At 53.0% G+C, this 113,227-nt stretch carries 112 protein-coding genes, 1 tRNA gene and 2 pseudogenes (1 of these 115 cut by a window edge); 52 read left to right on the forward strand and 63 right to left on the reverse strand.

Translation table 11 applies throughout. From position 1 onward, the window contains the following. The 3 genes in view from SIL79_RS01055 to folB are tightly spaced (at most 16 nt apart) and all read right to left on the reverse strand, a layout consistent with a single transcriptional unit that may run on beyond the window. Positions 1-285, reverse strand: partial view of an undecaprenyl-diphosphate phosphatase gene (locus SIL79_RS01055; protein WP_319618907.1) — the 5' portion only. The gene continues 516 nt to the left of window position 1, outside the view; 285 of the gene's 801 nt are visible here — the first part of the coding sequence; its start codon is at positions 283-285; its stop codon lies beyond the left edge, outside the window. A 16-nt stretch (positions 286-301) separates the two neighbouring features. Next, positions 302-799 carry a 2-amino-4-hydroxy-6-hydroxymethyldihydropteridine diphosphokinase gene (gene folK / locus SIL79_RS01060; protein WP_319619953.1) on the reverse strand — a complete coding sequence of 166 codons (498 nt, stop codon included), beginning with the start codon at positions 797-799 and terminating at the stop codon, positions 302-304. A 7-nt stretch (positions 800-806) separates the two neighbouring features. Then, the gene (gene folB / locus SIL79_RS01065; RefSeq protein WP_039034924.1) at positions 807-1,157 is read right to left on the reverse strand and encodes a dihydroneopterin aldolase; all 351 of its coding nucleotides are present in this window, start codon (positions 1,155-1,157) and stop codon (positions 807-809) included. Positions 1,158-1,431: 274 nt separating this feature from the next. Here folB and plsY point away from each other — a divergent pair, with 274 nt between their 5' ends. Continuing rightward, a complete protein-coding gene (gene plsY / locus SIL79_RS01070; RefSeq protein ID WP_373297541.1) occupies positions 1,432-2,028 on the forward strand; it encodes a glycerol-3-phosphate 1-O-acyltransferase PlsY in 597 nt (198 codons plus the stop codon). 99 nt (positions 2,029-2,127) lie between these two features. Here the strand turns inward: plsY and tsaD are convergent, their stop codons facing one another. After that, positions 2,128-3,144: a tRNA (adenosine(37)-N6)-threonylcarbamoyltransferase complex transferase subunit TsaD gene (gene tsaD, locus SIL79_RS01075; protein ID WP_039034926.1), complete on the reverse strand. Its 1,017-nt coding sequence runs from the start codon at positions 3,142-3,144 to the stop codon at positions 2,128-2,130. Between the two features lie 196 nt (positions 3,145-3,340). Between tsaD and rpsU the strand changes: the two genes are divergently transcribed. The 7 genes from rpsU (at position 3,341) to SIL79_RS01110 (ending at position 9,297) form a co-directional block, all read left to right on the forward strand. Next, positions 3,341-3,556 carry a 30S ribosomal protein S21 gene (gene rpsU, locus SIL79_RS01080; RefSeq protein WP_006080725.1) on the forward strand — a complete coding sequence of 72 codons (216 nt, stop codon included), beginning with the start codon at positions 3,341-3,343 and terminating at the stop codon, positions 3,554-3,556. A gap of 6 nt (positions 3,557-3,562) precedes the next feature. Further along, positions 3,563-4,006: a GatB/YqeY domain-containing protein gene (locus SIL79_RS01085; RefSeq protein WP_071476911.1), complete on the forward strand. Its 444-nt coding sequence runs from the start codon at positions 3,563-3,565 to the stop codon at positions 4,004-4,006. A gap of 80 nt (positions 4,007-4,086) precedes the next feature. Beyond that, a complete protein-coding gene (dnaG, locus tag SIL79_RS01090; RefSeq protein ID WP_039034928.1) occupies positions 4,087-5,814 on the forward strand; it encodes a DNA primase in 1,728 nt (575 codons plus the stop codon). 133 nt (positions 5,815-5,947) lie between these two features. Beyond that, a complete protein-coding gene (gene rpoD, locus SIL79_RS01095) occupies positions 5,948-7,795 on the forward strand; it encodes an RNA polymerase sigma factor RpoD (protein ID WP_101094736.1) in 1,848 nt (615 codons plus the stop codon). 180 nt (positions 7,796-7,975) lie between these two features. Further along, positions 7,976-8,052: transfer RNA gene (locus SIL79_RS01100), tRNA-Ile, on the forward strand. Positions 8,053-8,253: 201 nt separating this feature from the next. Continuing rightward, positions 8,254-8,625, forward strand: a complete 372-nt coding sequence (locus SIL79_RS01105; protein WP_052248318.1) for a hypothetical protein — start codon at positions 8,254-8,256, stop codon at positions 8,623-8,625. 12 nt (positions 8,626-8,637) lie between these two features. Further along, on the forward strand, positions 8,638-9,297 hold the full coding sequence (locus SIL79_RS01110) for a hypothetical protein (RefSeq protein ID WP_039036190.1): 660 nt from the start codon (positions 8,638-8,640) through the stop codon (positions 9,295-9,297). Between the two features lie 138 nt (positions 9,298-9,435). Here the strand turns inward: SIL79_RS01110 and SIL79_RS01115 are convergent, their stop codons facing one another. The 5 genes from SIL79_RS01115 to SIL79_RS01135 form a co-directional block, all read right to left on the reverse strand. Next, positions 9,436-9,834, reverse strand: a complete 399-nt coding sequence (locus tag SIL79_RS01115) for a hypothetical protein (protein WP_234501083.1) — start codon at positions 9,832-9,834, stop codon at positions 9,436-9,438. 397 nt (positions 9,835-10,231) lie between these two features. After that, positions 10,232-10,612 carry a hypothetical protein gene (locus SIL79_RS01120; protein WP_319618908.1) on the reverse strand — a complete coding sequence of 127 codons (381 nt, stop codon included), beginning with the start codon at positions 10,610-10,612 and terminating at the stop codon, positions 10,232-10,234. 101 nt (positions 10,613-10,713) lie between these two features. Continuing rightward, positions 10,714-11,112: an SMI1/KNR4 family protein gene (locus SIL79_RS01125; protein WP_071476913.1), complete on the reverse strand. Its 399-nt coding sequence runs from the start codon at positions 11,110-11,112 to the stop codon at positions 10,714-10,716. A gap of 70 nt (positions 11,113-11,182) precedes the next feature. Beyond that, a complete protein-coding gene (locus SIL79_RS01130) occupies positions 11,183-11,440 on the reverse strand; it encodes a hypothetical protein (RefSeq protein ID WP_071476914.1) in 258 nt (85 codons plus the stop codon). Positions 11,441-11,610: 170 nt separating this feature from the next. Continuing rightward, positions 11,611-11,997: a hypothetical protein gene (locus tag SIL79_RS01135; RefSeq protein ID WP_319618909.1), complete on the reverse strand. Its 387-nt coding sequence runs from the start codon at positions 11,995-11,997 to the stop codon at positions 11,611-11,613. Positions 11,998-12,958: 961 nt separating this feature from the next. On the opposite strand from SIL79_RS01135, the gene SIL79_RS01140 reads away from it, so the two are divergent. Together SIL79_RS01140 and ybaK are read left to right on the forward strand one after the other, a co-directional pair. After that, positions 12,959-13,252, forward strand: a complete 294-nt coding sequence (locus SIL79_RS01140) for a DUF3144 domain-containing protein (RefSeq protein ID WP_025009906.1) — start codon at positions 12,959-12,961, stop codon at positions 13,250-13,252. 394 nt (positions 13,253-13,646) lie between these two features. Continuing rightward, the gene (gene ybaK / locus SIL79_RS01145; protein ID WP_319618910.1) at positions 13,647-14,120 is read left to right on the forward strand and encodes a Cys-tRNA(Pro) deacylase; all 474 of its coding nucleotides are present in this window, start codon (positions 13,647-13,649) and stop codon (positions 14,118-14,120) included. A gap of 83 nt (positions 14,121-14,203) precedes the next feature. Here the strand turns inward: ybaK and SIL79_RS01150 are convergent, their stop codons facing one another. The 5 genes and pseudogenes from SIL79_RS01150 to SIL79_RS01170 form a co-directional block, all read right to left on the reverse strand. Beyond that, positions 14,204-15,463, reverse strand: coding sequence for a glutamate-5-semialdehyde dehydrogenase (locus SIL79_RS01150; RefSeq protein ID WP_234501085.1), 1,260 nt, complete (start codon positions 15,461-15,463; stop codon positions 14,204-14,206). Then, positions 15,460-16,578: a glutamate 5-kinase gene (gene proB, locus SIL79_RS01155; RefSeq protein WP_039034272.1), complete on the reverse strand. Its 1,119-nt coding sequence runs from the start codon at positions 16,576-16,578 to the stop codon at positions 15,460-15,462. Before proB ends, SIL79_RS01150 begins: the two co-directional genes overlap by 4 nt. 176 nt (positions 16,579-16,754) lie before the next feature. Continuing rightward, positions 16,755-17,189, reverse strand: a pseudogene (gene tnpA, locus SIL79_RS01160) (IS200/IS605 family transposase). Positions 17,190-17,377: 188 nt separating this feature from the next. Further along, complete coding sequence (locus SIL79_RS01165) at positions 17,378-18,670, reverse strand: NCS2 family permease (RefSeq protein ID WP_039034273.1); 1,293 nt, start codon at positions 18,668-18,670, stop codon at positions 17,378-17,380. 1,206 nt (positions 18,671-19,876) lie between these two features. Beyond that, on the reverse strand, positions 19,877-21,403 hold the full coding sequence (locus SIL79_RS01170; protein WP_319618911.1) for a M17 family metallopeptidase: 1,527 nt from the start codon (positions 21,401-21,403) through the stop codon (positions 19,877-19,879). 211 nt (positions 21,404-21,614) lie between these two features. On the opposite strand from SIL79_RS01170, the gene SIL79_RS01175 reads away from it, so the two are divergent. Beyond that, positions 21,615-23,075 carry an aminoacyl-histidine dipeptidase gene (locus tag SIL79_RS01175; protein WP_319618912.1) on the forward strand — a complete coding sequence of 487 codons (1,461 nt, stop codon included), beginning with the start codon at positions 21,615-21,617 and terminating at the stop codon, positions 23,073-23,075. 220 nt (positions 23,076-23,295) lie between these two features. Here SIL79_RS01175 and SIL79_RS01180 read toward each other — a convergent pair whose 3' ends face one another. Then, the gene (locus tag SIL79_RS01180; protein ID WP_039034276.1) at positions 23,296-23,790 is read right to left on the reverse strand and encodes a Dps family protein; all 495 of its coding nucleotides are present in this window, start codon (positions 23,788-23,790) and stop codon (positions 23,296-23,298) included. Positions 23,791-24,151: 361 nt separating this feature from the next. Here SIL79_RS01180 and SIL79_RS01185 point away from each other — a divergent pair, with 361 nt between their 5' ends. Further along, on the forward strand, positions 24,152-25,534 hold the full coding sequence (locus SIL79_RS01185; RefSeq protein ID WP_319618913.1) for a DUF3300 domain-containing protein: 1,383 nt from the start codon (positions 24,152-24,154) through the stop codon (positions 25,532-25,534). 142 nt (positions 25,535-25,676) lie between these two features. Here SIL79_RS01185 and grxB read toward each other — a convergent pair whose 3' ends face one another. Genes grxB through SIL79_RS01200 form a run of 3 tightly spaced genes read right to left on the reverse strand, consistent with a single transcriptional unit; the run spans position 25,677 to position 28,330 of the window. Continuing rightward, the gene (gene grxB, locus SIL79_RS01190; RefSeq protein WP_071475480.1) at positions 25,677-26,327 is read right to left on the reverse strand and encodes a glutaredoxin 2; all 651 of its coding nucleotides are present in this window, start codon (positions 26,325-26,327) and stop codon (positions 25,677-25,679) included. Beyond that, positions 26,327-27,247 carry a sterol desaturase family protein gene (locus SIL79_RS01195; RefSeq protein ID WP_052248094.1) on the reverse strand — a complete coding sequence of 307 codons (921 nt, stop codon included), beginning with the start codon at positions 27,245-27,247 and terminating at the stop codon, positions 26,327-26,329. The genes grxB and SIL79_RS01195 overlap by 1 nt, the downstream gene beginning before the upstream one ends. Before the next feature lie 21 nt (positions 27,248-27,268). Then, a complete protein-coding gene (locus tag SIL79_RS01200) occupies positions 27,269-28,330 on the reverse strand; it encodes a DUF2804 domain-containing protein (RefSeq protein ID WP_319618914.1) in 1,062 nt (353 codons plus the stop codon). 340 nt (positions 28,331-28,670) lie between these two features. On the opposite strand from SIL79_RS01200, the gene SIL79_RS01205 reads away from it, so the two are divergent. The 4 genes from SIL79_RS01205 (at position 28,671) to SIL79_RS01220 (ending at position 32,122) form a co-directional block, all read left to right on the forward strand. After that, a complete protein-coding gene (locus SIL79_RS01205) occupies positions 28,671-29,237 on the forward strand; it encodes a YajG family lipoprotein (protein WP_144361755.1) in 567 nt (188 codons plus the stop codon). A 65-nt stretch (positions 29,238-29,302) separates the two neighbouring features. Then, a complete protein-coding gene (locus tag SIL79_RS01210; protein WP_028779732.1) occupies positions 29,303-29,887 on the forward strand; it encodes a peptidylprolyl isomerase in 585 nt (194 codons plus the stop codon). A 67-nt stretch (positions 29,888-29,954) separates the two neighbouring features. After that, positions 29,955-30,275, forward strand: a complete 321-nt coding sequence (locus SIL79_RS01215) for a hypothetical protein (RefSeq protein WP_025011704.1) — start codon at positions 29,955-29,957, stop codon at positions 30,273-30,275. 161 nt (positions 30,276-30,436) lie between these two features. Beyond that, positions 30,437-32,122, forward strand: a complete 1,686-nt coding sequence (locus SIL79_RS01220) for an MFS transporter (protein ID WP_162206659.1) — start codon at positions 30,437-30,439, stop codon at positions 32,120-32,122. Here the strand turns inward: SIL79_RS01220 and SIL79_RS01225 are convergent. After that, positions 32,119-32,604, reverse strand: a complete 486-nt coding sequence (locus tag SIL79_RS01225; RefSeq protein WP_028779730.1) for a YajQ family cyclic di-GMP-binding protein — start codon at positions 32,602-32,604, stop codon at positions 32,119-32,121. The genes SIL79_RS01220 and SIL79_RS01225 overlap by 4 nt on opposite strands. A 145-nt stretch (positions 32,605-32,749) precedes the next feature. Between SIL79_RS01225 and SIL79_RS01230 the strand changes: the two genes are divergently transcribed. Then, positions 32,750-33,109 carry a VanZ family protein gene (locus tag SIL79_RS01230; protein ID WP_039034281.1) on the forward strand — a complete coding sequence of 120 codons (360 nt, stop codon included), beginning with the start codon at positions 32,750-32,752 and terminating at the stop codon, positions 33,107-33,109. Positions 33,110-33,113: 4 nt separating this feature from the next. Beyond that, the gene (locus SIL79_RS01235) at positions 33,114-34,040 is read left to right on the forward strand and encodes a ketopantoate reductase family protein (RefSeq protein ID WP_071475477.1); all 927 of its coding nucleotides are present in this window, start codon (positions 33,114-33,116) and stop codon (positions 34,038-34,040) included. Between the two features lies 1 nt (position 34,041). Here SIL79_RS01235 and SIL79_RS01240 read toward each other — a convergent pair. The 8 genes and pseudogenes from SIL79_RS01240 to hemA form a co-directional block, all read right to left on the reverse strand. After that, a pseudogene (locus SIL79_RS01240) lies at positions 34,042-34,491 on the reverse strand (EamA family transporter); the annotation flags it as partial. 152 nt (positions 34,492-34,643) lie between these two features. After that, entirely contained in the window at positions 34,644-35,492 is an 849-nt protein-coding gene (kdsA, locus tag SIL79_RS01245; RefSeq protein ID WP_039034283.1) for a 3-deoxy-8-phosphooctulonate synthase, read from the reverse strand. 44 nt (positions 35,493-35,536) lie between these two features. Then, complete coding sequence (locus tag SIL79_RS01250) at positions 35,537-36,808, reverse strand: DUF819 family protein (RefSeq protein ID WP_373297528.1); 1,272 nt, start codon at positions 36,806-36,808, stop codon at positions 35,537-35,539. 79 nt (positions 36,809-36,887) lie between these two features. Then, positions 36,888-37,679 carry a transglutaminase family protein gene (locus tag SIL79_RS01255; RefSeq protein ID WP_144361758.1) on the reverse strand — a complete coding sequence of 264 codons (792 nt, stop codon included), beginning with the start codon at positions 37,677-37,679 and terminating at the stop codon, positions 36,888-36,890. Further along, on the reverse strand, positions 37,679-38,074 hold the full coding sequence (locus SIL79_RS01260; protein ID WP_039034285.1) for a SirB2 family protein: 396 nt from the start codon (positions 38,072-38,074) through the stop codon (positions 37,679-37,681). The genes SIL79_RS01255 and SIL79_RS01260 overlap by 1 nt, the downstream gene beginning before the upstream one ends. Positions 38,075-38,230: 156 nt before the next feature. After that, positions 38,231-39,076, reverse strand: coding sequence for a peptide chain release factor N(5)-glutamine methyltransferase (gene prmC, locus SIL79_RS01265; RefSeq protein ID WP_144361759.1), 846 nt, complete (start codon positions 39,074-39,076; stop codon positions 38,231-38,233). 11 nt (positions 39,077-39,087) lie between these two features. Continuing rightward, positions 39,088-40,173, reverse strand: coding sequence for a peptide chain release factor 1 (gene prfA, locus SIL79_RS01270; RefSeq protein ID WP_039034287.1), 1,086 nt, complete (start codon positions 40,171-40,173; stop codon positions 39,088-39,090). Positions 40,174-40,187: 14 nt separating this feature from the next. Beyond that, a complete protein-coding gene (gene hemA, locus SIL79_RS01275; protein WP_039034337.1) occupies positions 40,188-41,438 on the reverse strand; it encodes a glutamyl-tRNA reductase in 1,251 nt (416 codons plus the stop codon). 238 nt (positions 41,439-41,676) lie between these two features. Here hemA and lolB point away from each other — a divergent pair, with 238 nt between their 5' ends. From lolB to SIL79_RS01290, 3 genes are all read left to right on the forward strand, one after another. Further along, on the forward strand, positions 41,677-42,348 hold the full coding sequence (gene lolB / locus SIL79_RS01280) for a lipoprotein insertase outer membrane protein LolB (protein WP_039034338.1): 672 nt from the start codon (positions 41,677-41,679) through the stop codon (positions 42,346-42,348). Next, positions 42,345-43,223, forward strand: a complete 879-nt coding sequence (gene ispE, locus SIL79_RS01285) for a 4-(cytidine 5'-diphospho)-2-C-methyl-D-erythritol kinase (RefSeq protein WP_162206660.1) — start codon at positions 42,345-42,347, stop codon at positions 43,221-43,223. The genes lolB and ispE overlap by 4 nt, the downstream gene beginning before the upstream one ends. Positions 43,224-43,301: 78 nt before the next feature. Then, positions 43,302-44,249, forward strand: coding sequence for a ribose-phosphate pyrophosphokinase (locus tag SIL79_RS01290; protein ID WP_028779717.1), 948 nt, complete (start codon positions 43,302-43,304; stop codon positions 44,247-44,249). 183 nt (positions 44,250-44,432) lie between these two features. Here the strand turns inward: SIL79_RS01290 and SIL79_RS01295 are convergent, their stop codons facing one another. The 4 genes from SIL79_RS01295 to SIL79_RS01310 all read right to left on the reverse strand — a co-directional run bounded on the left by SIL79_RS01295 (position 44,433) and on the right by SIL79_RS01310 (position 46,457). Further along, a complete protein-coding gene (locus SIL79_RS01295) occupies positions 44,433-44,723 on the reverse strand; it encodes a hypothetical protein (RefSeq protein WP_039034289.1) in 291 nt (96 codons plus the stop codon). Between the two features lie 125 nt (positions 44,724-44,848). Further along, the gene (locus SIL79_RS01300) at positions 44,849-45,298 is read right to left on the reverse strand and encodes a hypothetical protein (protein WP_233962712.1); all 450 of its coding nucleotides are present in this window, start codon (positions 45,296-45,298) and stop codon (positions 44,849-44,851) included. Beyond that, the gene (locus tag SIL79_RS01305) at positions 45,288-45,743 is read right to left on the reverse strand and encodes a hypothetical protein (RefSeq protein WP_233962711.1); all 456 of its coding nucleotides are present in this window, start codon (positions 45,741-45,743) and stop codon (positions 45,288-45,290) included. Before SIL79_RS01305 ends, SIL79_RS01300 begins: the two co-directional genes overlap by 11 nt. Positions 45,744-45,851: 108 nt before the next feature. Then, positions 45,852-46,457, reverse strand: a complete 606-nt coding sequence (locus SIL79_RS01310) for a hypothetical protein (RefSeq protein WP_233962710.1) — start codon at positions 46,455-46,457, stop codon at positions 45,852-45,854. Positions 46,458-46,961: 504 nt separating this feature from the next. On the opposite strand from SIL79_RS01310, the gene SIL79_RS01315 reads away from it, so the two are divergent. After that, positions 46,962-47,936 carry a transposase gene (locus SIL79_RS01315; RefSeq protein ID WP_233962709.1) on the forward strand — a complete coding sequence of 325 codons (975 nt, stop codon included), beginning with the start codon at positions 46,962-46,964 and terminating at the stop codon, positions 47,934-47,936. Positions 47,937-48,313: 377 nt separating this feature from the next. On the opposite strand, the gene SIL79_RS01320 is transcribed toward SIL79_RS01315, so the two are convergent. Together SIL79_RS01320 and SIL79_RS01325 are read right to left on the reverse strand one after the other, a co-directional pair. Further along, a complete protein-coding gene (locus SIL79_RS01320) occupies positions 48,314-48,850 on the reverse strand; it encodes a hypothetical protein (RefSeq protein WP_233962708.1) in 537 nt (178 codons plus the stop codon). Between the two features lie 75 nt (positions 48,851-48,925). Further along, positions 48,926-50,167, reverse strand: coding sequence for a hypothetical protein (locus tag SIL79_RS01325; protein ID WP_319618915.1), 1,242 nt, complete (start codon positions 50,165-50,167; stop codon positions 48,926-48,928). A 2,386-nt stretch (positions 50,168-52,553) separates the two neighbouring features. Between SIL79_RS01325 and SIL79_RS01330 the strand changes: the two genes are divergently transcribed. From SIL79_RS01330 to SIL79_RS01350, 5 genes are all read left to right on the forward strand, one after another. Next, positions 52,554-53,108 carry an NADAR family protein gene (locus tag SIL79_RS01330; protein ID WP_082014284.1) on the forward strand — a complete coding sequence of 185 codons (555 nt, stop codon included), beginning with the start codon at positions 52,554-52,556 and terminating at the stop codon, positions 53,106-53,108. Positions 53,109-53,220: 112 nt separating this feature from the next. After that, positions 53,221-54,354, forward strand: a complete 1,134-nt coding sequence (locus tag SIL79_RS01335) for a pyridoxal phosphate-dependent aminotransferase (protein WP_233962706.1) — start codon at positions 53,221-53,223, stop codon at positions 54,352-54,354. A 118-nt stretch (positions 54,355-54,472) separates the two neighbouring features. Beyond that, positions 54,473-54,931, forward strand: a complete 459-nt coding sequence (locus tag SIL79_RS01340) for a hypothetical protein (protein ID WP_162206665.1) — start codon at positions 54,473-54,475, stop codon at positions 54,929-54,931. Further along, the gene (locus tag SIL79_RS01345) at positions 54,928-55,344 is read left to right on the forward strand and encodes a hypothetical protein (protein ID WP_162206666.1); all 417 of its coding nucleotides are present in this window, start codon (positions 54,928-54,930) and stop codon (positions 55,342-55,344) included. The genes SIL79_RS01340 and SIL79_RS01345 overlap by 4 nt, the downstream gene beginning before the upstream one ends. Positions 55,345-55,633: 289 nt before the next feature. Beyond that, on the forward strand, positions 55,634-56,947 hold the full coding sequence (locus SIL79_RS01350) for a methyl-accepting chemotaxis protein (protein WP_162206667.1): 1,314 nt from the start codon (positions 55,634-55,636) through the stop codon (positions 56,945-56,947). Positions 56,948-57,212: 265 nt separating this feature from the next. On the opposite strand, the gene gabT is transcribed toward SIL79_RS01350, so the two are convergent. The 11 genes from gabT to SIL79_RS01405 all read right to left on the reverse strand — a co-directional run bounded on the left by gabT (position 57,213) and on the right by SIL79_RS01405 (position 70,105). Further along, positions 57,213-58,484, reverse strand: coding sequence for a 4-aminobutyrate--2-oxoglutarate transaminase (gene gabT, locus SIL79_RS01355; RefSeq protein ID WP_039034295.1), 1,272 nt, complete (start codon positions 58,482-58,484; stop codon positions 57,213-57,215). A gap of 47 nt (positions 58,485-58,531) precedes the next feature. Continuing rightward, on the reverse strand, positions 58,532-59,974 hold the full coding sequence (gabD, locus tag SIL79_RS01360; RefSeq protein WP_162206668.1) for an NADP-dependent succinate-semialdehyde dehydrogenase: 1,443 nt from the start codon (positions 59,972-59,974) through the stop codon (positions 58,532-58,534). 46 nt (positions 59,975-60,020) lie between these two features. Continuing rightward, a complete protein-coding gene (locus tag SIL79_RS01365; RefSeq protein WP_162206669.1) occupies positions 60,021-61,307 on the reverse strand; it encodes an NAD(P)/FAD-dependent oxidoreductase in 1,287 nt (428 codons plus the stop codon). 164 nt (positions 61,308-61,471) lie between these two features. Then, complete coding sequence (locus SIL79_RS01370) at positions 61,472-62,287, reverse strand: ABC transporter permease subunit (protein WP_025009896.1); 816 nt, start codon at positions 62,285-62,287, stop codon at positions 61,472-61,474. Continuing rightward, positions 62,284-63,183 (reverse strand): ABC transporter permease subunit, encoded by a 900-nt coding sequence (locus SIL79_RS01375; protein ID WP_037436682.1) that lies wholly within the window; start codon positions 63,181-63,183, stop codon positions 62,284-62,286. Before SIL79_RS01375 ends, SIL79_RS01370 begins: the two co-directional genes overlap by 4 nt. Next, positions 63,180-64,316: a polyamine ABC transporter ATP-binding protein gene (potA, locus tag SIL79_RS01380; RefSeq protein ID WP_025009894.1), complete on the reverse strand. Its 1,137-nt coding sequence runs from the start codon at positions 64,314-64,316 to the stop codon at positions 63,180-63,182. The genes SIL79_RS01375 and potA overlap by 4 nt, the downstream gene beginning before the upstream one ends. Positions 64,317-64,434: 118 nt before the next feature. Beyond that, a complete protein-coding gene (locus tag SIL79_RS01385; protein ID WP_162206670.1) occupies positions 64,435-65,532 on the reverse strand; it encodes a polyamine ABC transporter substrate-binding protein in 1,098 nt (365 codons plus the stop codon). Positions 65,533-65,687: 155 nt separating this feature from the next. After that, complete coding sequence (locus SIL79_RS01390; protein WP_233962705.1) at positions 65,688-67,061, reverse strand: aspartate aminotransferase family protein; 1,374 nt, start codon at positions 67,059-67,061, stop codon at positions 65,688-65,690. 10 nt (positions 67,062-67,071) lie between these two features. Then, positions 67,072-68,421 (reverse strand): glutamine synthetase family protein, encoded by a 1,350-nt coding sequence (locus tag SIL79_RS01395; protein WP_028780689.1) that lies wholly within the window; start codon positions 68,419-68,421, stop codon positions 67,072-67,074. Position 68,422: 1 nt separating this feature from the next. Next, a complete protein-coding gene (locus SIL79_RS01400; RefSeq protein ID WP_039034301.1) occupies positions 68,423-69,187 on the reverse strand; it encodes a gamma-glutamyl-gamma-aminobutyrate hydrolase family protein in 765 nt (254 codons plus the stop codon). Positions 69,188-69,556: 369 nt separating this feature from the next. Then, positions 69,557-70,105 carry a cupin domain-containing protein gene (locus SIL79_RS01405; protein ID WP_039034340.1) on the reverse strand — a complete coding sequence of 183 codons (549 nt, stop codon included), beginning with the start codon at positions 70,103-70,105 and terminating at the stop codon, positions 69,557-69,559. A gap of 209 nt (positions 70,106-70,314) precedes the next feature. Between SIL79_RS01405 and SIL79_RS01410 the strand changes: the two genes are divergently transcribed. Further along, positions 70,315-71,622: an NAD(P)/FAD-dependent oxidoreductase gene (locus SIL79_RS01410; RefSeq protein WP_319619954.1), complete on the forward strand. Its 1,308-nt coding sequence runs from the start codon at positions 70,315-70,317 to the stop codon at positions 71,620-71,622. A gap of 96 nt (positions 71,623-71,718) precedes the next feature. Further along, the gene (locus SIL79_RS01415) at positions 71,719-71,931 is read left to right on the forward strand and encodes a hypothetical protein (protein ID WP_319618916.1); all 213 of its coding nucleotides are present in this window, start codon (positions 71,719-71,721) and stop codon (positions 71,929-71,931) included. 54 nt (positions 71,932-71,985) lie between these two features. On the opposite strand, the gene SIL79_RS01420 is transcribed toward SIL79_RS01415, so the two are convergent. After that, on the reverse strand, positions 71,986-73,482 hold the full coding sequence (locus tag SIL79_RS01420) for an aldehyde dehydrogenase (protein ID WP_039034303.1): 1,497 nt from the start codon (positions 73,480-73,482) through the stop codon (positions 71,986-71,988). A gap of 255 nt (positions 73,483-73,737) precedes the next feature. Here SIL79_RS01420 and SIL79_RS01425 point away from each other — a divergent pair, with 255 nt between their 5' ends. From SIL79_RS01425 to SIL79_RS01440, 4 genes are all read left to right on the forward strand, one after another. Further along, entirely contained in the window at positions 73,738-75,075 is a 1,338-nt protein-coding gene (locus SIL79_RS01425) for an aspartate aminotransferase family protein (RefSeq protein ID WP_319618917.1), read from the forward strand. A 16-nt stretch (positions 75,076-75,091) separates the two neighbouring features. Continuing rightward, the gene (locus SIL79_RS01430) at positions 75,092-76,576 is read left to right on the forward strand and encodes a CoA-acylating methylmalonate-semialdehyde dehydrogenase (protein ID WP_039034305.1); all 1,485 of its coding nucleotides are present in this window, start codon (positions 75,092-75,094) and stop codon (positions 76,574-76,576) included. An 18-nt stretch (positions 76,577-76,594) separates the two neighbouring features. Further along, on the forward strand, positions 76,595-76,957 hold the full coding sequence (locus tag SIL79_RS01435; protein ID WP_071477029.1) for a cupin domain-containing protein: 363 nt from the start codon (positions 76,595-76,597) through the stop codon (positions 76,955-76,957). A 119-nt stretch (positions 76,958-77,076) separates the two neighbouring features. After that, complete coding sequence (locus SIL79_RS01440) at positions 77,077-77,799, forward strand: TorF family putative porin (protein WP_405130424.1); 723 nt, start codon at positions 77,077-77,079, stop codon at positions 77,797-77,799. Between the two features lie 131 nt (positions 77,800-77,930). Here SIL79_RS01440 and SIL79_RS01445 read toward each other — a convergent pair whose 3' ends face one another. Continuing rightward, positions 77,931-78,113, reverse strand: coding sequence for a hypothetical protein (locus SIL79_RS01445; protein WP_162206674.1), 183 nt, complete (start codon positions 78,111-78,113; stop codon positions 77,931-77,933). Positions 78,114-78,321: 208 nt separating this feature from the next. Between SIL79_RS01445 and SIL79_RS01450 the strand changes: the two genes are divergently transcribed. Next, entirely contained in the window at positions 78,322-78,663 is a 342-nt protein-coding gene (locus SIL79_RS01450; protein ID WP_039034306.1) for a DUF3634 family protein, read from the forward strand. Here the strand turns inward: SIL79_RS01450 and SIL79_RS01455 are convergent, their stop codons facing one another. The 13 genes from SIL79_RS01455 to SIL79_RS01515 all read right to left on the reverse strand — a co-directional run bounded on the left by SIL79_RS01455 (position 78,664) and on the right by SIL79_RS01515 (position 90,772). Then, positions 78,664-78,894, reverse strand: a complete 231-nt coding sequence (locus tag SIL79_RS01455) for a hypothetical protein (protein WP_162206675.1) — start codon at positions 78,892-78,894, stop codon at positions 78,664-78,666. It abuts the gene before it with no gap. A 414-nt stretch (positions 78,895-79,308) separates the two neighbouring features. Further along, entirely contained in the window at positions 79,309-79,902 is a 594-nt protein-coding gene (locus SIL79_RS01460; RefSeq protein WP_233962795.1) for a DUF3833 domain-containing protein, read from the reverse strand. Further along, positions 79,896-80,588 (reverse strand): chalcone isomerase family protein, encoded by a 693-nt coding sequence (locus tag SIL79_RS01465; protein ID WP_162206677.1) that lies wholly within the window; start codon positions 80,586-80,588, stop codon positions 79,896-79,898. The genes SIL79_RS01460 and SIL79_RS01465 overlap by 7 nt, the downstream gene beginning before the upstream one ends. Before the next feature lie 12 nt (positions 80,589-80,600). Further along, on the reverse strand, positions 80,601-81,224 hold the full coding sequence (locus SIL79_RS01470) for a DUF2878 domain-containing protein (RefSeq protein ID WP_162206678.1): 624 nt from the start codon (positions 81,222-81,224) through the stop codon (positions 80,601-80,603). A gap of 3 nt (positions 81,225-81,227) precedes the next feature. Further along, the gene (locus SIL79_RS01475) at positions 81,228-82,487 is read right to left on the reverse strand and encodes an SAM-dependent methyltransferase (RefSeq protein ID WP_162206679.1); all 1,260 of its coding nucleotides are present in this window, start codon (positions 82,485-82,487) and stop codon (positions 81,228-81,230) included. Between the two features lie 321 nt (positions 82,488-82,808). After that, a complete protein-coding gene (locus SIL79_RS01480; protein ID WP_162206680.1) occupies positions 82,809-83,600 on the reverse strand; it encodes a DUF1365 domain-containing protein in 792 nt (263 codons plus the stop codon). Further along, entirely contained in the window at positions 83,597-84,868 is a 1,272-nt protein-coding gene (locus SIL79_RS01485; RefSeq protein WP_039034310.1) for an NAD(P)/FAD-dependent oxidoreductase, read from the reverse strand. Before SIL79_RS01485 ends, SIL79_RS01480 begins: the two co-directional genes overlap by 4 nt. Beyond that, positions 84,865-85,614: an SDR family NAD(P)-dependent oxidoreductase gene (locus SIL79_RS01490; protein WP_162206681.1), complete on the reverse strand. Its 750-nt coding sequence runs from the start codon at positions 85,612-85,614 to the stop codon at positions 84,865-84,867. Before SIL79_RS01490 ends, SIL79_RS01485 begins: the two co-directional genes overlap by 4 nt. Continuing rightward, complete coding sequence (locus SIL79_RS01495) at positions 85,611-86,105, reverse strand: nuclear transport factor 2 family protein (RefSeq protein WP_162206682.1); 495 nt, start codon at positions 86,103-86,105, stop codon at positions 85,611-85,613. The genes SIL79_RS01490 and SIL79_RS01495 overlap by 4 nt, the downstream gene beginning before the upstream one ends. A gap of 27 nt (positions 86,106-86,132) precedes the next feature. Continuing rightward, positions 86,133-87,632, reverse strand: a complete 1,500-nt coding sequence (gene phrB / locus SIL79_RS01500; protein WP_162206683.1) for a deoxyribodipyrimidine photo-lyase — start codon at positions 87,630-87,632, stop codon at positions 86,133-86,135. A gap of 1 nt (position 87,633) precedes the next feature. Continuing rightward, positions 87,634-88,605 (reverse strand): MerR family transcriptional regulator, encoded by a 972-nt coding sequence (locus SIL79_RS01505; protein ID WP_071477036.1) that lies wholly within the window; start codon positions 88,603-88,605, stop codon positions 87,634-87,636. Continuing rightward, complete coding sequence (locus SIL79_RS01510) at positions 88,595-89,551, reverse strand: YbgA family protein (RefSeq protein ID WP_144361783.1); 957 nt, start codon at positions 89,549-89,551, stop codon at positions 88,595-88,597. The genes SIL79_RS01505 and SIL79_RS01510 overlap by 11 nt, the downstream gene beginning before the upstream one ends. A 300-nt stretch (positions 89,552-89,851) precedes the next feature. Further along, complete coding sequence (locus SIL79_RS01515; protein ID WP_039034313.1) at positions 89,852-90,772, reverse strand: DUF368 domain-containing protein; 921 nt, start codon at positions 90,770-90,772, stop codon at positions 89,852-89,854. A 393-nt stretch (positions 90,773-91,165) separates the two neighbouring features. Here SIL79_RS01515 and SIL79_RS01520 point away from each other — a divergent pair, with 393 nt between their 5' ends. From SIL79_RS01520 to SIL79_RS01530, 3 genes are all read left to right on the forward strand, one after another. Then, positions 91,166-91,660, forward strand: coding sequence for a hotdog fold domain-containing protein (locus SIL79_RS01520; RefSeq protein ID WP_039034314.1), 495 nt, complete (start codon positions 91,166-91,168; stop codon positions 91,658-91,660). A 98-nt stretch (positions 91,661-91,758) separates the two neighbouring features. Continuing rightward, positions 91,759-92,925 carry a DUF418 domain-containing protein gene (locus SIL79_RS01525; protein WP_162206684.1) on the forward strand — a complete coding sequence of 389 codons (1,167 nt, stop codon included), beginning with the start codon at positions 91,759-91,761 and terminating at the stop codon, positions 92,923-92,925. Then, the gene (locus SIL79_RS01530; RefSeq protein WP_071477039.1) at positions 92,922-93,551 is read left to right on the forward strand and encodes a cold shock and DUF1294 domain-containing protein; all 630 of its coding nucleotides are present in this window, start codon (positions 92,922-92,924) and stop codon (positions 93,549-93,551) included. The genes SIL79_RS01525 and SIL79_RS01530 overlap by 4 nt, the downstream gene beginning before the upstream one ends. 58 nt (positions 93,552-93,609) lie before the next feature. On the opposite strand, the gene SIL79_RS01535 is transcribed toward SIL79_RS01530, so the two are convergent. Next, a complete protein-coding gene (locus tag SIL79_RS01535; RefSeq protein ID WP_071477040.1) occupies positions 93,610-94,170 on the reverse strand; it encodes a TetR/AcrR family transcriptional regulator in 561 nt (186 codons plus the stop codon). A 117-nt stretch (positions 94,171-94,287) separates the two neighbouring features. Between SIL79_RS01535 and SIL79_RS01540 the strand changes: the two genes are divergently transcribed. Further along, on the forward strand, positions 94,288-94,836 hold the full coding sequence (locus SIL79_RS01540; RefSeq protein WP_162206685.1) for an HPP family protein: 549 nt from the start codon (positions 94,288-94,290) through the stop codon (positions 94,834-94,836). Here the strand turns inward: SIL79_RS01540 and SIL79_RS01545 are convergent. Beyond that, entirely contained in the window at positions 94,823-96,133 is a 1,311-nt protein-coding gene (locus SIL79_RS01545) for a short-chain fatty acid transporter (protein ID WP_028781171.1), read from the reverse strand. The genes SIL79_RS01540 and SIL79_RS01545 overlap by 14 nt on opposite strands. 454 nt (positions 96,134-96,587) lie before the next feature. On the opposite strand from SIL79_RS01545, the gene SIL79_RS01550 reads away from it, so the two are divergent. Next, entirely contained in the window at positions 96,588-97,058 is a 471-nt protein-coding gene (locus SIL79_RS01550) for an FKBP-type peptidyl-prolyl cis-trans isomerase (RefSeq protein ID WP_039034318.1), read from the forward strand. A 141-nt stretch (positions 97,059-97,199) separates the two neighbouring features. Here the strand turns inward: SIL79_RS01550 and SIL79_RS01555 are convergent, their stop codons facing one another. Further along, complete coding sequence (locus tag SIL79_RS01555) at positions 97,200-97,700, reverse strand: zinc ribbon-containing protein (RefSeq protein ID WP_071477041.1); 501 nt, start codon at positions 97,698-97,700, stop codon at positions 97,200-97,202. Between the two features lie 122 nt (positions 97,701-97,822). Here SIL79_RS01555 and leuS point away from each other — a divergent pair, with 122 nt between their 5' ends. The 12 genes from leuS to SIL79_RS01615 all read left to right on the forward strand — a co-directional run bounded on the left by leuS (position 97,823) and on the right by SIL79_RS01615 (position 111,204). Beyond that, on the forward strand, positions 97,823-100,402 hold the full coding sequence (gene leuS / locus SIL79_RS01560; RefSeq protein WP_039034320.1) for a leucine--tRNA ligase: 2,580 nt from the start codon (positions 97,823-97,825) through the stop codon (positions 100,400-100,402). 17 nt (positions 100,403-100,419) lie between these two features. Beyond that, positions 100,420-100,929: an LPS-assembly lipoprotein LptE gene (locus SIL79_RS01565; protein ID WP_025011678.1), complete on the forward strand. Its 510-nt coding sequence runs from the start codon at positions 100,420-100,422 to the stop codon at positions 100,927-100,929. Beyond that, positions 100,929-101,960 (forward strand): DNA polymerase III subunit delta, encoded by a 1,032-nt coding sequence (gene holA, locus SIL79_RS01570; RefSeq protein ID WP_233962703.1) that lies wholly within the window; start codon positions 100,929-100,931, stop codon positions 101,958-101,960. The genes SIL79_RS01565 and holA overlap by 1 nt, the downstream gene beginning before the upstream one ends. A 9-nt stretch (positions 101,961-101,969) precedes the next feature. Continuing rightward, positions 101,970-102,626, forward strand: a complete 657-nt coding sequence (nadD, locus tag SIL79_RS01575) for a nicotinate-nucleotide adenylyltransferase (RefSeq protein ID WP_233962702.1) — start codon at positions 101,970-101,972, stop codon at positions 102,624-102,626. A gap of 91 nt (positions 102,627-102,717) precedes the next feature. Continuing rightward, a complete protein-coding gene (rsfS, locus tag SIL79_RS01580; RefSeq protein WP_233962701.1) occupies positions 102,718-103,047 on the forward strand; it encodes a ribosome silencing factor in 330 nt (109 codons plus the stop codon). Next, entirely contained in the window at positions 103,047-103,517 is a 471-nt protein-coding gene (rlmH, locus tag SIL79_RS01585) for a 23S rRNA (pseudouridine(1915)-N(3))-methyltransferase RlmH (RefSeq protein ID WP_039034324.1), read from the forward strand. Before rsfS ends, rlmH begins: the two co-directional genes overlap by 1 nt. 87 nt (positions 103,518-103,604) lie before the next feature. Then, positions 103,605-105,449 carry a penicillin-binding protein 2 gene (mrdA, locus tag SIL79_RS01590; protein ID WP_039034325.1) on the forward strand — a complete coding sequence of 615 codons (1,845 nt, stop codon included), beginning with the start codon at positions 103,605-103,607 and terminating at the stop codon, positions 105,447-105,449. Continuing rightward, positions 105,433-106,536 (forward strand): rod shape-determining protein RodA, encoded by a 1,104-nt coding sequence (gene rodA, locus SIL79_RS01595; protein ID WP_039034326.1) that lies wholly within the window; start codon positions 105,433-105,435, stop codon positions 106,534-106,536. The genes mrdA and rodA overlap by 17 nt, the downstream gene beginning before the upstream one ends. Before the next feature lie 11 nt (positions 106,537-106,547). Continuing rightward, complete coding sequence (gene mltB / locus SIL79_RS01600) at positions 106,548-107,543, forward strand: lytic murein transglycosylase B (protein ID WP_233962700.1); 996 nt, start codon at positions 106,548-106,550, stop codon at positions 107,541-107,543. Beyond that, the gene (locus tag SIL79_RS01605) at positions 107,530-108,321 is read left to right on the forward strand and encodes a septal ring lytic transglycosylase RlpA family protein (RefSeq protein WP_039034328.1); all 792 of its coding nucleotides are present in this window, start codon (positions 107,530-107,532) and stop codon (positions 108,319-108,321) included. Before mltB ends, SIL79_RS01605 begins: the two co-directional genes overlap by 14 nt. 128 nt (positions 108,322-108,449) lie before the next feature. Then, positions 108,450-109,631, forward strand: coding sequence for a serine hydrolase (locus SIL79_RS01610; RefSeq protein WP_101095963.1), 1,182 nt, complete (start codon positions 108,450-108,452; stop codon positions 109,629-109,631). A 271-nt stretch (positions 109,632-109,902) separates the two neighbouring features. After that, positions 109,903-111,204, forward strand: coding sequence for a DEAD/DEAH box helicase (locus SIL79_RS01615; RefSeq protein WP_039034330.1), 1,302 nt, complete (start codon positions 109,903-109,905; stop codon positions 111,202-111,204). Between the two features lie 170 nt (positions 111,205-111,374). Here SIL79_RS01615 and SIL79_RS01620 read toward each other — a convergent pair whose 3' ends face one another. Next, a complete protein-coding gene (locus SIL79_RS01620; protein WP_025889577.1) occupies positions 111,375-111,932 on the reverse strand; it encodes a DJ-1/PfpI family protein in 558 nt (185 codons plus the stop codon). Between the two features lie 295 nt (positions 111,933-112,227). Here SIL79_RS01620 and SIL79_RS01625 point away from each other — a divergent pair, with 295 nt between their 5' ends. Next, positions 112,228-112,860: a DUF2913 family protein gene (locus SIL79_RS01625; protein WP_162206686.1), complete on the forward strand. Its 633-nt coding sequence runs from the start codon at positions 112,228-112,230 to the stop codon at positions 112,858-112,860. Positions 112,861-113,227 lie beyond the last annotated feature (367 nt).

The following is a 113,227-nucleotide window of genomic DNA, read 5'->3' on the forward strand; positions in this document are numbered from 1 at the left end:
AGGTATGGTAGCCAGAATAATCCACCAGGCGAGTTTACTCTCGGCGCTGTGATTGCCCTTGAATATGCTGCCAAACCAGGCATTCAGCATAGCTATGATTTCAGCACGGAAGTAGAGTACCACAGCGAGTAGTGAGCCTATGTGCACTGCCACATCGAAGGCCAGCCCCTGATCTTCCCAGCCGAGTAACTGAGAGGGTAAAATAAGGTGCGCCGAGCTGGAAATAGGCAAAAATTCAGTCAGGCCCTGGATCAGGGCAAGGATAATGACCTGTAATGTGTCCATAATTGTCCTTAAAAAATCAGGCCGACAGGCCCCAATCGAAAGCGATAGGCCAGAGCTTCTGACTGGCCTTATCATATTCCTGCCACAACTGCTGGTAGCTGAGTTGTGCCAGAGGATGCTTGGTTTGCGGTGCCAGTTCAGCCAGTGGCCAAAGCACAAAAGCGTTGGTCAGGATCTCGGCTCTGGGTAAAACAATAGGCAGCTGACAGACCTTGTCATCGTAGAGCAGTAGATCCAAGTCAAGAGTCCGCGGAGCAAACTTTTTGGCACCCGGGAGCCGACCGTGGCGCAGCTCTATCTGCTTGAAACAGGCCACCACTTCGGCAATACCGAGTGACGTATGAGCGCCCACCACCATATTGAGAAAGTTGCTGCCCTTGAATCCCACTGATTCACTCTCGTAAACCGATGACAACAGCAGCTCGCCAAAAGCAGCGTGCAGCTCGTGGATAGCTGCACGCAGATAACGTTCCGGGTCGATATTGCTGCCCAGACTGATGTAGATATGTGCCATATTGCCGTTAGATACCACGCTCGATTTCAACACCGACCGCTTTGGCCGAAGGAATGGCGCCGGGCTTCATCACCCGCACCTTGACCCAAGGCACTGCAAATTCACTCATCAGGCAATGGGCTATCATTTCGGCGACGGTTTCAATCAGCTCAATAGGCTTTGCGGTAATCAAGTCGGTAAGACGCTTGCTGACGGTTTCATAGCAGAGCGCCTGGCTGTAATCATCGCTGTCTGCAGCGGCTCTGTTATCCCAAGCCATATCCAGATCAATAAGCAGTGTCTGATGTATCTGTTTTTCCCACTCGTAGATCCCAATAACCGTCTCTATCTGTAATTCCCGTATCAGCACTCTGTCCATAAAATCCCCCTTAGCAACTGCCGGGCCTGAGGTCAGATAAGCTAACGTCAATAAAACCGCTATAATCCGACGCGTTCCGGAGATATTCACGGCAGCCCCTTTCTACCTGGCCCAATCTTAAGTAGGATAAGGCATTGAAGGACAAGATGAACCCGAAATTTCCAACCACCATTAAGTGGTCAAGATTTTCACCTTGGGTTATCCGGGCAAGGGCTGCATTTTTCAATGTGCGCGATAATACCTTAAGACGAGTAAGGAAACCAATTTGAGTACCATGGTACTGACCCCAATGATGATTGTGGCCGCTTACCTGCTCGGCTCTATCTCCAGCGCCGTGCTGGTGTGCCGCCTCAAGGGTCTGCCGGATCCCAGAGGCAAAGGCTCCGGCAACCCAGGCGCGACCAATGTGCTGCGTATCGGTGGCACCTGGGCCGCCGCCATGGTGTTTTTCTTTGATATGCTCAAAGGGGCTCTGCCCGCTTATACCGCTTATCTGATGGGGATAGATGCCGTCTGGCTCGGAGTAATAGCCATTGCCGCCTGCCTGGGACACATATACCCGATTTTCTTCGGTTTCAAGGGCGGCAAAGGCGTAGCCACAGCGCTCGGTGCCATGGCGCCTATAGGTGAAGGCTTGGCGCTGTGTTTGATGGGCACCTGGTTAGTGGTGGTTTTACTGACCCGTTATTCCTCACTGGCGGCCCTGGTTACCGCCCTGCTGGCACCTTTATATACCTGGTGGTTGGATGACAGATTTACCCTGCCGGTGGCCATGCTATCGACACTGATCATTATCCGCCACAAGGATAATATTCGCCGCCTGCTCAAGGGGGAAGAATCCAAAATGTCGCGCTCCAGGCGCACTAAATAGAAGCAATTGCACGGTTGTAACGACTGTCACAAAAACAGCAAAGGCGCCATTGGCGCCTTTTACTTTTCAGGTTACAGAGGATGAGTTAGCTAGGCTCCTTCAGGAAATCGCCTCCAGGGTATCCAGCGGCCAACGCGGCTGCCCTTTCACCGCCAACGTCTCACGCTCGCCGGCCTTGAGGCGCTGCAAGCCTGCGTAGGCTATCATGGCGCCGTTATCTGTGCAGAACTCGCCTCTGGGATAGAAAACCTTGCCGCCACGACTTTGCATCAACTCGGCCAGTGAGCTTCTCAGACGGGTATTGGCACTGACACCACCGGCAATAACCAAGCGCTTAAAGCCGGTTTGCTCCAATGCGCGGCGGCACTTGATAACCATGGTATCGACCACGGCTTCTTCGAATGCCCTGGCGATATTGGCACGGGTCTGCTCATCATCCGGTTCGGCGGCTATGGTATTGGCTGCGTAGGTTTTCAGTCCTGAGAAACTAAAATCCAAACCCGGCCTGTCAGTCATAGGTCGGGGAAACTTATAACCGGACTTTTCCCCTTTGGCGGCGAGTTTAGCCAATCTTGGGCCTCCAGGATAATCCAGCCCCATCAGTTTAGCTGTCTTGTCGAAGGCTTCACCGGCCGCATCATCTATGGATTCACCCAAGACTTCATAGCTGCCTATGCCTTCTACTTTCACCAGCATGGAGTGACCACCGGAAACCAAGAGCGCCACAAAGGGAAACTCAGGTGCATCCTCTTCCAACATGGGCGCCAGCAGATGCCCTTCCATATGGTGGACACCAACAGCGGGTTTATTCCAGGCAAATGCCAGGGAGCGACCAACGCAAGCCCCCACCAAAAGCGCACCTATAAGGCCCGGCCCCTTGGTGTAAGCAATACCGTCGAGATCTTCGATACGGGTATCGGCCTTGGCCAGTGCTTCACGGATCAGTGGCACTATTTTACGCACATGATCCCTTGATGCCAGCTCAGGCACCACACCACCGTAGTCGGCATGCAACTTGACCTGACTGTAAAGTGCATGGGATAACAGCCCCTGCTCTTCGTCGTAAACCGCTATTCCTGTTTCATCACAGGATGTCTCAATACCTAAAACCCGCATCTATGAAATCTTTCCACCTGAAAAGGGGCGCCAATTCTACCCCTAACCAGGAGATTTCTCCAGTTGTAGGCTAAAGTGAATTTACTTTAGGGACTTTACATTCAGTGCCTGTCGGTTTAAAATTCCGCACCATTTTAAATCCACTTGGGTCAAGTGATTGACTCAATACAAACTTACACCTAAGGGGTGATGGCGTATGCCAATTATTAAAGTACGTGAAAACGAACCATTCGACGTAGCTCTACGTCGTTTCAAGCGCTCTTGTGAAAAAGCCGGTATCCTGGCCGACGTGCGTGCTCGTGAATTCTACGAGAAGCCAACTACTGCTCGTAAGCGTGCAAAAGCTGCTGCAGTTAAGCGTCTGGCCAAGAAGCTTTCTCGCGAAAACGCACGTCGCGTACGTTTATACTAATTCCTTATGAGCCTGATAGATAAGCTGAAAGACCAGATGAAACAAGCCTTGGTGGCCAAAGAGAAGGTCCGCCTGGGTACGATTCGTATGGCATTAGCTGCCATCAAACAGATTGAAGTGGATACCCGCGAAACTCTGAATGATGAGCAGATAATAGCTGTCTTGACCAAAATGGTGAAACAACGCCGTGATGCCATTGCCCAATATGAGGCAGCGGGTCGTCCGGAGTTGGCAGAAGTCGAAGCAGCAGAGATTCAAGTTATTGAAACTTTCCTGCCACAGCCTCTGAGCGAAAGCGAAATCGCTGCGCTGATTGATGCGGCTATCCAAGATAGCGGCGCCAACACTATGGCGGATATGGGCAAAGTAATGGGAGCGTTGAAATCCAAAGTTCAGGGTCGTGCAGACATGGGTGCAATTAGTGCCCAGATCCGTGCCAAACTGCAATAAGCGGGTTTCCACGTATGAACAAGCCGTGCATCTGCGCGGCTTGTTTGTTTACATCGGTCAAGGGTGCATGACTCAGTCTGATGGCTATACCTCGTGATTTTATCAATGAGCTGATTGCTCGCACAGACATAGTTGATCTAATCGATCACAAAGTACCCCTTAAAAAAGCGGGTAAGAATTATTCTGCCTGTTGCCCTTTCCACAGCGAAAAATCACCCTCTTTCACCGTTAGCAGAGATAAACAGTTTTACCATTGCTTCGGCTGTGGTGCCCATGGCAATGCCATCGACTTCATCATGGAGTATGACCGTCTCGAGTTTCTCGATGCCATTGAGGAGCTGGCAAGCCAACTGGGGCTGGAAGTACCGCGGGAGAATAACCCCAATCGTCGTCGTGACGAAGGGCTCAGCCGCGATCTCTATCAGTTGATGGAAGAGGCTAACAGGTATTACCAAAGCCAGCTCAGACAACACCAGGACAAACAGAAGGTGTTGGACTATCTGGCCTTTCGTGGATTATCAGACCAGGTGGTCGAGCGCTTCGGCATAGGCTTTGCCCCCGACGGCTGGGATGGCTTGCTGAGTCGCTACCGCTCACAACAGGAGTCGCAGGACAAACTGTTGACTGCGGGGATGATTATCAGCAACGACAACGGTAAGCGTTATGACCGCTTCCGTGACAGACTGATGTTCCCGATCCGCGATAGACGCGGCCGGGTGATTGCCTTTGGTGGCCGGGTATTGGGAGATGGTACCCCCAAGTACTTGAATTCTCCGGAAACGCCCATATTTCATAAGGGTAACGAGCTTTACGGTCTTTATGAACTGAAGCAGGCTCACAGAGAACCCCGACAAGTGCTGATTGTCGAAGGTTATATGGACGTGGTGGCGCTGGCTCAATTTGGGGTCGATTATGCAGTAGCCTCCCTGGGGACTTCGACCACAGCCGAACAATTTCAGTTGTTGCTGCGCAGCGCCAAAGAAGTGGTTTGCTGTTATGACGGTGACAACGCCGGAAAAGAAGCAGCCTGGCGCGCACTGGAAACCGCCCTGCCACTGCTTAAGCCCGGCGATACAGTGCGCTTTATGTTTTTGCCCCAGGGGGAAGATCCCGACTCCATGGTGCGTAAGACAGGCAAAGAAGCCTTCGAGGCATTGATAGATGAAGCGCAAACACTGACAGGGTTTCTGTTCGATACCCTGACCACTAAATACGGGACAGACAAGGGCAACTTGGCGAAACAGGCCATAGCTCTGATTGAAAAGATTCAAGATACTGTGCTGCAAAATCTATTGCTCGAAGACCTGTCACACAGGCTCGGCATGAACAGCGCAGATGATCTGAAGAAGAAGCTGGGATTCAAGAGCCCCCAAGGGGTGGCTTCTGCCCGGCATAAAGCGCTTAAGGGCCGGGGTACCCCGCTGCGACTCGCCGTCGCCTTGCTGGTACAACACCCACAGTTGGGGCTGAATTTGATCCCCCAACCGGCTCTTAAGCATTTGCAGATGGCCGGCATAGACTTGCTGGTCGAATTACTGGATTTGACTCGCGCCCAGAAGATGAACAGCGCACAACTACTTGAGCAATTCAGGGATACGGACGAATTTTCCGCCCTGAGAAAACTAGCCCAATGGGAGCATCAAGTGGCGGATGAAAACCTGGAGCAAGAGTTCAAAAAATCCCTGGTATGGCTGAACAATCAATACATTGAGCAACGTTACCAGGAATTAAGTCTGAAACAGACCCATACTAAAGAAGAGAAAATACAGCTTAAGAAGCTAATCGCAGCGATGAAAAGCTGCCAATAAGCTCTCTCAATTTATGGGTCCGGTCGCCGGACTAGCACAGGGATGCGCACATGGCTATAATTGACGATTTGTGCGGCAAGAGCCCAAGGCCGCTGCCCATCGTTGTAACAGTTACCCAACTTGGATGATATCTATGGATCAAACTCCGCAGTCGCAACTTAAACTGTTGCTCGCCAAAGGCAAAGAGCAAGGTTACCTAACCTATGCAGAAGTGAATGACCACTTGCCTGCAGATATGGTCGATTCTGACCAGATCGAAGATATTATCCAGATGATAAATGACATGGGTATCCGAGTGTTTGAAGAAGCACCGGATGTCGATGACATTATGATGTCGGAAGACAGCACGGATGAAGATGCCGCCGAAGAAGCCGCAGCAGCTCTGGCCTCAGTCGAGAGCGAGCTGGGCCGCACCACAGACCCAGTGCGTATGTATATGCGTGAAATGGGCACAGTGGAACTGCTGACCCGCGAAGGCGAAATTCAGATCGCCAAGCGTATCGAAGAAGGCATCAACACGGTACAGAGCTCAGTCGCCGAGTACCCACAGGCAATCGCCATGATCCTCGAACAGTTTGATCAGTTCGAGGCCGAAGAGATCCGCCTGTCCGACATTATCTCTGGATTTGTCAATCCCGATGAAGACAATGTAGGCCCAAGCGCCACCCATATTGGCTCAGAGTTATCCGATGAAGACCTGGATGATGAAGATGATATGGACGACGATGACGAAGATGACGACAGCGACTCCGAAGATGAAGGCTCAAAAGGCCCGGATCCGGAAGAAGCCCGTGAGCGTTTCGGCCAACTACGTGCCGTCTATGAAAACTCACTGAAGCTCATCGAACTCAAGGGACGCGATCACCCCGAGTCAGTCGCGGCTCTGTTCCACATCGGCGAAATTTTTAAAGAATTCCGTCTGGTGCCCAAGCAGTTTGACCGTCTGGTCAAGAGCATGCGCAGCATGATGGACAAAGTGCGGGTTCAGGAACGCCTGATCCTCAAACTTTGTGTTGAACAGGCCAAAATGCCGAAGAAGAACTTTGTTAAGCTCTTCACCGGCAACGAAACCGACATCAGCTGGTTCAACGCTGAGATGAACTCCGGCAAGCCATACGCCGAAGGCCTGAAAATGGTCGAGGAAGACGTGCTGCGTTGCCGCGCCAAGCTGGAAGCCATCGAAGCCGAAACGGGTCTGTCTATCGCCTCAATCAAAGACATCAACCGCCGCATGAGCATAGGTGAAGCCAAGGCTCGCCGTGCCAAGAAGGAAATGGTTGAAGCCAACTTACGTCTGGTTATTTCTATCGCCAAGAAATACACCAACCGTGGCCTGCAGTTCCTGGATCTGATCCAGGAAGGCAACATAGGTCTGATGAAGGCAGTAGACAAGTTTGAATACCGTCGTGGCTATAAGTTTTCTACCTATGCTACCTGGTGGATCCGTCAGGCCATTACCCGCTCCATCGCGGACCAGGCCCGTACCATACGTATCCCGGTACACATGATAGAGACTATCAACAAGCTCAACCGTATCTCGCGGCAGATGCTGCAGGAAATGGGACGCGAGCCTTCTCCGGAAGAACTTGCCGAGCGGATGATGATGCCGGAAGACAAGATCCGCAAAGTGCTGAAAATCGCCAAAGAGCCTATCTCCATGGAGACCCCTATCGGGGACGACGAAGATTCGCATCTGGGGGATTTCATCGAGGATACAACCCTCGAGCTGCCACTGGACAGCGCCACCAGCGAAAGCCTCAAGAGCGCCACTCATGAGGTGCTGGCTGGCCTGACAGCCCGTGAAGCCAAGGTTCTCAGAATGCGTTTTGGTATCGACATGAACACTGACCACACCCTGGAAGAAGTGGGCAAGCAATTCGACGTTACCCGTGAACGTATTCGTCAGATTGAGGCCAAGGCACTGCGTAAGCTGCGTCACCCGAGCCGCTCGGAAATCCTCAAGTCCTTCCTGGACGAGTAAACAAGCTTTTGTACAAAAACCCCGCATCGCGGGGTTTTTTATTGCCTTTAAGACTCAAGTCTGATTAACAGATAACCACTTGAAAGCAATAGCATCAATAATGCGCAAAACACGGGTGACAAGCGCAATTAAACTTCGTATACTCTCTCCCGCTTCTGGTGATGACGATTGCCTTAAGCCGGCCCCTTAGCTCAGTTGGTTAGAGCACACGACTCATAATCGTTAGGTCCCCAGTTCGAGTCTGGGAGGGGCCACCATATTTTTCGAAGGCTTAGCTAACTCAATTTAGCTAAGCCTTTGTTGTTTCTGTGGCGTTGGGTGCTGTAGCGTTCAAACTCGCATTAGAAAATATCTTGTTGCCTTCCCCAAACCTCCCCAATAAAGTATCGGTCAAAGAGTATGCATGTAACCGCTTTTGAAGTGGTGGCAATTCCTAAACTGTACATCTAAGGACTAACATGAAAATTATAGGGATATTTACAGCGTTAATAACGCTATCGGCTTGCACCTACACATCTAACATGAACGTAGGAACCAATTTCAGTTCCGAGCAGGTGGCAAAGATAGCAAAGGGCAAAACGGCAGAAGCAGATTTAGTTAACCTCTTTGGTCAGCCACAAGTAAAAGCTGTCATCAACGAAACAGACGTAAAGTGGATTTACAGTTACACAGAGGGCAGCGCATCTGCCCAAGCGTTTACCATGAAAACCACATCCGACTTCACGACTCACACACTTGATATTTTGCTTAGAAATGGTGTGGTAGTGAACTTCGCAGAAACCCACGCGCCAACAAATATGACTATCAACACTCAAAGCTCAATAAAGTAATCAAGTGACTGTATGGACATATTGGACTATTACGACCTAAAGGAATGGTGGAACACGGCGTTAATGCCTGCACAACGCGCTCAGATAGCCAGAGACTATCAGCCGATGGGTTACCCTTCAGGCACACCATTTCTCTACTCGCCAATCGGCAAATCCTATGGTGAAACGGGTAAGTGCTGCCTACTGGACGTCTTAGCGTGTGTGGCAAAGGATGCCGCGAAAGACATCATCTGGAACAAAACCGAGCAAGCGGTAAAAGAGGCTCTTAGCCAGACTAAGCGAAATTACATAGATATTCACTTAGCTCTAGCTGGTTTAATTAAATATCATTACCGTTTGCGAAATGACCAAGCTCATTATGAAAAGGCCAAAGAGTTTTGCTTATTGCAGATATCTATTTCCAGTAAATTAGTCAAAAAATTTCGTTATCCCGAAAAACCGAAAGAATTAAAACGGCTTCATAAATTAACGGGTATGACTCATCCCTATTATGATGAGCCTCAAATTCTGCCTTCACATACAGGTTACAAACAACTTGCTATCATTCTTGAAAAAGAAGGCGATCTTAAAGGTGCACTTGAACTGGCCAAGAATGCATTACAGCAAGGGTGGACTGATGATTACGAAAAGCGAATAGCGAAACTAACAGCCAAACTTGCCAAGCAAAGGTAGCCCTTTTTATAGAGTAAGAAAACTCATCCTAAAGGTGTCCAAAAACTCCTTTAGCGATGTCAGAAAACGATCTGCTAATGATGTCGGAAAAGTCCACCAGCGATGTTGGTGAATTGCAGCCCAATTAAGCTTACAAACTCAAGGCGTTACGGCACTGACTGTTCGATTAAAAGATAATGCTGCATCCCACTGATTAGGTACGCAACCGAATACATTATCGCAAGATATGGAAACCAAAATTTTATACTTGCCACCGCCAATAGGTTCTTTGGTCGCTTGAACCGCTAATGACGGGCTTCCACCAGTCGCATTATAAGTTTGCAGAAGGACATCGGTGACTATTTGTAGCTTGAATCCAGCATTACGTACAATCCAAAGCTGAGCGGCTTCCCACTTAGCTTTGCAGTCTTTTTCATCAATACAAACTGGTGTTGTCGCCTCAAGTTGCGCCCGTTTAGCTTGAATATCTGCCGATGGAGTAGTTGCACAACTTGCGAGCGTTAGTAGGCATGCAGAAAAAATAAAACGTCTGTTCATTATTTTCGTCCTTGATAGTTGGTCGAGTTCCAACTCATTGATTATTTTTAATAACTATAAAATTTATTTATGAAGTTACATTTAAACATTATTTTTACGGCATGTATGATGTCCAAGTATTACTCATCTTTGCAAACGATAGCGCGGTGGTGAGCCCAAAATGTAAGTCAGACTTCCCTCATTGACACAGGTCGCAATAGCTGCACATATGGCGTCCGACTTAGGGGCTTTAAAGTTGGTAATTTTGGTTGTTTTGTACTGCCTAACCATTACAGCAACAAATTAGGAATAACTCAGCCATAACATCACTTCATATTCTGGATAGCTAAATACCGCTGAAACCCTTACCACACCTTAAACTGACCAAACCAACCAAAAGAGCCAATATCTCTAAACTTCATATATCATCAATTATCGCTTCCATTGTTAAGCTAAGCAAATTACCACCTTTCGCTTCAATATAACCACCATCAAGGTAATAGCAGAACAATTCTGAATCACGCATTAGATCGATAAAAACTGGATTGCCATTATCCGTTCCGATCGTAATACAAGATCTGCATTGTTCAATGGTTAAAGGAGAACTACCGGAAACTTCCAATTGAGTTTTGATGAAGACATAAAGCTGATTAAAGGTGTTGACAGTGTTTTTATCTATCGTGATTTCATCAATAAGCTCACTCTCCGGGAACAAATAGAACTCACTCCCTCTGTAACAGACAGCTTCAGCCGTATCAATACTATTGAGCCATTCCGCATAATAACTTGGTAATATCACAATTACTCCCCTTCAAAAAACAACATCTAAGCAATGCAAACAATTTTACCGAACAAAATAAATGACGCGTTGCGATTCAAACTTAATGCCACAGCCAGTTCTTAAACATTTAATCTACTCTCCGGCGAAACTTGATCATTTATCAGTTCAACAAGAGATTTAGCAACAAATTTGGCCTCGTCCCAGCCTAAATCACCACAATTAGCGATGTAATAGCCAGAAATTTCTCGCTGTTCAATTTTTGCTACGCAAATATTACCATTTCCATCCATACAAATAGGTATTGAGTTAGGCATATATTTCTTTAACTCGTATATATCCTCACCGAGTATTTCTATGATTGAGAAAAATTGCAGCTCTTTAAAACCAAAAAAGATGTCCGCCCCATTACTGTTCTGCCACCAATCATAAAACTCACTTGGTAAGCTCACACCAAAAGCCCCTTCAAGCTCTCTAATCGATTCTCTACTTACTCCCGGTGGTTTGTTTACGTATTCCATATCGTCCTTTATGCGTCACGCCGACAACAGCTAATCGTAGCGAGGTTAAGCCCAGAATGGGCAATACTAATTAGCCTATTATTGTGTTTTTTTTACATATTTCATCAATTTCTTCTAGATCCAAGCTTAGAGAAGAGTTTTGTTCATTTTGCTTGAGCCTTTCTGCCAATGCTTTCTGAAGCGTTAGCAGCTCCTCTTTTCTGCAACGCAAATGCCAGATATCTGCATTTGATGGTGCTCCCATTATTTTTGATTCTAGTAAGTTTGAAAGCTTAAAATTCCGGTGCAGGATCAGTGCGCCTATTTGTGAAATACTGAAATCTACCATTTGGTCTCTTTAACAAAAATCAAGCTATCCATTATAGAATGACAAATTAATCTTCTTTCTGTCTGCATCCAAGCAGCGCTATATGATTTAAGCTCTTTGAAATCGAAAGAGAGCCTTGAGTTGTAGAGCTTTGATGAAATCGAACTTATTTCAGTCGTGCTAACCTCTACCTAGGATTCATTGTCCACGTTTTTAAGCTTGGGTTTACTTGTTTTTCCCTTGCTTTTCATCCCGTTTTTTTGAGCTATAAAATACCTCAATGGACTAACCCTCAATTCTGTGATGATCAAAGAGGTAACCCCGAAAGCACTGACTGCAATCAGAAAAACATTCACAAAACTGATGGAAACTAAGGCTCCGTAAAGAGAAATAGAAAATAGAAACGTGTAGATGATACCGAGAGGTAAATCTCTAGTACCAACATCATATCGGCCTTTTGCCCAATCATAGGTAACCGATACCGGGTTGGTTAAGCCTCCTAAATGAATAATTATCGTATTACCTTGAATCTTGATATTGTACCCTTTGCTTTCTAGTTCATTGGCCAGTTCATTCATCAAGAAACTCCTTTTCCCAATTAAGGCATCAAAAAAATCTAGCAACCCACTAAAAGTTTATTTTTCGCTCAAACATTGTTTGGTACTTGAGCATTCTTTGGTCAAAATCTAGTGTTCAACTATTGTTAGATATCCATTTTTCCTTTGAGCTCGGCGAAGACGTGTTAACACCGGGCAGAAGTTGGGCGCTTTAAACGCCGCAAACTCTCCTTTTTCGTATGCGATACCAGTTAACTCTGCTAGTTCAAACAAGACTGCTTCGCTATCAGCAACAAGCTCAGAATACCTCATGACCCAATTCAAACCTACTAACAGCTGTAGGGTAAGCATACGCGGTTTCCAAAGCTATTATCCACTAGGAATACGTATATCATTATGACTTTATTGATGTTTTCAATTTCACCAGCAGATTAACGCGAAAACCGTCGATAACAGGCGCGCTTTTGCGGAGCATTTTGCTGCAAGCATAGCTACCGCACGGATACGAAACTGACTTCGTCCCTGAAGATACCCCAAAACCGCCGAGAGCAGCCCTGGAACTGTGTCAAGACAATATTCCCTATATGGCCTACTACACCAGGAGTTATAATCGCTTGCCGTTAAGAGAAAAAGCCTAAAATAAGCGGTTGAATTGTATCTACAATAACCAGATTGGGTGAGCGAAACAATCGCCAATCGGAAGAAATTAAGTAAAAGCGAAAAAAGGGAAAAGCACAACAAACAGGTCTGTCTGCCGACCCAGAGCACATAAGGGACTTGGTCGCACCTTCCTTAGCCTAGGGCACCTAAATGATTGGCTATTTGGGAAGTTAGTTGCTCTCTTTTGCGATTCAACTCATGCTTGTTTAGCTTTAGCAATCAGGAATGTGAAGCGGATTACAGCAGTTTGCAGCAAAACACTCTAGGGTAAGTTAACCCTAACAACGAGAGGCAAGCTCTCGGCTTTAAACAGGAATCTCAGATGTCTGATACAGATAAGGCGTTTTTTCAGCGTGCCAGTGAACTCATCGAGTTGGCTAACAAACAGAACCAGAATACTGAAGTCCAGACCGGTGAAGTCAGTGCCTCTTTCATGTATGCCCTGGCTCGTTACAATGCCTGGTTCGGCTCTACCGGTTTTGCCACCAAGGAGCAGATGCAGTCGAAGAAGCAAGAGATGATGGATTACTATATGGAGCGCTACAAGGAGATGCTCGAAGGCTCGATGGACGACTATATCGAGAATTTCGACCACTACCGCGCAACGCAGAAGTAAAGCCGCCATAGTCTTTCAAAATGCCCGGCCAGATGCCGGGCGTTTTATTTTGGAAAAATGGGTTAACTCATGTTTAAAGCCCTTCCCTGGCCTATCGATTTTACCAGCCTCGGATTAGCCCCTAACTCAGATAATCAGTAGCCGCTGATATCTGGGCTCATGTCTAAGCTATTTTCCAGACAATTGCTTGAGTTAATACTTAAGCTTTTATGCCGCTTTGTGGTCTTGCTCCTAAACTGAGTCTTAAAAGAGTGACCCGCTGTCTCGACCCTGAAAGGCTTGAGGCTTATGCTATGACACCTGTTTTGATAGTTAGACAGGTTTTGGCGCAACAGATATCCGGATTAAAACGCGATATGAAACTCTGCTCACGCTACAACCTAAGGAGACACTTGTGACACCCGCAATCGATCTCGCCACCAAGGCGGGGATCTCTTTTACCGTTCACGAATATCACCATGACAAGAATGCCCCTTCCTACGGCGAAGAGGCCGCCAGTGCGCTTGGACTGGATCCCAACAGGGTATTCAAGACTCTACTGGTCAGCAGCGATGAAAAGTCACCGCCACTGGCGGTGGCCCTGGTGCCGGTGAATCATCAACTTAGCTTGAAATGCGTTGCCAAGGCGATTAAAGCCAAGAAGTTGGTGATGGCCAATCCGCAATTGGCGCAGCGTTCATCCGGCTATCTGGTGGGTGGCATCAGCCCTCTGGGGCAGAAAAAGCAGTTACCCACAGTGATAGATGCCAGCGCCCGGGAGTTTGACAGCATCTATGTCAGCGCCGGTCGCCGTGGGCTGGAGATCTGTCTTGCCGCAGAGGACTTGGCCAAGCTCTGCCGCGGCAGTTTTGCGGCGATTAAGAGCTGAATCGTAAGCGGCCAAAGCAAAAGCCCCGCAACTGCGGGGCTTTGTTATATGTGGCTCTGAATACCTTTTACAAGAAGTAAACACTAACTTCTGGCGGTGTAATCACCGACACCCAACCACTTGTAGGTGGTCAGTGCTTCCAACCCCATGGGGCCTCTGGCATGCAGTTTCTGAGTACTGACAGCCACCTCGGCGCCCAGGCCAAACTGGCCGCCATCGGTGAAACGGGTGCTGGCATTGAGATAAACCGCTGCCGAATTCACCTGGTTCATAAACTCGGTAGCGGCGATGATATCATCCGTGAGGATAGCCTCGGAGTGACCGCTGGAATAGCGGCGAATATGACCTATGGCCTGCTGGATATCATCGACCACCCGGATCCCCAGATTGAGGGATAACCACTCGGTAGCAAAGCTATCCTCGCTGGCGGCGGCCACTTGCTCAGCCCCAAGAATCGCCACAGTCTCAGGGCAGCCTACCAGCTTAACTCCGGCATCGACTAAGGCCTTGGCCACCTTGGGCAATGCCTCCTTGGCTATCTGCTTGTGCACCAACAGAGTATCCAGGGCGTTACATACGGTTGGCCGCTGCACCTTGGCATTGAGGATGACAGGAATGCCCTTCTCCAGATCGGCCGCCTTATCCAGATAGAGATGGCAGATGCCGATACCGCCGAGAATAACCGGGATAGTTGCCTGCTCGGCGCAGAGCCGCTGCAGCTTGTCGCCGCCGCGGGGCACTATCATATCCACATATTGATCCAGCTTGAGCAGGCCGGTAACCAGGGTACGATCCGGGTTATCTATAAGCTGCACCGCATCTTCCGGCAAGCCACTGGCTTTAACGCCCTGGCGAATCGCCTTGGCCAGCGCCAGGTTGGATTTCAGGGTTTCCTTGCCGCCACGGAGGATCACCGCATTACCGGTTTTAAGGGCCAGCACGGCGATATCCACAGTCACATTGGGCCTGGCCTCATAGATAACGCCTATCACCCCCAGTGGCACGGCGCGGCGACACAGGCGCAAGCCGTTATCCAACACCCGGCTGTCATACTCGCGGCCAATGGGGTCGGCAAGGGCAATCACATTGTCGATATCGGCTATCACTCCGGCCAAGCGCGACTTATCCAGCAGCAGTCTGTCTATCATGGCCGCGTTGAGACCGGCCTCTTTGGCCGCGGCGACATCCTGCTCATTGGCCGCGAGAATAGCCGCTTCATCGGCCTTGAGAGCGGCAACGATATTGTGCAGCAATTGCTGCTTGGCGGTGCCGGAAAGATTGGCCAGGGCAAAGCTGGCTTCCTTGGCCTTTTGCCCCAGTTGTTGCAGATATTCAGCTGTCATAAAACCACCATGTCGTTGCGGTGCACTATTGCATCACCATAGTCATAGCCGAGCAAGGATTCAATGTTATCTGAATGCTGGCCCGCGATACGTTTGAGGGCCACGGCGCTGTAGCGACAGATCCCCCGCGCCAGTTTACGGCCCTTGGGATCCAATAGTTGCACCGTGGCGCCACGTTCAAACTCGCCCTCGACAGCAATAATCCCCTTGGACAGCAGACTGCGGCCCTTTTCGGTTACCGCCCGCACCGCGCCTTCATCCAAAGTCAGTTTCCCCTTGGCCTTGGGTCCGGCAAGGATCCACTGTTTGCGGCTCTCCAGCGGGGTTTCGATGGCGCAGAAGTGAGTCCCCACTGACTCGCCGGCAACGATTTTTTCTATGGCGTCCGGATGATGGCCCGAGGCGATAACCACCTCGATACCGGCGCGGCGAGCTATGTCGGCCGCCTCCAGCTTGGTAGCCATGCCGCCGGTACCCAAACCGGAAACCGAGCCGCCGGCCAGTTGCCGCAGGCTGTCATCGATATTGACCACTTCGCTGATCAGATGAGCATTGGGATTATGGCGCGGATCGGCATCGAACAAGCCTTTTTGGTCTGTCAGCAGGATCAGCAAGTCGGCATCGCACAAAAGCGCTGCGCGGGCAGACAGGTTGTCGTTGTCCCCTACCTTGATCTCATTGGTGGCAACGGCGTCGTTTTCATTGATGATGGGGATAATATTCTGTTTCAGCAGCGCATTCAGGGTATCTCTGGCGTTGAGATAGCGCTCGCGATCGTGCAGATCCGCCCGGGTCAGCAGCAACTGCCCCACGTGCAGACCATAAATACTGAACAACTGAGCCCAGGCCAGGATCAACTGGCTCTGGCCCACGGCCGCGAGCAACTGTTTGTTGGCCATGGTATCCGGCAACTCCGGATACATCAGGTGCTCGCGCCCGGCGGCAATGGCGCCGGAAGTACACAAAACCACTTCGATACCGGCGCGCATTAAGGTCGCCATCTGCCTGGCCAGCTCGACCATATGGGCCTTGTCCAGGCGCTTGCTGCCGGAGGTAAGCACACTGGTACCCAGTTTTACCACTACCCGGCGGTAGCGTGTGTCACTCAAGTTCATCACTTGTATTTACTTAAAAAAGTCGGGGATAAATCTTATACCCAATCCGTCGCCGGATTCCTAGCGGCAGTCGGCATTCAAGCGGACAAAATCGTTATTTATTGCGATATCTCATGTAAAGAATCCACCTTCTGAAGAAGGTGGCTTTGTATATGCCCCCTCAAAGGGGGCGTTGTTTACTCCAGCGTTAACTGAGTTTGCTCCTGCTTTTCTTCTTTCTCTTGATGCCGGACATAACGCCTTATTATCTCTTCATTTATTCCAACCGTATCGACAAAGTATCCTCGCTGCCAAAAATGGTTACCCCACATTTTGTTCTTCCTCAAGTATGGATATTTACTAAATAGTTTTAGTGCTATTTTGCCTTTGAGCGCTCCCATCAGTCTTGATATCGATAACTTTGGCGGAACTTTTATAACTAAATGAACATGGTCTACCTGAACATTTAACTCTACTACTTTGCACCCAAGTTACTCACTGTAAACGTGAATACAGCGGTAAACCTCCTTACCTACTTTGTTTTTGAGAATCCTAAAACGGTACTTTGGAGTCCAAACTATATGATATTGACATCGCCAATACACATGCGATGCTTGCTCGTATCTACTCATGCTTTTTGTCCTTTGACTTCGCTAAAAATCAAAAGAGCAATTAGCATGGGTAGCCTTTACAGGCCAAGCCTAAATTGATGATAACCACCTACTGAAGTAGGTGGTTTAGGGGCTGAAAACAAAAAGGGCCATACCAAGTATGACCCTTAATAAATGCAGTTTATAAAGCAGATGCTCGCGCTTTAGCCTTAACCGCCGTAGGCAAACTTGAGAATAAACAGCAGCGCCAGTGCCACCACCCCGGCATTGAGATCGCGAAAACGGCCGCAGAGAAGTTTAATCGCCGCAAAGGCGATAAAGCCAAAGGCGATCCCCGTGGCTATTGAGAAGGTCAATGGCATCAGCAGGCAGACCACCACCACAGGGGCGGCTTCGGTCAAATCTTCCCACTCCACATGCACCAGGCCAGACATCATCAGAATCGCCACATAAAAGAGGGTGCCCGCGGTTGCATAAGCAGGCACCATACCGGCCAGCGGCGAGATAAAGAGTGAAGCCAAAAACAGCAGCCCGACCACGACGGCGGTCAAGCCGGTACGGCCACCGGCGCTGACGCCTGAGGTACTCTCGACATAACTTGTGGTGGTCGAAGTACCCAGCATGGCCCCGGCAATAGTGGCAGCGCTGTCGGCGGTCAGGGCGCGATTGAGTCTTGGCAGGCGCCCCTTGTCATCCAGGAAACCACCACGCTGCGCCACGGCCACCAAGGTGCCAGAGGTATCGAACAAATCCACAAATAAAAAGGCGAACACTACGGAAATCATGCTGATCTCCAGCATGCCGGAGAGATCCATCTTCATAAAGGTAGGCGCAATGGAGGGCGGCATGGATACCAGGCCACTATATTGCACATCACCAAAGGCCAGCCCTAGCAGAGTGATGGCCAGAATGCTGAGGATCACCGCCGCCTTATATCCACGCTGAACAAAAGCGATAATCAAGAAGAACCCCAATACCGACATCAGTGCCGGAAATGCGGTGATATCCCCCATACTTACCAGAGTCGCCGGATTGGCAACCACAATACCGGCACTCTTGAGGCCAATGAGCGCCAAAAACAAGCCGATACCTGCGGCAATACCGAGGCGCAGCGACATAGGAATAGAGTTGACCACCCATTCCCGAATTCGTACCAGGGAGAGGATCATAAAGCAGATCCCGGAGAGGAATACGGCGCCAAGCGCGGTTTCCCAGCTGTAACCCATTTCACCCACAACTGTATAGGTAAAAAAGGCGTTGAGACCCATTCCCGGCGCCAGGGCGATGGGATAGTTGGCCAAAAGCCCCATGACCAGACAACCTATCGCCGCCGCGATACAGGTCGCCACAAAGACTGCGCCCTGATCCATACCGGCATCAGCCAGCATTGAGGGGTTAACGAAGATGATGTAAGCCATGGTCAGAAAGGTGGTTAGACCCGCCACAGCTTCCTGCTTCAGAGAGGTTTTGTTTTGTTTTAACTTGAACAGTTTTTCCAACATGGAACCAGGTTCCTTGAATTTGAGTGTAGGGAGGTTTGTGACACTTCTTTAACGAGGTCATCGGCGGCAGATTATAGGGAGTTTGCGCTGTTCAGACCAGCACCAGAGTACTTAGTCGGCCTGTGGTATCCATTAATTGCCCACCAGCTCACAATTTATTCACATTTTGCTGCGAACAAAAAAAAGCCTGCTCAAAGAGCAGGCCAAGACATGTATCAAGCACCCAAAAGGGAAAGAGTCTACCGCGCTAGCGGGTAACACCTGGCAACAGAAGCAAAACCTCTATTGCAACTTGAGTCTAAATACACCACAAAGTGGTGAACAAAGGTTGATGGATGATGGAACTACTTAAAGGGGTAGTCAGCCCTTAAAACTCATGGCGAACATGCCGCCGCGCAAAACCTGACAATCAAACCAGGTGTTGCTCCAATAAACTAGGTTGTTTTTGCCTGTGTAAGACATAGCCGATACTCCTAACAAAGTTGTGAAATAAATACTCTAGTGAAGCTTGGCTCGGTTCCCTGGAACTAGAGGTTCTCATATCCGTGGAGACAACTTGTCACTCATTTCCCTGGAGATAGTTATCCATCCTGGATTGACTAGAGGTGGAAGGCGCTTGCCTAACCAACGAGAGCTATTATAGCCATTTGTAATTTTATTACAAGTATCAAGGCTGAAAATTTAAAACACGCCTAAAAATGTAAGCCAATTACATAAACGTTACACAAGATTTACCCATGGCACTTAATGATACACTTCGAAACACAATGAAGAAAAAATACTACCACTTGATTTTAAAGAAATAATAGCAAAACAAACCAAACCAACTTCATTCAGATTAAGTAAAATCTAACGCTGTAATTGACTGTCAGTCAGCGCCCAAATGTTAGTCTCCCAACGGAGGTAAAAGCGTGATCTCAAAGAGGTAAGACCAGTTAAGGTGAATTAGATCACCCGGTTACAGGATTGGCTAAAAATCCGTCTGAAAGTTTTCTGTTGTTTTCAGGGTTCGTAGTGGATGACGATTCAAACAGCTTCAAATCAGCTCTGACCCAACCGCTTGCAGTGGAGAACTTAGACAAGATAGCGCCTAGCAAATGTCGGGGCTAGGTAATGCCAATATAGCGGTCGCCAAATGAACAAAAGCCAACGGACAGAGTACAGGGATAACCCGGCCGACGACATCGACCGGGAGGCGTTGAGGGCTTACTCAGTCATATAGGCAAACAACCCAAGCAGCGGCGCCGCCGTAGGTTTGCCATAGAGGGGGTCACCTTCTGTGGCACTGCCGGCAATATCCAGATGACTATAGGCCATAGGCTGAGCGTCTTTTACCCCGTGTTGTGCCAATCCGGAAGCCTTTAGCAGGAAGGCCGCCGGATACTGGTGCCCTCTGGCGGTAACCGATGAGGGCGCATTATTGGAAGAAAGTAGCTCTGAGGCACCGGAAACATCACGCACCTTGGCAAAATCTTCCTTACGCAAACGGGACAGCTCCAGCCCCTCACCGTAACGCTCGGCGCTGGCTTGCAACCGCTTGGGCAATGCCTGTTGCTCGGCAACGGCGTTGGCTACTATCGCGCTGTAAGATCCATAGGCTCGCACCACATGGCCGGTCAGGGTTGCCACAGAGAACAGCTCGGGCGCCGCACTGCCCTGCGCCTTTAAACGCAGATGGGACAGCAAGTCGGCCAGCACCAAGCGCCCTTCGGCATCGGTATTACCGATCCTGACCCTGACACCCGAATGGGCTGTGATGATTTCGTCCGTGACAAAGGCTTCGCTGCCTATGCTGTTGCGTACCAGCCCCAGTTCGGCCACCACGCGAATGCCTTTGGGCTTGAGTAATGACAAGGTCTTCATCAAACCGGCCACGGCAGCCGCGCCGCCCTTGTCACGGCTCATACCGGCCATGGCGCCGCCCACTTTAAGATCGGCGCCGCCTGTGTCATACACCACACCCTTACCGGCAAAGAAATAACTGTGCTGGATGTCACCTTCGCCGCGGTACTCCAATTTAACGACTCTGGGCTGATGTCTGGCCACGGCAAAAGAGGCTCGCGCCACGGCACTCAGCAAGGGATAGTCCCGCTCCAGAATGTCTCTGTCTTCCACGACCTGCAGCGACAGCCCTGAATCTTTGAAGGCATTGAGGCAGTAATCAGCAAAGGCAGGGGCGCCCATGCGCTCGGGCTCAGTGCCGCAAAGATCTCTGGCAAGGTTGCGGCCGGCTTCAATGGCATTGAGCATGTCGGCATCGGCGCCGTTCAGCACCCCTATAGCTTCTATGCTGTCAAGGGTGGTGCCCGCTTCCCGGGCTTCCAATGGTTGCCATAGTTCCTGCGCCATTGCCAACGCCGCAACCAGATCGGCCTTGGCGTATTCATCGCCCAAGGATACAGGCTTATCGACCCACAGCAGCGGCCTTTTAGCTCCTGCGTCTCGGGCGATGGCGATACCTGCCCTGGCAGCATTGGCAAAGGCGCGCACATCGTCATAATCGCCAAGCGGCGCGACCGGGGCGATAATCAAGCGGCCACCGGCAAGCCCGGGTGCAAACAACAGGGTCGGGCTCTTGCCCACCCGTTTGTCGACTTGAGCTCCGTGGGAGGCCAGTATCACCACCTCTTCGATTGGACACGCCGTCACATCGGCGCTGACCACCAGCAATGCATCCCAGCCTGCCTCACTGAAAATTGCATCCTGGTCAGTAACATCAATAAATTCAACCATGACCCATCCTAATTATTTTTTATTGGCGCCCAGCATTATTCCCTTTCCGGCGCCGGATTACCATTATCTGGCTGGCAAGTTTCGCTGCCACAAATAAACAATTGTCCCAACTGGGTTCTGCGCCCTTACGCCGCTGTGTGATAGACTGGTGACAACTCGCGCTTGGCCCGTTCCAAGCCCGCCAACCAGACGAAAAGATCAGGAGTTTGCTGTGTCCAGTCTCAGCCAATTGCAACCTCAGCCGCTATGGCAGTGGTTTGAACAAATCTGTGCCATTCCTCACCCATCCAAGCATGAAGCCGCGCTCAGCCAGTATATTCAGAGCTGGGCCAAAGACCGTCAGCTTGAAGTTATCGAAGATAAAGTCGGTAACCTGATTATTCGCAAAGATGCCACTCCCGGGATGGAAAACCGCAAACCCGTGGTGATCCAGGCCCATATAGATATGGTGCCGCAGAAAAATGCCGATAAAGAGCATGACTTCGTCAAAGATCCGATCCAGCCCTGGATTGATGGCGACTGGGTCAAGGCCCAGGGCACGACTCTGGGTGCCGATAACGGCATAGGCATGGCATCGGCGCTGGCCATTCTCGGCAGTGACGATATTCCCCACGGGCCGCTGGAAGTGCTGCTGACCATAGATGAAGAAGCGGGTATGACAGGAGCCTTTGGCCTGGAAGCCGGTATGCTTCGCGGTGAAATCCTGATCAACACAGATTCAGAGCAGGAAGGCGAAATCTACATGGGCTGCGCCGGTGGCGTGGATGCCGAGATCGCCCTGCCAATGGTCTGGGAAGCCACAGGCGAGGGTTTCCAGGCATTCAACCTGACGCTCTCCGGACTCAAGGGTGGCCACTCGGGAGTAAATATTCACCTGGGACGCGGTAATGCCAACAAGCTGCTGGCCCGTTTCCTGTTTGAACACAGCGAAAGCCTGCAGCTGGAACTGGCCGAATTCAACGGCGGTTCGCTGCGTAACGCCATTCCCCGTGAAGCCAGTGCCACTATTCTGGTACCGGCCGAACAAGCCACAGCGTTGAGCGAAGCCGTCGCGGCTTTCCAGGCGCTGCTTAGAGAAGAGCTGGCAGTTGCCGATCCGGCCGCTTGCCTGACTCTCACCGAAGTGCCGCTGCCTGCCAAGGTGATGAGCGAGCAGAGTCAGAACACTCTTATCGATCTGCTGCATGCCTGCCCCAACGGTGTCATGCGGATGAGTGACGAGATTGAAGGCGTGACCGAGACCTCACTCAACCTCGGGGTGATCAATACCAGCGAACAGGACGTCAAACTCCTGTGCCTGATCCGCTCCTTAATTGACTCTGGTCGCAACCAGGTTGAAGGCATGCTGATCGCCCTGGCCAACCTGGCCGGTGCCGAGATTGATCTTTCCGGCGCCTACCCAGGCTGGAAGCCAGACAGCCAGTCTCCTGTAATGGCGATTGTGCGCGACACCTATCAGGACATCTACCATAAAGAGCCGGTGATCATGGTGATCCATGCCGGTTTGGAATGTGGCCTGTTCAAGGAGCCCTATCCGGCCATGGATATGGTGTCTATCGGCCCCACCATACGCTTCCCCCACAGCCCGGATGAAATGGTGAATATCACCACAGTGGGCCAATACTGGCAGCTGCTGTTGGCGGTACTGGAACGTATTCCCGAAAAGGCCTGATACCTTGATTAAGGCACTTAAGCCTTGAATAGATAGCGCCAAACGACTTGGCGTGGCAGCCAGGCGACAAGTGAGTGGCTCTCCATCAACATGGGCAAACTATGTGATTGGGGTAAGCGAACCTTGCCAACACAAATGCCACTTCAATAAAGGCATAAAAAAAAAGCCGCACCGGAGCACTCCGGGGCGGCTTTTTGATGCGTAGCGCCTAGCGTTTAGGCTATTCCTCCAGCAAGCTACGCAACATCCAGGCAGTCTTTTCGTGGACTTCCAGCCTGCGGGTCAGCAGATCGGCGCTCGGCTGGTCATTGGCCTTGTCGATAACGGGGAACAGATCTCTGGCGGTGCGGGCCGTGGCCTCCTGGGCTTCAACCAGATGTAATATCATCTCATTGGCAGAGGGCACACCTTCCACTTCCTTGATGGATGCCAGGCGAACAAACTCTTTATAAGTCCCGGGCGCCGGATACCCCAGGGCGCGGATCCGCTCGGCAATTTCATCCAGCGCATTCCACTGCTCTGTGTATTGATCCATAAACATCTGATGCAGGCTGTTGAACTGTGGGCCTTTGACGTTCCAATGGAAATTATGGGTCATCAGATACAGGGTATAACTGTCGGCCAGCAGTGCAGAAAGCCCCGCGACAATTTTTTTACGATCTGCATCATTGATGCCTATATCTATAGTGGGTGCCTTGACTTTCTTGGTTGCCATATACACTCCTTTTGCTTGTTGGCGATAGTCGCACTCAATGGCGACTAAAGATAAATAGCTATAACAGGGTGGAGGCTTGCGCCCCCATAAACTGTGATCTACTACACAGTTTGTCCAGTTAGAGCTTCCCAATGGCTATCTAAATGACTGTTTTGATAAAACCACTCACAACCAGGGGCTGAACCAGAAAAAGACAAAATCTTTTGTCCATTCGCTGGATAATATTTAGCCCCCCCAAAACCTTCAGCTTATGTTCATCAAAGGCGACTTATCCTGAAGCCACTGATGGGGAATTGCATCGCAAGGCCTCAGTTAGCTCACTTGCCAGGCAGGTAACCATATCGGCCTAAAGGAGGCAACCATGAACAAGCTGAAAATCTGGCTGCAGCACAGTGTACTTATCCTGTGTCTGTTTGGCCTGCCAACTACGGCGCTGCAGGCCGCCGAATCCGGCAGTGATATCCGGGATCCCGAGCTGATGCAACTGCTCTCCCCTATCGCTCTCTATCCGGACACCTTGTTGACCCATATGCTAATCGCCTCAACCTATCCACTGGAACTGGTGCAGGCACAGCGCTGGCGCAAACAGCGCAGCCATTGGAGCAATGAACGCCTGATGGCCGAAGCCGAGAACCAGGATTGGGATCCCAGTGTGATGGCGCTTATCGCCTTTCCGGAAGTGTTGAACAAGATGAGCACAGATCTGGACTGGACCGCCCGTTTGGGCGAAGCCTTTATCGCCGATGAAGGCCGGGTGATGGATGGGATTCAAACCCTGAGACAAGCCGCCTGGGATGCCGACTCATTAAATGACCTGGGTAACCTCAACGCCAGACGCGACAAGCGCCAGATAGTGATAGCACCGACCCGCACCGAAATTATCTATGTCCCTTACTACGACAGTCGCCGTGTCTATGGCCACTGGCACTGGAGCAGCTATCCGCCTATCTATTGGGACCCTTTCCCCGGATATGTACGCTACCACTCCAGTCCTTTTTACTGGCGCAGTGCCGGGGTCAGCATTTCATTTAACTTCTTCTTCAGCGCCTTTCATTGGCATGACAGAGTGGTCTGGGTCGATTATCGCCACAAACACTATAATCACTACCGGCCGAGACTGGCCTATAGCCAGGGAGCCCAGCGCTGGAGCCATAACCCGCACCACAGACGTGGCGCCCATTATCGTCACCCTGGGTTGCAACAACGCTACAACAAGGCGGTATACAACAAGCCGCACAAGCGTTATGAATCCCAGGCCCGCAGCTTCAACCATAGCCAGAGGCTGCATCAGGACAGAAACAAGCAACAAAAGCAGTTGCAGCGAGAGTTAAAGCAGCGCAGAGAGCACAATAGCCGTGAATGGCGCGCCGCTGACAAGAGGGAGAAGATGCATAAGGGCGAGCCCCAAAAAGTTCGCCAGCTGTCACAGCAGCCGTCATATAGGAGTACCAATAACAGTGCCAACGCCGCCGACAAAACGATGCGGGTTAAACATCAGGCCAGAGACAGACAGTTGCAACAGGCCTCAAACCAGCACACTAACACTACTCATAGACAAGCTGAAAAGCGCCGGCAACAGGCAGATAAACAACATCAGCCTCAGAGACACTATCAGCCTCATAGTCAATCGAAGGTGCAGCATCAGCAGCGAGCTCAGCCACAGCGCCATCAGGCTGAGCGACGCCAGCCCCGCCGTGCTCAGGAGCACAGACAACGCTCAGTGCATCAACAAAGAGAGCGTTGAACAAAGAGAGTGCTGAAAAAGCTGAGTTGAAAAAGCCGGGTTAAAAGTAGCACTTGCCCTAAAGTGAAAACGAATGAAAAAGACAGGTCCAGCACTGGCCTGTCTTTTTTTGGGTGTAGTTGTATGACTCAGATAAAGCCGCTCAGACGGCTCTGTCGTCGTACAAGTCGATTTGAGTCAGCGCCGCCACCTCTTCGATATAGGCGCGCACTCTGGCCGGGAATACCAGCCCCTTGACCATGGTCAGGTTTCTCAGACCGGGGAACAGGTTGATATCATCAATACTCAACTTATTGCCCCGCTCCGACGGCAATAGCAGCCAGTCGAGCAGAGGCCAACACTTAGCCAGGCCCTCAAGAAAATCGGCCGTTTGCGCAAGCGCTTTTTCGAAAGACATCTCTATCATGGCGCTCTTGTTTTGGGTAAACCAGGCAATCGCCTCTTGGCAGCCAAATTCAGGCAGGCCGAGCAACACATTGCGGGGATAGAGCAAGCGACTGCTGAAATAACCGGATGCCTCCTGCCATTGGCTGACAGCATCGGCCTGGCTGGCAAGAGTAATGACCGGCTTACCATCCAGATTATCCAGATAACTGACGATATCCAGGCTCTCGGCCATGAAGCTGCCATCGGCTTTTTGTAAAATGGGTACCATATTGGCGCCGACCATAGCTATTCTGGACTCCACATCATGGTTTTGCAGATAGACCCGCTCCACCGGCAACGCCTTAAGCCCCACCAGCATCATAGCCTTGACGCAATAGGGACAATGGTCAAACACAAAAAGCTTCATCAGTACTCCTTAGCTTCCTTGGAACTGTCAGGGCCATCAGCATATCCTCCGAGGCCAGAGCTGGGCAACTCCTGACTGGCCGGCGGTGCAAACAGCAAACGCCAACGTTGCCTGAAACTAAGCCCGGGGCGGCTCACTTCCGCCAACATATCGCGCCATTCGGCAAAAGTGACTGTCACAGGATTAAAGCTGTTCACCGGTTTGGTAATACCATAGCGCACGGTTTCCCGCTCCGGCTCGAAGCTGCCGAATAATCTATCCCAAATGATCAACACCCCGGCGTAGTTCTTATCTATGTACTGAGGATTACGGCCGTGGTGCACCCTGTGGTGGGACGGAGTGTTGAATATCCACTCCAAGGGCCCAAGACGTTTGATGGCCTGGGTATGGACAAAAAATTGCAGTCCCAGATTAAGCAGCACCACAAATACCACCCAGTTGGGGTCGAAGCCTATGATCACCAAGGGCAACCAAAACAGCCACATGCCCGCCAATGGGTACATCAGGCTCTGACGAAAGGCGGTGGAAAAATTCATGTTTTCCGAGCTGTGGTGTACTACATGGGCGGCCCACATCCAGCGGCACCTGTGGCTGGCCCGGTGGAACCAGTAATAGCAAAAGTCCTGCCCCAGCATCAGCAGTAGAAAGGTCCAGCCATTCATCTCAATGTCGAACAAACGCCAGCCGAATAACCACAAATAAAGTTTGGCCAGCAGTAACCCTGTGAGAATATCGGCGCCCTGGTGCATGCCTGCCAGCACAAAGTTACAGAAAACCTCCGCCGGCCGATAGCGGGCATTCTCGGGTAAACGTCTGAGGCGGTCACCGAAAAACCACTCCAATGCCATACAGATGAAGAACAGCGGCGCCAATACCAGCAGCAGCCATTCAGGATGTGAAATAAGTAAATTGAAATCCATTTTTATTCCTTTTATTCCAACTCACCATTTGGCAAAGTGATCTTCTGTCAGGCCGCTCTGCTGCACCAGCTCATGGCGCTGGCCCCGGGAGTCTTTGACCCAACCGGAAAACAGCCCGGTATACTGGCGAAAATTGCTTTTAAGCAGCCCAAGGTTGAGCCTTTCGCTGCGGCACCCCAAGGGCGAAAATGTCAACTCCAGGTCACCGCGCTCAGACCAAACTCGCCATTGGCCGCCGGATGCTGCCCTGCGGTCAAACTCAAAATGCACCGGCGACAGCAAATGCCTGGCACCATCAACCCAGAGCACGTTTTCACAAGAGCCGGTCTCGTTGACTCCGGCCGCCAAGTTTATCCCCAACCCCTTGCCATCAATATCAGCATTGATAGAGGCCCAGCGCCAACTGGTTTCCCGGCGCATAAAGCCTGCGGAAAAGTCATAACCGGCTCTGGCATGCAGTAGCGGCTGGGGTTCATGATTAAAGGACAACTGGCCGGAGACCTTGAGGGCATTGTGTTTTTGGGTATAGGTCCAACCGTTGTAACCGGTTGGACTGCAAAGCGCCATCGGCAAGCTGAGCGGTTCGGGAGTCAAGGTCAGTTCCCCCTCAAGTGGCATTCCCTGTAGTTTAAGATCCAGACTCAGTTGCCATTGTCCCTGCTCACGCCGAAAGTGAATACCGCCCATACGGCTCTCCCCCTGCCATGGCGAACGGCTCAGGTTAAAACCAGCGGGTGGCCGCAGCAGATTCTGCTGATACATGCGACGACTCTGCAAATCAAACAGATAACAGAAACCACTGCCAAGATAGGCGATATCCGCCAAGGCAACGCCCAGCATCCATCTGGGGCTATTAAGGCCAATAAACTCAAACTGCTTATAACTGCAGCGCTGTTTCAGGCGTGAAACCCTGCGGTCCATCTCATTGAACAGCTGAAAGTCTGCCAATCCCAGGCTTTTCGGCGGGCCGTCGAAATGCCCAAACAGGGGCCGGCCGTGAACATCTATCAAAGAGTCAGGCGCCGCCTGGGTAGCAACCCCGGATTGAGTCGTCGGCAAAGGCCCGGATTTCAATTCCAACATATTCCCAACAGCTGTTTTTAGAGCAATAACTTGACTCTACCCTGTCGCCGTCGGAGATTGAAGCCTTGAATGTTACAAAAATGAAAAACCAATTGCAGAATACGATCTGGTTTACGATGTCATTCAGAAACGCTAACTGACAAAGACACCCCTTGATAATCTAAGCTAGCTGTTTCACGGGATTGATACTTGAGTTTGCCCCTTGGCGGCCTACGCGCAAAGAACCCGCAAAAATCTCCCCCTTACAGAACCAAAGTCGGTTATCTGCCATAAGCAGATGCTGGAAGCCAAACTCAAATCTGGTTATCCTGATGCCACCTTTTTACAGCTTCGGATTTTTATGAAACGGCTTGCTACCTTGATGCTGGGGTCGGCGCTGCTCTTTGGCTGCGCCAGTCATACCCCCAACTTTATTGCCCTGAGCCCTGAACTGCCTGCGGTCACGCCACAGACCTCGCTGGAGCCTGCTCTGGCGCTGCAAACCCTGGATACCCGCACCGCCAATTTTATTGTGCGATTCAATGAAGACGGCAAAGCCGCACGTCTGGTAAGCCCAGCCGAGCCACCCAGGGCCCAACTGGATCAACTGTTTCGTCAAGGTTTTGCCAAGGCCGGATACCGAATTGATCCCGCCAGTGGGAAAGAAGTGCAGCTGCAGCTGATTGAACTGCTCACTGATGTGGATGAATCCAGCTTCGGCTTCGAAGCCAAAACCAATGTCAGCATCAATCTGCTGGCGAAAAACAGCAGCCATACCCTGACCAAGCGCTATAAGGCCAAGGGGCTGCTCAAGGGGCCATTCAGTGCCGACTTCGCCTCACTGGAACTGGACATGAACAAACTGATCACCCAGTTGACCGGCGAAATACTCAACGACCCCGAGCTGCACAGCTTTTTGCAGCAGTAATTTATTGGGCCGGTCGGTGACTCACAGGCCTGCCCGTCTGCAACACTATGATAAGGAATCTGGTCATGAGCCGATGGATACTCGCAGCCGTATTGATGCTGACCAGTCAGCTGGCGCTGGCATTGGATATACAAAAAGACAATCTCTACCCCCAAGTGGAATTTGATACCAGCATGGGCAAAATCGTGGTCGAGCTCGACCGCACCCGGGCGCCCATTACTGTGGACAACTTTCTCACCTATGTGGTGCGCGGCGACTACAACAACACATTGTTTCACCGCATTATTGCCGATTTCGTGGTTCAGGGCGGCGGCCTCAGTCCCAAGTATGAAGAACTGCCGTCAGACAAGCCGATAGTCAATGAGTCGGGCAACGGCCTGTCCAACAGCCTAGGCACTATAGCCATGGCCAGAGAGAATGCCCCCCATTCGGCCACCCGCCAGTTTTACTTCAATGTGGCCGACAACAAAAAGCTCGACCCATCCTCCAGGCGCTGGGGCTATGCCGTATTCGGTGAAGTCAGCCAAGGGCTTGAAGTTCTGCAGAATATGGCGCTGGTAGAGACAGGCACCAACAGCACCTTGGGTTGGCCCGACGTGCCGGTCACCCAAGTTTTGTTGAAGAAAGCCACACTTCTGCCGAGAAATTAACCCCAGGCACGGCTCAGTATCAAAAAGCTGTCTATACTGAACCTGGCAAACATAAGGAGGCGATCTGATGACCCCGGAAGAGTTCATCGATGTGAAAGCGCCCCAACTGGCTCATTACGGCAAAGCATTCTTGAGCGACAAGCTGGAATTTAATGAAGTCAGATTGTATCTGTGGGATACCCTGGAAGAATGGCATCAGCTGAACTTGCAGGGGGAAGCGCAAACGGATGTCGAACGCGTATTTTGGCACTTGTTGTACGCCTTCGATAAATGGCCCGATTGGGTATTGCGCGGTAACCAGTTTTTGCGCCAGCAACTGGACGACTGCTGTGAATACCTGTTCGGTGGTGGCCCCATACCCGAAGGCTGTATCGGCGTCAGGCCCTGAGACAGACGTTAATCTACCCCGCCCGGGTGACACTTTAATGACACGGGCGACCAATCCCCGGCTTTGCCGGGGATTTTTTATTGGGCAAACACCCAAGCACGCCTTGAAGTCGCAGGCGCAGGCTTTTACTCTAAGGCCTTTGACTCTCACCAAGCCGTGCCATGCCTCAATCTTTTTTTGCCAGCACCCGAGACGCCCTGAGTATCTATTTCCATAAGCGGGTACTCATCTTATTGCTGCTCGGTTTTTCCGCCGGCCTGCCGCTGATGCTGGTATTTTCCACCCTGTCTTTCTGGCTCAGGGAAGCCGGGGTAGACAGGGCCGCCATTGGCTATTTCAGTTGGGTGGCCTTGATCTATGCCTTCAAGTGGGCCTGGTCCCCCCTGGTCGATCGCATGCCCCTGCCTTTGTTCAGCCAACTTTTTGGCCGTCGCCGCGGCTGGATGTTGTTCTCCCAGTTATTACTGATAGCCGCCATTTTGGGGATGGCCGGCAGCGACCCCATGGAAGATCTCACCCATCTGGCACTGTTTGCGCTGATGGTGGCCTTTTCCTCCGCCACCCAGGACATAGTGGTCGATGCCTTTCGTATCGAGTCGGCGCCGGAGAAAATGCAGGCGGCACTGGCCGCCGCCTATCAGGTAGGCTATCGCAGCGCGATGATCATAGCCACGGCAGGCTCACTGACTATCGCCGCCTGGGTTTCTCCCGAGCCGGAAAGCTACGATCTCCAGAGCTGGCAAACCGCCTATCTGGTAATGGCAGGTTTGATGGGCATCGGCATACTGGCAACGCTTTTTGCCAAAGAGCCGGCGGTGGATATCAGCTCGATAGGGGAAGAGGAAGCCGTTCTCAGAGACAGACTCAGGGCCAACCTGGCACCCAGACTCTCTGTCTGGGCCGCGCCGGCCAACCTGTTTATCCTGCGCCATGGCAAGTTACTGCTCCTGCTGCTGGGGCTATATTTCTGTTTTAGCCTGGCCGAGCCTTTCACCCAGGTACTGCAATCCTACTTTCCGAGTCAGGCCCTGAATACAAATGTGGTTACTCTGGCTACTATGGGGCTCACTCTGCTGCTCTGGTTGCTGATCTTCGGCGTCAAAAGTAAAGACAGGGCAATTCAAGAGCGGGAAGCCAAGCAGCTGACCCAGGCCGGCACAGATAGGATGGCCGCCTTTATCTCCTGGCTCTACAGTGCCGTGGCCCTGCCCTTTATCGATTTCTTTCGCCGCTACGGCAAGAGCGCGATTCTGATCCTTATGCTGATCTCCTGCTACCGGATCTCGGATATTGTCATGGGGATCATGGCCAATGTTTTCTATGTGGATATGGGCTTCAGCAAGGAAGAGATAGCCACCTTGAGCAAGGTCTATGGTCTGATAATGACCCTGGTGGGCTCGGCATTCGGCGGGGTGTTGTTGGCACGCTTCGGCACCATAAAAATCCTCTATGTCGGCGCCTTCCTGGTGGCCACCACCAATCTGTTGTTCGCCCTGCAGGCCATGGTGGGCTACAACGTGCCACTGCTGACCCTGGCAATTTCGGTGGACAACTTCAGCGGCGGTATCGCCACAGCGGCCTTTATCGCCTACCTTTCCAGCCTCACCAGCAGTGGCTACAGTGCCACTCAGTATGCGCTGCTGTCTTCGGTGATGTTACTGTTTCCCAAGTTTATTGCCGGCTTCTCCGGCGCCTGGGTCAACGCCTTTGGCTATGTAAATTTCTTTGTCAGCGCCAGCATCATAGGCTTGCCCGTGCTGCTGCTGATTTGGCTGGTGCAAAAAAACAGCCCGCCGAGGCGGGCTGATACTGCTCAGGATACGCTCAAGTCGCAGATTAACGACTAGTCGCGGAAATTATTGAACTGGAAAGGCTGGCCCAGCTCGGCATTACGGGCCAGCGCCATCACAGCCTGCAAGTCGTCACGCTTCTTGCCTGTGACCCGTACCGAGTCGCCCTGGATTTGCGCCTGCACCTTTATCTTGCTGTCTTTGATCTGTTTTACCAGCTTCTTGGCCACATCAGCCTCTATGCCTTGTTTGAACTTAACCTTCAAAGAGAACATCTTGCCGCTGTGAATCGCCTTTTCATCCACTTCCATCGCCTTGGGATCCACATTACGACGGCTCAGTTGGGTTCTTAAAATATCCACCATCTGATTGCACTGAAAGTCCGACTCTGCCGACAGGGTCACTACAAAGTCTTTATACTCCACCGCAAATTCCACCCCACGGAAATCGAAGCGGGTATCCAATTCACGTTTGCTGTTATCCACTGCGTTACGCAGCTCAACGGCATCTACTTCTGACACTATATCGAATGAGGGCATTTCATCGCCTTTTACTTATCAGTCAAACCAATAGCGCCAGTCTACCCTAAGTTGAAGCCGAGCTGAATAAATCCAAGTCTGCTGATGACAGCCAGGCTTTATTTTGACTATGATGTTCGCCAAGCTTTCCAACCCTGCGTGATTTGTGATTAACCGACAGCTGCTGTTTAAAATTGCTTTGTTGATTGCCCTGGCGGTGATCAGCTACCTGGTTTTTTCCAAGCCTAACTACCCTCAGAGCATTCCTAACCTGGATAAAGTGGGCCATATCGGCAGTTTCTTTGCCCTCGCCTGGCTGACCTATCTGGCATTTCGCCCCCGCTGGTACTTAATGTTTGCCACCCTGGCCGGCTACGGCATTCTGATAGAGATGGTGCAATCCCGCCTGCCTTACCGCAGTGCCGATATGGCCGACTTTGTCGCCGATATGACCGGAGTCGTACTCTTCTACGTATCTCTCTGGGGCTATCGCAAGTATTTTGGCGCCGCCATGCTGAAGGAGTAACGGGATGCAGATAGGGATCCTCGGCGTTGGGGCCATAGGGCAACTGCTGGCGCAGCAACTGGCTGCAGCCGGTCTTGAACCTTGGTTATTACCCAGAGTGTTGCCAACAGCCAACACCCTGCCATTGGCGCAGCAGGGCGAAGAACACGTCTATACCCTGGAGCTTGGCGACCAGAGTCTGCAAACATCGTTTCTGTGCCTGGCGCAGGACTCGAGCAAGCTCAAGCAGCTCGATCTCTTGCTGGTCACAGTCAAAGCCTATCAGGTTGAAGCGGCGCTGGAGCCTGTGCTGCCAAGACTTCACCCGAATTGTCGCATCCTGCTGCTGCACAATGGACTTGGTCCTCATCAGAGTCTGGCCGCCAAGCTGCATGAGCGGCCACTGAGCCTGGGCACGACAAGTCAGGCGGCGCTGAGACTAAGCAGCAATCATATTCGCCAAACCGGCAGTGGCCTGACCCAGATAGGTGACTTAATCGGCGCCCCCATGCCAGAGGTGATGAAAACCGCTCTGCTCAATGCTATTCCCGGCAGTCAGTGGAGCAATGCCATTCTCGAAGCCCTGTGGCAAAAGCTGGCGGTCAATGCCGTTATCAATCCGCTGACCGCCATTCACAGAGTCAACAACGGTGCCCTGGCCGCCCCCGAGTTTGAGGGAACAATCTGCGCCATTCTCGATGAGCTGTTACAGGTAGCCAAGCAGGAAGGCATAGCGCTGACGTTCGATGCGCTGCACGCCAGAGTCAAGGAAGTGATACGGCTAACCGCCGCCAACTACTCCTCCATGTATCAGGATCTCAAGCACGGCCGCAAGACGGAAATTGACTATATCAACGGTTACCTGCAACAGCGCGCCGAGCAATATGGGCTCTCGCTGCCAATCAACAGCGAACTGCTGGCCCAGATAAAGGCATTGGAGCCACACGGCTAAATCATCCCCAAAGCACCAATACCGCGGCCAGGGCAATCAATACCAGGCCGCCCATATCCTTGACCTTGACCCGCTGCTTGAGCCAAAGGCTGGAGATCAGCATCATAAAGAAGACTTCCACCTGCCCGAGCGTTTTCACATAAGGCACGGCCGTGAGCGACATGGCGCTGAACCAACCTATTGAGCCCAGACAGCTACTGATACTGATGGCCAGGGTCAACCCGGGCCTGTGCCGGAGTTTTTTAAGGGTCTCTTTATCTTTGATAAGAAGCCAGGCGAGCAGCAACAAGGTCTACAGCAAAATAACCAACAAGAGTACCCAGGCGGCGCGGTGAGGAAATGGCAAACCCAGCACCAGGCTTGCTTCCCGAACCCAGAGCGAAGTCAGCGCAAAGGCGCTGCCGCACCCCAACCCCAGCAGCAGCGTCTTGAAGGACAAGCCTTTGAGCCCGAGAATACTTGCCGATGAACCGCAAGCCATGACTGCAATGAAAAACGCCCGCAATCGCGGGCGTTTAAAGCTAACATGCTAGTTAAGTGATTCGCTATTCAATCAAAGGCGCAGCTTGCAGCCGCTTATGTAAGGTTAACCAAGCGCTTGGCTCAGCGACTGGTATCCAGCGCCGGGAAAGACTTCACCAGCTCATCAACGGCCTTCATCTGGCTCAGGTACCCTTCCAGTTGCTGCAATGGCAAGGCACAAGGGCCATCACATTTGGCGTTGTCCGGGTCCGGGTGTGCCTCAATAAACAGCCCGGCCAGTCCCAGCGCCATGCCGCTGCGGGCCAGTTCGGTTGCCTGGGCACGACGACCACCGGCAGAATCTTCACGGCCGCCAGGGCGCTGCAGCGCATGGGTGGCATCGAAGATCACCGGGTAGCCTGATTGCTTCATCTCATCCATGCCCAACATGTCCACTACCAGGTTGTTATAACCAAAGCAGCTGCCACGCTCGCAGAGAATGATCTCATCATTGCCCGCTTCGTTGAATTTCTTGATGATGTGTCGCATCTCATGGGGCGCCAGGAACTGAGGCTTTTTCACATTGATGATAGCCCCTGTCTTGGCCATGGCCACCACCAGATCTGTCTGACGCGCCAGAAAGGCCGGCAACTGGATGATGTCCACCACTTCGGCCACAGGCGCACACTGGTAAGGCTCATGCACATCGGTAATCAATGGCAGCTTGAAGGTGTCCTTGATCTCCTGGAAGATTTTCAAACCTTCTTCCATGCCGGGGCCACGATAGGAGTTGACGGATGAGCGGTTAGCCTTGTCGAAGGAGGCCTTGAACACATAAGGGATCCCCAGCTTCTGAGTGACTTCCGCGTAGGTTTCGGCAATGGTCATCGCCAAGTCCCGCGACTCGAGTACATTCATGCCACCGAACAGCACAAAGGGCTTGTCATTGGCTATCTCGATAGCCCCCAGATGTATGGTTTTATTACTCATCGCAACTTCTCTCTTGAATGCCGCTCATGCGGCGTTAACTTAAATCAGCCGGCCACGGCCTGCAGCAACTGGCCACAGAGCCAGGCCATATAAGTGCCTAAAGCATAGCCGAATACCGCCAGCAGTACACCTACGGGTGCCAGTGCCGGGTGGAAGGCCGCAGCCACTACGGGCGCAGACGCCGCGCCGCCAACGTTGGCCTGGCTGCCCACCGCCATATAAAACAGCGGCGCACGGATAAGCTTGGCCACCAGCAGCATCAATCCCGAATGCACCAACATCCAGATAATACCCACCAGGAAGTAAATCGGCGTATCCATAATTTGGGATACATCCATATGCAAACCGATTGTAGCCACCAGTATGTAGAGGTAAGCCGAGGCTATCTTGGAGGCGCCGGCCGCTTCCAAATGACGGGCCGGGCTGAATGACAGCAGCAAACCTATGGTGGTCACTATCACTACCAGCCAGAAGAATCCGGAGGTCAGACTGTATTGCTCGGTCCAGGGATAGTTAGTCGCAAACCAGGGAGCCAGCAGATCGGCGCCGACATGGGCCAGACCGGTAATACCAAAGCCCACAGCCACTATCAGCATAATGTCGCGCAGGCTGGGAATGCGGGCATTTTCGGCATGATACTGTTCCACCTTGGCCTTGAGGCTTTCAATGGCGCTGGTATCTGCACCTGTCTTGGCATCTATCTCCTTGGCCCTGGATGCCATAAACAGCAGCACGGCCATCCAGATGTTGGCGACTATCACATCGACAGTGACCATCACGGAGAAGATATTGCCGCCCACTTCATAAATCTCTTTCATCGCCGCCTGGTTGGCACCGCCGCCAATCCAGCTGCCGGCGAGTGTGGTCATGCCGCGCCAGACCGCGTCCGGGCCGTGACCAGCGGTCAATGTCGGGTCGATTGCCGACATGATAAGCAGGGCAATCGGGCCCCCGATGACAATGCCCATAGTGCCGGTCAAAAACATCACTACCGCCTTGGGACCCAATCCCAGAATAGCTTTGATATCGACGCTGAGGATCAGCAATACCAAACAGGCCGGCAACAGATAACGGGACGCCACATAGTAAAGTTTGGAGCTGCTGCCATCGACAATCCCAAAGGTATTGAGCAAGGATGGCAGGAAGTAACACAACAGCAAAGCCGGAATGAAGCGGTAAAACTTCTGCCAGAAAGGATGGCTGCTGCTGTTGGTATAAAAAACGAAGCCGAGAATGGCGGCCAGAATACCGAGCGCGGTGGCGTCATTGGTCACCAGCGCGGTCATTTCAGTAGCCGCCTGTGAGGTACTGCTCATAGGTCCTATCTCCCTTGCGATTGCAATTTATTGTTTTATTTTAATATTTATATTTTTATCACTGCCCTCGCGGGCAGGTTCAATGAAAGGTCTGAGGGTCGTCTCCCAATTCTCTGAGTTGCATCTTCACCAACTCGACCACAGGGTCGTGCGGGCTATTGTCGACAAAATACTGCAGGTCGGCGCTGGCGACATGAATCGCCCCCAGTTGCTGGGCAATAAAGGCGCGCTCCCGATGCAGGCTGAGATCGTCGGCATGCCATTCAAGTAGCAAATTACAGCACTCCATCGCGACTTCAAACTCATGGGCAACTATGGCGCCCGCCTTGAGTTCATGCAGCATGCGGGTCATCAGCCTCTGGGTGCCAACCGGCTTGAGGTAAGACGCTTTTAGCGGCGCACTGTTCCCAAGCTCACCGCGAACCAGGGCATGCAAGCGCTCTTTGCTGAGGCGCTCCCCCCGAAGCGGGTCGAGATAGATGAGTTCACCGGCCACGTGGCAGGCCAGCACTGTGGTGCCCGGCAGCAGCACAGGGTCGAATTTCAAGTCCAGCTGTTTGCCCAGCAACATAAGCACAGTTGCCAATGTGGTACTGTTCCCCTGGCGGCTGAGAATACACTGGCCGAGATCGGCCGCCTGCCGGGAAAAATAATCTTCCCTGGGGCCAAACCCCAGGTCCTTGTAAAACCAGTCCAGCAGCGCCTGAAAGCGCCGCTGCTGATCCACCAGATAATGGCTGAGCACTGAGCCGGACAGTTCCAGCCAGGCCCAGTTAGCCTGTTTGGCCTGGCCAAAGCCCAGATGTTGGCAAAGCTCAAATGCCGACTCGGGCAGAGAGAGTTCGTCTTGCTTAAGAGAATATTGTTGCATTACCCCAGAATTACCGCTTGTTTGAAGTGTGCCAGTTTTGCCGCATAAACCACCCAGCCCAGAGCACCGAGGAAGGCGAAGATCCGGAAGATCAGATTACGGTTGGACTTGAGCGCCATCACGCCCAGCAGTATGTAAGCGACCACTGCGCCTATCTTCTCCGTCATCCAAGGATCAACGAAGGGATACTGCTTAATCATAAAACACAGAATCAATCCGGACAGCAGCAGGAAAGTATCGATCACATGGGGACCTACCTTCAGCAGTTTCTTGTCCATAATGGCTGACTGACGCAGCTTAAGCACGAAACGCACAATGAACAGCAATACGCTGACGGCGATTAGAGTCATGTGCAGGTGTTTAACTGCCGGATACAGGCTGTAAAAAGTTTCCATCGGATAGCTATCTGTAGGTGAACAAAGGCGACAGTGTACCCTATCGCAGTGCTCAGCACCAAGGCCAAGCCGCTGTCGAAAAGGCAGAATTAAGGCAGGAAGTGGGGACGATATTCGCGGTTTTCAAGCCCGGGCGTGACTCCCGGGCACAGAGACTCAACCGGGCCACAAACCCAGAGTACATCTTTCATTGGAGCCAAAATCACGCACTGTGGCCACCTGTTGATAACCGAGCTCGGCAAGTTTCTCCCTGAGTTTCACCGCTTGGGCATAACCATGCTCCAGCAGCAGATAACCGCCCGGCAGCAAGTGCTCCCTGGCATGGGCTGCGATATGGAATAGGTCGGCAAAACCCTGATCGGCGGCGGTCAAGGCGCTGCGGGGTTCAAAGCGCACATCGCCCATCTCAAGATGCTCATCATCCTCCTCAATATAGGGAGGGTTGGAAACAATCAGTTGGAATTTGCGTCCCTTAACTGCCGAAAACCAGTCGCTCTGAAGGATCTCCACCTGCGGCAACTTCAGGTTATCCCGGTTGGCACAGGCCAGCGCCACCGCGGCCTCGACCTTATCGACGGCAGTCACTCTCCAGCCTTGCCGTTCATGGGCCAGCGCCAGTGCAATAGCACCGGTACCTGTGCCGAGATCCAGCACGGCGATATCATCTGAAAGCTGCAGATTGAGCGCGGTTTCCACCAGGATTTCGGTATCCGGGCGCGGGATAAGGGTGGATTCATTAACGATAAAAGGCAGTGACCAGAACTCGCGCTCACCGACAATATGAGCCACAGGCACACCTTGGCTGCGACGCTGCACCATCAGGGTGAACTGCTTGTGTTGTTCGGCCGATAAGTTTCTTTCGGGCCAGGTATAGAGAAAACTGCGGCTCTTGCCCAAGCAATGCAGCAACAGGGCTTCGGCATCTGCATGGGCAGACTCGGACGATGCGGCCAGCATAGAAGAGGCCCATTGCAGGGCCTCGGCAATATTGAGTTTAGTCACAGACAGTCCTTTTATTCGTCGGACAGAGCCGCCAGCATGTCAGCCTGATGCTCTTGCATCAAAGGCTCAAGCAGCTGCTCCAGGTCTCCTTCCATCACCTCGTTGAGACGATACAGTGTCAGGTTGATCCTGTGGTCGCTCACCCTTCCCTGAGGGAAATTATAGGTACGGATCCGCTCTGAGCGGTCACCGCTACCCACCAGAGAGCGACGGGTAGATTCTTCGGCGCTGCGGCGTTTTTCATCTTCAGCCGCCTGCAAACGGGCCGCCAGTACGCTCAAGGCCTGAGCCTTGTTCTTGTGCTGTGAGCGCTGATCCTGGCATTCCACCACCAAACCTGTGGGCAAGTGGGTAATACGAATTGCCGAGTCGGTTTTGTTAACGTGCTGACCACCGGCACCGGAAGAGCGGAAGGTGTCGATACGCAGCTCGGCCGGGTTGATTTCCACCGCCTGGGCCTCAGGCACTTCGTGCATAACGGCCACGGTACAGGCCGAGGTATGCACCCGCCCCTGGGATTCGGTTTCCGGCACCCTTTGTACCCTGTGACCACCGGACTCAAACTTGAGTTTGCCGTAAACACCGTCACCGCTGACTTTTGCTATCACCTCTTTGAAACCGCCATGCTCGCCTTCGCTGGCGCTCATGACTTCGACCTGCCAGCGCTGGCTCTCGGCATAACGGCTGTACATACGGAATAGATCGCCGGCAAAGATAGCCGCTTCATCACCGCCTGCACCGGCACGGATTTCCAGAAAGGCGTTGCTGGCATCATTGGGATCTTTGGGCAACAGCAGAATTTGCAACTCGCCTTCCAGCTGCTCCAACTGAGCGCGGGCCGCCTTGATCTCTTCCTGAGCCATCTCTTTCAGCTCAGGATCTTCCTCGGCCAGCATCTCCTGTGCGGTTTGCAGATCCGCCTGCGCCTGCTGGTAGGCCTTAAAGCCTTTGACCACATCTTCAAGCTGAGCATATTCCCGTGACAGGGCTCTGAACCTGTCCTGATCCGCTATGACACCTGCATCACTGAGCAGGGCCAATACTTCTTCATTACGCTCAAGCAAGCCTTCCAGCTTGCGGATAACGGATTCCTTCATTTAGCTCGCTAACCTTAGTGTTTATCCAAGCCGAGCGCGGTTCTCAATTGACCCAAAGCATTGAGATCCCCCTGACGACTGGCAGCAGTCAGGGCCTGGGTCGGAGCATGGATCAGTCTGTTGGTCAGGCGGTTAGCCAGCTCCAGCAGCACCTGCTCTGTGTCTGCTCCCTGTGCCAACTTGTTCATAGCCCGTTCAACCAGCTCATCTTTAATCGCCATGCTCTGGGTACGATATTCGCGAATGCTGTCGACCGATTCCAGTGAACGAACCCACTCCATAAACTGGTGTGAATGCTCTTCGGCAATGACTTCCGCTTGCTCGGCGGCCTCTCTACGGGAGGCCATATTCTGTTCGATTATGCTTTGCAGATCATCGACCGTGTAGAGGAAGGCATCGTCCAAATCACCGACTTCTGCCTCAATATCACGGGGAACCGCTATATCAACCAATAACATAGGTTGATGGCGGCGCTGCTTCAGCGCTTTTTCTACCATGCCCTTGCCCAGAATAGGCAGCGGACTGGCGGTAGAGGATATCACGATATCGGCCTTGGGGAGAAAATCTGGTATCTGTTCCAGGGTAATCGCCTGGGCATTAAACTCTTCGCACATGGCTTCGGCGCGGGAAATGGTGCGGTTGGCCACCACCATGCTGGTCACACCGTTTTCCTTCAGATGACGGGCAACCAGTTCTATGGTTTCACCGGCACCTATGAGTAGTACCTTGGTAGTCGCCAGAGAGGAGAAGATATGTTTGGCCATGCTGACGGCGGCAAAAGCTACCGAAACCGCCGCAGTACCGATTTCCGTTTCGGTGCGCACCTTCTTGGCCACGGCAAAAGTATTTTGGAACAGGCGATCCAGTGTCAGTGCCACTGTGCCTGATTCCTTGGCCTTGGCAAACGCCTGTTTGACCTGACCGAGGATCTGCGGCTCGCCCAGCACCAGAGAGTCAAGCCCGGATGCGACCCGCATTAAATGTTGCACCGCGGGTTGCCCACAGTGTTGGTAAAGGCAAGGGGCCACCTCTTCATGGCTCAGGCCATGATAGTCTTCCAACCAACGCACCACCTGCTCGGCATTTTCTGTATTGCAGTAAAGCTCGGTACGGTTACAGGTGGAAACGATGACGGCTTCCCCGCTCTGGGTCTCCTTGGCCAAGCTACGCATGGCGTCATGGATCTTATCCGGGGCAAAGGCAACTTTCTCACGCAGGTCAACAGTGGCGGTTTTATGGTTTATACCAATTGCTACAAGGCTCATCTGAACTCGTTCTGGACTCTTGGCGTCGCTGTAGGATGCGGCCATTCTACTGAATTGGCCACCTTAAAAACAGAATACGCTTAACAAAACCGAATAAAGGTCTAACTTCTCAACCAATTTATCAATTAAGCTAAGCAGGTGCTGGCAAAAGCCACAAGGGCGACACCACTGGGGTCGACGCTTATTGGTATTCTGCCAAAGCCCTCGTATCATAGGCGGCCTACACAGTGAACAACAGATGATTATTTTGAAGTACTTCACAAAAACCTGTTTTACACCTCTGTCGGCACTGCGCTTGTTGTTGCCCTTATTGCTCCTTACGTTGCTCGGTGGTTGTAGCAGCTTGCCCGATACCCGCTGGCAGGCGACTCAAGTCAAGCACGCCAACCAAGCCAAGGCCTGGGAGCTGAAAGGCAAGCTGGCGGTAAAGACTCCTGAGGAAAAGTTCAGCACTAATCTCTATTGGCTGCATACCCCGACGACGGAAGAGCTGAGACTCACCACCATGTTGGGCACCAGTGTGATGCTGCTGAAGAGCGGCCCGGATGGCGCCTTTTTGGAGCTGGACGGCGAAGTCTACCGCAACCGTGACCCGCAGCGTTTACTCGATGGCCTCAGCAGCTGGAGTATTCCGCTTAACGCCCTGCCCCGCTGGGTGCTTGGCCTCAGCGCCGCCGACACTGAACTCCTGCTCACAAACAATGACGGTAAACCCCAGAGCCTGGAAGATGGCAGCGTTAACCCGCCATGGCAGGTGAAGTACCTCAGTTGGCAGCAACAAAGCGGTGCCGATATTCCGCGCCTTCTCAAACTCAATCGCGGCGCACTCGAACTCAAGATCCAGTTAACCGAGTGGCAGGCGCTCGAAGCCCAGAGCACACTCATCACCAAGGAAAGCCAGCAGCCATGAGCCTCGATCACCCAAACCTCCAGCCCAATAGTCTTTCGCTTGGCTGGCCGGCCCCGGCCAAGCTGAACCTGTTTTTGCACATCAATGGCCGCCGCCAAGACGGCTACCATGAACTGCAGACCCTGTTTCAGTTTCTCGACCATGGCGATCTGTTGGACTTTAAAGTCACCACCAATGGCAAACTCAAACTGCACTCCAATTTGGGCGCCGCTGTCCCGGATAACGATAACTTAATTCTCAAGGCCGCAAAATCATTGCAGCAAGCCAGTGGCTGTGAAATGGGGGCCGAGATCTGGCTCGACAAGAAGCTGCCCATGGGCGGCGGTCTGGGAGGCGGGTCGTCGGACGCAGCCACGACTCTGGTGGCTCTCAATGCCCTGTGGCAAACCGGCCTGAGCGAAGCGGAACTTGAACAAATTGGTTTAAAACTCGGCGCAGATGTTCCTGTTTTCATTAAGGGCATGGCGGCCTTTGCCGAAGGGGTCGGCGAAAAACTTCAGCCGGTGAAACCGGCCGAACCTTGGTATCTGATATTGGTTCCCGAGGCCCATGTTTCCACTGAAAAAGTATTCCATGACCCTGATTTACCGAGAGATACTCCCAAGCTCTCTCTGGAGCAACTACTGAGCAGCCCCTGGCAAAACGATTGTCAGGAACTGGTGTGTCGCCATTACCCTCAAGTTGCCAAGGCCTTGGCCTGGCTGCTAGAATATGCGCCGTCCAGAATGACCGGAACCGGCGCCTGCGTGTTCGGGGAATTCGAAAAACAGCAACAAGCTCTCGATTGTCTGGCAAAGCTGCCGTCATCATTCAAAGGCTTTGTTGCCAAAGGGATAAATAGATCGCCGCTTCAGAGTCGACTGGCTCGCCTCTGAACAGTTTCTTCCGGGATAAAGCGCTGCAACCGTTTTATCCCAGCCACTAAAATAAAGCAAACGCCTGAGGTTCTTACAGTGCCCGACATCAAGCTCTTTGCTGGGAACGCTACCCCCAGTCTCGCCAAAAAGATAGCAGACCGTCTTTTTTGTAAACTCGGAGACGCAGAGGTAGGCCGTTTCAGCGATGGTGAAATCAGTGTCCAGATAAACGAAAATGTACGTGGTGCTGATGTGTTTATCATTCAGTCCACCTGCGCACCAACCAACGACAACCTGATGGAGTTGATCGTAATGGTTGATGCCCTGCGCCGCGCGTCAGCCGGCCGTATCACAGCCGTTATCCCTTACTTTGGTTATGCCCGTCAGGACCGCCGTGTCCGCAGCGCCCGTGTACCCATTACCGCCAAAGTGGTTGCCGATTTCCTCTCCAGCGTGGGTGTCGACAGAGTACTGACCTGTGACCTGCACGCCGAGCAGATCCAGGGCTTCTTCGATGTACCGGTAGACAACGTCTTCGGTAGCCCTGTGCTGCTTGAAGATATGCTGGCCAAGAAGCTGGATAACCCGGTTGTTGTTTCCCCCGATATCGGTGGTGTTGTTCGCGCCCGCGCCGTAGCCAAACTGCTCGACGACTCAGATCTGGCGATCATCGACAAGCGTCGCCCACAGGCCAACGTGGCTCAGGTAATGCACATCATAGGTGACGTTCAAGGCCGTGACTGCATCATAGTTGATGACATGATCGACACAGGTGGCACTCTGTGTAAGGCTGCTGAAGCCCTGAAAGAACACGGCGCCAACCGCGTCTTTGCTTATGCGACCCACCCGGTATTCTCCGGTAACGCCGCCAGCAACATAGTAAATTCAGTGATCGACGAAGTCATAGTCACTGACACTGTGCCTTTGAGCCCAGAAATGCTCAAGACAGGCAAAGTGAGCCAGCTGACCATGTCAGCGGTACTGGCCGAGGCTATCCGCCGCGTCAGCAACGAAGAATCTATCTCTGCCATGTTCCAGCACTAAGCTGACATGCAGAGTTAACAAGAAACGCACCTTAGGGTGCGTTTTTTTATGCTTGATATCTGGGTTGCCATTATATGGCCCATCAGCTGCGGTGCGGATGGGCAGGAAGCCCGAATGCCGTGAAGAGCAAGATGTTCGAGAGCGGCCATCTCACACAGGCGATTTTGTTATTTTTTTATTTTGTTAACTGTTTTGTATTTGCTGATTATAGAATTCACAGCGTTCCTCTAAGCCCATAGACTTTGCAGCATCTTTGAGCTTTACCCAAATTTCTTCTGGAGGCTTACTTGTTGCCTCAAGTGCTGCTTCTTCTAGCATATCCAGTGCTAGTTCTAGCTCGTTGTGATCAAGGTATTCATCGTATTCGGCGATATATTTGCCAACACCCGGGCATTCACAAAGAACTGCACGAGCCTCACTCAACAAAGCGATAGTAATCTTCCACTTTTTTTCCAATTCTTCTCTGAAGCTCATATGACAGTTAACGCCCTGTTAAGGTGTGAGCAACGCAATACCGATGCTACTGCATACCACCTTAAACACTAAACGCAACGCATAGTAAAAATGCCATGCGTTGCGAATCACTCTTAAACAGTTTGTTATACGTTTCCTAACCCTACCATCGCTCTCATATTACTAAATCCACTAGAAGAAAATGTAGTATTCATAATACTCAGAGACTCAGTATTTGCAGTTACATTAATCCCAAACGGTTTAAGATTTAGCCTATTAACAACTACAGTACCATCACTTCTTTTTTCACATTCCAAGACTACGCCATCCGGAGTTGTCACTTTTACGCCATTGTCTCGTTTGATCACAATAACCGAAGGGTTAGTCGAGAAATTATCTTTAACAAGGGGATACCACTCCGTGCCTTGCTGGTTCATTGGTACATAAATCCAAATATGAGGAATATCACCATCACCAATTAGGATTGGAGTAAAACCATTGAAATCTATTAGAAATTGCACGTTATTTAGAGAATTTGAACCAATTAACATTTTCTCTGGGGCAGAATAATTACTTGGTAGCGAATCAACTTTCACTTTTCTCTCCCCCTTGAGTGAGGTGTAACCTACGCTTTCTATTTTGCGCGAAGTGCGTGTCAACAATTGACAATAATTGTTCTTTTTCTTTTTCGTCGTCTGATTTAATTTTACTTTTAACCAAAATAGAAATGCCTATCCCTACGATTACAGCAACAATTTCCCACGTAGCTAAACTCGGATCTTTTTTATCAATTAGTGAAGCTATAGTTTTGCCTATCACCGAGACCACTACTCCAGCGGTTCCTCCTGCGATAAGGTTAAACCACATTTCAGAGCCTGAAGATTTCTTCAGAATGCTGAATTCATAGCGAGTAAGGTCATATGGTTTTTCAGCAACATACCTTTCAGGCTCATATTCAATACCACCTTTCATGATCAAAGGAGTATCGAATTCCTCTCCTTTTACATGAGGGCTATCATTTACGATAGTCTCTTCTTTCACATAAAACTCCCTTGATTCAAAAACGTATAACGCCGCCAGCAGGGGCCGAAAAACCAGAGCGAAGAGGCGATTTTTTGGTCCCTCTGGCTGGCTTTGTTATGCACTGTATTAGGAATGGTAGGATTCATAAATATTTTCACCTTGGCGCTGCCGTTTTACTAATCCCATTACTGTAGTGTAGGAGTCATCTATTTGGGCAATTGCTTCCCACTCCTCTAGTTGTGCACAGTACTTCTCAATAGTTGGGGGCTTTACACCAAGTTCTTCTGCTACATCTTCAAGGCTAGACCCACCATCTAGTGCCTCTCTGGCGCTTAACCATCTATTGACTCGATTTGCCTGAGAAATAGATTCTCGGTGTTTTTGAAGATGCGCCTTTTGCAGGGCAATAAGTGATTTGTACTCTTCTGAATGCTGATCTAGGAATTCGCTGCAAGCAGTAGCTGACGATAGGACCTTTTCACTTAGCTCAATATTTAATGCCTCGGATATGCTTTTGGCATAGTGTTCCTGCTTATGGGTTGGAGGGCGCTTTTCCTCTGGGATCATTGGACGAATCATGTCTATGATCGTATCTACATGATAAGAATATAATTTCAAAGCTTCATTGGGTTTTACATGGTTTGAAATTATATTGAATAAGCTTGTTGGTAATTCAAATTTGACTCTAGTGTTGCCTATGACTATCTCGCCAACAGAAATATCATTCTTCATTTTCACCTCAATATTCGGTTTGTTCTCATGGTGCATAACGCCGCGCTCTGCGGCAAATTTGAAGCGCAGCGGAAAATTTGTCCGATAGCAGCGCCTTGTTATGCATCTTCAAGGTTTACACCGAACTTCTTAACTCGTCTTCTATTAATTTCGCTCTCAGAGGCAATCCTTCGTAGTGCCTCGGTGGCTCTACTAGCAATCTCCTTTTGTTGAACACTAGCATTCCCAAACTGGCCAAACTTCAAACAGGTCGTAACAAACACGAAGGTCAGCATGCCATGTAACGCCGCGCTCTGCGGCAATTTTGGAGCGTAGCAGAAAAATTGTCCGACAGCAGCGCCTTGTTATGCCTTTATACGATGCGTACATTGCCAAACCTAGCATTTTGAACATACGGAATGGAATTAAACAAAATGGAAACAAAATGGAGACACCCATAATTCTTGGCAGATTGTTGGCTCCTTGTCTAGGCTTGAATGGAGCCTTTGAAAAGGAAAGGATACCATGCCGAGGCCAAGATATGCTCAAGTCAGTCTTGAGGACACCCCCTTCTATCACTGCATCTCCCGCTGTGTACGCCGCGCCTTTCTGTGTGGCGTTGATGATTATTCCGGCAAGAGTTATGAACATCGCCGTGATTGGGTTGAGTCGCGTCTATTGGAACTGGTGGCCGTCTTTTCCATTGACTTGTGTGCCTATGCAGTCATGTCCAATCATCTGCACTTGGTGCTCAGAGTTGATTTGAAAACCGCCACTGAATGGACATTGGAGCAGGTTTTACAGCGTTGGCACCTGCTTTACAGTGGAACCCTGTTATCCCAGCGTTTTCTGCGCGGTGAAACACTTTCTGATATTGAATATCTCACCCTGCAACAAACCACTGAAGTCTATCGCCAACGTTTGATGGATATCAGTTGGTTTATGCGCGCGCTCAATGAACCTATTGCCAGACAAGCCAATCGGGAAGACGGATGCAGCGGTCGCTTCTGGGAAGGCCGCTTCAAATCCCAGGCACTATTGGATGATGCAGCCGTATTGGCCTGCATGGCTTATGTTGACTTGAACCCTATCCGCGCGGGAATAGCCAAAACCCCGGAGAACTCAGACTATACCAGTATTCAACGGCGGATACAGGCCGCGATGCTGGGCGAAAACACACCTGAGCTGTTACCCTTTGTCGGCAATGAACGGCTGAACATGCCACAAGGATTGCACTTTGATGCCAAGGATTATCTGCAACTGGTCGATGATACCGGACGTATTATCCGCCACGACAAGCGCGGCCAGATTACTGCCGGCACTACGACCATTTTGAATCGTTTAAACATCCCCATCGACAACTGGCTCAAGTTAACGACTGATTTTAGCCGTCTATTCAAGGGGCCGGTTGGTACACTGGAATCTCTTACAGACTACTGTACTCACCTACAACGACGACGAAGGCAGGGGGCCGAGAATTGTCAGAAGCTGTTTAGCTGAATCCCCGAGGCTCCAAGATATTTCTCTCCAATCGAACTTTGTTCGACCTCCATCGTGTCTGAAATGCGACTTTTCGCTCATTTCAACAACCGAACGCCCCTCAAAAGGCTTGAAAGATGATTTTCTCCCAGTGAAAACATCAGTGTTTCTGTAATCCAGGCAACTAGAGCTTTCACTCAGCTAACAATGGGTGTCATTGTTGTTTTCATAATCAAAAGAAGCTGGTGTATGTGTATGAAGATCGAACTTCCACCATCTTGCCCCAACAAAACTCATTGCTTACATCCTTATGTTCGATTTATTCAAGAGAGTGCTAACGCCTGTAGCTGCGGTAAATTGCGAGCGCAGCGAGTAATTTGTCCGACAGCCTACACTTGTTAAGCATTTGGATTTAGTGGCGCGGACTGCGGAATTACTCCCGCCTTTATGTTCTCTAGAGTCCCATCTACCAGAGGCCGAAAAGCGGGATCTTTGTACATTTCCGTTAAAATTACGATAGTGGTATTTGCAGGGCCAGAAAATGTAAATCTTGGCGACTCAAATTCATTGTGAGCCAAGCTAAATCCCGCCTTCCCCTCGATTACTAGCTCAGATGCTGAGAATCTGCATTGCCTAAACTCCTTTCCATCTAGTACTACTCGCTGCACACCGTATGTTTCACCTTGTATGCGTTTCAATGGCCCTTTTCCTACGTCGGAAGGGCGCACCAAAACCCAGCCTATGAGACCAAGGATGCCTAATAGAAAAACGAGCCAAACCGGCAACTCCATGCTTTTTGAAAGATAGTCTGTGTACAAATCCTGCCAGCCGAGTATCAGAGTGACTAGCGCACTGAAAAGCGAAAGAATAAACATAGCAAGTATGATTATTGGATGTTCTTGAAGCTGCTTGGTTAGTTTTGAGAGCATGTTCATCCTCGTATTGCTTAACGCCGCGCTCTGCGGCAAATTTGGAGCGCAGCGTAAAATTTGTCCGACAGCAGCGCTTTGTTATGCATTTTTACCACGACCTTCCAAGCTATTCTGGACTTGGTCTGGCACAAACATCCTCTTTGGTGTTTGTTCAAAAAAGCGAATATGAAATGCCGACGACATTTCGCTTGGTCGAATTCTGACCCAAGGATCTTCTAACTCTTGTGGCGTAAACTCAACAGGAATCGAAGGATCAAACTCCCCCTCGTCAATTTTTAAACACTCTGGGCCTATTTCTTGGATTTTGTAGCCGTTTGAATAGATATGAATAGCTTTAACCTTTTCTGCTAGCGATTTATTTGCTATTGGCAGAAACATTGCTTCATCAATATCTTTAAGGCATATGGTTGGGAAATACCGTATAAAACTATCTTTACTGTAAGAAATTGGGAGAAACTCGACTTCACTCCGCCCTATTGATGATGAGCTTCCTACCTGTTTGTAACGTTCATCTTCATCATCGTCTATTTCTGTTTCAGAATCATTTTCTATGTCGAGATAGCTTTCCCATTGCCCTCCGGCTATGCCGTGTTTAATACCAGGTATCTGTTCTGTAAAATCACTACCCTTGTCGTTTCGCATTCGGTTTGACTTATCAGAGCTACCAAAAATTATCCCAAGTATCTTTTGCTTCGGCTCCTTCAGATACATAGAGCAAAATAACCTGAAATGTCCTATATCATCCGCGGAATATTTTTCTTTGAGTTCAAATGAGAGAGTTAAATGGTTCAGCGGATCAGTTGATTCTTGGAGGAATAGCAACCTATTCAAGGTTCCCTCTATTCGCTGAAATCCGGTTGAGATAACTGATTGTATATCATCACCCCATCGAGCGAAGAAACTTGCTTGCTCCTCTTCAGACAGCGTTATATTCAAATATTGGAATCTTAGTGAAAATCCATCTGGGCTGTCCAAAGTTATTCGTAGCCTTTCGCGATCTAGAATTTCGCAGTGCGTAATACCTTGTTTTTTCGCGCTCTCAATAAGAGAGTCTTTATCTCCTATCGTAAGGTTTATATTGGTAAAGAACACGAAGACGCTTGGCTTCTTGTTTGCGCCAAGTGCACTATGTAGATCGCTAGCAAATTTTTCATTAATGGTTCTTTTCTGCTCGTTTGAATCGTTTGCCTGATTGACAAAGCCTACAGCCCCATAAGCTAGCGATTCATCCCGGAATAACGCCTCTATATCCCTACCACCATCGGGACCACCTCGTGGATGCCTTGGCCGGACATCAGAGAATCTTTTGTCTATAGCCAAAATAGCCCTGCACAATTGCTCTCTGTGCAACTGGTTAGTGTCTAAGTAACTTTTTAGTCGTTCGTCCGTTTGATATGGCAACTTCTAGCTCCGAACTTTAAATGCATAACAGCTGTATAGTGCGCATGCGCATTTTAGTCCTCGGAGGAGTGTAAACGCGCATCGCTATCTGTTTGTATTCGCTGGATATAATAGAGTTTAGCCCGAATATCCCTTGCAGCTAAACGCGCATGCGCGGTTTCTAAACCTATTATCTACCCGCTGTATTTTTTAACTTTATGAATTTAAATCTATTTTCTAAAATGTTACGGAAATAACGCGCAAGCTTAGCAGCAAATTTCCGGCATTTTTCCTGGAACGCCAATAATACTGTATAGAAAATCAGTTCTGAGGTGCTTGTCATAAGCGCTTCAAGCTGTACAACCTATGGCCTTACAAAAAACGTCGAGTAAAGCCATGGCTACCGCACGGGTCCAAACTCTGTTCGTCCCTACATTCCGCAATTCCGCTGAAAACGGAAAAGTGCTGCTTTCCGCTTAAGCAAGCACTAAAGCTAAGCGGTTGAATTGGTTATACAATACCCAGTACTGAATTTGAAAACAATTAGCCAAAGGTCAAGTTTTGACAAAGGCAACAAAACACTGATTTAGCTTGTTTTTACAACAGTATTGACTGGGTTGGAAACCCAAAGCGACGCGACTTTAGGCCGCTGGCACAGCGGCTATCATAGCTCCCAGCTAAAAGTTCCTAAGTTAGTACTGGCCGAGCTTCCGGCCACGATGTAGTCCATCACCTGCGGTGCGCTTTTCGCACAGGCAATCCTGTGACTCGCTGCGAGTACGTCCCTGTAAGCTCTGCCTCGCCATCCCTGGCTCGGAAGGTCACAGTTCCGCCTGTGCTTGGAATTAGGTGTATGTCTGTAGGTACATAAGCAATTTCAAGCAACGCTATGATTGCAGAATTGCACCAATTCCCGCTCGAAGCGGCCGCAGGGCGTTGATGACAATCGCGTAGCGAGGCATGGCCGTTCACGGGCTTCCTGCCCTTCACGGCATTGGGACTCCTGTCCGGCAGATGATGACGCAGCTCAGTCAAATCAGGGGCGAGTGTCGCCTAGCGACGAGCTAACGAGCGCGAAACAGGATGTTGAGCTGGGTTAGAGTCACATGGATGTGACTCGGAGCGTCTGGCGCGATAGCGAATTGGCATCATAAGCACAAGGGGTTTTCCGCTGCGTCGCGGGTCGATGGGGGTTTGGGAAGGGGGCGAGTCGATACAGCCCCCTTTCCTCGGGTGTGGGGCGGTGAGTGTCGCATAGCGACATGCTTACGAGCGAGAGCCATAGATGGCGAACTGGCAGTTGTGCATGGATGCACTTGCTCCACGACTTTACGCCGCTGGCACAGCGGCTATTTATGGCTTTAAGCCAAAACTTACCAATGAACTTGCTCCTAGCGGCTAGCTATAACCCATCACCTGCGGTGCGCCTTTCGCACAGGCGATCCTGTGACATGGCGAGAGTTGCGTAGCAACATGCTTTCGAGCGCGAGTCATGGATGACGAGCTGGCAGTTAAACAGGGACGTTATTCGAGTACGTCCCTGTAAGCTCTGCCTCGCCATCCCTGGCTCGGAAGGTCACAGTTCCACCTGTGCCTGGAAAATGGGTGTATGTCTGTAGGTATATAAGCAATTTCAAGCAACGCTATGATTGCAGAATTGCACCTATTCCCCCTCGGTGTCGCCGACAGCCGTTGGCACAAATAACGTGGCTGAGGGCGAATGCTCGCCGGTGGCGAGTGTGCTTATGAGCGCGAGCCAAGGAAGGCGAGCTGGCCTTTATCCATGGAAGGATTTGGATGCCGAAGCAGCGACAGTCGAATCAGGGGCGAGTGTCGCTTAGCGACGAGCTCACGAGCGCGAAACAGGATGTTGAGCCGGGCCAGAGTCACATGGATGTGATTCTGAGCGTCTGAAGCGGTAGTTATTTGCGCCATTAGGCCGAGGGGCTTTCGACACCGTGTGGGGCGGCAAGGGAGATCCAAGAGGGGATTGCTGTTGATCCCTTCTTGGTCGGGTGTGGGGCGGTGAGTGTCGCATAGCGACATGCTTACGAGCGAGAGCCAGGGATGGCGAACTGGCAGTTGTGCATGGATGCACTTGCTCCACGACTTTACGCCGCTGGCACAGCGGCTATCATGGCTTTAAGCCAACTCTTCACCGATCGTGAACATTCAAGAAATTTCGCTAAATTGTAAGCTGGTGTAGCATGGCCTCATACACAACTTATAGAATTCATAACAATCTCTGAGTTCAGTGCCAAGGCCTGAACTGACCAGGGTAAGAAAGTCTTTTGCAGGTAAAAAGCAACCAAGCATAGGAATCACTTTGAAAATTAGGACAAGAGAACAGTTGGTCGATTTCGTAGACCAAGGGAATAAGGTCAAGTACATATTCTTCTGGGGACACCAGGAGAAAGGAGAACAAATTTCCAAGAGTTGTTTTAGTCAATGGTATGACGCAAAGTTTGAAGAAGAAGGCAACGTCTTCATTACTGCGGAGCATTACATGATGTATCACAAGGCAAAGCTATTTGGTGATGACATTGCATGTGAAAGAATCCTCCTTGCAACCAACCCTGGCGCAGCCAAAGCTATTGGTCGGGAAGTTGTCGGGTTCAACCAAGAAGTCTGGGATGAGAGACGCTTTGAAATAGTGCTTAATGCAAACTTAGCTAAGTTTGCTCAGCATACTGAACTAAAATCGTTTCTGCTTAATACTGGAAACCGTATCTTGGTCGAGGCTAGTCCTGTAGATAAAGTATGGGGGATAGGGCTCGCTCAAGATCATCCTGAATCTGAAATTCCCAGGAGATGGAACGGCTTAAACCTGTTAGGGTTTGCACTCATGGAAGTTCGCGATCGGCTCAGAAAAGATCTCTGACAATCAAAAGCCAAAAGAATAACAAGCTTCAAATAATGAATAAAAATTCATTTATTTTCTCTCATCCTCTGGGTAGACTGAGCGCCCTCTTATCCAGAACATCATAATAAACATGCAATTAAGTCGTAGGCATTTTATTCAGGCCGGTTTAGCCGGTACCGCACTGGGGCTCAGTGGCTGCAGTAATTTCTCTTTATCTTCCCAGGAGCAGGCCCAAGCTACTGTCTCCAAGGGGCCCTTGGCGCTGAACTTCAATGAAAACCCGCTGGGGATGCCAAGCAGCGCCAGAGAAGCCATTATGCAGCATATGGGCGAGGCGCACCTGTATCCCGACAGTGCCCGTCAGGCCTTGCTCAAGCGCCTGGCAAGCTATCACGGTATCAGCCAAGAGCAGCTCATCTACGGCAATGGCTCTTCCGAAGTACTCAAGTTCGCCATAGATGCCATGGCTAGCGCTCACTGCCAATTGGTGATGCCCAAGCCTACCTTTGACATAGTGGCCGACTATGCCAAGGCCCGGGGACTCAAGGTAACTGAAGTGCCGCTGACCGCCGAGCTGCAAACCGATATCGCCGCTATGCAAGCCGCCGTGGCCGCGCACTCTGGCCCTTCCATTGTCTATCTGTGTAACCCCAATAACCCAACTGGCCTCTTGCTGCCCAAGGCGCCGGTTGCACAGTGGCTGGCCAAGGCCAGTCCCGAGCTGCAGTTTATTATTGATGAGGCCTACGGCGAGTATGCCGGTAGCGATTTCCAATCCGCGCTGCCGTTCATCCAAAATGGCCAGAAACACACAGTGCTGACCAAGACGTTCTCCAAAGCATGGGGAATGGCGGGACTGAGGGCCGGTTATGCCATTGCCGCTCCGGAAATGATAGCCGCCATGCAGGCCCAGGCGAGTTTTGACAACGCCAACCTGTTTGCCCTCTATGGGGCGGCAGCAGTGTTGGATGACAGCGCCTGGCTGGCGCAGACCCGCAGCAACAACTTAGAGGCCGGTGCCATTATCATTGCCACACTCAAACAACTGGGGCTCGACTATCTGCCACTCAACGCCAGTTTTATTTTCCACCGCATCAAGGGCAATAATGAAGACTATCGCAAGCGGATGCAGCAGGCCGGCATTCTGGTAGGCCGCACCTTCCCAGGGCTTGAAGGCTGGAATCGCTTGACCTTGGGCACACCAATGCAGATGCAACAAGTTGCCAAAGAGATGCAACGTCTGCGTTTGGAAGGTTTGCTCTAATTTCTCTTTCAAGTGCTGTTTCAAGAGCTGTTTCAAGAGCTGTTTCAAGCACTCTTTCAAGTGCCTTGGCTTTTCGCTAGACTCGGACTTTCGCAGCCTTTTTCAGAAGGATTCTGATATGCAGGTCCAATCCATTCTGGGGGCGTTATTCGCCCTCGGTTTCTCCCTGTCGTTGCAAGCCGCCCCCGGCGAGCTGGTCATCAACAAAAATGCCAAGCCCAAATCCTCAAACCGTTATATCGAAGCCGTTCATAAAGAGATCCCGGTAGCGGGAGCCAGAGAGGCCCAGGTTCGCTATGCCATTCTCGAAGGAATGCTCAGCACCAAGGGCTTTGCCTGGGTATACGAGGGCGAAGGTGAGGGCTATATCCTGGCCCGTTTCGACTATCGCGGCGACACTAATGTGATGCGCATTGAATACGACGCCAACTATATTCAGCTTAAATACCACGCCGCCCTGGGGGATTTTGTCTGCAAGAAGCTGATTGATGATATCTGCTACAAGAATGGCCGTGGCTATTACAACTACATCAAGAATCTGCGTCTCTCCATCGCCCAGGAGCTGAAAAAATCATGAAACGAATACTACTGCCGCTGCTGCTGAATCTGTTATGGCTAACCCCGGCTTCCGCCGAGACTGAATATCAATTGCAACGCTGGCAAAACCCAGTACCCACAGGTGGTTATGTGCAGGATATCCCCGCCATGTTGCAGCGGGCCGTTACCCGGGATAACTGGGAACTGGAAACTGCCGCTGATGGCACCTGGCTAGCCCGGCTCAATAACTACAAGGGATACACGGTCGAAGTAGAAGTCGCACGGCAGGCACAGGAACTGCAGCTTAGCCTGATCTCCAGCCGCTGCGATTGCAAAATGGACCAGGCCAAAATCGACAGCTGGTTAATTCGCCTCAGGCGCAATATCGCTCTCGAAGTCACCAAAGCCGCCAGAGATGAGAGTTTGCGACAAAAGCTGAAGGCCAAATATTAAGGGTATTCCCGTGATCGGCAAAGGTGTCGAAATCTTAAGTTAACAAAAACTTGCTAGTCTGTGCGCCGGAACCTTCCATGCCACACAGCACAGGCTCCAAAGTGTGACAGTTGAAGCTTAATATCATTTACCGCTTTCACTCTGCCACACTTATGCTACCTTTCAGCGACGCTATAATAAGTAAAAATATGCAGCCTATCAGGAATAACGACTGCGAAATGGATCCTCGCCTCAGAATACGAGCCGACAGCAAGCTGCCGACTAAACCTAACAAGTGGGGATCTGTTTTATGTTCTTCAATAAATCGTCCAGACATGCGCTGGAACAATGTCAATTGCAGCTATCCAGGCAACTGGCAACAGTACAAGCCATAGAGCAGTCGCTTGCCTGTGTGGTGTTCACACCCGAAGGCACTGTGATAGAAGCCAGTCGCCTGTTTGCCGAGTTGTTTGGCCTGGAACAGGAAAAGCTCAAAGGCATGCCTCACAAAAGCTTGTGTCAAACCGATTATGCCGCCTCAACCCAGTACCGCAGGTTTTGGGAGCAGCTCAGGCAGGGGAAAGCCGCTGCAGGGGTGTTTGAACGTCGCCATGCAGATGGCAGCAGCATCTATTTGCAGGCCACCTACTTCCCGGTGTTTGAGCAGGGTAAAGTCACCCGCGTCATGAAAATTGCCGCCGATGTCACCAACAGCCAAATGGAAACCGACACTCAAAAAGCAGTGGCCAACGCCCTGGATAACTCCCAGGCGATTATCGAGTTTGACCCCAAGGGCAATATCATTGAGGCCAATGCCAATTTTCTCGACGTCATGGGCTATACCAGGGCCGAACTGAAAGGACAACACCACAAGCTGTTTTGTGACGAGGCCTTCTACCGGGAACACCCCCATTTTTGGGAAGAGCTCAATAAGGGCCAGTTCAAGTCCGGGCTGTTTAAACGCTTCAATAAACTGGGGCAAACCGTCTGGCTTGAGGCCAGCTATAACCCGATACACAATGCCGCCGGTAAAGTAATCAAGGTGATTAAGTTTGCCAGTGATATCACCGCCAGGATAGAAAAGTCCCAGGCGATTAAAGAAGCGACCGAAATAGCCCACAGCACGGCGCTGAATACAGGTGCCACAGTCGAGCAAGCCATAGACAGTCTCGACAGGGTAACTGCTACCTCAAACAACATAACCTATCAGGTACAGCAGGCCTCAGAGGCGATAGCTCAGCTCAATGAGCAGTCACGCCATATCCAGGCGATAGTCTCGACCATCAGCGCCATTGCCGAGCAGACCAATCTGTTGGCGCTCAATGCCGCAATTGAAGCTGCCCGCGCCGGTGAACAGGGCCGAGGCTTTGCCGTTGTCGCCGATGAAGTCAGGCAACTGGCGGCCCGCACCAGTGAGTCCACCAAGGAGATAGGCTCTGTTGTCAGTCAAAATGGTCAGCTTACAGACAAGGCCACCCGGGAAATGGCGGCGGTGGCCGAAGCGGCCAACCAAGGTAAAATCCAACTTCAGGATGTCGCGGACCTCATGAGCGCGATTCTCGATGGTGCCCGTAATGTGGTTGATACAGTCGCGTCCCTGTCCGATGAACATCAGGGACATTGATTCGAAGGCTCATCCCGCTCCTCTAAAAAGCCCCCCCCAGCCAAGGCCGGGGCTTTCGCCGGATCTTGAGTTTACCCAACGGTTCGTTTCGGCTATGTCGCAACTGCGCCAGCGTCAGGCACAATGCGCGTGCAGATAAAAAGTTAACAGCGACAAAATAGCCGCTTGGACAGGCCAAGCCTCAAGCAACTCAAATGAATAAGCCTCTTTTTTACTACTGACATAAAAAAGGGAAGCGCTGTGCTTCCCTATCATCCTTACCGGCTCAACTACGCAGTTGCCGGAAACACTCGGCAATAATCTCCAGCCCCTGCTGCAGATCCCTGTCACTGACAGTCAAAGGCACCAAGAGACGCAGCACATTGCCATAAGTGCCACAGGAAAGCAGGATAAGACCGCGCTCTCGCGCCAAGGTAAGGACTCGGGCGCAGTACTCCGGTTTTGGCACACCATCTTCAACCAGCTCCATGGCCACCATGGCGCCGAGGCCGCGAACATCGGCAATAAAGTCGTGCTCCTGTTGCAGCTTGCCAAGCGCTTCTTTAATGACAGCACCCACCTGCTTGGCCCGCGCCAGCAGCTGTTCCTTCTCGAAGGTTTCTATCACCGCCAGGGCGGCAGCGCAGGCAAGCGGATTGCCGCCATAGGTGCCTCCCAAACCGCCGGGACCTATGGCATCCATCATCTCGGCCCGACCGGTAATACCGGAGAGTGGGAAACCGCCGGCAATGGACTTGGCAAAAGTCGTGATATCGGCGGCAACGCCCATCTGCTCCATGGCAAAGAAGGTGCCGGTACGGCCGGCGCCCGTCTGCACCTCATCGGCAATCAGCACTATCCCTTCCTTGTCACACAGCTTGCGCAGCCGCGCCATAAACTCGGGGGATGCGGCATAGAAGCCGCCCTCGCCCTGCACCGGCTCAAGAATAATAGCGGCAATATCCGCCGGCTCGGCATCATTCTTGAAAATCTGCTCGATGGACTTCATCGCATCGTCGTCACTCACACCATGCAGCGCGCAGGGATACTGGGCGCGAAACACGTTGGCCTGCATCAGCCCCATGCCCTTACTGTAGGGCGCCACTTTACCTGTGAGCGCCAGCGTTGCCATGGTGCGGCCATGATAGCCTGAGGTAAAGGCGATGACACCGCTGCGTTTGGTATAAGCTCTGGCGACCTTGAGGGCATTTTCCACCGCCTCCGAGCCACTGGTAAACAGCGCCGACTTCTTGGCGAAATCCCCGGGAACCAGGGCGTTGAGTTTTTCGCAAACGGCCACATAACTCTCATAACCCAGCACCATAAAACAGGTATGGGAGAAGTCTTCCAACTGGCGGGCAACCGCCTGCTTGACTCTGGGATGCAGGTGCCCGGTATTGAGCACGGCTATGCCACCGGCAAAGTCCAGATATTCGCGGCCCTCGACGTCCCATACCCGGGCATTTTCCGCCCGTTCCACAAACACCGGGTGTATCTGTCCCACACCCGGTGCCACTGCGGCCTGACGCCGCACCATCAGAGAGTCATTGCTTATCATCCTGCTATCCTCTGTTGATATCCCGGTATCGCCGGGACATGGGTTAATCAGACCGAGAGGCAGAGATACTTGATCTCCAGATATTCCTCTATGCCGTATTTAGAGCCTTCCCGTCCCAGCCCAGAGGCCTTGATGCCGCCAAAAGGCGCCACTTCGTTGGAGATAAGCCCGGTATTGATCCCCACCATGCCGTATTCCAGCGCCTCGGCGACTTTCCAGACTCTGGAGATATCCCTGGCGTAGAAATAGGCTGCCAAGCCAAACTCGGTATCGTTGGCCATGGCGATCACTTCATCGACACTGTCGAAGCGGAACAGCGGCGCCAGCGGGCCAAAGGTTTCCTCTTTGGCGACCCGCATGCTGCCATTCACCTCGGTCAAAATAGTGGGTTCGAAGAAGTTACCGCCCAGCGCCCGGCCGCCTGTCTTGACCCTGGCGCCTTTGGAGACGGCATCCTCAAGATGCTCCTGTACCTTTTTCACCGCATTCTTATCGATCAAGGGCCCTGTGGTAATGCCGGATTCGGTGCCGGCCCCCACCTTGAGCTCGGCCACTTTGGCGGCCAGCTTTTCGCTAAAGGCATCGTAAACGGACGACTGCACATAGATGCGGTTGGCGCAGACGCAGGTCTGGCCGGCATTGCGGTACTTTGAAATCATCGCCCCTTCTACCGCAGCATCCAGATCGGCATCGTCAAACACGATAAAAGGCGCGTTGCCGCCGAGTTCCAAAGACAGTTTCTTCAGGGTGGCGGCGCATTGCTGCATTAGATGAATGCCCACGCCGGTCGAGCCGGTGAAAGATAACTTACGCACCACGGCGCTTTCGCAAAGGGTATTGCCTATCGCCTTGGCATCACCGGTGATCACGCTGAAGACACCGGGAGGAATGCCTGCTTCAATCGCCAGGTAGGCCAGCGCCAGAGCGGTAAAAGGGGTCTGCGGCGCCGGTTTGACTATCATGGTGCAACCGGCCGCCAGTGCCGGTCCCGCCTTACGGGTTATCATCGCCGCCGGGAAGTTCCAGGGCGTAATGGCCGCAGTCACGCCCACGGGTTGCTTGATCACCAGCAGGCGCTTGTCCTGTTGATGGCCTGGGATCGTATCGCCGTAAACCCGCTTACCCTCTTCGGCAAACCACTCGATAAAGGAGGCGGCGTAAGCGACCTCACCACGGGCTTCTGCCAGAGGCTTACCCTGCTCTGTGGTCATCAGCAGCGCCAAGTCATCGGCGTGTTGATTGATAAGCTCGAACCAACGTTTGAGAATGCTGCTGCGCTCTTTGGCGGTCAACGCCCGCCAGGCCGGTAGAGCCCGCTCGGCGGCATCTATGGCTCTGCGGGTTTCAAATGCGCCCATCTCGGGCACACTGCCGATACGCTCGCCGGTGGCCGGGTTGAAAATATTGACCTTCTTGCCTGAGTCTGCGTCCAGCCACTGGCCTTCAATATAGGCTTGTTCACGCAGCAGCGCACTCTGGTTAAGTTTCATTGTGACTCCTTTAAATGGGCGCCAAGCGCCCTTGTACGGATAGGCATCAAATACCCAGTTTGTCCCTCAGGCTGTAATACCAGGCGCCGAGCGCAGAAAAGGGGACTCGCAGGGCATGTCCGCCGGGAAATGGATAATGGGGCAGGCTGGCAAAGGCATCGAAACGCTCCGCCTGTCCGGTCAGCACCTCGGCAATCAACTTGCCCGCCAGGTGGGTATAAGTCACCCCATGACCACTACAGCCCTGGGAGTAATAGATGTTGCTGCCAATCCTGCCGACCTGAGGCAAACGGGAGAGTGTCAGCAGAAAGTTGCCTGTCCAGGTATAGTCGATACGGACCCCTTTCAATTGGGGGAAGGTCTTGAGCAGCTTGGGCAGGATAATCGCTTTGATATTCTCCGGATCTCGGGCGCCGTAGACTACACCGCCACCATAGATCAGGCGTTTGTCGGCCGACAGGCGGAAATAATCCAGCAGATAGTTACAGTCCTCGACGCAGTAGTCCTGCGGCAACAGACTGTGGGCCAACTCATCACCCAAGGGTTCTGTCGTGATTACCTGGGTACCGCAAGGCATGGATTTAGCAGCAAGTTGGGGCAGCAGTTTGCCAAGATAGGCATTTCCAGCCACCACCACAAACCTGGCCTTAACCTGGCCATTGGCGGTATGTACTATAGGGTACTCCCCTTCGTCGATACGTACTACGGCCGAGTCCTCAAAAATTTTTCCACCGAGAGATTCCACCGCCCTCGCCTCACCCAGCGCCAGGTTCAGCGGATGGATGTGGCCGCCACTCTTGTCCAGCAAGCCGCCGATATAACGGTCTGTATTGACCACCTGGCGAATGCCGGCATCATCCAACAACTGCAGCTGGTCTGTGTGGCCATATCGCTCCCAGAGGGCTTTTTGCTGCTGCAGATGCCCCATCTGTTTGCTATTGATGGCGGCAAATACCCCGCCGTTTTTGAGGTCACAATCTATCTGGTATTTTTCGATGCGTTCGCGGATGATGCGGCCGCCCTCGAAGGCCATTTCGCCAAAGAGCTTGGCCTGCTCCTTACCGACAGTGCTTTCTATCACGTCGAGATCGCGGCTGTAGCTGTTGACTATCTGGCCACCGTTGCGGCCAGAGGCGCCCCAGCCCACTCTGGCCGCTTCCAATACCACTACCTTGAAACCGGCCTCCAACAGGTGCAGCGCCGAGCTGAGTCCGGTATAACCGGCCCCTATCACACAGACATCGGTTTCCAGCACCTCGCTTAAGCTGTTGCGTTCACGAGTGTCATTGGCCGAATCGGCATAATAAGAGGAGGTGTGGGCAGTGGCAGTCATGGTTATTCCAGCCTTTATGTTTGTTATTTTTAACACTTGCATCATCCTACACAGTTAAATCGACTAAAACCAGTAGAAAACGCATTATAAAACACAAATCGTTCAAAATTTAAAACACACAAAAGAGATAGCGGCGGTGGCTGTCACAGCCAACCGCCGAATTGTTATTCCTCTGTTTGTCTGCTGCGGCGTTCGGCGCGGCGCGCCAGATACCAGGACAGGAAAGCGATCAGGGATACCACCAGAATGATCAGTGTCGCCAGGGCGTTGATCTTGGGGGACACCCCGAGCCGCACCGAGGAGAACACCACCATAGGCAATGTAGTGGCGCCAGGTCCCGAGGCGAAGCTGGCAATCACCAGATCGTCCAGCGACAGGCTGAACGACAACAGCCAACCCGCCATCAGCGCCGGGGCTATCATGGGCACAGTTATCAGAAAGAAGGTCTTCAGCGGTGTCGCCCCCAGATCCATTGCCGCCTCTTCAATAGAGAGATCCAGCTCCCTGAGGCGCGATGACACCACCACGGCCACATAGGCGGCGCAGAAGGTGGAATGGGCAATCCAAACTGTCATCCTGCCCCGCTCAGCCGGCCAGCCGAGCAGATCCGACATATGCACAAACAGCAGCATCAGCGACAGACCCGTGATCACCTCGGGCATAACCAAGGGCGCCGTAATCATGTTCGACAGCGTCAGCTTGGCCCAGGAGCGACGAAAACGTGTCATCACAAAGGCCGCCATAGTGCCTATGATCACCGCCATGGTCGAGCTGTAGAAGGCGATTTGCAAACTGGTCCAGACCGCATCCAGTATCTGCTGATCGGCAAACAGCTCGGCATACCACTTGGCGGAAAAGCCGCCCCAGACAGTTACCAGTTTGGAGGCGTTGAAAGAGTAGAAAATCAGAATAAACATGGGGGCATACAGAAACACCAGCCCAATCCATAACATCAGGGTCGAGAAACTCAGCTTCTTCATATCTCTTTCTCCAGACTGCGGCTCTGATAGCGATGGAACAGGGTGATGGGCACAATCAGCAGCACCAGCATCACTATCGCCAGCGACGAAGCCACCGGCCAGTCACGGTTGTTGAAGAACTCCTGCCACAGCACCTTACCTATCATCAGCGAGTCCGGCCCGCCGAGCAGCTCGGGGATCACAAACTCCCCCACGGCCGGAATAAACACCAGCATGGAGCCGGCAATGACTCCGCTCTTGGACAGGGGCAAAGTCACTTTCCAGAAGGTATTGAGACTGCGGGAGCCGAGATCCGCCGCTGCTTCCAGCAGGCTGACATCCAGCTTCACCAAGGTGGCGTACAGCGGCAATATCATAAAGGGCAGATACGCATAGATGATGCCGATATACACCGCCAGATTGGTATTGAGCATCTGCAGCGGCTCATCGACAATCCCAAGCCCCAGCAGCAGGTTATTGATAAGCCCTGTGTTACTCAAAATCCCCATCCAGGCGTAGACCCGAATAAGAAATGAGGTCCAGGACGGCAACATCACCAACAATAGCAGCACTGTCTGCAACCTGGCCGGCGCCCGGGCAATGGCATAGGCCATGGGATACCCCAGCAGCAGACAACCCAGGGTGGAAACCAGCGCCATCTTGAGCGAGTTGAGATAGGCCGAGTAGTACATGGAGTCGCTGAGCAGCAACAGATAGTTGCTCAGGTTGATAAATACCTGCAACACTTCGTCGGCATACTGAAAACTTGGCTCATAGGGCGGAATGGCAATCGCCGCGGTGGAAAAGCTTATCTTCAGTACTATGGCGAACGGCAGCGCGAAAAACAGCAGCAACCACAGATAGGGAAAGCCTATGGTCAGGTGGCGGCCTTTGAATCCTAACTTGAGCTTCTTCATGATCTTAACACCACGCCACTGGTGTCCTCCCAGCTGATATAGACTTCATCATCCCAGGTGGGGTGATCGGCGCGGCGTTCACGGTTGGTCATGCTGCACTGGACTATCTGACCATTGCCAAGGCGAATGTAATACACGGAGAAACCACCGAGATAGGCGATATCGTGGACTATGCCCTTGGCCCAGTTGTATTGCTCTTCGGGCTGCTCGCGGCTTATCAGGGTTTTTTCCGGCCTGACCGCCAACCAGACATGCTTGTCCTCGACACTGGTAGACACCCCATAACCCACGTAAAACGCCTGGTTCAGGCTCTCTGATTGAATGATCACATGGTCCACCTCATCGGCGGTGATCTCCCCCTCAAACAGATTCACTGTGCCGATAAACTCGGCAATCATCCGGCTGTTGGGGCTTTCATAGATATCCATAGGCGAGCCGGTCTGGGCTATCCAGCCATCGCTCATGATGGCAATCCGCTCGGCCATGGTCATGGCTTCTTCCTGATCATGGGTAACCATGACGCAGGTCACCCCTACCCGCTCGAGAATTTCCACCACCTCCAGCTGCATCTGGGTCCGCAGTTTTTTATCCAGCGCCCCCATGGGCTCGTCCAGCAACAGGAGTTTCGGCCGCTTGGCCAAAGAACGGGCCAACGCCACCCGCTGACGCTGACCGCCGGAGAGTTGATGTGGCTTGCGGCGGGCATATTTTTCCATATGCACCAGCTTGAGCATCTCCTGCACCCGCTGCTCGATTTCAGCCTTGGGTAACTTGTCCTGCTTGAGACCGAAGGCGATATTCTGCGCCACCGTCATATGGGGAAACAGGGCGTAGGATTGGAACATCATATTGATGGGGCGTTCATAGGGCGGCAGATGGGTAATGTCCTGACCATCGAGAAAAATGCGTCCTTCGGTAGGCTTTTCAAAACCGGCCAACATTCTCAAAAGAGTCGACTTGCCTGAGCCTGAGCCGCCGAGCAAGGCAAAGATCTCGCCCTTGTTGATGGTCAGCGACACATCATCCACGGCACGAACATCGTCAAAGAGCTTGCTGACCCGCTCGATTTTGAGCAGCACTTCATCCTGGGTTTTATTATTGGGTTTGACAGGAATGCCCGAGGTGATTGCCATAATACTTCTCCGCAAAATACCAAATGGGCGGCTCAGCGGCCGCCGCTGGTGGAACGAGTAAAGTTTGCCTGTACTACGCAATCAGACAATGAAGGGGCAGCTGGCCCCTGAGTTATTGTTATTGGCCGGATTTAACCTTGGTCCAAACCCGGGTCAGGGCCCGCTGGGCCTTGAGTGGACGAATTTCCCCCACATACAGGTTGTCCAGAGTTGCCTGTGGTGGATAGATGCCGGGATCGTTGCGGATAGACTCATCCACCAGTTTCTGCGCCGGTACATTGGGGTTGGCGTAGGAAACATAGTTGGAGATGGGGGCTATCACTTCCGGCCTGAGCAGGTAGTTGATAAAGGTCAGCGCATTGTCGACATTGCCGGCGTCGGCAGGGATGGCCAACATATCGAACCAGAGGTTGGCGCCTTCCTTGGGAATGGCATAGGCAATCTTGTTGCCGTTACCTGCCTCATCGGCGCGGGTAGCCGCCTGGAGGATATCGCCGGAGAAACCGAAGGCGACACAGATATCACCATTGGCCAGATCCGAGATATAGCGCGATGAGTGGAAATAGGTGACATAAGGCCGTATCTTGGCCAGCACTTCACCGGCCTTGTCAAAGTCGGACGCCTTGGTACTGTTGGGATCCAATCCCAGATAGATCAGCGCCTGCGGCACCATATCATCGGCCGAGTCCAGCATGGACATGCCGCAGGATGACAGCTTCTGGGCATACTTGGGGTTGAACATCAGTTCGAGCGAATCTGTGGGTGCATCCTCTCCCAGCAGCTCTTTTACCTTGGCGACGTTATAGCCTATGCCATTGGTGCCCCAGAGGTAAGGCACGGCATACTGGTTGCCCGGATCGGCCTTCTCCAGCTGTTTCATCAACTGGGGATCCAGATTCTGATAGTTGCTCAGCTTGCTTTTATCCAGAGGCTTAAAGGCCCCGGCCTTGATCTGCTTGGCAAGAAAGTTGTTCGAAGGCACGACAATGTCATAACCGGAGCGGCCGGAAAGCAGTTTGGCTTCAACCACTTCGTTGCTGTCAAATACGTCATAGATCACCCGGATCCCGGTTTCCTTCTGGAAGTTGGCCAGGGTATCTTCGGCGATATAGTCACTCCAGTTATACACCCGGACGACTTCTTCGGCCTGGGCCGTGGCAGCGGCCGCAAGGCCTCCCAACAGTGCCACAGACGTTACTTTGGTCAATAGCTTCATGCTCTCTCCTTTTACGGGTAGCAGCGGTTGTAACCCGCCTTCAATTGTTAACTTATTGTCATTGTTATTAGTGTCACCAATGCTACTCCCTAAAACCCGCATCGGCGCCTTGGCAGCAAGGTATATCATGCCCTTACCGCCAATGGCAGGCAATCTTAGTCGTTCGATTTTTGTACGCTTGCGTAGGTCACATCGAGCGCTTGTTTCGCCTTTGTTACCAACTCATCGATTTGATCCTGGGTTATCACCAGGGGTGGCGCGATGATCATAGTGTCTCCCACCGCCCGCATCACCAAGCCACTGGCAATGGAGTGTTCCCGGCACTGAGTACCTACCCCAAGCTCGGCAGCAAAGCGCTGATGACTTGCCTTATCGGCGACCAGTTCCAGCGCGGCCACCATGCCAACGCCGCGCACCTCACCCACCAGTGGATGCTGGGCCAAGACTTGCCGCAGCCGCTGCTGCAGATAAGGCGCGGTTTCCTCGGCCACTTTGGCGACTATGTTTTGCTGCTTCATCAGGCGCAAGTTTTCCAGTGCCACCGCGGCACTGAGTGGATGGCCCGAATAAGTGTAGCCGTGGGCAAATTCACCGCCCTTATCCAGCGCATCGGCGACTTTATCCGACACTATCACCCCGCCCATGGGGGCGTAGCCCGAAGTCATCCCTTTGGCTATGGTGATAAGATCCGGTGCAAGATCGTAATACTCGGCGGCAAAGTAACAGCCGGTGCGGCCAAAGCCGGTGATCACTTCATCGAGGATGAACAATATGTCGTACTTGGCGAGGATCTTTTTGATCTCCGGCCAATAGCTGTCCGGCGGGACTATCACGCCGCCGGCGCCCTGAATAGGCTCGGCAATAAAGGCCGCCACCTTGTCTTCACCCAGCTCGAGGATCTTGCTTTCAAGCTCGCGGGCGCAGCGAATGCCAAACTCTTCGGCAGACAGTCCCTGGCCTTCGCCATACCAGTAAGGTTGGGCGATGTGAACTATGCCTGGAATGGGCAGATCGCCCTGGGCATGCATACCACTCATGCCACCAAGACTGGCACCGGCAACTGTGGAACCGTGATAGGCATTGTGGCGCGAGATAATGGTTTTCTTCTCCGGCTTGCCCTGGATGTCCCAGTAATGACGCACCAGGCGCAAGTTGGTGTCATTGGCCTCTGAGCCAGAGCCGGTGAAAAACACCTTGTTCATATGAGGTGGTGCCAGCGCGGCTATCTCGGCGGCCAGTTCAATCGCCGGCGGGTGGCTGCACTGAAAGAAGCTGTTGTAGTAAGGCAGTTCCAGCAACTGATGCGCCGCCACATCGGCGATGGAACGCAAGCCATAGCCCATGTTGACGCACCAGAGTCCGGCCATGCCATCGAGAATTTGATTGCCCTGTGAATCCCAGATATAGACGCCATCGGCGCGGGTGATCACCCGCCCACCTGCCTGTTTCAACGCCTTGGGATCGGTAAAGGGATGCAAGTGGTGGGCATGGTCCTTGGCCTGCCAGCCTTGAGTCTGTTGTGATTTCATCTCTCCCTCCTTAGACAGTCAGCAGCAGGAATTCCCGCTCCCAGGAACTCACCACCCGGCGAAAATTCTCAAGCTCGGCGCGTTTGACCGCAACAAAACCTGTGGTGAAGTCTTCCCCCAGATATTTACGGCAATATTGGCTCTCTTCCATCATGGCCATCGCCTCTTCCAGGGTCTGCGGCAAAGAGATCCCCGAGCGGTCTTCGTTGGCCCGGCCCTGCACCGGCGTCGAAGGTTTCACATCTTCAACGATTCCCAAATAGCCGCACAACAAGCTGGCGGCAATGGCCAGATAGGCGTTGGCATCGGCCCCCGGGATACGGTTTTCAATGCGGCGATTTTGCGGTGAAGACTCGGGGATCCTCAGGCCACAGGTGCGATTCTCCTCGCCCCACTCCAGATTGACCGGCGCCGAGGTGCCCGGCAGGAAGCGGCGGAATGAGTTGACGTTGGGCGCCATCAACGGCAGAAATTCCGGCATAAAGCGCTGCAGCCCGCCGATATAACTGAGGAAGTTCTGGCTCATGGTGCCATCTTCGCGGGTGAAGATATTCTTGCCGGTTTCCTTGTCGATAACACTCTGATGCAGGTGCATGGCGCTGCCAGGCTCATTGGTCACAGGCTTGGCCATAAAGGTGGCGCAGACGCCGTGTTTGAGGGCGGCCTCTCTCAGGGTGCGTTTGAATACAAACACCTGATCCGCCAGCGCCAATGGATTGCCGTGGCTGAAGTTGATCTCCATCTGCGCCGTGCCTTCCTCGTGGATCAGGGTGTCGATATCCAGCTCCTGCGCCTCACACCAGTCGTACATATCCTCAAACAGGGGGTCATACTCATTGGCGGCATCGATGGAGAAGGACTGACGTCCGGATTCGGCGCGGCCGGAACGACCAACCGGGGGCTTGAGTGGCAGATCAGGATCGTCACTGCGACTGGTGAGATAAAACTCCATCTCAGGGGCAATCACCGGCTCCCAGCCCTTATCTTCATAGAGCTTGAGCACTTTTTTCAATACGTTGCGCGGCGACAGCTCCAGCGGATTGCCCATCTTGTCATAGGTATCGTGGATCACCTGAGCCGTGGCTTCCAGGGTCCAGGGCAACATAAAGACCGCGTTTTCATCTGGCACGCAGACAAAGTCGATATCGGCGCTGTTGAGCAGACCATAGTAGGCCTCATCATCGACATAATCGCCGGTTACGGTTTGCAGCAGCACACTCTCGGGCAGCCGCATGCCCTTTTCATCGATAAACTTGTCTACCGGGGCAATTTTGCCGCGGGCGATACCTGTCATATCGCAGATAACACATTCAACTTCGGTTATTTTTTGTTCTTTTAAGAAGGCTTCAAGCTTATTCATATTATTTATTCCGCTGTTGCGCCCTAAGACTGCAAGCCTCCCCAAAGGCCTTAAAAATTGCGCTGTAGAAGGGGTTATTTCTGACCTGCCATTCCGGATGCCACTGCACTCCCAAGGCGAATGCCTTGGCGTCGGTGACAGAGAAGGCTTCAATCAGACCATCTGGAGCATGCGCTTCAGGCCGCAACCCCTGACCCAGGCGCTCCACGCCCTGAGTATGGACGGAATTAACCATCGCATGGCTACGGCCCCAGGCGTCGAAAAGCATCCCTCCAGGTTCTATGCTGACCTCGTGGGACAAACCATACTGCACCTCCAGCGGCGCGCTCTTGTCTTCTCTGTGTTCAATAAAACCACCTACTTCATAGAGCTTCTGGTGCAAACTGCCGCCGTAAACCACATTCATTTCCTGAAAGCCACGGCAGATCCCGAGCACCGGCACTCCGGCCTCTATGGCGGCGCGAATTAAAGGCAAGGTAGTGTCATCCCGCTTGGGATCATGGTGGGTGCCCGGCTCGCTGGCCGGGCCTTGGTAATGATGAGGTTCAACATTGGAGGGGGAGCCGGTAAACAATATGCCGTCCAGACGTTCGAGCAGTTGTGTTATCGGGGTATCGGCCCCCAATGCCGGGATCACCAGGGGCCAGGCTCCGGCACCTTCGACCACGCCCAGGAGGTATTTCTCGCCAACAATATTGAAAGGATGCAGCCCCAACTGCTCATTGCATGCGGTTACACCCACCAACGCCATTGCTGCCTGTGCCATATCTCACCCCAAAACACTCAAATCCAGGTCTCAGTTTTGAACATCCACCAAAGCGAATGTTCATTTTTTCACACACTACACGGATTTTTTCGCACAGGCAAGAGGTTAATACCCTGTTAAGTATTGCCCCAACCAAAAACAACTTAAGCCGTTGTTTTTATGTGAATAACCAGAAATTAGTTGCGCTTAACACAGGTGTAAACAAGCATGAACAAAGCAAAAAGTTGGCTTTGCATCACACTGGTTCAGCGGGCACCAATTCGGTGCACACGGGTTTTAACGGTCGATATTATTTACACTTTCAGGCAAATATGCTGCCCGAAGTGAATTTACGGGCAGCAAATCGCAATCAGCTGAGGAAATGGAAGATCAAAAGTTGGCAGGAGTGGTGGCACTGACCAGATGACAGGGTTCATCGAAAGGGTTGCGGAACCTGTGTGGTTGTTCGCTATTGAAATAGTAGCTGTCACCGGCCTCCAGAATAAACACCTCTTCACCGACCGTCAGTTCAAAGCGACCGGTGATCACCAGCGCCGCTTCTTCCCCTTCGTGGCGCAGCATCTCTTCACCCGTATCGGCTCCCGGGGGATAAGTCTCCGACATCACAGACATGGCACGGTTGGGGTAATCCCGACCAATAAGCTTGAACTCCAGCGGCCCAGTGCCTATGTCCAAAAGCTCATTGGAGCGATACACCACTTTTTGCTCGGTAGAGCCGTTTTCACCTATGGAGAAAAACTCCACCAGCGACATGGGGATCCCCGAAAGCACTTTCTTGAGTGAACTGACTGAAGGGCTGACACTGTTTTTCTCTATCATAGAGATGGTGCTGTTGGTCACCCCGGCGCGTTTAGCCAGCTCACGCTGGGACAGGCCTTTCATTTTTCTAACAGCCTTGAGGCTGGCACCTATATCCAAATCGCAAATCCCCCAAAAATCTCTTATCAGGCGGTTACAGGACACGGTCGGCAGCGGCTTCTGCACTAGGGCAACCAGGGTCCCGGTGAAATTGTTTTGTATTATATGACAAAAGCATGTTAAATAAAACGAACACTTTGAAGGCAAGAGTGCGACGACCGTCAGGTGTAACCAGCCGAGTCCAAACTTATAACAAGAACGGAGCCATGATGCCAATCCAGTCCCCCATTCACAGTGACAACTATCCCGCCTCTTTTTACCATGCGACCGCCAAAGAATTGTTTCAGCATCCCAGGCTGGAAGAGTCATTGGAGACAGATGTCTGCGTAATAGGCGCCGGTTTCAGCGGCCTCAACAGTGCCATAGAACTGGCTGAGCGAGGCTTTGCGGTCACCATACTGGAAGCCAAAAAAGTGGGCTGGGGCGCCTCTGGCCGTAATGGCGGGGAGTTGATCCGCGGTATTGGCCATAATATTGAACAGTTTGAGCCGAGTATAGGTAAAGAAGGTGTGCTGGCTATCAAGCAGATGGGTTTTGAAGCCGTCGATATTGTCCGGCAACGGATCGCGCAATACCAAATCGATTGCGATCTGCGCTGGGGCTACTGCGATCTGGCGCTGAAACCAAGACATATGCAGGAGCTTGAGCTGGAGCTTACCGAGCTTGAGCAACTTAACTACCCACATAAGCTCAAGCTGTTGTCCAAGGAGCAGTTGCCGGAAGTCATAGGCTCTGAGCGTTATCTCGGCGCGCTCAGCGACATGGGCAGCGGCCATCTGCACCCTTTGAATCTGGCCCTCGGCGAAGCCCGTGCGGCCCGAAGCCTGGGGGTTAACATCTATGAAGACAGCGCCGCCACCGAAATCATCAAGGGCGAGCAGATACGGGTCAGGACTGAGGGCGGCGAAGTCCGTTGCCGCTATCTGATTTTGGCCGGCAATGCCTATATAGGTGCCAAACTCGAACCTCATATCGGCGGCAAGGTGCTACCGGCCGGCAGTTATCTGCTGGCGACCGAGCCCCTGTCGCAAGCTCTCTGCGCTGACATTATTCCGCAGAATATGGCCTTCGCCGATATGAGCATAGCACTGGACTATTTTCATCTGTCGGCCGACAACCGTCTGCTATTTGGCGGGCTGTGCAACTACTCAGGCAGAGATCCCAAGGACATTTGCGCCGCGCTCAGGCCCAATATGGAAAGAGTCTTCCCGGCACTCAAGGGCGTGAAAATAGATTATCAGTGGGGCGGCATGATAGGGATAGGCGCCAATCGTATGCCGCAGATAGGCAGGTTGCCGGATAGCCCCAACATCTATTTCGCCCAGGCCTATGCCGGGCATGGCGTCAACGCCACCCATATGGCGGGGCGTCTGCTGGCAGAAGCTATCAGTCAGCAGGCTGAGCGCTTCGATATCTTTGCCTCAATAGAGCATATGACCTTCCCGGGTGGCCCGGCGCTGCGCTCACCCATTCTGGCGGCAGGCATGCTGTACCATAGATTCAAGGATCTATTCTGAACAAGGCCTGTTTTGAAAAGACCTGTTTTGAAGACAAGTGTATGTTGAATAGGGAGCCATTTTGAAAACAAGTGCAGCAAAGGCGTTGTGGCCGTCGTGAATACTCGCTTCGATATCAGCCGTGTTCATACGCCGCTGGGGATTTTTCGCCTCAAGGGGGAACTGCAAGCCTCACCGCCGATACTCGTGTGCAGGCAGCTTGAAATTCTCGGCAGTGACGGCTGGCTGGAGCTGCGAGTCGAAGATAACCGCACTCAATTGCTACTTGATGCGCTGTTTGAACCTGTGCGTGAACACCTCAAGCCCTGAACTTAGCCTCTTTCCCCCCGCAATGCAGGGGGATTGTCTATTACAGCAAACCGATTAAATGGCTATCCAGGTCGCCTTAATTTCTGTGTATTTATCAAAAGCATGTAGTGACTTATCGCGGCCGTTACCCGACTGCTTATAACCACCGAAGGGCGCCGTCATATCGCCGCCGTCATAATGATTGATCCACACCATACCGCTTCTCAGCGCCTTGGCGGTTCTATGGGCCTTGCTGAGATCAGAAGTCCACACACCGGCCGCCAGGCCATAGATGCTATCGTTGCCTATGGCTATCGCCTGCTCCATTCCCTCAAATTCAATCACACTCAGTACAGGACCGAAGATCTCCTCGCGAGCGATACTCATCTGGTTATTCACTTCACGAAACAGAGTCGGCGCCACATAAACGCCACCGGTTTCAGCCATGAGTTGCTCGCCGCCACAGGCCAGCACAGCACCTTGCTGCTTACCCGCCTCGATATAACCGAGAATAGTCTGCAGTTGCTGCTGATCCACCACCGCGCCACTGACGGTATCCGGATCCAGCGGATGCCCCGGCTGCCAGGATTTGAGCTCGTCGATAATGAGCGCTATCAGTTGCTCCTTGACCCCGGATTCCACCAGCAGGCGCGAACCTGCGGTGCAAACTTCGCCCTGGTTGAAGGCGATGGCCGAAGCTGCCGCCTGCGCCGCCGCCTTGAGATCCGGGCAATCGTTAAAGACTATGTGCGGGCTCTTGCCACCGGCCTCCAACCACACACGTTTCATATTGGACTGACCGGCGTAGACCATCAGTTGCTTGGCTATCTTGGTGGAGCCGGTAAACACCAGGGTATCGACATCCATATGCAGCGCCAGCGCCTTGCCAACTGTATGACCAAAACCGGGCAATACATTGAGCACTCCGGGCGGGATCCCGGCTTCCAAGGCAATGGCAGCCATACGAATCGCCGTCAGAGGGGATTTTTCCGAGGGTTTGAGGATAACAGAGTTACCGCTGGCCAGCGCCGGCCCCAGTTTCCAGCAGGCCATCAACAGGGGGAAGTTCCATGGCACAATCGCGGCCACTACCCCGACAGGCTCACGGGTGATCATGCCGATTTCATTGTCAGCGGTGGGCGCTATCTCGTCGTAAATCTTGTCAACCGCTTCGCCGGACCAACGCAAGGCCCTGGCGGCATTGGTCACATCCACCGACTTGGAAAAACGGATTGGCTTGCCCATATCCAGGGTTTCCAGCAAGGCCAGTTCATCACTATGCACCTCCAGCAAATCGGCAAAGCGTATCATCACCTTTTTGCGTTCTACCGGCGCCATTCGCGACCAGACTCCGGATTCAAAACTGGCTCTGGCACTGGCCACCGCCGCCTCGGCATCGGCCAGATCGCAACTGGCTACGGCGGCAAGCTTGTTGCCATCCACAGGGCTGATGCAATCGAAGGTCTCGCCGGATACGGCTGCACAATACTCTCCATGGATAAAGGCCTGGCCACAGATCTGCAATTGCGCGGCCAACTGCTGCCATTGCTGACGGGTTTGCGGTGTACTCATAAATCCTCTCATCTGCTTGCAAGCGGGCATTCCACTACCTCAGTAGGCCTATCGCGGCCAACTCGTGCAGCCATCGCCAGTTATTCGGGTCGCTCCAGATTAGCCTCGAGCACGGCATAAATTCAATATATTTTACAAAAATAGATTTTTTGGCATAAATAATTGCACACAGGCCTTCCATGTTCATTATTTCTGACATAGCATAGCGAAATATCAATCACCATTAACAAGCCCGCAACACTAAGGTTAATGCTTATGGCAGAGCTAAAACAACAGGCGAAAACACAGGGCAATCTCGAGCATTACTGGATGCCTTTCAGTGCCAACCGTCAATTCAAGCAGACTCCCAGGCTACTGGCTTCGGCCGAAGGCATGTATTACCGGGATGTCGATGGCCGTCAGGTGCTGGACGGCACCGCAGGTCTTTGGTGCTGTAATGCCTGCCATGGCCGGGCGGAGATCAGTGAGGCGGTCAGCCGTCAGATCCGCGAAATGGACTATGCCCCCAGCTTTCAGATGGGTCATCCGTTGGCATTCGAGTTGGCCGAGCGCCTCAGTGAAATCGCCCCGCCCGGCATGAACCGTATCTTCTTTACCAACTCGGGCTCAGAGTCGGTCGACACCGCACTCAAGCTGGCGCTGTGTTACCACAGAGCCAACGGCGAGCCGAGCCGCAGCCGTTTTATCGGCCGTGAGCTGGGCTATCACGGTGTGGGGTTTGGCGGTATTTCAGTGGGCGGAATTGGCAATAACCGTAAAGGTTTCAGCCCGCAGCTCCTCGGCGGCGTCGATCACCTGCCCCACACTCTGGATATGAAAGCCAACGCCTTCAGCCGCGGCTTGCCCGAGCATGGCGCCGACAAGGCCGAGGCGCTCGAGGGGCTGATTGCCCTGCATGGCGCCGAGAATATCGCCGCCGTTATCGTCGAGCCCATGTCAGGCTCGGCCGGGGTAATATTGCCCCCCAAGGGCTATCTCAAGCGCCTTCGGGAGATCACTCAAAAATACGGCATCTTGCTGATATTCGATGAGGTGATTACAGGTTTTGGCCGGGTGGGCGGCGCTTTTGCCAGCAACCACTGGGATGTGACTCCGGACATAATGACCACGGCCAAGGCACTCAACAATGGCGCCATCCCCATGGGCGCGGTGTTTGTGCAGCAAGCTATTCACGATGCCTGTATGCAGGGCCCCGAGGCGATGATCGAGTTCTTTCACGGCTATACCTATTCGGGGCATCCTGTTGCGGCCGCGGCGGCACTGGCCACCCTGGATATCTACCGTGACGAAAAGCTGTTTGAGCGCACTACAGCGCTGGCGCCCTATTTTGAACAGGCGCTGCACAGTCTCAAGGGGCTACCCAATGTCATCGATATTCGCAATACCGGCCTGGTGGGTGGCATTCAGCTGGCCCCCAGCCCGCAAGGTGTTGGCAAACGCGGCTATCAGATTTTCGAGCGCTGTTTCTGGCAAGGTGCGCTGGTAAGGGCCACCGCCGACATCATAGCCCTCTCCCCGCCACTGATAGTGGAAGAGTCCCAAATAGATCAACTGATTTCCACCCTGGCCGACGCCATCCAAACCGTCGACTGAAGCACACAGGATAGTTATGCGTATTTACAGCCACTATATAGATGGACATGAAACAGATGGCAGCCGGGCACAGGCTTCACTGCCGATTTTCAACCCGGCCAACGGCAAAGAGCAAGCCAGAGTCGCCCTCGCCTCCAAGGCAGATACAGAGCGGGCAATAGACTCGGCCAAACAGGCTTTTGACGCTTGGTCAAAGGTATCGCCCCTTAACCGGGCGCGGGTGCTGTTTCGCTTCAAAGCCCTGGTAGAAGCCCACATGGATGAGCTGGCCGAGCTTATCTGCCTGCAACACGGCAAAGTGCTTGAGGATGCCAGGGGCGAGTTGGTTCGAGGACTGGAAGTGGTGGAGTTTGCCTGCGGCATTCCCCATCTTCTCAAGGGGGAACACACTGAACAGGTTGGCACTGGCGTCGATGCCTGGAGCATCAACCAACCGCTCGGGGTGGTTGCCGGCATTTCGCCGTTCAATTTCCCTGTGATGGTTCCCATGTGGATGTTCCCGATTGCTATCGCCTGCGGCAATACCTTTGTGATGAAGCCATCGGAAAAGAATCCGGCGCCGGTACTCAGAATTGCCGAGCTGTTGACCCAGGCCGGGCTGCCGGATGGGGTTTTCAATGTTATCAACGGCGACAAGCTGGCGGTAGATACCCTGCTCTGCCATCAGGATGTTCAGGCCATCTCCTTTGTCGGTTCAACGCCTGTGGCCGAGTATATCTACAGTAAGGCATCGGTTCACGGCAAGCGGGTACAGGCACTCGGCGGCGCCAAGAACCACATGCTGCTGATGCCGGATGCCGATCTGGAACTGGCCAGCAACGCCCTGATGGGTGCGGCCTATGGTTCTGCCGGCGAGCGCTGTATGGCTATTTCCGTGGTACTGGCGGTTGCTGATGTGGCCGATGCCCTGATAGAAAAACTGCAACCCAAGATAGCCGCGCTCAAGGTAGGTAACGGCCTGGAGCCGGGTATGGAAATGGGGCCGCTCATCTCCCGCGCGCATCTGGACAAGGTCTGCAGCTATATAGACAGCGGTATACAGCAGGGCGCAGTTTGTCTGGTCGATGGCCGCAATACCTTGGCAGACAGCGAAGGTTTCTTTCTCGGTGCGACCCTGTTCGATGGCGTCACCCCTGAGATGCAGATTTACCGGGAAGAGATCTTCGGCCCTGTGCTTTGCATAGTCAGGGTGGCCGACTATGACTCGGCGCTGGCTCTTATCAATCAACATGAGTTCGGCAACGGCACCGCCATCTTTACCCAGAGCGGCGAGCTGGCGCGCGACTTTTGCCACTCGGTGCAAGTCGGCATGGTGGGGGTCAATGTGCCTATCCCTGTGCCTATGGCATTTCACAGTTTCGGCGGTTGGAAACGCTCGCTGTTTGGCCCACTGCATATGCACGGCCCGGATGGAGTTCGCTTCTACACCCGGCGCAAAGCCGTTACCGCCCGCTGGCCCAAACAGCTGAGTGCCGATTTCATCATGCCGACCATGAAATAGGGAGAGAGGGAGAGCTTGATGCACATCAACAATATCAGAGTACTGGCGCGCAATACTCCCGAGATAAGTGAATACTCCATCGCTGAGGAAAAGCGTCTGCAGGGCGCGCCGCGCCAACGACTGGAGAACCATTACTCCAGCCCCTGTGAGCAGTTTCATACCGGAATTTGGCAAAGCGAAACAGGCACTTGGAAAGTTAACTACACTGAGCACGAGTATTGCGAAATCCTCGAGGGTAACAGTGTCATCAGCGATGAGCAGGGAAATCATCTCGAAGTTGGCCCCGGCGACAGGTTTGTGATCCCGGCCGGGTTTCGCGGCAGTTGGCAGGTAACGGTTCCCTGCCGCAAGCTCTATGTGGTGTTTGAATCCAACAGATAAAAACAAAACCGCCATGAGGTCTCAGCATAGCTGCTGTTGTTTGGCATAAACCAGGCCGCGCCGGAATATTTCCGGACGGGGCCGGCAAACCAAAGAAGGGAGAAATGCTTGTGAACCCAGTGATAAGAAGAACCAACCCTCTGCTATGGGCACTGCTGCTTGGCGGCGCCATAACCTCAACCTCTGCCATGGCCGAAATCAGCGGCGAGATAGCCGTGACCAATGACTACCGCTTTAGAGGCGTGTCACAAACTGCCGGTGACTTTGCCGTGCAAGCTAGTCTGGACTGGAGTCACGACTCGGGTTTCTTCGTCGGGGCCTGGGCCAGTAATGTGGAATTCGATGAAGATGGTACTCCCAAAGAGGATCAGGTGGGTGCCGATTTCGAACTGGATGTCTACCTGGGTTACGCCGGTGAAATCAACGACAACCTGGCCTATGACATTACCCTGCTGCGCTATATGTACCCGGGCGACAATGTCTCCCAGGACTACAACGAAATCTCTTTCGGCCTCGAGTTCAGTGATTTTAGGGCTGCCTACTGGTACACCAATGACTATGCGGGTTCAGATCTGGACTACCACTATGCCGAGCTGAACTATAGTTATGAGTTTGCCGAAAACTGGAGCCTGGATCTGCACCTGGGTTACAACTTCGGCGATGCGCCCGATGACGATATGGGCAAATATCTGGATTACTCCATAGGTGTCTCGACTGAGATTGCCGGTTTTGGTCTGTCTCTGGCCTGGTTGGACACTGATATAGATTCGGATGCCGAGATAAGCAGTGGCACCTTCCAGAATGACGGCACTGTGCTGGCGAGTGTCAGTTACGCTTTCTAAGCAGCAAAATTGCGCTGCCCAGGCAAGCCATAGGACAGACCTGCACGGGCAAGCCCCCCATCTTCCTCCCACCAACCAAAAGTAACAGAGCCGCTCCCTGAGCGGCTCTTTTTTATAAATTGATCCAGTTCTCAACGCAGTGGCGGTACGTGGGGGGTATCGCCCCGGCGCACCTGCTGTTTGACGTCTTGCCAGCTATGGGTGAGGTGTTGCAGTTGCTCTCGCCGCTCGGGAAACTGCTCGCTGAGCTTTGCCATCAGTTCCACTTGTCTGTCACAGATTTGCGCCCAGCGCTCGGCATTGGAAAGGTACATGGCTTCATCCTTGATCTTGGTTTGTGGTAAAACAGGTGTTACTGAACAAATAATAACCAAGGTTTGCCAATTTGCCAGTCCTTCTAGCCTTATCACAAAAATCCACCCTGGGTGCACTGTCAAACGCCGCTGCTTGCAGGTATAACTGAAGATATAAGATCACATCTGGATAGCAATATTTACTCTTGCTGAAACAAGGAGTCTCACTATGGCCACTATGTTAAAAATACTCTTTATCGCCCTGGCGTTAGTGCTTATCTACAAACTGGTTTTCAGTAACAAGAAAGGAATGACAATATTTGAAATGCATTTCAAGGACGGTCGTATGACCTCGCACAAGGGCAAAATCCCGGAGAAGTTTGAACGTGAATGCCGCGCCCTGGTCAAGAAAGAGAAACTCACCTGCACAGTGCGCGCCGAGCGCAGCGGCGAAGTGCGGCTGCATATCAGCGCCAACGCCGGAGATGCCAACATTCAGCGCCTGCGCAACCTGTTTCCCTTCGAATACTATGACCGCAAACAGAGCGACAACAGCAAACAACTGGGTTGATCAACGCTGCCCGGGGAACACTTGAGAGTCGATTTTCCCTTCCCGGCGCGCATCATCTATGATCCTCTGGTTATCCTGTGCCATGGGATCTTCGGCGGGGAGATTGGGATTCACCCGCTCCTCCTCGGGCGCTTCAAAACTGAAATCGATACCATTCGAGCAGCCGCCGAGCGATACCAGTGCCAGTAAGCCCATTGAAATCCAAGGCAGTAGAAGAGACTTGTTGTTCATCAATATTGAAACCTGTGTTGAGAGACGGTTGTTATTAAAACAGAGCTAAGCTTAACTTAGGCTGAGACTCAGCGTTAATCATGGCGTACCATAATTGATAGCGTTTATTCAGGAGACAACATGCAAATGAACCAAAGGCACTATATACATGGAGATCAATTTGAGCAGGACTGCTCACTGTTCTATTGCGCAGCCTGTGACGCGTTCTTAAATGAGCATCATTTCTTCAGTAGAGACATAAGCTGTTGTGATCATTGGAGCAAATACGATGAAGCAATGAAACAATTAGGGAAATCGCCACAAAACCACAGTAATTTTGGCCGTCCAATAGACGCCGCTAATGTTTTTAGACACAAGCAGTAAAACGTCCTGCCGCAATTATTCTTCTTCAACCAACGAATAAATAAGGAATATTCAATTATTTTTGTGCAGCAGGAGTGCTTCCTTGTTAGCATCAAATTCGTTCAGCTTACGGATCACCAGAGTCACCTCCCCTACTGTCAGGCCCCATTTACGGATCTCGCTGCGGTTGATTATGGTGTCCGGCGCCGTTTGATACATCCAGTCGTCGAAATGCACCTGATACTCGCCGCTATCGAGCTTTAGCAGCATGTCGTAGCGCCAGCGCAGGGCAAAGCCCTCTGCTTGCCCTTCTGCCACCCCCAGAATATCCGCAGCTCTGCCCTGGTAGCGGCCATCGGCAAGCTTGGTTATCTGCCAGGTTCGCTCGGCAAGCTCACCATCGTCATACTCAAACCATTCCTGCAACACACCTTGATTCCCCTGCCAACTGCCCGTCATCCGCACATTGAAACGGCGCACCACCTGGCCGCTGTAATCTTGCACCATACCGGAAGCCTGCAACTCCCCGTTAAAGAACTGCTGCAGATCCAACTTAGGTTCGCTGGCGCTATAGTCATGAATATCGACACTGCCGCAACCGCTCAGTCCAAGCATCAGAAGTAACATCCAAACCTTAGTGAAACTGATAAACCTGCTGATTAACATTTGCATGCCTGCTCTCCTATCAACTGGGCTCTCAGTTGCGGCCGACTGCTGCGCTCTGACAACCAAATCGCCAAAAAGGCATCAGCAAAACGCTTATGCTCGCTCGAAGCGCTCTCATCTATAACAATCGCGGCTAACGGCTTGTCGTTGAACAGAAAATGCCCTCGCTGCGGCCCGCTTGCCACAAAGCTCAATCTATCCCCTTGCTCCACATCCGGCCAGATATCTTCAAGCAGCGCCAACCAGGCAGATATCTGCTCTCTGTCGTATCCCAGGTGCAACCACTGGTGTTTGGTGGCCTCCAGGAGTCGCGAAGCGGGTATATCCCGGTAATACTGAATTTCCAGCTGCTGCGGGAAGCTATTGGGCTGGTAACTACCATCCGGCGTCAGCAACCTGGCCCGATAAAGGGTTATAAACCACCAGTCCATTTCACCGCGGCCCACTTCCCGAAAGCTGGCAAGCTCCGCCTTGGATGGCTCGACCTGGGCAGCTTTGGGCTCAGGAGTCTGCTCTTGGCTCAGCGCTTGAGCCTGCTGTGCTTGAGTCTGTGCTTGAATCTGTAAATTGTCGGCCCAGGCCTGAGAGGGCAGGCCAAGCAGTATCATCAGCCCGGCAAAGCCTGCTTTATGCAACTTACCAGCTTGCTTTGCTCCCTTATTTACACCCTTGATGAATCGTTTCATTGCCGGTCTCCGTCAGAGAAATCCTGTAGTTGGGGGATTTTTACCCCATTCAAGCTTAAGGTTGCAATAGCTTAACAGTGGCAGCAGCAGCGACCAGATGATTATCAACAAGCTAAAAGTAACCGATTGCCCCAGGGGCCAAGCCACGGCCTCCAACCTGAATGCCGCCAGGTAACTGCCTGCGCCCCCCACAGCACCAAAGAGTGCCTGCTGCCATTTAGGCAAGTCCCTGAGCCAGGCCAGACTCACCCCCAAGGTCGCGGCAAAATGCCCCCAAAGACAGCAGAGCCACAAGGGTAAAAGTCGCGAGGGGCTGTCAAACTCAAATACTCCGCCAAGGTGCAGCATGGCGTCCAAAACTATGCCAATGACAGCAGGTATCAGTACGGCGTTGAATGCTTTCATACTGTATCCGCTGCGCTTTACGCTTTGCGCTGCCAGCTGGCTGTGCTGATCCTGGGCATTCTCGGCCATGAGGGCGGAGCGGTAGCCCGGATTGACAAGCAGCAACTGGGCACAAAGCAGCAAGAGAGCAAACACCAGCGCCTGATTGGCAAACAGGATCAAAGACCACCAGCCCAACTGGAAAACGATGGCGTTGAGCAGCAGAAAAAACCAAGGCGATGACAGTTTCATGGCCTAACCTGCAATTTGACTTGAGCTCAGCGGACGATAGCCGTCCTTGACTGCAGTCAGTTGCACCGTGCTTATGGTGCGCTCAAGAAAACCACCTTCGCAGTAACTCAGGTAAAACTTCCACATACGCACAAAATCTTCACCATAACCGAGTTCACGCACCCGCTCCCTGGCGTCATCGAAGTTGGCATGCCAGTCATTCAGGGTGCGGGCATAGTCGAGACCAATATCATCCAACGACCAGAGGGTCATGGAGGTTTGCCGCTGCAAGTGGCGCGTCATCTCGGTGACAGATGGCAGGCAGCCGCCGGGGAAAATATAGCGCTGAATAAAATCCACCCCTTTGCGGTAGCTGTCATAGCGCTGATCTTTAATGGTGATCGCCTGCAGTAACAGCTTGCCGCTCGGCTTGAGCAGGGCATCCAGGCCGGCAAAAAATCCCGGCAGATAATCGTGGCCCACTGCCTCTATCATCTCTATCGAGACCAAACGGTCATACTGGCCGCTGAGCTGGCGATAATCCTGCCGCAACAGGGTAATGCGCTCACTCAGTCCTTCGGCGGCAACCCGTTCACTGGCATATTGGTACTGGGCATCGGAAATCGTGGTAGTGGTTACCTTGACGTCATAGTGTTTGGCGGCATAGATAGCCAGGGCGCCCCAACCGGTACCTATTTCCAAAAGACTCATGCCGGGCTGCAGATCCAGCCGCTCGCAAATCAGTTGCAGCTTATACTGCTGCGCCTCATCCAACTGCGCCTCTTCATGGGGATAGACGGCGCTTGAATAGAGCAGCTCAGGGTCGAGAAATGCCTGATACAAGGGGTTGCCCAGATCATAGTGCGCCAGAATATTGCGCTTTGAACCGGCCTTTGAGTTTCGGCGCAGCAGGTGTTTCACCCGGCTAACTGTGTTGGAAAACCAGGAGAACCGCTGCTCTATCTTATCCAGCAGCGGCAGATTACGGGCAAACAGCCGCACCACTGCGGTAACATCCGGACTGGACCAGTGCCCCTGAATATAGGCTTCACCGGCGCCGATAGAGCCGCCCAGAATCACCTGGCGAAAAAAGCGCTCATCGTGAATACGAATTATGGCGACCAGGTCTGTGTCGAGCGGGCCGAAGGTCCACTGCTCACTGCCCAGTTGCAGTTTAAGACAACCGCCCTCCAAGGCATTCAAGGCCTGTTGCATGACTCTGGCCCATAGGCTCTTGCCGCTGGCGGCCAGCTGCTGTCTGTTCTTGGCTACTGTGTTTTCCATCTCATTCTCCAATGTTTGCTGTCACACTCGGGGAAATTTCCAAACCTTTAGGGAAGGTGCAAATAAGTCCTCGTGGCACTCTGGCTTGCACAGCAATTGGCGTTCAAGACATCTGACTGAACGCATGCCGGGGCCTGTCGAAGTCGGATAACGCAGAGAGCCGGTTGCTGTGAAAGCCCCGAAGGGCGTGGCTTACAGGCCTGCCTGCTGTGTTGTGCTTCTTGCAAAGGACTAGGGCCATTTGCTGCGAACCACGCCTTGCATCCAAGCCCGTAAGCCGACGCAGAGTACACATGGGACTTGTTCGCACCTTCCTTAGCCTCAATCCGTGCCGCCATGAGGCCTGCGCTCGTAAGGCACAAAGGGCACCCGCTTAAGCCACAAACGCAGCGCTTGCCAATAGATGAGCCAAAGAATTTTCAGGCTCATCAAGGGAAAGCCCCACAGATAACGTCTAAGTTCACGACCATTGAAGGGGCGGCGTTTGAGGCTTAATACCGCATCGAAGCTGACCTTTTGCGACTCGGGGGCAGCCTCTGCCTCATCTCCCTTGCCGGGCAGATTGCTGATCCGCAAGTCGAGCCGCTCTGCCGGCGCCGGAATATGCCAGCGATAGCGATAATCCAGCGACATAAAAGGCGATACATGGAAGCACTTGTCGCCAAGCGCCGGCGCCTCGGCCGACACCAGATAACAGTGACGCTCATTCCAGGGGGTATTGCTCACCTCAGCCAACAGGTATTTATATTCATCACCTTGAAAGCAGTAGAAAAAATTGACTGGGCTGAAATAGAGCCCAAAGTGGCGCAGTTGCCCGGCGAACAGCACGCTGTCGCAGTCGGCCTCGCCGCCGAGCGCAATCACCTTATCCAGTACCCGCTGTTTAAGCGATGAGGCAGTATTCGATATTGAAGCCGCCTTGAGGTAATCCTGCTGCCGAAAACGCAGCACTGACCAAGGGGATTCACCAAACAAGCCGCTGAGGGATGAGAGCCTTGGCAAGTCATCCAAGTCCAGCAGCATCAAGGCAAAGGGATAGCGAAAGCTGTGCCTTACCGGCGTTAGCCTCAAGTGACTGACGCTGCCGAGGTAGAGACCCGTTTCAGGTTTCATAGGCTCACCCCGAACCTTTCACAAACATCCAGGGCGCTGCGTACCCCGTCTTCATGAAAGCCGTTGTACCAGTAGGCGCCGACAAAATGGATACTGTCTTGGCCGCAGATCTCGCTGCGGCGTTGCTGCGCCGCCTGGCTCTGTTCATTGAATACCGGGTGAGCATAGACAAAACGTTTGAGCACCTTGTCCTCGGCTATCGCCTCATCCTGGTTCAGGGTCACCAAAAAATCCGGTGCAGACTTTGGCAGGCGCTGCAAAATATTCATGTTGTAGGTCACGCAGGCGGGACGGCTGGCATCACCATCGAGACGATAATTCCAACTGGCCCAGGCGGCGCGATGCTTCGGTAACAGCGAGGTATCAGTGTGCAAGGTCACCTGGTTATCCTGGTATTTAAGCCTGGAGAGTATCTCCCGCTCCAGCTCACTGGCGTCACTGAGCATGGCCAGCGCCTGATCGCTGTGACAGCCGAGGATCACCTGATCAAACTCATGCCAGCTATCCTTGACTCTGAGCTGCACGCCCCCCGCTTGGCGGCGGATTTGTGCTACCGGCGAGTTGAGATGCACCCGCTCGGCAAAGGGCGCGCTGAGCGCCGGAATATAACTGCGGGAGCCGCCTTCGAGCACATACCACTGCGGCCGATTGCTGACGGCCAACAGTCCATGATGTTCAAAGAAACGGATAAAGAATGGCAGCGAGAAGGCGCGCATATCCTGAATGCTGGACGACCAGATAGCGGCGCCCATCGGCAGGATATAGTGCTGACAGAAGAAGTCGGAAAACCCCTGCTGGTCGAGAAATTCCCCCAGCGTCACCGCCGGGTAACGACCACTTTGGTACAAGGCTTTGCAGCGGCTGTTGAAGGCCAAAATCTCCCTCAGGAACCCCCAAAAAGTCGGACTCAGCAGATTGCGCTTTTGCGCAAACAGGGTCGCCAGGCTATGGCCATTGTATTCAAGACCGCTGACAAGGTTTTGCACCGAGAAGCTCATCTCGGTCGCCAGCGCCTTGATACCGACCCGGGCCATCAAGGCCTGAAACCTGGGATAAGTGCGATCGTTGAACACAATAAACCCTGTGTCTATGGCGTAGGGTTTGCCGTCAAGCTCAACATCCACAGTGGCCGTATGCCCACCCAGATAATCGGCGGCTTCAAACAACGTCACCTCATACTGCTGTGACAACAGATAACCACAAGTGAGCGAGGAGATCCCCGAACCGACTATGGCGATGCGCGGCTTATTGCCGGTTGAAACTGTCATACTGGGCTCCCGTTTTTTGCAGAGGGTTTACCAAGGGCGGCGGCCAGCCAACTGCGGGGCAGCCAGCTCAGCAGAGTCAGCAGCCAGATAAAACGCCCGGGAAAGGCAATCAGGCGCCGTCTGGCGGCCAGGGCTTGGATGATGGTGTTGGCGGCTTTATCGGCGGAAATCCGCATCGGCATGGCGAAGTCATTTTTGTCGGTGAGCGGCGTTTTAACAAAGCCCGGGCGAATTTCGCTGACATCTATTCCCTTGTGGGCCAGATCGAGCCGCAAGCTCTGCGCCAGGTAACTGATCCCGGCCTTGGAGGCGCCATAGGCCTCCGCCCTCGGGAAAGGCAGCATCACAACGCTTGAACTCATCAGCGCCAGTTGGCTGCCACGCTCAAGCAAAGGCATAAAGGCTTCCAGGCAATAGCCCACAGCCAACAGATTGGTGCGGATAACCCGCTCAAACAGGGCGCTGTCAAAGGCCATAGCCTCGTCTATGTACTCACAGGTACCGGCATTGAGCAGCAGCAGATCCACACAGTCGGCTTGGCCTAACTCCAATTTGAGCTTGCTGCCCAGCTTCAGCACCGAGTCTCTGTCGGTGACATCGAACCTCAAAGGCTCGCAGCCTTCGAGGGCGACCAGAGCTTGTTCATTGCGGCCACAGGCCAAGACCCGCCAACCGGCGGCGGCATATTGTCTGGCAAGCTCGGCACCTATGCCTGAGCTGGCACCCGTGATCAATACCGTCTTCATCGGCTTGCCCTGCCCTTGACCATGCGCACCACTGAGCCCAGCAGCGGCAGCTGTTCATAGAGCATCTGCCCCAGATCCAGATAATCCCTGTGGTAATGGATTTTGTCGCCAAACTTGATGAGGCTGATACCATCGACGCTGATACTCTGCCCCCGGTTCAATTTGGGGTGGCAATACTTCATCTGCCAACTGATGGCGGCCTGGTCCCCGGCGGGCAAGACGTCAGTGATTTCAAAGGCGATTTCGGTCAGGTTGCGATACAAACCGGCAAAATACTGTTCCAGTTGCTCAAGCCCCTCCAGTCGGTGCATGGGATCGCAAAAACAGATCTCAGGCGCATAGACGGCCTGCAGCCTTTGGCGCAATGTGGGCAATTGCTCAGGACCCAGGGATTGATACAAGGCAATAAATGCCTGAATAATCTCTTGAGACTGCGGCGCTGCCGGCTGTGAAGCGGGCGCTATGTCCGCGGCGACTGAGTGGCTGGTCATGATAATCCCTCGGCTAATGAACTGAGTTCAGGCAGACTTTTTCAGCACGGCCAGGGCGGTCAACGCCCTTTGCCGCGCCGCGCTGTGCTCGACTATAGGTGGCGGATAAGCCGCAGTGGCGAACAGACTCGGCTCGGTGAAGCGAGACGATGCGGCTGTGCCCGGATGGTGTATCTGTTTAAGCGGCCACTGTGCCAGTTCAGGCAGATAACGACGGATAAAACTGGCGTCAGGGTCGAACTTTTCACTCTGGCTCATGGGGTTGAAGATCCTGAAATAGGGCTGGGCATCACAGCCGGTGCCGGCAGACCACTGCCAGCCGCCGTTATTGGCTGCCAGGTCACCATCTATCAGGGCGCGACGAAAATACTGCTCACCCCAGCGCCAGTCCACCAACAGGTGTTTGGTGAGGAAGCTGGCGGTCACCATTCGCAGCCGATTGTGCATCCAGCCGGTCTGGTTTAGCTGACGCATGGCGGCATCCACCAGCGGATAACCGGTGCGGCCCTCGCACCAGGCGGCAAACTCTTGCGGGTCGTTACGCCAGACTATGTCATCACCGAGCACGTTGAAATTGCGCCCCATACACAGCTGGGGCCAGGCGTGCAGCAGATGGCGGTAAAACTCGCGCCAGGCCAGCTCAGCCAGCCAGCTGCGCCCCGGACTATTGTCCTCTGCCATAGCCTCGGGGAAGCGATTGAGCAGCGCCGCCACACATTGCCGCGGGCTGAGAATTCCAAACGCCAGATAGGGCGACAGGCAACTGGTGCCATCGAGCGCCGGGAAATCCCGCTCCTGGCCGTAATCGGCAAGCTGGTTGGCAATAAAGCTATCGAGGCGCTGCCTGGCCGCCCCTTCACCCACTGGCCAGTGGTGGCTGTCTTGTTTACTGCCTTGATTGCTGATCTTAAAACTCAGCTCTGCGGGTTCGGGTAAAGCCGGGGCCAGAGGCGCAGGTACCGGCAGCGGCATTATCGCCTCACTTCCCAGCAGCTCACGCCAGCGGCGAAAGAAGGGGGTAAATACCCGATACATTTCGCCACCTTGGGTACGGACGCTGCCGGGCGGCAGCAGACAGTGCTCATCGGTAAACTGCAGGCCCACCCCTATAGTCCTGGTGAGCTGTGCCAGCGCCTGATCCCGGCGCTGCTCGTTAATCTCCACCTCGCGCCCGACAAAAATCTGCTTAACGCCCTGGCGTTGGCAATACTCCTCGACAGTGACATTCACCAAAGAGAAATCGTCACAGTGCAGCAAATCAAAAGCTATCCCCAAAGATGCCAACGCCCGTTGCAGTTGATTGACGCTGCGCTCGATGAAATCCAGCTGCATGGGACCAACAGAGTGCTGCTGCCACTGGGCCGGAGTCGCCATATAAAAACCCCGCAGCGGCAGACCTTGGGCCCTTGCCGCTTCGCACGCCAGCCACAGGGCCTGGTTATCTGAAGTGCGCAGATCGCTGCGAAACCAGATGGCAACACAGGCCTTTTCAAGGGAAGGCGCATGATTGGGCAAGGACTGGGACATGTTACTTGTCCTCCGGTTGTTTTGAGGCGGACTCGGCCTGACCCAGCAGTGCCAATATGGCGGCATTGCTGCTGCAAAGCACAGGATTCTTGACGGGCTCCCGGTTCTTGTTGGCGCCTTTTTCAGTCACAGCCAGTTCCTTGGCATAGTGCTCAAAGGCATTGGCGTGAGCCGCCACATAATCCCCGCTCAAGATCAATGGATATTCCAAAGCGCTCGCCAACTGGAAAAGGGCTTTGACACTGCTGCCCGGCAACTGGGAAGGTGGCAGCAACAAGAGCCCCTGCAGCGGCAGCCTGTGTGCCAAGAGTTGCAACCCCTGACCTTCCAAAGGCTCCTCTATATTGAGCGGCAAAAGGCTGACACCCCGGGTGATAAGCTCCAGTTGCAACAAGATCTCACTCCAGGCCGGCTGCTTGCCAAGCGGCAGATAAAGAAGTTGCCAACGGGGTTTCTGACGCAGCAACTGCTCGCTGCGAGCGCCGACATAGTGAGCCAGACGGCTTTCGAGCCAACTGCGGACAAATGCGCCGTCGAGGCGTTCATCGAGTTGGGTGTCCAATACTTGCAACCAATGGCGCAAGCGCCGACAACACAAGGCGATGGGATAGAGGGCACTGAATTCATCCAGCAAGCGGCCAAAGCGGGCACTGCTGAGAGAAAGTGCCGCCTCGGTGAGACTGCTGCTGAACTTCAGCCAGTCGTCGTCTTCATTTTCTTGCTGCAGCTGTTTTTCTGTCTGGCCACTGAGCAGTGGCTTGACCTTGCTGATGGCCACGCCCTGCTCAAGCCAGGAGAGGATTTCACGGATCTGTTGCACCTGCTCCTGAGTGTAGAGTCTATGGCCCTTGGGGGTGCGCTGCGGGATAACCAGTCCAAACCGTCGCTGCCAGGCGCGCAAGGTGACAGGATTCACCCCGGTCAGTCTGGCGACTTCGCCGATGGAAAGGTTGGCAATGTTATCAGTAGGCATAACGCAGTTTTAACTCCTGTGGATGAGGGTTGAGATAAACCTGGGCCGCAATATACGGCTGCGGATGCTCCCTCAAGTAATGTTTAATCAATGTCAGCGGCACCAACAGAGGTTGCAGCCCCTGACGATATTCATCTATCGCCTGACTAAGCTCAGCCTTCTGTGCCTTGGTCAGTTTTTGTTTGAAATAGCCCTGAATATGCTGCAGTGCGCTGGTGTGATTGCGGCGACTGGCCTTATTTTTCAGCGCCTCCATAAAGCCTTCAAAGTAACGCCGGGCAGTTTCCTGCAAGTCTTCACCACCTTCAGCCAGCAAGGGGCCAAGTTGGCGATATTGAGCCGGACTGTGCGCCAACAAGAGGTATTTGTATCTGGCGTGAAATTGGGTCAATTTATGCAGGCTTAAGCCGGAGTGCAGCAGACACTGCCAGTCGTGAAAGGCATACACCCGGGTGAAAAAGTTTTCCCTGATCACCAAATCGTTCAAGCGCCCCTCTTCTTCAACCGGCAGTTGTGGCCAGCGTTGCATCAGGGCCTTGGCGAACACACCTATGCCACTGCGATTCCCCTGATCGCCGCCTTCCTTGTAGACAGTGACCCGTTCCATGCCGCAGGTAGGTGATTTGGCACAAAGCAGATAGCCACTTAAAAACCCCAATTCAGCGACTTTTTGCTCACTGAAACTTTGCAGGCTCTCGGTTACATCCAAGCTGGCATCACGGCTCTGGATCCTAATCTCATCACCGCGGCGCACCTGACGTATGCTCTTGCGTGGCGCGCCCATGCCTATTGCCATCTCAGGACAGACGTGCACAAAGTCGAAATGTTGCCTAAGTTCCTGCTGGCAATAGACAGAATTCTTATGACCACCGTCAAAACGCACCTGCTGCCCCAACAGGCAGGCACTGATACCCAGTTGAATTCGCTGCGGCTCAAACTTGTACATATTGAGAATCCTTGTATAACCTTGTAGTAGATTAAGGCATACACCTGTACAAGGATCAAGTTTTTGTACAATATTTTTTTAGTAAAGAAGGATCGACTTGCCGGGCAAGTCATACAAGACCTTAAAAGGAGTCGAGCTCAGAAAACCTGAGCTGTCTGCTGGCGAAGTAGCACCCATCTTGGATGAAACCTGTAACGCAAAGGCATTTAAGAGAGATTCGAAGGGAGATAAAAAACGGGAGCCTTGAGCTCCCGTTTTCTGTCATTGATATCTTTCACTGCAGGGCACTAACGCCTGAAATTATTGCTTGCCGGCCCCCAGACGCTCAACCAGGAGTACCAGGCCAATTCCAGCGGCGGCACACAAGAGCGCCAACCCCAACTGATGCGGCTGCTGTGTCAGTTGCTCAAAGCCAAAGGGTGACAGGTTTTGCTGCACCAGGGGTACCTGCTCACCATGGGAATTGGTGCGCCAGCTCAGCGTCTGTTTCCAGGGCCAGATCTTGCCCAGCGTTCCCAGCATAAGCCCGGTAAGGAAGATAAGGGTGGCATCGTGAAAGCGCCGCAGCAACGCCGACAGCAGATGGCTGAAACTCAGGATACCTATCACGGCGCCGACAGCAAAACAGCCGAGAATGTCCAACTGGATATTCTTGGCCGCCGCCAGCACGGCTGGATAAAGCCCCAACAACAAGAGGATAAAGCTGCCGGATATCCCTGGCAGTATCATGGCGCAAATGGCAATGGCACCGCCAACAAAAATATTAAAGTAGCTGGCCTCCAACTCGACCGGGCTCAGCACGGTAATGCCCCAGGCAAAGGCCACTCCCAACGCGAATATCAATAGTCGCGGCAGTGAAAAACCGCCCTTGACCTGGCGCAGCATATGCACCACGGAGATCAGGATCAGCCCGAAAAAGAATGACCATACAGGAATAGGATGATGTGCCAGCAGGTAAGAAATAAGCTTGGCCAGGCTCAGAATACTGCTGAGGATCCCCGCCAACAGACTCAACAAAAAGGCGCCATTGATATGCGCAAACGCCGCCTTGATGCCGTCACGGCGTATAATGCCCCAAAGACTGGGATTGATACGGCGAATACTTTCCAGCAGGGTGTCATAGATGCCGGTAATAAAGGCTATGGTTCCCCCGGAAACGCCGGGCACCACATCGGCGGCCCCCATGGCCAGCCCCTTGAGGTAGGTCAACAGAAATTTCACTAGGTTTCCTTACTACTGTTTTGATAATTCTCGCGGATTATACCAATCCTGATTGAAGTTGGATTGTCCAAGGAAGTGATTCTTGCACTTGCAAAAGGTTCACCCATTCGCACCTTCCCGAAGAAACCGCCATTTAAGCACAGGCACCAGTTGCTGCCACGCGTTTTTATTCTATCTGTTCAGCCTCAGCTCAGATTGGCGAGCCCCTCGATCATCTCAGCCAATACTCTTGGTTCTTTCCTTTTAGCTCGTGCCTCTTTCCTTTTAACTCTTGCCTCTTGGCTCTTGCCAAAGCGCTCGTCAGCATACACACTCATCCGACCAGATTGATAACAAAAACATTACCCTATACCAACAAAAAACATCAACAAGGAATACCCACAAGGAATCACTATGAGTAAAACCGCCAATTCGACCCTGAACTTGTATCACAAATGCCGGCGCCTGCCCTTTGGCAATAAGATATTCTCCTTGCTGGTCAGCCGGATGGCGCCCTACTTTGGCAGTATCAAGCCGATAATTACTCAGTTGGAGCCCAACTACTGTGAATGCCTGTTGCGTAAACGCCGCGCAGTGGAGAATCACATAGGTACAGTACATGTCATTGCCATCTGCAACGGCCTGGAAATGGCGATGGGGGTCATGGCCGAGGCTTCAATACCACCTCATCTGCGCTGGATCCCCAAGGGCATGACGCTGGATTACACCGCCAAGGCCGGCAGCGATATCCGCTGTGTGGCCAAGGTTGATGCCAACGCCTGGCAGCCGGGGGATCTTGATGTCGAGGTGCTCGCCTATGACAGCAATGATATCCTGGTGGTCAAGGGCAATATCAGGCTCTGGATCTCGGCCAAGCCGGCTAAAAACGCGACCGAGAAGGGATCATAATTTGAAACAAGCGAGCACTTCCCTCATTCGGGTTTGATTGCTAACTTAGCTCTGTTAATAAAAGCCATAGATGGTATACAAAAATAGGCAGGGAAAAGATGCAGGGACAGCCGGTCAAAATCAGTCACAACCCCAATATCGATGCCGTCAGAGGGCTGGCGGTATTAGGGATATTCTTTCTCAATGTGAGTTTTATGGGCGTCACCTTATATGGTTATGCGCCCTTTCCCGAGTTTCATTTAACCGATGCCATTACCGAAACCCTGAGTAATTTTCTGCTGGAGGGGCGCTTCCTCAGCCTGTTTTCCATGCTCTTCGGTGTCGGCCTCTATATTCAACAACAGAATTTCCTCGCCAGAGGATTGGAGCCCTTCCCCTTAATACGCTCGCGCTTACTCTGGCTGATGCTCTTTGGGGCGCTGCACAGCCTGTTTATCTGGCCGGGGGATATCCTGCTCACCTATAGCATTTGTGGCTTCCTCACCTGGCATTATCGTAACCTGGAGATTGAAGCCCAGCAAAGGCGGGCACTGCTCTTTATCGCCATCGGCATCCTGGCCTATGGCCTGATGATCTTTCTGCCGGGTGATGAAGCCTGGATCCGCGGCAACGCCCTCTTCAATGAACAATACAGCGCCTGGACCGGCAGCTATGGCGAGCAGTTGCTGATGCACCTGTTTATGACCTTGCTGATGCTGATTTCCCTGCCATTTACTCTGCTGTGGTTTGTCAGCGGTGTGATGCTGCTGGGGATCAGCCTGTATCGTCGCGGGCTGTTTGACCAAGGTTTACCCCAGGGCAAATTGGGGAAATTGCTGGCACTGAGCTTACTGCTGTCGCTGGCGGACACGATTCTCAGCCTGCAATCCCGCCCCAAACTGGTGATGCTTTCCGATATTCTGGTCATGCTGAGCGCCATTCCCATGGCTATCGTCTATGCGCATCTGTTAGTTAAGTTCGGCCGACGCCTGCCATGGCTGCAAATGCGCCTGCAGGCGGTTGGCCGGATCCCCTTGAGCCTGTATATTCTGCAGTCCTGTTTTGGGATCTGGCTGTTTCGCCATCAGGCGCCCGAATTGCTGCTGACACTTGAGCGCATAGACTACCTGGCCATAGCCCTGGGTTTTGCCTTGGTACAGATAATACTGGCCGGCTGCTATCTTAGGTTCTTCAACCAAGGGCCGCTGGAATGGCTCTGGCGTCGTCTGGCCTTTGGCAAGAAGCCAATCAATAACGCCATGAATACTCACGAGTCAAACACATGAAGCACAAAGGAAAAGTCAGCCATTGGCAGGACGATAAAGGCTTTGGGTTTATCAGCCCCAATGACGGCAGTGAACGGGTGTTTCTGCACATTAAATCACTGAGCCTGAGCGGTCGCAGGCCACAAGTGGGCGACGTGCTGACCTTTGAAATCACCCAGGATGACAAGGGTCGGCGCCAGGCAAAACAGGCCTTCTTTCCCGAGGACAGGGGCAGACTCAAACAAAAGCAGCGTCAGCAGAATAAGCGCAGCAGTCACAAGTCTTTCATCGGTAAGCTCACCGCCCTGTTTGCCCTGCTGTTACTGGCTTTAGTGGCACTGGATAAGCTGCCGCTCTTGGTGCCCGTCTGGTATCTGCTGCTGAGCCTTCTCTGTTATTGGCTCTATGCCCGCGATAAAAAGGCCGCTGAAACTGGCCGCTGGCGCACCAAGGAGTCGACCCTGCAACTGACCGGCTTGCTCGGTGGTTGGCCCGGCGCTTTACTGGCACGCCATCAGTTTCGCCACAAGACCAGTAAAACAAGTTTCAGACTCCTGTTCTGGTGCTGTGTCGGCCTCAACCTGTTGGTGCTTGGCGCCGCTCTTAAGCTGGGATGGCTGGCACTGCTGCCCGAGATAGCCTTTTAACGGTTGGCTCTAAACTCAAGGGCAAGCTCACCTATCAAGCAGGCTCAATCATCTAGGCTTAATCAAGTAAGCTCAGTGCCAGCTTGCGGCCGCGCTCGGCAGCATACTGCCGACTGACGAGCTGGGCCGAGACTATCGCCCCCTCTTTAATCAAACACAACTGCCCGGCCAACTCACGAGCGCGCTCGTTGCCAAGCCAAGACGACAACTTCTGCTCAAGCTCATTTTGAACCCTGGCCTTATGCTCACGGCAGAGACGATTTACCGGATGCTCGGGTGAGGGATACTCGGCGGCGGTATTGATAAAGAAACAGCCGCGAAACTGGCTCAGGGATTCAACCCGGCTGTTGAACCAATCATCCAGGGCGTTAAACAGCTCATGAACCAGCTCCGTCGGCGTTTGCGCCGCCTCCAGCCTTTGATTCAACCAATCAAAAAACAGCTGATCGCGATAACGCACCACGGCCAGCACCAGGGCCTCCTTACCCTCGAAATGATGATAAAGGGTCTTCTTGGCTATGCCGGCCTCAGCCAGAATTTGATTGATGCCCACCCCATGCACACTCTCTCGATAAAAGAGTTCAAAGGCGCCGGCAAGCAGTTGGGAAACCTTGTCCATCTCACGCTCCTTAACGATTCAATCTGAGTTTGACAAAAGTAGAACGGTCTGTCTACCATAAAAAGTAGACCGATTGTTCTACCAGGCAAAAATGCTGACAACCAAAGGAAAACAGATATGGACAACACACCGCCCCTGACCGCAACACCTGCTGCAAAAAACACAGCCCAAGCGGCGACAAACCGTTGGCAGGCTGCCGCCTGGGCCACACTGGGCGCCGGAAGCTGTATTGGATTACTGGCGGGATTACAGGAGATGCTGACGCAGAACCTGAGCTGGAGTCTGCTGCTGATGGCACCATTCGGCGCCACTATGGTGTTGCTCTACGCCCTGCCCCAAAGCCCGCTGGCGCAGCCGAAAAACATTTTCTTCGGCCACCTGCTCACCTGCGCTCTGGGACTCTTGTTATTGCACACCTTGGGAGTGTCGCCGCTGACACTGGGGCTGGGAACCGGCCTGGGTGTCGGCCTGATGATGCTGACTAACACCACACATCCACCGGCCGGCGCCAACCCCTTGCTGGTGATGCTGGCCGGGGCCGACTGGCAGTTTTTGCTAACCCCTGTGGTTTCGGGGTTGCTGCTGATCCTCGCTTTCGGTTGGGCCTATCACAAGAGCCTGTATATCAAGGGGATCAGCAAGCATAGCTGGCCTAAAACCAGCTGAGGGCAACACTTATCACCACGCCGGTGATCAGCAGCTGCATCAGACAAAAACCCATGATATCCCGGGCCTTGAGCCCGGCAATAGCCAGCACAGGCAGCGCCCAGAAAGGCTGGATCAAGTTGGTCCAGGCATCCCCCCAGGCCACCGCCATGGCGACCCTGGCGACATCGGCGCCAAGAGCCTCGGCGGCCGGCAACATGATAGGTGCCTGTACCGCCCACTGGCCGCCACCGGATGGCACGAAGATATTCACCACCCCGGCGCTGATAAAGCTCCAGAATGGCAGTGACTCGGCGCTGGCAATGGCAACAAAACCCGAAGAGATACTCTGTGCCAACCCGGACTGTACCATCACCGCCATGATGCCGGCGTAGAAGGGAAACTGGATCACTATCCCGGCGCCGCCCTTAATCGCCTCATTGAGACTGACCAGCAGACTTCGCGGCGTCTGGTGCAGGGTTATCGCCAGGAACAGAAACAGGAAGTTGACTATGTTGAGGTTAAGACTGCCCCCCTGAACAAAGAACCAATACCCCAGATACCCGAGACCACACAGGCCCACCAGGATCCCGAGTATCCGGCTGTTCTCCAGATAGTCGGCCGGGCGTTTGTTCTCACTCTGAGTCGGCGCAGCATCCTCGAGCAGCGCAGGATCGACTATCACTGACTCTTTGTCATCCGGCAGCATAAAGCGATTGACCAGCGGCATTATGATAAACAGCAAGGCAAGTAGCAGCAGATTAAAGCCGGCAAAAATAGTTTCCGAGGTAGGAATAATGCCTATCTGCGCCTCGGCAAAGTGTCCTGGTGTGGCCACTGTCAAGGGCACTGAGCCCGCCAAGCCGCCATGCCAGACCACAAAGCCCGAATAGGCGCTGGCCACCAGCAAACGGTAATCCACCTTGACCCGGCGCGCCAACGCCTTGGCAAACAAGGCACCAACCACCAAACCGAACCCCCAGTTAAGCCAACTGGCCGCCAAGGAAACCAAGGTCACCAGTATGATAGCCTGCGGCGCGCTGCGGGCCAGGGACGCTATGGCATCCAGCAACTTCTTCACCGGCGGCGAGCTGGCCAGCATAAAACCGGCCACCAGCACCAGCAACATCTGCATCGAGAAACTAAGCAGGTTCCAAAAACCGCTGCCCCAATAACCCAGCACTTCTACCGGTGTCTTTTGCTGGCCGAGCATGGCGGCAGCAAACACCAATAAAGTAAGCAGGAGCACAAAGATATAGGGATCGGGCAGATACTTATCCACCAGCTTGACCAGTGGCCGGGAGGCGCGATTGAGCATAGGGGTTTCCTTGAGTCTTATTATGATTATTCTGCGGAGAGCTGATTTAGGGAAGGTGCGAATAAGTCCTCGTGGCACTCTGGCTTGCACAGCAATTGGCGTTCAAGGCATCTGACTGAAGGCATGCCGGGGCATGTCGAAGTCGGATAACGCAGAGAGCCGGTTGCTGTGAAAGCCCCGAAGGGCGTAGCTTACAGGCCTGCCTGCTGTGTTGTGCTTCTTGCAAAGGACTAGGCCATTTGCGGCGAACCACGCCTTGCATCCAAGCCCGTAAGCCGACGCAGAGCACACATGGGACTTGTTCGCACCTTCCTTAGCTTTCACTTTTTTATCAATAGCCTACACAAGTCTGCCCGAGGGATAAAGCCCGACAAAAGTACACTATAACCCTAAGCTGTAAATGCCGCAGTCCAACTGCTAAGATAGCGCCACCTTCAGGACAGAGGATCCCCAAATGAGAATGTTGCTTGCCGTGGTGGTTATCGCCGCAGTTATTTTTTACTTTTTCACCACTATGAATGGCCAGAAACTGGCAAAAGAGAATGTTGCCAAGGGCGAGGTATTTCTTGAGGCCAACAAGCATAAAGAGGGGGTGGTCACCACAGACTCGGGGCTGCAGTATCAGTTACTGCACAAGGGGCAAGGCCAGGTTCATCCGGGTCCCAAGGATAAGGTGACAGTGCACTACCATGGCACCCTGATTGACGGCACTGTGTTTGACAGCTCGGTCGATCGCGGTGAGCCCATCGCCTTTCCACTCAATCAGGTGATCAAGGGCTGGACCGAAGGGGTTCAGTTGATGACAGAAGGCGACAAGATGCGCTTCTTTATTCCCAGCAGTCTGGGCTACGGCAATCGCTCTGCCGGCTCGATCCCGCCGGGTTCAGTACTGATTTTTGATGTGGAGTTGCTCAAGATCAACTGACAATCCCCAACAACAAGCCCGGCCAAAGCCGGGCTTGTTAATTGGCACTTTTCTCACTCAAACCCAGCTCTCACAACACGATCCCTTTTTACGAGTTTGCAACTCCGGGCCTCGTCCATTCAAAATCTGGATGCTGGCAACTCAGGGCGCCAGCGCTTCACGGGTAAATTCCGAGTGGTCACACTCGGGGCAGTCGGGAATAACGCCTGGGAACTCGAAGTCCATCTCATGGCCGCAGTTACTGCAGACCATTTTACCCTGACTGACGATATCGCCGCTCTGATAATAGCCATGGTGTTTGAATTCATGGGCCAGTTCGTGCCACTCCACCTGGCTGCGGTCGCTGATTTCACCCAACCAGTGCCAGAGGGTATTTTCCAGCGTCAGCATAGTAGGGCTGTAACTGATGTCATCTTCCGTTTGGCTCTGAATATAGCTGGCGATATCCCGCTTGAGGAATTCCTCGACCAGAGACAGCTCGGCCTCACCGGCCTGCTGCTTGATAGCCAAATACTCTTTCCCTTCCTTGATAGAATTAAATAAGCTCTTCACTGTCAATGAGTTATCTTGGTCATACTGTTGTTTGACTCTGTCAATCAAGGCCTGATACAGCGCCAGTAACTCCGTACTTCTCTCACTCATGGCCAATACTCCTTTAAGACGAACCTTTCTTAATGACTCACTTCTGGTTTATTCTATGCAGATCTAAACGGCGCAGTATAGCGCGCATGTCAAAATAATGGGCGGCATTGCCGAAAAACCTGATGCAAGAGCAATATAATCCCTCAGAAATCGAAGCCAAAGTGCAAACGCACTGGGCAGAAAAGAAAACTTTTGAAGTCACCGAAGATCCGAGTAAAGAGAAGTTCTACTGTCTCTCTATGTTCCCCTATCCTTCAGGTCGGCTGCATATGGGACACGTGCGTAACTACACCATAGGTGACGTAGTTTCCCGTTTCCAGCGTCTGCAGGGTAAAAATGTGCTTCAGCCCATCGGCTGGGATGCCTTCGGTCTACCGGCAGAAAATGCCGCGATCAAGAACGCCACTGCCCCGGCGCCTTGGACCTATGAAAACATAGATTACATGAAGAACCAGCTGAAAATGCTGGGTTTTGGCTACGACTGGAGCCGTGAAATTGCCACCTGTACCCCGGAATACTATCGCTGGGAACAGTGGTTCTTCACCAAACTGTATGAAAAAGGCTTGGTGTACAAGAAGACCTCTTCGGTCAACTGGTGCCCCAATGACCAGACAGTGCTGGCCAACGAGCAGGTTATCGATGGTTGCTGCTGGCGCTGCGACACTGTAGTGGAGCAGAAAGAGATCCCTCAGTGGTTCATCAAGATCACTCAGTACGCCGAAGAGCTGTTGAATGATATCGATACCCTCGAAGGTTGGCCTGAGCAGGTCAAGACCATGCAGCGTAACTGGATTGGTCGCTCCGAAGGGGTCGAGATGACCTTCAAGGTGGCTGGTTCTGACGATAGCTTCGACATCTACACCACACGTCCGGATACCGTGATGGGCGTGACCTATGTGGCCATTGCCGCCGGTCACCCGCTGGCCGAGAAAGCCGCCGCCAACAACCCGGCGCTGGCAGCCTTTGTTGAAGAGTGCAAGCAGAGCACCGCCTCCGAGGCCGAGCTGGCCACTATGGAGAAAAAAGGTGTTGATACCGGCCTCAAGGCGATCCACCCGCTGACAGGCGAAGAAGTCCCGGTTTGGGCCGCCAACTTTGTCCTGATGAACTATGGTACCGGCGCCGTAATGTCGGTTCCCGGCCACGACCAGCGTGACTATGAATTCGCCACCAAGTATGGCCTGGCGATCAAGGGCGTGATTAAGCCTGCCGATGGCGAGCTGGATATCTCTGAAGCCGCTTACACTGAAAAAGGCATACTGTTCAACTCGGCCGAGTTCGATGGTCTGGACTTTGAAGCCGCCTTCAACGCCATCGCCGACAAGCTGAGTGCCGAAGGCAAAGGCAAGCGCCAGGTTAATTTCCGTCTGCGCGACTGGGGCGTCAGCCGCCAGCGTTACTGGGGCGCACCTATCCCTATGGTGACTCTGGAAGACGGCACTGTGATGCCGACGCCGGAAGAACAACTGCCGGTCATTCTGCCGGAAGATGTGGTCATGGATGGGGTCCAAAGCCCAATCAAGGCCGACAAAGAGTGGGCCAAAACCACAATCAACGGCCAAAATGCCCTGCGCGAAACCGACACCTTCGACACCTTTATGGAGTCCAGCTGGTACTATGCCCGCTACTGCTCGCCCAAGGCAGATCAGATGCTGGATCCAGCCAAGGCCGACTACTGGCTGCCGGTAGATCAATACATAGGCGGTATCGAACACGCCTGTATGCACCTGTTGTACTTCCGCTTCTTCCACAAACTGCTGCGCGATGCCGGTTTGGTTAACTCCAATGAGCCTGCCAAGCGCCTGTTGACCCAAGGCATGGTACTGGCCGATGCTTTCTACTACAGCAACGAGAAAGGCGCCCGCGTTTGGGTATCGCCACTGGAAGTGACTGTGGTTGAGAAAGACGACAAGGGTCGGATCCTCAAGGCAGTGGACAGCGAAGGCCATGAACTGACTTACACCGGCATGAGCAAGATGTCCAAATCGAAAAACAATGGTATCGACCCGCAAGTGATGGTGGAGAAGTACGGCGCCGATACTGTGCGACTGTTCATGATGTTTGCCGCACCACCGGAGCTGACACTGGAATGGCAGGAATCAGGCGTGGAAGGTGCCCACCGCTTTATCAAGCGTCTGTGGAAACTGGCCCACGACCATATATCTAAGGGCGAAGCTCCAGCGCTGGATATCGCGGCTCTGACCGGCGAGCAGAAAACGCTGCGCCGCGAACTGCACAAAACCATCGCCAAGGTGACCGACGATATCGGCCGCCGCCAGATGTTCAACACCGCCATTGCTGCTGTGATGGAACTGATGAATGCGCTGCAAAAGGCTCCACAGGAAACCGAGCAGGACAGAGCCCTGATGGCCGAAGCCCTGTCGGCCATTGTGCGTCTCTTGTACCCCATCACCCCGCACCTGAGCTTCAACCTGTGGCAGGAGCTGGGCATGGAAGGCGATATCGAGTCAGCCAGCTGGCCTGAAACCGACGAATCCGCACTTGTCGAAGACAGCAAGCTTATCGTGGTGCAGGTCAACGGTAAGCTCAGAGCCAAGATCACTGTGGCGGCCGATGCTGCCAAGGAAGAGGTCGAAGCCCTGGGTCTGGCCGATGAGCAGGTGATGAAGCACACCGAAGGCAAGACCATCCGCAAGGTGATCTATGTTCCCGGCAAACTGCTGAACATAGTCGCCAACTGAGAAAAAACAGGACATCCATGCTGAAACTATCTTTAAGCGTGAAGCAGTTGATGTTCGCCCTGCTGGCACTGGTCGTTATGACCAGTGCCGGTTGCGGCTTTCAACTCCAGGGAAGTTATTCCATTCCGCCCGAGCTCAGCAAGCTGAGCCTGGAGAGCAGCGACAAATACAGCGAGCTGAGCCGCCTGGTGCGTGAACGTCTGCGTCTCAACAATGTCGGCATAGAGGAACCCGCCAAGGGCATTCCCCGTCTGGTGCTGCTGAGCGACACTCTGGAGCGCTCAACCTTGTCGCTCTACCCCACAGGCAACGTCGCCGAATATGAACTCATCTACCATGTGCGTTTTGCCGTGTCTCTGCCGGGCAAGGAAGCACAGCCTTTCGATGTGGAAATCCGCCGCGATTATCTCGACGACCCCCGCACCGCGCTGGCCAAGAGCCGGGAGATGGAGTTGCTGGTCAAAGAGATGCGCATTCAGGCCGCCGATAACATCATCCAGACTCTGGCCGCCATCGAGGTGAACTGATGCGGGTCTATCCGGATCAGTTACACCGGCAGTTGTCGCCACTGAAATCCTGCTATCTGCTGCTGGGCGACGATCCCTATCTGCTGGACAGCAGTAAGCGGCAAATCCTGGCTGCCGCCCGTAGCCAAGGCTTTGAAGAAAGGTTGCAACTGACTCAGGAAGCCAACTTCAACTGGCAGGATCTCGCCAACGAATGGCACGCCATGAGCCTGTTTGCCAGTCGCAGGATCATAGAGCTCAACCTGCCACAGGCCAAGCCGGGCGCCGATGGCGGCGCCATGCTGCAAAGCCTTATCGCTGAACAAAACCCGGATATCTTGCTTATCATCGACGGCCCCAAGCTTGGCCGCGATCAGCAAAACAGCAAATGGTTCAAGGCCCTGGACAGTCAAGGTCTTTATGTTCCTTGCGCCACCCCCGAAGGGGCTCAGTTTCAGCGCTGGCTCGACGGCCGTATTCAATACTATCGGCTCAATCTCAAAAACGATGCCAGAGCCATGCTGTATGCCCTCTACGAAGGCAATCTGCTGGCGGCCGATCAGGCGATGCAACTGCTGCAACTGCTGGCCGGTGCCCGTCCTGTGGACAGCGAAGAGTTGAGCCGCTACTTCGAAGATCAATCCCGCTTCAGCGTGTTCCAATTGACCGATGCCCTGCTGGCTAACCAACAGGATAAGGCCCAGCATATCCTCGCCCAGCTCAAGGCCGAAGAAACCGCCATGCCCATTATCCATTGGGCGCTGCAAAAAGAGCTGACCTTGCTGCTGACGCTGCAATCGGCCCGCAGTCAGGGCGAGAGCCTCAATAGCCTGTTCGGCAAGCATAGAATTTGGGATAAGCGCAAGCCGCTCTATCAGGGCGCCCTCACCCGGCTGAGCCTGGAAGCCATAGAGTCCATGCTGGCTATCGCCTCCAAACTGGAGCTGGCACTGAAACAGCAAGGCCAGGAAAACTGGACCGGCCTGTCCCATCTGTGTTTGCTGTTCGATCCCAAAGCGGCGCGCCACCTTGACCATATTGAGTTCGACTGAGGAGACTAGATGCGTATCGGACTGATGGGCGGTACTTTCGACCCAGTTCACTATGGTCACCTCAAACCCGCGGCCGAAGTCAAAGCCCGGCTAGAGCTGGATAAGCTCTGGTTGCTGCCGAACCATATTCCGCCGCACAAGGCCAAGGCCACCGCCAGCAGCGAGCAGCGCCTGGCCATGCTTAAACTGGCCTGCGACGAGTTCCCCGATATGGACATTTGCGATATCGAGCTCAAACGCAATGCCCCCTCCTATAGCGTCGCAACGCTGGAAGCGCTGCAGCAAGCTTTCCCAGGCGCCGAATTTCAATTCATCATGGGTACAGATTCCTTGCTGTCGCTGCCGAGCTGGCATCAATGGCAGCGGCTGTTTTCCCTGTGTAACCTGGTGGTTTGCCAGCGCCCGGACTGGCACCTGCCAAAGGACGCCGAAATCCAAACCGAACTGGCCCAAAGAGGCTGCTCGGTCGCCCAGGCCTTGACAGCGAGAGACAAGGGCCAACATCAAAGCGGCAAAATCATCAGCCTCTCGGTCAAGCCGCAGCCCTTCTCCTCCACGGCCATTCGCCGCGCCATCGCCGCCGGTAACATTAATGCCTGCCTCGCCGCCATGCCCAAAGCCGTGCTCGAATATATAGTTACAAACCGCCTCTATCTTGGCGGTTAACTGCGGTGGATGGGCGATAAATCCTATGGGACTTGCCCGCCAGCGCTGATATACTACTGCGCTTGATCAAAAACATGAGAGGATCTTCAGCGTGCAAGGCACAGAACTGAAACAATTTGTTGTCGACAAGGTCGATAATCTCAAGGCACGGGACATAGTCGTGCTGGATGTCAGCAAAAAGTCCAACGTGACCGACTTTATGGTTATCTGCTCAGGCACATCCAAGACCCATGTTCGCGCCATTGCTGAAAATGTAGTTGCCGAAGCCAAACAAGCCGGTATGCAACCTCAGGGCGTAGAAGGCCGCGACAGCAGCGACTGGGTTCTGGTGGATCTGGGTGATGTGATTCTGCATGTGATGCAGGAGCAAACCCGCGAACATTACCAGTTGGAAAAACTCTGGTCTGACGCCAACGCCTGATGAAACTGCAACTCGTTGCCGTAGGCACCAAAATGCCGGACTGGGTCAGCAAGGGTTTCGCCGAGTACCAGCGCCGCTTCCCCAGGGACATGGCGCTGGAGCTGGTTGAAATCCCCGCCGGCAAGCGGGGCAAGAATGCCGATATCGCCCGTATTCTGCAAAAAGAGGGCGAAGCCATGTTGGCCGCGATCCCCAAGGGCAACCATATCGTCACTCTGGATCTGCCGGGCAGGAACTGGACGACTCCAGAGCTCGCCTCTGCCATGGAAAAGTGGCAGCTCGATGGCCGGGATGTCAGCCTGCTGATAGGCGGCCCGGAAGGCCTGGCTCCTGCCTGTAAACAAGCCGCCAGCCAAAGCTGGTGTCTGTCGGCCCTGACCCTGCCCCACCCTTTGGTGAGAGTCGTGGTGGCCGAGAGTCTGTACCGGGCCTGGAGCATCAACAACAATCATCCCTACCACAGGGAATAAGGCACCCAAGAGCCACTTGCTTTAGCTGACTTTGCATTAACTGTTTGAGCCGGAGAGAATCCATTGCCGCGTAGAAAGCGAATAACCATGCATGATCACGCCGCCGAGGCGGCACTGTTCAAACGCCGGGCGCTGTTTACCTTTGTCTGCGTGGTCGCTTTGCTCAGCCTGTTGCTCGGCAATCTTTACTATCTGCAGGTGGTATCTTTCAAAGACTACGAAACCCGCTCCAATGATAACCGTATCCGAGTGGTACCGCTGGCACCCAGCCGCGGCCTGATCTATGACCGCAACGGCAAGCTGCTGGCAGAGAACCTGCCCTTCTACACCCTGGAAGTGATCCCGGAGAAGGTGAAGAACATGCAGCAGACGCTGGATGAACTCTCAACCGTTATCGACCTCAGTCAGGATGAGCGCGACAGCTTCACCGAGTCACTGAAATATCACCGCCGCTTCAAGCCCTTGCCGCTCAAGACCAGGCTGACGGAAGATGAGGTGGCCCTGTTCAGTGTTAACCAACACAGGTTCGATGGTTTCTATGTCGATGCCGGTCTCAAACGCCACTACCCCTACAGCAGCCTGCTGACCCATGTGCTCGGCTATGTCGGCAAAATCAACTCCAGAGACAGAGACGCGCTGGAACGCTCCGGCAGTTGGAAAAACTATGCCGCCACCAAGGACATAGGCAAACAGGGTATAGAAAAGTTCTATGAGAGCCTGCTACACGGCCTGCCCGGGCATTTGGAGGAAGAGGTCAACAACCTGGGGCGCAGTGTCCGCACCCTCAAGGTGACCCAGCCCGAGCCCGGACAGGATATCTACCTGACACTGGATCTGCAGCTGCAGCAAAAGGCCACCGAGCTGCTGGATGGCCGCCGCGGCTCAATCGTGGCGATAGACCCAAGAGACGGCGGTATTCTGGCCATGGTCTCCAGCCCCAGCTATGACCCGAACCAATTTGTGCACGGGATCAGTTCAAAAGCCTACAGCGAGCTGCTCAACAGCCGCTCGCGTCCCCTGATTAACCGCGCAACCCAAGGGCAATATGCCCCGGCCTCCACGGTCAAGCCGCATCTGGCGCTCCTGGGGCTGGAAGATCAAACCATTAGCGAGAAGACCCGCATCTGGGATCCCGGCTTCTGGCAGATCCCAGGGGTCGACCGTAAATATCGCGACTGGAAACGCTGGGGCCACGGCTGGGTGGATGTATATGACTCCATAGTTCACTCCTGCGATACCTTCTACTACGACATGGCCTACAAGGTGGGCATCGACAAGATCTCCGGTTTTATGGATCAATTCGGTTTCGGTCAGAATACCGGGGTGGATATCTTCGAAGAATCTGCCGGGGTAATACCATCGAGGGATTGGAAACGCCTCAAGTACAACCAACCCTGGTACATAGGCGACACCATCTCGGTCGGGATTGGTCAGGGTTACTGGACCACCACGCCTTTGCAGCTGGCCAATGCCACAGCCATTTTGGCCAACCGCGGCAAGCGTTTTACCCCGCACCTGCTCAAGGCCATCAAGGACAACACAGCCCGCATCGAGACGCCGGTGGATGAAAGGCCACCGATAGTGCTGAAAAACAAAAACAACTGGGAGATCATCAACGAAGCCATGCGCCGCACCGCGCAGAAGAGTCGCTTCACCGATGCCAGTTATACTGCGGCGATGAAGACAGGTACCGCCCAGGTCTTCAGCGTTGCCGAAGATGAGAAGTATGATGCGGACACCATTGACGAGCATCTGCGCGATAACGCGCTGATCATCGCCTATGCCCCCTACGAAGATCCAAAAATTGTGCTGGCGGTGGTACTGGAAAACGCCGGTTGGGGTGGCGCCAACGCCGGGCCGGTTGCCCGGGCCATGCTGGACGAATATCTGCTACGGGATACCTGGGAGTTGAAACATGAGCCACAGCCGTAAACCCAATATCTGGCAGAAGATGCATATCGATCTGCCACTGCTGCTAGGCATCCTGGGCCTGATGGGCTTTGGCCTGTTCGTCATCTATTCTGCCAGCGGCGAAGACCTGGCCATGATGGAGCGGCAGCTATTCCGTATGGGATTGTCCCTTGGACTAATGTTGATCCTTGCCCAGATTAACCCCGAGGTATTTCGCCGCTGGGCTCTGCCCATCTATCTTGCCGGGGTCGCGCTGCTGCTGGGGGTGCATTTCTTCGGTGAAATCAACAAGGGCGCCCAACGCTGGCTCAATCTGGGCTTTATGGAGTTTCAGCCGTCTGAGCTGATGAAACTGGCGTTCCCGATCACCATGGCCTGGTTTATCTCCAAGTTTCCCTTGCCGCCGAAGAAGCGTTATCTGGCCGGTGCCGGGGTGATTTTGCTGATCCCCACTCTGCTTATCGCCAAACAACCGGATCTCGGTACCTCAATTCTGGTGGCCGCCTCGGGGATCTTTGTGCTGTTTCTCTCCGGTATGAGCTGGGCCATTGTCGGTGGTTTTATTGCCGCCGTGCTGGCGCTGCTGCCGATTCTATGGTTCTTTTTGATGCACGACTACCAGCGCAATCGAGTGATGACCCTGCTGGATCCCGAGGCCGATCCACTCGGTACCGGCTACCACATCATTCAGTCCAAAATTGCCATAGGCTCGGGCGGACTCTGGGGCAAAGGCTGGCTTGATGGTACTCAGTCGCAGCTGGAGTTTTTGCCCGAGCGCCACACCGACTTTATCTTCGCCGTGATCGGCGAGGAGTTTGGCCTCATCGGCAGTCTGCTACTGTTGGCGCTTTATCTCTATGTGATCGGCCGCGGCCTGGTGATCGCCTCCAGAGCCCAAACCAGCTTTGCCCGCTTGCTGGCCGGCTCGCTGACCCTCACCTTCTTCGTTTATGTGTTTGTGAATATCGGTATGGTGTCCGGTATTTTGCCCGTAGTAGGAGTCCCGCTGCCGCTGATAAGTTATGGCGGCACCTCTATGCTGACATTGATGGCCGGTTTTGGCATTCTAATGAGTATTCACACCCATAGACGCTTCATCGACAGATAGGAACGCCTTAGATGCCGACATTCAAAAAGCTGCTCGCCCCTCTGGGCCTGCTGCTGAGTCTCAACCTCAGCGCCTGTGCCACCGCCGAGGTGCCCGCTTCCGAGCAGCTCAAACAGGATTTTATCAAACAGCAACAGAGCCAAGGCTTTAGCCAGGAAGAAGTCGAAAGCTTCCTCGCCTCGGCCAAAAAAAACCAGGCGGTATTGGACGCCATTTCCAGCCCTTGGGAGGCCAAACCCTGGCATCAGTACTACCCCATTTTTCTGACCGAAAAGCGCCTCGAAGCCGGGCTGAATTTCTGGCAGCAACATGAGCAAACCATAGCGCGCGCCGCCAAGACCTATGACGTTGATCCGCAAATCATAGTCGCCATTATCGGTATTGAAACCTTCTACGGCGGTTATATGGGCAAGTACCCGGTGATCGATGCCCTCTATACCTTGGGGTTCTACTACCCGCCACGGGCGACTTTCTTTCGCGGCGAGTTTGCCAAACTGATGACGCTGCTTAAAGAGGAGCAACTCGATAAGGAAACGCTCCTGGGCTCCTACGCCGGCGCTATGGGTTATGGCCAGTTTATTCCTTCAAGCTATCTGGCCTACGCCGTCGACTTTGACGGTGACGGCAAGCGGGATCTGCTGGGCAGTGTCGACGATGCCATAGGTTCAGTAGCCAACTATTTTCACCGTCACGGCTGGAAAGCCGGTGAACCGGTGGCGCTGGAGCTGAGCACAACGGCCACGCCCAAGGCCAAGGTCTGGAAGGGAGAAAAGCTCAATTACCAAGTGGCCAATATCCTCTCCCCCGAGGTGGCACTGAAGGAAAACCGGGATCTGGATGCCAGCCAAAAAGCGCTGCTTATCGAGCTGGAACAGGCCGATGCCAAAGACTATTGGCTGGGGCTGAACAACTTCTATGTAATCACCCGTTACAATCGCAGCCCGCTGTACGCCATGGCGGTTTATCAATTCAGTGAACAACTCAAAGCCCACCATGACAAGACTTAAACTATTGCTGCCACTGACCGCCTCGATTCTGCTGGCCGCCTGTGCCGGCAACTCGGGCCGTTACACCATGAAAGATGATAGGCCTCCGGCCGATGCACCGGATGTCTCCAAGGTGGAAGATGCCCATCCCAGATTCGAGCCCTACAGCAAACAGGGCAATAAGGATTACCAGGTCAGAGGTAAATCCTACCAAGTGATGCCGTCCGGCAAGGGGTACAAGGTTGAGGGGCTGGCATCCTGGTATGGTGCCAAGTTTCACGGCCATCTGACCTCCAACGGTGAAACCTATGACATGTACTCCATGTCCGCGGCGCACAAGACATTGCCACTGCCCAGCTATGTCAGGGTCACCAATTTGGCCAACAACAAGAGCGTAGTGGTCAGGGTCAATGACCGTGGTCCCTTCCATCCCGACCGAGTGATAGATCTGTCCTACGCCGCGGCTTACCGGCTGGACATGCTGAAAACAGGCACCGCCAAGGTCAGACTGGAAGTCCTGTTTGAAGACAGTGAAGAGAGCCAGACCATGGCCGAACTTCGCAGCAACAATTTGCACTATGTGCAGGTGATGGCATCCGGCTCGCGCGAACGTCTGCTTGAGTTGGCTTCAGAGCTTGAAAACAAATACCAGGTCAAGAGCCGAATCACAGATGCCAAGTCGGTATACAGGCTGCAACTCGGGCCGGTCAGCCATGAAGGTATTGCCGCCAAATTGCTGGAAAAGCTGAAGCAGGACGGCTTTCCGAGCAGCTATATGGTGACTGAACCCAAAACATAAGCGTTCAAAATTCCACCACATTTTTAACTAATTAAGGAACCTTAACTGAAATTTCCGGTCGACTAATGTTATACTCGCTGCGAATTTCAGCATATTTTCCGACTCCAACCAGAAGACGTATTCAGGTAATGATGAATTTTGTAAAAAGTCCCGCGAAAGCCTTTCTGTTGTTCGCCTGTGCCTCGGTTTCCGCCGCACAGGCCAACAATGCCCCGATAGTCGTCCCAGATGCACCGGACGTTGCCGCCAAGGCTTATGTCTTGATGGATTACAACTCAGGACGCTTACTGGCGGAAAATAACGCCTACGAAAGCCTTAACCCAGCCAGCCTGACCAAGATGATGACCAGCTATGTCATAGGTCAGGAGATCAAGGCAGGTAACGTCTCTGCCGATGACGACGTGACCATCAGCAAGAACGCTTGGTCGAAGAACTTCCCCGACTCATCCAAGATGTTTATCGAAGTCGGCAAGACGGTTAAAGTTTCGGATCTGAATCGGGGTATCATTATCCAATCCGGTAACGATGCCTGTGTCGCCATGGCCGAGCACATTGCCGGAACCGAAGGCGCCTTCGTCGATCTGATGAACTCCTGGGCCAAACAGCTGGGCATGCGTGACAGCTACTTTGAAAACTCCCACGGCCTGGATTCAGACAACCACAAGTCCACCGCCTATGATATGGCGCTGCTGGGCGCGGCCCTCATTCGTGATGTTCCCGACGAATACGATATCTACAAAGAAAAATCTTTTACCTACAACGGTATCAAGCAGTACAACCGTAACGGCCTCTTGTGGGATAACAGCCTCGATGTCGACGGTATCAAGACAGGCCACACCTCGGGTGCCGGCTATAACCTGGTATCCTCGGCCACCAAAGACGGCATGCGCCTGATTGCCGTGGTCATGGGCACCAAGAGTGAAGCCGCCCGTAAGGCCGAGAGCAAGAAACTGCTCAACTATGGCTTCCGTTTCTTTGAAACCATCACTCCTTACAAGGCCGGTGACAGCTTTGTCACCCAGAAGATCTGGTATGGCGACCGTGACACAGTGGACTTGGGTGTAACCACTGACACTCCTGTGACCATCAACCGGGGCCAGGCTAAAAACCTGCAAGCCAACTTCGAACTTACCAAAGAGCTCACCGCACCGCTGGCCAAGGGTGAAGTCGTCGGCCGGGTATACTTCCAACTCGACGGTAAAGACATTGCCCAGTTCCCACTGGTGACATTGGAAGAAGTCAACGAAGGCAGCTGGTTCAGCAAGCTGATGGACTACTTCAAGCAGATGTTTGCCGGCTGGTTCAGCTAAGCCAATAAATTGTGAGAGAATGCCGCCTGCGGGCGGCATTCTTGTATCTGCCCAAAACATTGATATCAGCAGTGCCTGAGGTCATTTATCCTTGCAGCGCAAGAATAAAGCAGAAATGATCGGGCCTTGGTGAATTTTTTGCTATACTCCGCGCCCGCCCGGGTTATCCCGGCACTTGGCGTATACTCAGGCCTGAGCTTCCGGCATTTGGGCCGCCGACACCCGAAATAGCTAAGACACACGCCAAGCGGTTGAATACAGGAATATCGAGATGAAGTTTGAATCTTATAGTTTTGCCCCCGAAATACTCCGCGCGCTCAAAGAGTGCGGTTATGAGAGCATGACACCGATTCAGAGACAGGCCATCCCTGCGGTTCGCCGCGGTCAGGACGTACTGGCCAGCGCCCAGACGGGCACAGGCAAGACAGCCGCCTTTGTGCTGCCTATTTTGCAGCGCCTGCAGGATAACCCGCTCGAACTCAAACCCGGCAATATCCGGGCCCTGATCCTGGCACCGACCCGTGAGCTGGTGTCCCAGGTTGCCGACAATGCCCGCCAATACGGCAAATACCTGCAGTTGTCGGTGGCCACCCTGTTTGGCGGCGTCAAGTCAGCATCTCAGGTCAACAAGCTCAAGCAAGGCGCCGACATAGTGGTAGCCACTCCGGGGCGTTTACTGGAACAACTACTGGCCGGTAACCTGAGTCTGGGCTCGCTGGAAGTGCTGGTGCTGGATGAAGCCGACCGTATGCTGGATATGGGCTTTATCAACGATATCAACAAAATACTTCAGAGCGCCGCCAAGCAGCGGCAAAATCTGATGTTCTCGGCCACCTTCTCTGGCGCGGTAAGGCGCCTAGCCGATGAGATAATGAACAAGCCCAAGGTCATCACCGCCGACCGCCAAAACACCACAGCGGTGACCGTCAGCCAGGTAGTCTACCCGGTAGAGCAGCGCCGCAAGCGTGAACTCCTGTCTGAACTTATCGGGCGCAAGAACTGGCAGCAGGTGCTGGTGTTTACCGCCACCCGTGAAGATGCGGATCATCTGGTCAAGGAGCTGAATCTCGACGGTATCGCCAGTGCCGTGGTGCACAGTGAAAAAGCCCAGGGCAGCCGCCGCCGGGCGCTCAGAGAATTCAAGGAAGGCAAGGTACGGGTATTGGTATCCACCGAAGTGGCCGCCCGCGGCCTGGATATTCCGGATCTCGAGTATGTGGTCAATTACGATCTGCCCTTCCTGGCAGAGGACTATGTGCACCGTATCGGTCGCACCGGCCGCGCCGGCAAGACGGGTGTCGCCATCTCTTTTGTCAGCCGCGAAGAAGAGCGCACCCTGGCCGACATTGAAAAACTGATTGGCCAAAAACTCAAGCGCATCATGATGCCAGGCTATGAAGTGAGTAATCGCGATCTCCTGCTCAAGCAACTGCAAAAGCGCCGCAGCTTCGCCAAGAAAAAGCCGGGTGCCAGCAGCGCCTCGGAGCAGGTCGCAGCGGAAAAGAGCATGTCCGGCCGCAGAGTTAAGGTTAAAGTCGGCTCCAGCGGCATCAAGCCAAAGAAGCTCAAGTGAGCCGCCCCGCTTGACAGGCTTTAGCTCCTATGTAGAACCATTAAAAAGCCGCGCACTGCGCGGCTTTTGGCTAATTGGGTTTTAGCTGGACTTTCTACCGGCTGGAAACACTTGCATTCTCGGCGGCAAAGCTTGCTCCCCTAAGGGATAAGCGCTTTTGTTTACCGAATTCAAAGCAAGGCGTGGAACTGCGCCAACCACTGAGGATGAGCAGGCCAAGCCGGCGCTGTAACCAACTTGCCGTCAGTAATCGCTTCTGTCACCTCGATATCGGCATATTCACCACCGGCTTGGCGCACTTCTGGGGCACAGGCGGGATAAGCCGACACCTTCTTGCCCTGCACCACTCCGGCGGCGGTCAGCAGCTGCGCCCCATGACAGACGGCGGCAATCGGCTTATCCGCCTTGGCAAAGGCTCGAACCAGCTCAAGCACTTCATCATAGAGACGCAGATACTCGGGTGCTCGGCCGCCGGGGATCAGCAGCGCATCAAAGTCATCGGCACTTATCTGTTCAAAGTCACCATTGAGAACGAAATTGTGCCCAGGTTTTTCACTGTAGGTTTGATCGCCTTCAAAATCATGAATAGCCGTCCTGACAGTATCACCGGCCTCTTTGTCAGGGCACACGGCAGTCACCTTATGGCCCACCATCTGCAGCGCCTGAAACGGCACCATGATTTCATAGTCTTCCACATAATCACCGGCAAGGATCAATACGTTAGCCATTGTCTTCTCCTGTTATTCCATCGACTCACCATCAGACTCATCTTAACCAAGCCCATAGAGGCAGAGGTAACAACCGACTACTACCTCACTCTGTTCATTAAACAACCCAGTTGCCCGGCAGACAAGAGATATCCTTGAGATTGAAAAATTTACAGTAAGATAGCGGCGAAGACAGATCGGATAACTGTCTTACTGATAACCATTGTGGTGGTTTTTCTTTGTCTACCTGATATTGATAACTGCAGCATAGGGTATACTCAGCGCCCCATCCATATCTCTTATACGCGGAAATACAATGACAGAACAAAGCTACAATCAGGCCTTGCTGGCATTAACCCAAGCCGGCCTCGCTGCTTTGGCGGAACGTAACCATGCCGCCGGCAGCATCAAGACCCCGGCAGCGGAAAGTCATTTCCTCTGCAACTGGATGGTGCAGTCACTAAAAGAGAAACGTTTCTCAAAGTTAGTGGCAGAAGATCTCACTCGCTGGATAAGAGAGGGCCGAAGCCTGGGTGCCGGTGCCAAGTTACCCGAAGTGCTTCAACGTATCCAGGCGCAATATCAGCCAGCCATCAATAATGCCGCAGTGGGGCAATCGCTCCAGAACCTGATTGCCGAGCTCCAGGCCGAAGGCTGGCTCGTCATCCTCGACTGTGAAGTAAGCGGTAAACTCAAATTAGACAGCCAGGGGCAAAACAGCTTGGTGATCTCCACAGAGCAGTATCAGCAGCATCTGCTCGATGGCAACTTGATTAAACCCATCACCCTTTACATCCGCGCCGACGAGCAGTTGATTGCCCAGTTTGCTGTCAAACATGCGCTTCTATTCAGCCAGGGGGATAAGAAAGCCAGTTGCATCAAGCACCATAAGGCTTATCGACTCTATCCTGATAACCAACAGCCCGCATTGGCATTGCTCAAAGCTTAACTTTCAGCATCGGAAATGACCTTGGAAGTGGCACTGGTGAACACTCTCACCACAAGAGCCAAATAACATTGATTGGGCTTCCAGCCCATTGCCTGCCGCAGGCTTATGCACAGGCGCCCCTATGACTCGCTGCGAGTACTTCCCTGGATCGGAAGGTCACAGTTCCGCCTGTGCCTGGAATTAGGTGTATGTCTGCAAACTCTTCAGATATTTCAAGCTACTCAGCGCTAACAGAGTTGTACCAATTCCCCCTCGGTGTCGCCGAAAGCCGTTGGCGCAAATAACGTGGCTGAGGGCGAATGCTCGCCGGTGGCGAGTGTGTTTATGAGCGCGAGCCAAGGAAGGCGAGCTGGCCTTTATCCATGGA

It is taken from the genome of Shewanella indica, from assembly GCF_033842865.1.
Lineage (GTDB): Bacteria > Pseudomonadota > Gammaproteobacteria > Enterobacterales > Shewanellaceae > Shewanella > Shewanella indica.

What these genes read in the sequence shown, in the direction of transcription:
- folK (WP_319619953.1), bottom strand. Translation starts at nt 799, where the DNA reads ATGGCACATATCTACATCAGTCTGGGCAGCAATATCGACCCGGAACGT.
- folB (WP_039034924.1), bottom strand. Translation starts at nt 1,157, where the DNA reads ATGGACAGAGTGCTGATACGGGAATTACAGATAGAGACGGTTATTGGG.
- plsY (WP_373297541.1), top strand. Translation starts at nt 1,432, where the DNA reads ATGGTACTGACCCCAATGATGATTGTGGCCGCTTACCTGCTCGGCTCT.
- tsaD (WP_039034926.1), bottom strand. Translation starts at nt 3,144, where the DNA reads ATGCGGGTTTTAGGTATTGAGACATCCTGTGATGAAACAGGAATAGCG.
- rpsU (WP_006080725.1), top strand. Translation starts at nt 3,341, where the DNA reads ATGCCAATTATTAAAGTACGTGAAAACGAACCATTCGACGTAGCTCTA.
- SIL79_RS01085 (WP_071476911.1), top strand. Translation starts at nt 3,563, where the DNA reads ATGAGCCTGATAGATAAGCTGAAAGACCAGATGAAACAAGCCTTGGTG.
- dnaG (WP_039034928.1), top strand. Translation starts at nt 4,087, where the DNA reads ATGGCTATACCTCGTGATTTTATCAATGAGCTGATTGCTCGCACAGAC.
- rpoD (WP_101094736.1), top strand. Translation starts at nt 5,948, where the DNA reads ATGGATCAAACTCCGCAGTCGCAACTTAAACTGTTGCTCGCCAAAGGC.
- SIL79_RS01105 (WP_052248318.1), top strand. Translation starts at nt 8,254, where the DNA reads ATGAAAATTATAGGGATATTTACAGCGTTAATAACGCTATCGGCTTGC.
- SIL79_RS01110 (WP_039036190.1), top strand. Translation starts at nt 8,638, where the DNA reads ATGGACATATTGGACTATTACGACCTAAAGGAATGGTGGAACACGGCG.
- SIL79_RS01115 (WP_234501083.1), bottom strand. Translation starts at nt 9,834, where the DNA reads ATGAACAGACGTTTTATTTTTTCTGCATGCCTACTAACGCTCGCAAGT.
- SIL79_RS01125 (WP_071476913.1), bottom strand. Translation starts at nt 11,112, where the DNA reads ATGGAATACGTAAACAAACCACCGGGAGTAAGTAGAGAATCGATTAGA.
- SIL79_RS01130 (WP_071476914.1), bottom strand. Translation starts at nt 11,440, where the DNA reads ATGGTAGATTTCAGTATTTCACAAATAGGCGCACTGATCCTGCACCGG.
- SIL79_RS01135 (WP_319618909.1), bottom strand. Translation starts at nt 11,997, where the DNA reads ATGAATGAACTGGCCAATGAACTAGAAAGCAAAGGGTACAATATCAAG.
- SIL79_RS01140 (WP_025009906.1), top strand. Translation starts at nt 12,959, where the DNA reads ATGTCTGATACAGATAAGGCGTTTTTTCAGCGTGCCAGTGAACTCATC.
- SIL79_RS01150 (WP_234501085.1), bottom strand. Translation starts at nt 15,463, where the DNA reads ATGACAGCTGAATATCTGCAACAACTGGGGCAAAAGGCCAAGGAAGCC.
- proB (WP_039034272.1), bottom strand. Translation starts at nt 16,578, where the DNA reads ATGAACTTGAGTGACACACGCTACCGCCGGGTAGTGGTAAAACTGGGT.
- SIL79_RS01165 (WP_039034273.1), bottom strand. Translation starts at nt 18,670, where the DNA reads ATGTTGGAAAAACTGTTCAAGTTAAAACAAAACAAAACCTCTCTGAAG.
- SIL79_RS01170 (WP_319618911.1), bottom strand. Translation starts at nt 21,403, where the DNA reads ATGGTTGAATTTATTGATGTTACTGACCAGGATGCAATTTTCAGTGAG.
- SIL79_RS01180 (WP_039034276.1), bottom strand. Translation starts at nt 23,790, where the DNA reads ATGGCAACCAAGAAAGTCAAGGCACCCACTATAGATATAGGCATCAAT.
- SIL79_RS01185 (WP_319618913.1), top strand. Translation starts at nt 24,152, where the DNA reads ATGAACAAGCTGAAAATCTGGCTGCAGCACAGTGTACTTATCCTGTGT.
- grxB (WP_071475480.1), bottom strand. Translation starts at nt 26,327, where the DNA reads ATGAAGCTTTTTGTGTTTGACCATTGTCCCTATTGCGTCAAGGCTATG.
- SIL79_RS01195 (WP_052248094.1), bottom strand. Translation starts at nt 27,247, where the DNA reads ATGGATTTCAATTTACTTATTTCACATCCTGAATGGCTGCTGCTGGTA.
- SIL79_RS01200 (WP_319618914.1), bottom strand. Translation starts at nt 28,330, where the DNA reads ATGTTGGAATTGAAATCCGGGCCTTTGCCGACGACTCAATCCGGGGTT.
- SIL79_RS01205 (WP_144361755.1), top strand. Translation starts at nt 28,671, where the DNA reads ATGAAACGGCTTGCTACCTTGATGCTGGGGTCGGCGCTGCTCTTTGGC.
- SIL79_RS01210 (WP_028779732.1), top strand. Translation starts at nt 29,303, where the DNA reads ATGAGCCGATGGATACTCGCAGCCGTATTGATGCTGACCAGTCAGCTG.
- SIL79_RS01215 (WP_025011704.1), top strand. Translation starts at nt 29,955, where the DNA reads ATGACCCCGGAAGAGTTCATCGATGTGAAAGCGCCCCAACTGGCTCAT.
- SIL79_RS01220 (WP_162206659.1), top strand. Translation starts at nt 30,437, where the DNA reads ATGCCTCAATCTTTTTTTGCCAGCACCCGAGACGCCCTGAGTATCTAT.
- SIL79_RS01225 (WP_028779730.1), bottom strand. Translation starts at nt 32,604, where the DNA reads ATGCCCTCATTCGATATAGTGTCAGAAGTAGATGCCGTTGAGCTGCGT.
- SIL79_RS01235 (WP_071475477.1), top strand. Translation starts at nt 33,114, where the DNA reads ATGCAGATAGGGATCCTCGGCGTTGGGGCCATAGGGCAACTGCTGGCG.
- kdsA (WP_039034283.1), bottom strand. Translation starts at nt 35,492, where the DNA reads ATGAGTAATAAAACCATACATCTGGGGGCTATCGAGATAGCCAATGAC.
- SIL79_RS01250 (WP_373297528.1), bottom strand. Translation starts at nt 36,808, where the DNA reads ATGAGCAGTACCTCACAGGCGGCTACTGAAATGACCGCGCTGGTGACC.
- SIL79_RS01255 (WP_144361758.1), bottom strand. Translation starts at nt 37,679, where the DNA reads ATGCAACAATATTCTCTTAAGCAAGACGAACTCTCTCTGCCCGAGTCG.
- SIL79_RS01260 (WP_039034285.1), bottom strand. Translation starts at nt 38,074, where the DNA reads ATGGAAACTTTTTACAGCCTGTATCCGGCAGTTAAACACCTGCACATG.
- prfA (WP_039034287.1), bottom strand. Translation starts at nt 40,173, where the DNA reads ATGAAGGAATCCGTTATCCGCAAGCTGGAAGGCTTGCTTGAGCGTAAT.
- hemA (WP_039034337.1), bottom strand. Translation starts at nt 41,438, where the DNA reads ATGAGCCTTGTAGCAATTGGTATAAACCATAAAACCGCCACTGTTGAC.
- lolB (WP_039034338.1), top strand. Translation starts at nt 41,677, where the DNA reads ATGATTATTTTGAAGTACTTCACAAAAACCTGTTTTACACCTCTGTCG.
- ispE (WP_162206660.1), top strand. Translation starts at nt 42,345, where the DNA reads ATGAGCCTCGATCACCCAAACCTCCAGCCCAATAGTCTTTCGCTTGGC.
- SIL79_RS01295 (WP_039034289.1), bottom strand. Translation starts at nt 44,723, where the DNA reads ATGAGCTTCAGAGAAGAATTGGAAAAAAAGTGGAAGATTACTATCGCT.
- SIL79_RS01310 (WP_233962710.1), bottom strand. Translation starts at nt 46,457, where the DNA reads ATGAAGAATGATATTTCTGTTGGCGAGATAGTCATAGGCAACACTAGA.
- SIL79_RS01315 (WP_233962709.1), top strand. Translation starts at nt 46,962, where the DNA reads ATGCCGAGGCCAAGATATGCTCAAGTCAGTCTTGAGGACACCCCCTTC.
- SIL79_RS01320 (WP_233962708.1), bottom strand. Translation starts at nt 48,850, where the DNA reads ATGAACATGCTCTCAAAACTAACCAAGCAGCTTCAAGAACATCCAATA.
- SIL79_RS01335 (WP_233962706.1), top strand. Translation starts at nt 53,221, where the DNA reads ATGCAATTAAGTCGTAGGCATTTTATTCAGGCCGGTTTAGCCGGTACC.
- SIL79_RS01340 (WP_162206665.1), top strand. Translation starts at nt 54,473, where the DNA reads ATGCAGGTCCAATCCATTCTGGGGGCGTTATTCGCCCTCGGTTTCTCC.
- SIL79_RS01345 (WP_162206666.1), top strand. Translation starts at nt 54,928, where the DNA reads ATGAAACGAATACTACTGCCGCTGCTGCTGAATCTGTTATGGCTAACC.
- SIL79_RS01350 (WP_162206667.1), top strand. Translation starts at nt 55,634, where the DNA reads ATGTTCTTCAATAAATCGTCCAGACATGCGCTGGAACAATGTCAATTG.
- gabT (WP_039034295.1), bottom strand. Translation starts at nt 58,484, where the DNA reads ATGATAAGCAATGACTCTCTGATGGTGCGGCGTCAGGCCGCAGTGGCA.
- gabD (WP_162206668.1), bottom strand. Translation starts at nt 59,974, where the DNA reads ATGAAACTTAACCAGAGTGCGCTGCTGCGTGAACAAGCCTATATTGAA.
- SIL79_RS01365 (WP_162206669.1), bottom strand. Translation starts at nt 61,307, where the DNA reads ATGACTGCCACTGCCCACACCTCCTCTTATTATGCCGATTCGGCCAAT.
- SIL79_RS01370 (WP_025009896.1), bottom strand. Translation starts at nt 62,287, where the DNA reads ATGAAGAAGCTGAGTTTCTCGACCCTGATGTTATGGATTGGGCTGGTG.
- SIL79_RS01375 (WP_037436682.1), bottom strand. Translation starts at nt 63,183, where the DNA reads ATGAAGAAGCTCAAGTTAGGATTCAAAGGCCGCCACCTGACCATAGGC.
- potA (WP_025009894.1), bottom strand. Translation starts at nt 64,316, where the DNA reads ATGGCAATCACCTCGGGCATTCCTGTCAAACCCAATAATAAAACCCAG.
- SIL79_RS01385 (WP_162206670.1), bottom strand. Translation starts at nt 65,532, where the DNA reads ATGAAGCTATTGACCAAAGTAACGTCTGTGGCACTGTTGGGAGGCCTT.
- SIL79_RS01390 (WP_233962705.1), bottom strand. Translation starts at nt 67,061, where the DNA reads ATGAAATCACAACAGACTCAAGGCTGGCAGGCCAAGGACCATGCCCAC.
- SIL79_RS01395 (WP_028780689.1), bottom strand. Translation starts at nt 68,421, where the DNA reads ATGAATAAGCTTGAAGCCTTCTTAAAAGAACAAAAAATAACCGAAGTT.
- SIL79_RS01400 (WP_039034301.1), bottom strand. Translation starts at nt 69,187, where the DNA reads ATGGCACAGGCAGCAATGGCGTTGGTGGGTGTAACCGCATGCAATGAG.
- SIL79_RS01410 (WP_319619954.1), top strand. Translation starts at nt 70,315, where the DNA reads ATGCCAATCCAGTCCCCCATTCACAGTGACAACTATCCCGCCTCTTTT.
- SIL79_RS01420 (WP_039034303.1), bottom strand. Translation starts at nt 73,482, where the DNA reads ATGAGTACACCGCAAACCCGTCAGCAATGGCAGCAGTTGGCCGCGCAA.
- SIL79_RS01425 (WP_319618917.1), top strand. Translation starts at nt 73,738, where the DNA reads ATGGCAGAGCTAAAACAACAGGCGAAAACACAGGGCAATCTCGAGCAT.
- SIL79_RS01430 (WP_039034305.1), top strand. Translation starts at nt 75,092, where the DNA reads ATGCGTATTTACAGCCACTATATAGATGGACATGAAACAGATGGCAGC.
- SIL79_RS01435 (WP_071477029.1), top strand. Translation starts at nt 76,595, where the DNA reads ATGCACATCAACAATATCAGAGTACTGGCGCGCAATACTCCCGAGATA.
- SIL79_RS01445 (WP_162206674.1), bottom strand. Translation starts at nt 78,113, where the DNA reads ATGTACCTTTCCAATGCCGAGCGCTGGGCGCAAATCTGTGACAGACAA.
- SIL79_RS01450 (WP_039034306.1), top strand. Translation starts at nt 78,322, where the DNA reads ATGGCCACTATGTTAAAAATACTCTTTATCGCCCTGGCGTTAGTGCTT.
- SIL79_RS01455 (WP_162206675.1), bottom strand. Translation starts at nt 78,894, where the DNA reads ATGAACAACAAGTCTCTTCTACTGCCTTGGATTTCAATGGGCTTACTG.
- SIL79_RS01460 (WP_233962795.1), bottom strand. Translation starts at nt 79,902, where the DNA reads ATGTTAATCAGCAGGTTTATCAGTTTCACTAAGGTTTGGATGTTACTT.
- SIL79_RS01465 (WP_162206677.1), bottom strand. Translation starts at nt 80,588, where the DNA reads ATGAAACGATTCATCAAGGGTGTAAATAAGGGAGCAAAGCAAGCTGGT.
- SIL79_RS01470 (WP_162206678.1), bottom strand. Translation starts at nt 81,224, where the DNA reads ATGAAACTGTCATCGCCTTGGTTTTTTCTGCTGCTCAACGCCATCGTT.
- SIL79_RS01475 (WP_162206679.1), bottom strand. Translation starts at nt 82,487, where the DNA reads ATGGAAAACACAGTAGCCAAGAACAGACAGCAGCTGGCCGCCAGCGGC.
- SIL79_RS01480 (WP_162206680.1), bottom strand. Translation starts at nt 83,600, where the DNA reads ATGAAACCTGAAACGGGTCTCTACCTCGGCAGCGTCAGTCACTTGAGG.
- SIL79_RS01485 (WP_039034310.1), bottom strand. Translation starts at nt 84,868, where the DNA reads ATGACAGTTTCAACCGGCAATAAGCCGCGCATCGCCATAGTCGGTTCG.
- SIL79_RS01490 (WP_162206681.1), bottom strand. Translation starts at nt 85,614, where the DNA reads ATGAAGACGGTATTGATCACGGGTGCCAGCTCAGGCATAGGTGCCGAG.
- SIL79_RS01495 (WP_162206682.1), bottom strand. Translation starts at nt 86,105, where the DNA reads ATGACCAGCCACTCAGTCGCCGCGGACATAGCGCCCGCTTCACAGCCG.
- phrB (WP_162206683.1), bottom strand. Translation starts at nt 87,632, where the DNA reads ATGTCCCAGTCCTTGCCCAATCATGCGCCTTCCCTTGAAAAGGCCTGT.
- SIL79_RS01505 (WP_071477036.1), bottom strand. Translation starts at nt 88,605, where the DNA reads ATGCCTACTGATAACATTGCCAACCTTTCCATCGGCGAAGTCGCCAGA.
- SIL79_RS01510 (WP_144361783.1), bottom strand. Translation starts at nt 89,551, where the DNA reads ATGTACAAGTTTGAGCCGCAGCGAATTCAACTGGGTATCAGTGCCTGC.
- SIL79_RS01520 (WP_039034314.1), top strand. Translation starts at nt 91,166, where the DNA reads ATGAGTAAAACCGCCAATTCGACCCTGAACTTGTATCACAAATGCCGG.
- SIL79_RS01525 (WP_162206684.1), top strand. Translation starts at nt 91,759, where the DNA reads ATGCAGGGACAGCCGGTCAAAATCAGTCACAACCCCAATATCGATGCC.
- SIL79_RS01530 (WP_071477039.1), top strand. Translation starts at nt 92,922, where the DNA reads ATGAAGCACAAAGGAAAAGTCAGCCATTGGCAGGACGATAAAGGCTTT.
- SIL79_RS01535 (WP_071477040.1), bottom strand. Translation starts at nt 94,170, where the DNA reads ATGGACAAGGTTTCCCAACTGCTTGCCGGCGCCTTTGAACTCTTTTAT.
- SIL79_RS01540 (WP_162206685.1), top strand. Translation starts at nt 94,288, where the DNA reads ATGGACAACACACCGCCCCTGACCGCAACACCTGCTGCAAAAAACACA.
- SIL79_RS01545 (WP_028781171.1), bottom strand. Translation starts at nt 96,133, where the DNA reads ATGCTCAATCGCGCCTCCCGGCCACTGGTCAAGCTGGTGGATAAGTAT.
- SIL79_RS01550 (WP_039034318.1), top strand. Translation starts at nt 96,588, where the DNA reads ATGAGAATGTTGCTTGCCGTGGTGGTTATCGCCGCAGTTATTTTTTAC.
- SIL79_RS01555 (WP_071477041.1), bottom strand. Translation starts at nt 97,700, where the DNA reads ATGAGTGAGAGAAGTACGGAGTTACTGGCGCTGTATCAGGCCTTGATT.
- leuS (WP_039034320.1), top strand. Translation starts at nt 97,823, where the DNA reads ATGCAAGAGCAATATAATCCCTCAGAAATCGAAGCCAAAGTGCAAACG.
- SIL79_RS01565 (WP_025011678.1), top strand. Translation starts at nt 100,420, where the DNA reads ATGCTGAAACTATCTTTAAGCGTGAAGCAGTTGATGTTCGCCCTGCTG.
- holA (WP_233962703.1), top strand. Translation starts at nt 100,929, where the DNA reads ATGCGGGTCTATCCGGATCAGTTACACCGGCAGTTGTCGCCACTGAAA.
- nadD (WP_233962702.1), top strand. Translation starts at nt 101,970, where the DNA reads ATGCGTATCGGACTGATGGGCGGTACTTTCGACCCAGTTCACTATGGT.
- rlmH (WP_039034324.1), top strand. Translation starts at nt 103,047, where the DNA reads ATGAAACTGCAACTCGTTGCCGTAGGCACCAAAATGCCGGACTGGGTC.
- mrdA (WP_039034325.1), top strand. Translation starts at nt 103,605, where the DNA reads ATGCATGATCACGCCGCCGAGGCGGCACTGTTCAAACGCCGGGCGCTG.
- rodA (WP_039034326.1), top strand. Translation starts at nt 105,433, where the DNA reads ATGAGCCACAGCCGTAAACCCAATATCTGGCAGAAGATGCATATCGAT.
- mltB (WP_233962700.1), top strand. Translation starts at nt 106,548, where the DNA reads ATGCCGACATTCAAAAAGCTGCTCGCCCCTCTGGGCCTGCTGCTGAGT.
- SIL79_RS01605 (WP_039034328.1), top strand. Translation starts at nt 107,530, where the DNA reads ATGACAAGACTTAAACTATTGCTGCCACTGACCGCCTCGATTCTGCTG.
- SIL79_RS01610 (WP_101095963.1), top strand. Translation starts at nt 108,450, where the DNA reads ATGATGAATTTTGTAAAAAGTCCCGCGAAAGCCTTTCTGTTGTTCGCC.
- SIL79_RS01615 (WP_039034330.1), top strand. Translation starts at nt 109,903, where the DNA reads ATGAAGTTTGAATCTTATAGTTTTGCCCCCGAAATACTCCGCGCGCTC.
- SIL79_RS01620 (WP_025889577.1), bottom strand. Translation starts at nt 111,932, where the DNA reads ATGGCTAACGTATTGATCCTTGCCGGTGATTATGTGGAAGACTATGAA.
- SIL79_RS01625 (WP_162206686.1), top strand. Translation starts at nt 112,228, where the DNA reads ATGACAGAACAAAGCTACAATCAGGCCTTGCTGGCATTAACCCAAGCC.